A 91,541-nucleotide genomic window follows, 5' to 3' on the forward strand; every position below is an offset into this window, starting at 1 on the left:
AGATGAAGGTTTGCTTGATATTACCAACTTTAAAACGCCCGACCCGCATTCGGCCTTCTATGCCCGTGAGGCTTTGGGTGTAAAAACCTGGGATTTGTTTGATTATGTGATAGGCGCGTTTGGTGGCGGGCTTGAGCGTATTTTAAGTATAGGCGGCGATGGTACCAATGGCACAAACAAAAACGTAAGTATAAACCGCTTTAAGCCGGTAGTGAAATTTTGGGGGCCGTTCCACATAAGCGCCGGCGAAAAACAAACCACTAAATTTAAGCTGCCGCAATATGTAGGCTCGGTTAAAGTGATGGTGATAGCCGGCCATGAAGGTGCTTATGGCTTTGCCGATAAAGCTGTTGCCGTAAAAAAGCCATTGATGATACTGGCAACCCTACCTCGTGTGTTGGGCCCGGCAGAAAAAATACAACTGCCAGTTACTGTATTCGCGATGGAAAAAAATATCAAAACGGTGAGTGTTCAGGTTCAATCCAATGCATTTAGTAACCTTAGGGGTAACAATACTAAATTTGTAAGCTTTAATAAACCTGGTGATCAGCTGGTCAACTTTGATTTAGATGTAAAGGACTTTGTAGGTGTTGGCAAAGTACATATTGTAGCCAAAGCAGGTACCGAAACAGCAGCCTATGATGTTGAATTAAACGTCAGGAACCCCAATCCACCTGTTACCCGCATCCTTGAAAAGGAACTGAGTCCGGGCGAGAGGTATAATGTAGCTTACAATGCCATTGGTATTAACGGCACTAATAAAGCCACATTAGAAGTCGCAAGTATCCCACCGTTAAACCTCGGTAAACGTTTAGATTACCTTATTACATATCCGCATGGTTGTGTTGAGCAAACCACATCATCGGGCTTTCCGCAGCTGTATCTTAATCAGTTGTTAGACTTAACGCCAAGACAAAAAGCCGAAACCGACAGAAACATCAAACTAACCATTAACCGCCTTAACGGCTTCAGGGTTGCTGGCGGAGGCTTAAGCTATTGGCCAGACGGCGGACAAGCGGACGAGTGGGGCACTAATTATGCAGGCCATTTCCTGATCGCAGCCCAGGCCAAAGGTTACAGCCCGCCATCGGGGCTGATGGATGAGTGGAAACGTTACGAAAAGCAAAAGGCCATCAACTGGTCGCCAGACCCGAATGCAAACATTCATGGTTATTACTATTACACTGACTTGGTACAGGCATACCGCTTATACCTGCTTGCATTAGCCGGCACACCAGAGCTTGGCGCCATGAACCGCTTGAGGGAATACAATTATTTGAGTACACAAGGTAAATGGCGCCTGGCAGCTGCCTATAAACTGGCAGGACAGCCGGAGGTAGCCTTACGTATCATCAACGGCCTGCCAACCGCTATAAAGCCTTATAATAGTATGTATGGCACCTATGGTTCCGATCTGCGGGATGAAGCAATGATATTAGAGACATTAACAATGCTGGGTCAGCGGCAAAAAGCCGCGGCAATGGTACGCACCATAGCCGCCCATCTGTCGCAGGATAGTTGGTACAGTACACAAACAACGGCCTATTCATTAATTGCCATTGCTCAATATTGCGGCGTAAACAAAAACGGGGGCAAACTACAGTTTGCATATAACGCAGGTTCGGCTAAAGTAACCATTAACTCACAGTCGTACATCTGGCAGCAACCTTTAGCGGCAAACGGTGGTAAGATAAGCCTGAAAAACACAGGTAATAACCGCCTGTATATCCGTTTGATACAGCAGGGACAACCTTCATCAGGCCAGGATGTAAAAACCTATGTAAACCCGGATGTCTTACAAATGAAAGTAGCCTACTTTACATTAGGTGGCAAGCTTATTGATCCCGCATCACTTAAGCAGGGAACCGATTTTGTGGCTCAGGTGACCATCAAAAACCCCGGCAAACGCGGCAGATATGATAATTTGGCGCTTACACAGATATTCCCTTCCGGCTGGGAAATATTGAACAGCCGGATGCTAAATAACGACGAGGCGTTTAAGTCCTCGGTATCCGATTACCGCGATATTCGCGACGACAGGGTGAACACTTACTTTAGCCTGGAAGAAGGAAAAGAAGCAACTTATTATGTTATGCTTAACGCCGCCTATGCCGGCAGATATTATCTGCCAGCCGCCTATTGCGAAGCCATGTATAACCATGATATCAACGCACTGATACAAGGCACATGGGTTGAGGTGGTTAAGTGAGTTGGTAAATAACCATATAAAATGTTAAAGTAATAATAAATCAAATATTGTGTCATTGCGAGCGATAGCGTGGCAATCTCATAGAAGGCCTATTAAATGTGTTTATTAACCAGTATTGTATTTATATAGTAACTAACGCATCAAACAACGTGTTATACACCGGCGTAACAAGTGATTTAAAAAATCGAATACTTCAACATAAGTTAAAAGTAAACCAAGGTTTTACAATCAAGTATCAATGTAATAAGTTAGTTTATTTTGAAACGTTTCAATGGGTTGACGATGCAATCGCTCGAGAAAAACAGATTAAAGCAGGATCAAGAATGAAAAAAGTTAATTTAATAACTTTCGCAAATCCTGACTGGAAAGATTTGAGTGAAGGTTGGTACGATTGATGTATTATCTTATCCTATGAGATTGCCGCGCTATCGCTCGCAATGACACAGTTTTATATTTACTTAAGCATTTTATTAAAACAAAGGCATCGTTTAATAAACGATGCCTTTGTACTTCTATTAAATAAAATTTACTTCGCGGGTGTAATAACAATATTGCGATAATCTATCGGTCCATGGTCCCCTTGTATCAGCAGCGGGCCGGGTTCGCCTTCTTTGCTGTCAATGGCCCCGCCTGTTATTCCCGGGATGATCTGACGGGATACCACTTCCTGACCGTTAGCAACAATAGTAACTACACGACCAACAAGCGTAATGTCGTACGACTGCCACTCGCCGGCGTTTTTGGCCATCATTTTATTAGGTTGAATAAAACCGTAAACCGAGCTGAATTGATTTGCCAAAGGCTCAGGCTCACCGGTTTTGGTATCAATTACCTGCACTTCATAGCGGCCGCGCAGATAAACGCCGCTGTTACTACCCTGTTTGTAACGGAACTCTATATGAAGCTTGAAATCTTTAAATTTCTGATCAGTAATCAAATTTGCTCCGGATTGCTTGCTGCGTAAAATGCCATTTTCAACCACCCACTGGTTCTTACCATCAGTATGCCATCCTTTCGTATCCTTACCATTGAACAACCTTATCGGTTTACCCCAAACAGGTGTTTTTACAGGCAGTAAAGCAGGCGCGCGCACCCCCGTAAAGCTGTAAGTCTTTCCATCAGTGTAAACCATGGTACCTTTTATGTTATCACCACTCGCCTCAAATTCAAAATCCATGTTACGATCACCTGGCTCCCATTGCGGTGGGATTGAAAAGCTATACTTATTACCCTCAGGCTTAACTTGTGATATTGGCCTTGCACTACCGAAAGCATAAGTAAACCGCCCGATGAGGGTATGAAAACCAGACTTTTGCACCTCCAGCCATGATGGCATTTGCTTTCCATCTTTTTCAACGGTCAGGTCCCAGCGGCCTATCACATCAGGGTCTTTCTTTATTTCCTGTGCTTTGGCACCAAACGTAAAGCTTAGAATAGAAACTGATAAAAGGGTTACTTTTTTGGCAAAGCTTATCACTTTACCGGTGAATGAGTGTATTTTCTTCATAATTGGTATATTGAGTGCTTAAATCTACAAAACATTCACACATAACAGCTTAAATCATTCAATTTCCTAAAATCTTTTGAAGTGTTTGATGCAGCTCCTTACCTTTTATGTTTTTTGCAACAATTTTACCAGATGGATCAATAAGTACATTAGCAGGTATGGTACTTACTCCATACAAATCTTTTATACTTTTAGCAGGCTTATAATTATCTATAGCCTGTGTCCATGGCAACTTATCAGTTTTGATAGCTTTAAGCCAGGCATTCTTTTCTATTTGGCTGTCTATAGAAATACTCAGTATAGTGAATTTATCGCCACCGTATTTATTATATGCCGCTACAACATTAGGGTTTTCATCACGGCAAGGCAAGCACCACGACGCCCAAAAGTCTACAAGCACATATTTACCTTTAAAATCAGAAAGTTTCACTTTGCTTCCTGTTGAAGTATTCAATTCAAAACCCGTTGCCATCACCCCTATTTGCGACCGTTTTGCTGCACTGATAGTTTCACCGATTGATTTACCGAGAGCACTACTTTTATTGGCGGCAGTTAGTGCATTATAGGCATCAGCTACCTGCAGCAGGTCCGCATGATTCATCATTCTTTCCAAGGTAAGGACGCTTACATACGAATCAGGGTGCGATTTGATGAATTTAAACTTGATTGGCTCCATCAGTTTCAGAAGCGAATCTGTACTAACTTTTATCGGATCGGTAAAAGTAACATCCGCCTGCTGCTGATGCGTGAGGGCATCATATTTCTCTGAAACAATAAATAACTTGTTTGAGAGTGGCATCAGGGCAAACTTAAGCTCAGTATTATCATTATTAAGTGCTGTACCTGTAACACTCGCAGTTCTAAGTAAATCGGCACCACTGATCTTTATATTACCGGGCTGTATAAATACAGGTGCGCTATCATGTAAAAGATCGGCAAACAAAGGGTTATCATTACGGCTGAAGTAACCAATATCCAAACCGTTAGTTGTTCCGGTGAATTCAAACAAGCCATTCTTTACAACAGTTGAATCTGAATGCTGCTTACCGTTCTCTTTGTAAGAAAGAAATATCCTGTCGCCGTTTTTTAATGATTTAAATTCTCCGGATATTTTAAATGGTTTCTGAGCGAATGTAATTAACGGCGCCGTTGCGGCTAAAAGTAAAAAAAGCGTTTTTTTCATCTATCTGGCTTAAAGCCTTGAAGATAAATATAAAAGACTATTTCTCATATAACTCCAACGGCAATCCGTCGGGGTCGGCAAAAAATGTAAAACGTTTGCCTGTGTGTTCATCAACGCGGATAGGTTCAGTCAGGATATCGAACTCAGTCAGATGATACACGGCCTTTTCGATATTATCAACCTCAAAAGCCAGATGACGCAAGCCGGCAGCTTCGGGGCCTGATGAACGTGGTGGAGGATCAGGGAAAGAAAAAAGCTCGATCTGGTAAAGTCCGTTGACTTCCGGATCAAGCTTGTATGATTTGCGTTCCGCGCGATATACTTCCCGGACAATGGTAAAACCCAAAGTCTCAGAATAAAAACGTTTAGAACGCTCATAATCTGAACAGATGATAGCTATATGATGTACCCTGTTCAGCTTAAACATCTTATTCGTCTCCTAAAATTACATGCAGTACATTATCGTGCACCATTTTAATGTCTGTCATATTACCGAACAGATCACCATCTACAGTAGTATTACCAATGCCGTTAACTGTACCTAACAGGCTGAATTCTATCTCGCTGGTGGCCATCATTTCCACAAAGCGCTCCTGATCGTCGGGTGCAACACTCACCACTATCCTACCCTGTGCTTCACCAAATAAGAAGGCATCTTTACGAATGCTGCTGTCGCTTTCTATATCAAAGCCAAGACTATTTGGCATGGCAGATTCAACCAGTGCGATATACAAGCCACCATCAGCTACGTCATGTGCTGATTGAATTACTTTGTGTTTGATCAGCTCTTTAATCACCTGGTGCGTTGCGTACTCTTTCTCCAGATCGAAATATGGAGCAGGAGCAGCTAAAACCTTGTGGTACGATGCCAGATATTGTGATGACGCTATATCATTTTGCGATTCGCCTATTAAATAGATCAGATCTCCGGGTTGTTTAAAATCAAGCGTCATCATGTTGTTTGGGTCGTCCATTACACCCAGCATACCAATAGTTGGGGTTGGGAAAACCGGCCCCTCGTCTGACGACTGATTGTAAAAGCTTACGTTACCGCCAGTCACTGGGGTTTCAAACTTAGTACAAGCTTCGCCCATACCTTTTATAGCACCCACAAACTGCCAATAAACTTCAGGTACATAAGGGTTACCAAAGTTTAAGCAGTTAGTAATGGCAACAGGCTCGCCACCGGCGCAGGTAATGTTACGTGCAGCTTCGGCAACAGCTATCGCGGTACCCTTTTGCGGATCGGCATATACATAACGTGAGTTACAATCGCAGGTTAATACAATAGCTTTACCCGTACCTTTAACCGCAACTACAGCCGCGTCGCTTGGGCGGTTGGTGGTCATGGTCGATGTTCCGATCATTGAATCATACTGATCGGTTACCCAGCGTTTAGAAGCAAGGTTAACATGGCCTATCAAATGCTCGGCAACCTCAACCAGGTTTTCAGGCTCGGTTATATCTTCTATTTTAAATTTCTGATTTTCGGCATAATAAGCAGGTTCACGGTACTCACGCTGATAAACCGGTGCGCCGCCGCCCAATACAAGGTCGTCAGCAGGAACATCGGCGACCTTCTCGCCGTGCATATAATATTCAAGGCGTTTGGTATCGGTCACCTCACCAATGATAGCGCAGTTAAGGTCCCATTTATCAAAAACGGTCTCAACAAGCGCTTCTTTGCCTTTTTCAACCACAATCAGCATACGTTCCTGAGATTCGGAAAGCAAAATCTCGTACGGCTTCATGTTTTCCTGGCGCATTGGCACACGGTCGAGATGTATTTTCATACCATGCTCGCCTTTGGCGCTCATCTCAGAGTTAGAGCAGATAATACCTGCCGCTCCCATATCCTGCATACCTATAACGGCACCGGTCTTAATTACTTCAAGCGTAGCTTCCAGCAATAGTTTTTCCTGGAAAGGGTCGCCTACCTGCACTGCAGGCAAATCGTTTACAGAATCTTCAGTTATATCTTTAGACGCAAAGGCTGCACCATGTATACCATCCTTACCGGTGGCAGAACCAACAATGTAAACCGGATTACCTACACCATAAGAGGTAGCAGAAACGGTTTCGCCAGCCTTAACAATACCCGCAGAAAACGCGTTTACCAACGGATTGATATTATAGCACTCATCAAAAAACAACTCGCCGCCAACAGTTGGTATACCAAAGGCATTACCGTAGTGGCTAATGCCTTTTACCACGCCTTTAACCAGCCATTTGGTTTTATCGAGGCTCAGATCACCGAAACGCAGCGAATTCATTTGCGCGATAGGCCTTGCGCCCATCGTAAATATATCGCGGTTAATACCACCTACACCTGTCGCAGCGCCCTGGTAAGGCTCAAGCGCTGATGGGTGATTATGTGATTCTATTTTAAAAGCGCAGCCAACACCGTCCCCAAGATCAACCAAACCGGCATTTTCTTCACCAGCTTTAGCCAGCATACGCGGACCATCTTTTGGCAGTGTTTTAAGCCAGGTGATAGAGTTTTTGTATGAGCAGTGCTCACTCCACATTACCGCGAAAATAGAAAGCTCGGTAAAGTTGGGCACACGGCCTAATATCTCTTGTATGCGGTCAAATTCTTCAGGTAAAAGTCCCAGATCGCGGGCGGTTTCAACGGTTGTTAATTCCTGGTTCTCCAATGTATTATATTTAATGTTGAAAGGATGCGCGAAATTAGGAAAAAAGTCGGTAAGTCAGAAAGTCAGATGTCAGAAAGTCCGGAAGTAGCAAGACAGGAATATCTTTGCGAACTTCCGGACTTTTGACTTTAAACTTTTTATTCACTCAACTGAAAATTCATTGGGATGGAGTAACGCACCCTTACTGCTTTGCCATTTTGGTATCCTGGTTTCCAGGGTTTAGCCAGTTTTAATACACGGATCGCTTCCTCATCCATGCCATAACCCGCTTTACCCGTAACTTCAATATCAGTAAGATGCCCGTCTTTTTCTACTACAAAGCTTACAATCACCCGGCCGCCAACACCGGCGTCTTGTGCCTGTGCAGGAAAGTGTAAGTTTTTGTTCAAAAATTTGGTCCATCCGGCCAATCCACCATCAGGTTCGGGCATTACCTCAACACTTTTGTATTCTGTATTATCAACCGGCTGCTCAACTCCGGTTCCACTCGTACCTGCAGTTCCCGGGTCTTCTGTCGCCTGCACTTGTCCACCATCCCCTTTAGAGGTTACAGAGCTAATCTCCAATCCATCTAACTCAGAGATTTTTGGTGGGTCAATATTTACTTCTTCAGGTACAACACGCGGTGTAGTGTATTTAACTGAAGGTGCGGCCGGTTGAGGTTTTGTTGGCGTTGCCGGTTCGGAAGGTTTTGCTGGCTCTACAGGGGGCTTTAAACGGGTAATATCAACAGTAAACTCACTATCCAGCAATACAGGCGGCTCTATATTTTTTACATGCGCTTTTGCGAAAGTATAAATAACAGAAGCGCCTATCACGGCTATGAAAGCAATAGCCATTGCTTTAAACATGGTACGCCCATAATGCCGGCGCAATTCATAGGCACCATAAGATTTGTTGCGGTTTGAAAATACAAGCTCGAGCCACTCGGGATTGTATAGGTTTAATTTCTCTGTAAACATAAGGCTCAAAATTTTATTTTACTAAATAACATATTTACAAAATAAAATTTTGAGCCAAGCAAATTTTTACAAAATATTTATTTGATTATACCAATAACTTAAATTTTAATATTGAAAAACTCAATGTATTCAAAATAATATTTCAAAAAAGCCAAAACCTTACCAATTGCCTGTGTTTACTTTTTTAATTTTTACAGGTGCAACTGTATCTTTTTTTCGATCAACCGCTTGTTTTAGCCGGGCGGAAAGATTTAAAGCATATTCAGCTACCTGGTCGAGGCATGCATTTAAGTTCTTCTGACCATATTTTACTCCCATATTTTCAAGAGGCACTTCAATACCCGCAACAGGTACCATGTTTCCAAACCTGTCGCGCACATAAGGTGTAAAAATAAAGCTGCTTATTTTGTAACGATACTTTCCATCAGCTGCCTGAAAGTTAAGCGTATATTTTATTTGGCCACTTTCTTTTCTAATCAGAGAAGTACCACTATACACTAAAAATTTACTACTCACATGGAAAGCTTTATCGGCATTGCCAGCTGTAGGTTTACCCGCATCGGCCAAACCTTTAGCAAACTGCCATGCCCGCTGGTAAACTGTGTCTGCAAGTATCTGTGTATCGCTTACCTTATAGTAAACATACTTATCATTCTCATCTAACTGAAGGGAATCCTTTTGCGCTAATAAAACATACGTATTAAGCAAGAAGGCAAAACTGAGCAATACTTTTTTCATATTATAAAGATAAGCCATCCATAAATGATATGGATGGCTTAAATAGTTGCGGATAATTTATTTTTTATCAGAATGCATATACAGCGGCCAGTACAAATTGCGATGCGGTTTTAGTCAAAGCTCCGCTTTTAGTTGTAAAACCATCAGTATCATTCTTGTTATTATCCACCCTGAACTCAGGTATCAGCGTAAGCGGGCCAGCTTTAATATTAGCTGTTAAAGTAGCTGCTACAACAGAGCTGCCTGGGGCTGGGCCATAGGTTTCATATGTTCCGTTTTTTGTTTTAAAATATTCGCCGCGTAACCCTATAGTAACATCTTTAGATACACCAACCTGCGGATACAGTGCCACACCTGTAAAACCACCGGTGCCTATAACGTCCGCAGGTGTAAATGTAGCGGCATTTAAACCTAGTTTGAACATGTTGGTGATCTGGTATGAGGTGGTCAGGTCGAATTCGGTACCTGATAATTTCCCGGTTAACAAGTTCAGGTACGCGGTCCATCCCTCTACCGGTGCAACCATTAGCTGTGCGCCAAATGTATTTACTTTGTTTACGGAAGTATATAAGTTCCACGAATCGTTAAAGATACCTGCCATTAAGCTTACCTTGCTGTTAAATGCGTAGGTAGCTTTAAAACCTGGGTTTTGGAACGGGCCATTGGTAAACAGGTAGGATGTTGAGTAATTAAAATTACCCACAGGCGATATTACCTCGTAACCCATAAATGTTGCCATGTAACCACCTGTTAAATTAAATTTATCAGTTACATCATAAGATACATACAGGTTTTGTATATGAAAGCTGTTAAAATCTTCTTTATACTCACCTACAGCATTAGGAATTGATTGTGACTGCCCTCGAGGACCAAATGAAAGCTCGCCCACAAATGATGCTTTACCAACTTTTTTCTTTAAAGCCAGATCGATCATACCTATCGAGATAGAGTTTTGATCCGATGCAAAACTGGTTGGCAAGTTGTTGTGTTGCGAAAAATCATACTTGAAGTAAGTATCAACCGAACCAGAGATAGTTAAAGGCGGATCGGTTTGAGTGGTGTCTTGCGCATTGGCTGCTGCAAAAGTGAATGTGGCAAGAAACGTCAGTAGTAGTAACTTTTTTTTCATGATAAGAGATTAAATATGTGTTTAGTTAGTTTGTTAGCGATATTTTTCGATATAATTCAATATAAAAAAGAAGACTTGTTGTTAATAAATATTAAAATCATTGAATAAAAGTTATTGAACCAAACCCAATACTATTTGTAAATAATATTTTCAAAAAAATCTACTAAATCTATCTGTTTTTTTACTAAAATCTACATTATAATCTACTTTTACAATAAAATTTGTAATTTTTTTTACAAATTATATAAATAGTGAATAAAATACATCAATTTAAGTGATAAAATCGTAATAAATTGGATTATAGTAATTTTAAAAAAGCTACAATCTATTAATATTTACAATTTTTCAGAAATTCTAATTCACTCAATCAGATAAGTTTGATTTAAGCGCATTTATAACTGACTTATCATCCATTTGGCCTGTAGTAAATCTTTTTTATTTGTAGTTAATAATAATTAGATTTGAATCTTCACAACCAATTATAATTAATGAGTACTATAGCTGAGCGATCAACTATCCCTGCGCTTATTCGCAATATTGTAAGCCATATTCATCCCGACAATCAAACTTTCATGATACACAAAGTGAAGGAAACATGGGTTGAGATATCCTATCACGAAGCTCTTGAAAAAATTGATGCTATATCGGCCTGGTTTTTAAGTGTAGGTATTAAAAAAGGGGATAGACTGGCACTTATTATTGAGAATGGACCTGATTATGTTTATTATGACCAGGCTTTACAGCAGATAGGCGCAATAAATACATCCATATATCCTACGCTCTCTGAAAATGAAATTGAATATATCCTTAATGATTCGGAAGCGCGTACTATTATTACAGGCAATCCCTTTTTATGCCGTAAGGTTTTAAAGATCGCCAACAATTGCCCGTCGCTGATGTATGTTATTCCTGCGTTTGACGACTATCAGAAATTTACCGAGAAACTTCAGCTTAACGCACGGGTAATTGGATTTAAGCATGTGATTGAGGAAGGAAAGGATCTTATACCTCAGTTTAGCTATGCAATCAATGCAGCGCGTGAAGCAGTTGAGCCATCAGATCTATCCTGCCTTATCTATACGTCAGGCACTACCGGCACACCAAAAGGTGTTATGCTGAGCCATTATAACCTTGTTGAAAATTGCCGCACAAGTTTATTACAATTACCAATAATAGAGAAGACAGACCTATTTCTGTCGTTCCTGCCGCTTTCGCATGTATTTGAGCGCACAGCAACCTATTATATATGCCTCACTATGGGTTGCCAGATAGCATTTGCACAAAGCCTTGACCTGCTTGCACGCAACATGGCCGAAGTTAAGCCAACTGTGATGTGCTGCGTACCGCGCCTGCTGGAGCGTATACATGACCGTGCCATGAAAAACGGCCTGTCGGCCGGAGGGGTAAAAACTAAAATATTTAAGTGGGCACTCGCTGTTGGGCGCAAGCGCCGCCTGGCAAGCGAAACAGGAAGAAACCCTGGTGTATTACTTTCCTTACAGCTAAAACTGGCCGAGAAACTGGTTTTCAGTAAAATAAAGGAAAAAACGGGCGGCAGGTTAAAAGTGCTTCTATCAGGTGGTGGGGCGCTGCCTAAAAACATTGGTGAGTTTTTTGGCGATATCGGCATTAAATTACTGGAGGGTTTCGGACTGACGGAAACTTCGCCGGTAATGGCTGTGACCGAAAACGACCGCATTATTTACGGTACCGTAGGCCGCATTATTCCGGGTATTGAGGTAGCCATACAAAATGTTGACACCAGGCAAATATATACTATACAAACGCATGATAATTTCAACCCTGACTTTACCAGCGAAGAAGGCGAAATAATTGTACGGGGCCACTGCGTTATGCAGGGCTACTGGAAAAAGCCCGAAGAAACCGCAGCGGTGATCGATGCAGACAGCTGGTTACATACCGGGGATATTGGCCGCTTTTTAAGAGGGAACCTGCAGATAACCGACCGATTAAAAAATATGCTGGTAAATGCTTACGGCAAAAATGTATACCCTACCCCTGTCGAAAATAATTATTTAAAAAGCCCTAAAATTGAGCAGGTATTTTTAATAGGCGACAAACGTGAATACATCACCGCAATTGTAGTCCCTTCGCGTGAGGCCTTGCAGGAAGAATTTAAGTTTGGTGACGACTTTTTTGAAAAGCCGGATATTTTTATTGACGATAAAGCAGTGACCGACTGGATCGCGCAGGACATCAAGCGGCTGTCAACGGAGCTTGCAAAGTTTGAGCGTATAAAAAACTTTAAAGTTAAACGCAATCCTTTCAGTATGGAAGCCGGTGAAATAACTCCTACCCTTAAGGCTAAACGTAAAGTGATAGAGAAGAAATATGCTGATGCGATAGATGATCTGTACTTACAGGAAACTGAGGAAGATTGATAATAGTCAATCTTTCTTCGCAGGCGTAAATTTCCAGAAATCTTTCAATAACCCCGGGTTGCCGGTACCTATATAACCGATGCCGTTTATAGTAAAGTTGATCATATCGTAGCGGGCTGGCCCGGGCAAATAGGTTGATTTAAGCCATTTGTTGGTTTCGGGGTTATAACGGTACCAGTCGTCAACTGTACCCGCTAATGTAGAACCCATGCCGGCAAAAACTTCGGCACCGGCAACAAAGTATCCGCTAAATGCCCTTGCATCGCCGCTAAAATCAGCCATTTGCGACCATTTATCAGCGGTTGCGTCATATTTCCAAAAATCGTTGGCAGCAACGTCTGGCCAGGCACCACCCAGCCCGGCATAGCCCATGCCATTCAAGGCAAAGCCAATCATACCGAAGCTGCCCTGCCCGGGATAATCGGCAACACGTGTCCATTTATCGGCAGCAACATCGTACTTCCAAAAATCTTTGTAGTTTTTACTGTAATCATCGTTTGTACCTAAGCCCATATAACCCACGTTGTTAACAGCAAAGGAAATTACGCTTTCACGTTCTTCTCCCGCAAAATTGGCTTTCCTTGTCCATTCATTGTTTGCCGGGTCATATTCCCAAAAATCGATATTCTGAGGCTTGTCATCACCGGGAATAATCAGCCTTTGCCCAAAGCCTGTACCTACGTAAGCTTTACCATTAATTACAAACCCTCGGATATATTCACCAGCTTGTCCGGGATAATCCGCCTTTTGTGTCCAATGATCAGCAACAGGGTCATATTCCCAAAGATCGTTCAATAGATGCGAATTGAAACCGCTTTGTGCGTTTCCACCTAAAATATATCCTTTACCTGCAATGCTAAATCCGAACGAGCGCACACGCCCGAGTCCGGGAAAATCGGCCAGTTGCTTCCACAAGCCGGGTAAAGCATTGGTTGAGTTTGGCTTAAAAGGTTCCCGCTTGCATGAAAAAGCAAAAATGGCGACAAGTATTAAAAGCAACTTTTTTGAGGGCATAACTGGCAGCAATGTAACTGTAAATATATCATTTACGTTTAACTTGCTCCCTGCGTTGCCGCTAATAAGTTTTTATAAAGAAGTGTTAAGCAGTTGCTGATACAGATCAATGAATTCGCCCACATGCCTGCCATCCGCAAGACCATGATGAACGGTTACTGATACCGGCATGGTTTTAACGCCATCTACTTCTGTCATCTTTCCATAAGATATCTTGGGGACACTATCCTTAAAAGAAAAACTACGTGCATGCGTCAGTGCTTTAAAGTTGACCCAAGGTATCGCTGATATATGCAACAGGTTTACCATTGGCCTTAATTCCACGCCTTTACCGTCCTGCACCCGTGCTATCTCCTGCTTTGCTGATGCTGTAAACTGATGCAGATCGGGGTAATAGGTAATGTATGAAAACCCAAAGGTATCATCCGGACGGTTAATAGTTGCGGAAGCATGTATCTCATCATACAAGTATACCTTGTCATCCTCTACCCTGTATTTAAAGTGTATTAATTGATTTACCGCTTTTAAGGTACAATGAAGGTAATACAAAAAGAACGGAACACCTTTTTCTTTAGCTTTATTGTAGGCAGTTGTACAATCTACATCTACCACTACACCAAAAAAAGGCTCCTCAAAGCTGTTGAAAAATTTAAAGTGCTCGGTACGGTTCCAGGTAGCAAAATCTATTTCAGTTTTCATTACAGGTAAGTTAATATTTCGCTGATGTGCTGCAAGCTTTTAAAACGCTCATTATCTATGCCGTCTTCAATCTGCTCATGCACCCAGGTGATATGATAAGGCACATGAATAGCATGGCCGCCAATGTTTAGTACGGGCAGTATGTCACTTTTTAAAGAGTTACCTACCATCAGCAGTTCCTGAGGTTGTATGTCCAGGTGTTTAATCAGTTTAAGGTAGTTGGCATCGTCCTTCTCGCTCATGATTTCGATATGATGAAAGTACGGCCCAAGGCCTGATCTGCGCAGCTTTCGCTCCTGATCCAACAAATCGCCTTTGGTTGCCACTACAAGGCGGTATTTATCTTTTAATGATTCCAGTACTTCTTTAACACCTTCAAGCAGCTCTATGGGCTGGTTAAGCATCTGTTTACCCAGATCAATTATTTTTTCAATAACGTCAGCGTTAATGGTTTTGCCGCTTACTTTTATAGCGGTTTCTATCATAGATAGCACAAAGCCCTTGATGCCGTAACCATATAACGCAAGGTTCTCTATTTCAATTTTAAGCAGTTCGCGCTCAAGTTCATGACGGGATGCATATTCGCCAAGCAAAGCACAAAATTGTTCTTCCGATTGCCTGAAATAAGGCTCGTTCACCCACAGTGTGTCGTCGGCATCAAAAGCAATTACTTTTATGTCCATATTGATATTAAAGCTGCAATATTACTCAATTGCCGTAAGCTTTAACCACATTGTAATGCATCGGTAAAATAATATCAATCAAAAACCATATTTTTGCACCCTTATTTAATACGTTATTTACAATGAGCATTGCGCTATCCGAACAGGAAATTTTACGCCGAGAATCTTTACAACAACTAAGGGCATTGGGCATCGACCCATACCCGGCCGAGGCTTTTGTTGTGAACGCCTGGGCGCAGGATATCACAGATAATTTTGACGCTAACCCGGAAAACTATAAAGAAGTGGTTATTGCCGGCCGTATCATGACCCGCCGCATAATGGGTAGCGCATCTTTTGCCGAATTACAGGACAGCACCGGCCGCGTGCAGGTTTACCTTAAACGCGACGATATTTGCCCTGATGAAGACAAAACGCTTTACAATACAGTATTTAAAAAGCTGCTTGATATTGGAGACTACGTTGGTATTAAAGGTTACGTTTTCCGTACGCAAACCGGTGAAATATCAGTTCATGTACAGGAACTAACTATTCTGTCAAAATCATTAAAGCCACTGCCGGTGGTAAAACGAGACGAAGAGGGGAATGTTCATGATGGTTTTACAGACCCGGAGCTGCGTTATCGCCAGCGCTATGTGGACCTGACGGTAAATCCCGGTTTTAAACAGATATTTATCAACCGCTCAAAAGTGATCAGCGCTATGCGCGGCTACTTTGATGCGCAAGGCTGGATGGAAGTAGAAACCCCTATCCTGCAACCTATCCATGGCGGTGCCGCTGCACGCCCATTCGCAACGCACCACAACACGCTGGATATGCCGCTGTATTTGCGTATTGCCAATGAGCTTTACTTAAAACGCCTTATAGTTGCAGGGTTTGATGGTGTTTATGAAATCGGTAAGATGTTCCGTAACGAGGGTATGGACCGCACCCACAACCCTGAATACACGGCCATGGAAATATATGTAGCCTATAAAGATTATATATGGATGATGGCTATGGTTGAGGAATGCCTGGAAACCATTGCCAGGGCTGTACATGGCGTACCGGTTGTGCAGGTAGGCCAAAATGAAATAAACTTTGCCGGTCCATACGAAAAGTTGTCCATGTATGAGTCCATCCAAAAATATACCGGTATGGATGTATCGGCAATGGATGAAGAAGGCTTACGTAAAGTATGCGCCGATTTAGCTATTGAGGTTGATGCCAGCATGGGTAAAGGCAAACTGATCGATGAAATCTTTAGCGCGAAGGTTGAACACAACCTGATACAGCCAACCTATATTACCGACTACCCTATCGAAATGACGCCGCTTGCCAAAAAACACCGCAGCAAAGAAGGCCTGGTAGAGCGTTTTGAGCTTTTTGTAAACGGTAAAGAAATTGCAAATGCTTACTCTGAGTTGAACGACCCTATCGACCAGCGCGAGCGTTTTGAAGAGCAATTGATATTGGCCGGCCGCGGTGATGAAGAAGCTATGGCGATGGACGACGACTTTTTGCGGGCGCTCGAGTACGGAATGCCGCCGACATCCGGTTTGGGTGTAGGTATCGACCGTTTGGTAATGCTAATGACCAACCAAAGCACCATACAGGAAGTATTGTTCTTCCCGCAAATGCGCCCTGAGAAGAAAGTTAAAGCGCCAAGTATTGAAGACTTCACTAATATTGGCGTACCTGCAGAGTGGGTGCCGGTACTCAATAAAATGGGCTTTAACAGTGTTGAAGAACTTAAGGCCGGTAACCCGAACAAGGTTTTTAATGATCTTGGCGGGATGCGTAAAAAACTAAAACTGGATATCACCATGCCTTCAAAAGAAAGCGTGATGGCTTGGTTCGAATAAAGTAAAACTATTAAGAGCGCCTTTTTGAGCGCTCTTTTCGTTTACAAACATTGTATATAACTTTGCGTAGTCAAGGCGTAATATGCATAGTCATTGACAGGTCAAATCAGTTGTGCATACACTGCTATAATAAAAAACGTGCTTACATTTGTTAACCATAAAATTAAAAAGGATGAACATCAACGTATATACCGAAGCTACTCCGAACCCGGCAACCATGAAGTTTATTGTAAACAAGTTGCTTATCAACGGGAGTGTTGACTATCCTACAAAAGAAAGCGCCGAAAAATCACCGTTCGCAAAAGAGCTTTATAAGTTTTCATTTGTCAACGGCGTATTCTTTGCCAGCAACTTTGTAACGGTTACAAAAACTGAAGGTACTGAGTGGGACGACATTCAACCAATATTAAAAGAATTTGTTAAGGGTGCGGTTGAAGCAGAATATAAAGTACAGGAAGCAGAACATGCGGAAGAAGTTGATTTTGAAGGCACTGAAACCGAAATAAAGATACAGCAGATATTGAATGATTACGTTCGCCCGGCTGTTGAGCAGGATGGCGGCGCTATCGCCTATCGCTCCTTTGATGAAGGTGTAGTTACGGTTGAGCTTCGTGGCTCTTGCAGTGGCTGTCCGTCATCAACAATTACCTTAAAAGCTGGTATTGAAAATTTACTTAAACGCATGGTGCCAGAAGTTACGGAAGTTGTTTCTGAAGCAATGTAATATTTATAGTTAAGGTTTTTTTGAAGGCTGCATTACGATGCGGCCTTTCTTATTTACATAGACTGACAAAGCTCTATTAATACACTGTTTGTACTTTTAGGATGTACAAAACAAACCAGCTTATTATCGGCACCAGGCTTGGGAGTATCATTTAGCAAAACAAATCCCTCATCTTTCAATCGCTGCATTTCTGCCTCAATATCATCCACATCAAATGCTATATGATGGATACCCTCACCACGCTTTGCAATAAATTTAGCTATGGGGCTATTATCAATCATCGCTTCAAGCAGCTCTATTTTATTAGGACCATTTTGCAAAAAAGCGGTTTTTACCCCTTCGGATGCTACTTCTTCAATTTTGTAGACCGGTGTATTCAGTAATTTCTGATAGATATCGGCCGCCGATGAGATGCTGTTTACTGCAATGCCTATATGCTCTATCTTGTTCATGTCCAAATATTGTAAATAAATGGCATGTTAACGCAATTTATAGCGGGTAAAAGATGCAAAAGTAAAACTTTACGTATATTTGTATGGTTAAATTTTTAATACATGAACATCCCAATTTATTTAGATAACAACGCAACTACTCCGATGGACCCAAGGGTGCTGGATGCTATGCTGCCTTACTTTACCAATAAATTTGGTAATGCGGCAAGCCGTAACCACGCATTTGGATGGGTTGCCGAAGAAGGCGTTGATTATGCACGTGAGCAGGTGGCAAAATTGATTGGCGCAAGCGAGAAAGAGATCATCTTCACATCGGGCGCTACCGAGTCTGACAACCTTGCTATCAAAGGTGTTTTTGAAATGTATAAAGAAAAGGGTAACCATATTATAACGGCCGTTACCGAACATAAAGCCGTTTTGGATGCCTGCAAGCACGTTGAAAAACTTGGCGGCAAAGTCACCTACCTGCCTGTTAAGGCAGACGGGCTTATTGACCTTACTGTATTAGAAGCCGCTATGACACCTCAAACCATCCTGGTATCTATCATGTATGGTAACAATGAGATAGGTGTTATACAACCTGTAAAAGAAATTTCTGCTATTGCCCACAAGCATGGTGCATTATTCATGACAGATGCTACACAAGCAGTTGGTAAAATACCTGTTGATGTTAATGCAGACGGTATAGACCTGCTGGCAATGTCTGCCCACAAATTATATGGCCCTAAAGGTGTTGGTGCTTTATACGTACGCCGTAAAGGCCCTCGTGTTAAAGTTACTGCCCAAATGGACGGTGGCGGTCACGAGCGTGGTATGCGATCAGGTACTTTAAACGTTCCGGGTATTGTAGGTTTAGGTAAAGCCTGCGAAATTGCCGGTCAGGAAATGGAAAGCGAAGCATTACGCCTTTCAACACTGCGCGATAAGCTTGAAAAATCATTAACTGTACTTGAAGAAAGCTATGTTAATGGTAATGTTGAGCACCGTTTACCGCATGTAGCAAATATTTCATTTAAATATGTAGAAGGTGAAGGTTTGATGATGGCCATGAAAGATCTGGCCGTATCATCTGGCTCAGCCTGTACATCAGCGTCTCTTGAACCTTCTTATGTTTTAAAAAGCTTAGGTTTGAGTGATGATCTGGCACACTCTTCGATACGTTTTGGTTTAGGCCGCTTTACTACCGAAGAAGAAGTTGATTACGCAATTGAGGTTACTACAAAGGCCGTAAACCACCTGCGAGAACTTTCACCGCTATGGGAAATGTTCAAAGAAGGTATCGACCTTAACTCAATTGAGTGGGCTGAACATTAATAAATATATAATATGCAGATGCGCGAATGTGCAGATGCTTTAAAATTTGAAGTTAAATTTAATTATTAAAAGTTTAAGTCGTTTTGACTTTTTACTTTTGACTTAATACTTAAGAAAATGGCTTATTCAGATAAAGTAATTGATCATTATACTAACCCCCGCAACGTGGGTACATTAGATAAAAGCAGTCATAAGGTTGGTACCGGCCTTGTAGGTGCTCCTGAATGCGGTGACGTTATGCGCCTGCAAATTCAGGTTGATGATAACAACATCATCACCGATGCTAAATTTAAAACTTTTGGCTGCGGTTCGGCTATCGCTTCTTCATCTTTGGCCACCGAGTGGCTTAAAGGTAAAAGTGTTGACGACGCGATGAAGATAGACAATATGGATATTGTTGAGGAGCTTGCTCTTCCTCCGGTTAAAATCCACTGCTCTGTATTGGCAGAAGATGCTATTAAAGCAGCCATTAACGATTACCGTGTAAAAAACGGTATGGAGCCAATAGAACTTGAAAAATCGCACCATTAATAAAGAATCAGGAATCAAGAGACAAGACTTAAGACGTAATTTGTTTCTCCGTCTTGTTTCTTGATTCTTAAATCTTGAATCTAATACTATGGTAACAGTAACTGATAAAGCAAAATCTAAAATAGAGAACCTGATGCAGGACAGCGGGCTGGATAACTCTTACTTCCTGCGTGTCAGTGTGCAGGGAGGTGGCTGTTCTGGTTTGTCATACAACCTTGATTTTGATAACGAAGAAAAAAAAGGAGATCAGTTTTTTGAAGATAAAGGTGTCCGCATGGCTTTAGACATGAAGTCGTTTCTTTACCTTGCAGGAACTGAACTTGATTTTAGCGACGGGTTGAACGGAAAAGGGTTTAACTTTCATAACCCAAATGCAACCCGCACCTGCGGCTGCGGCGAAAGTTTCTCGGTTTAGTAATATATTATTAATTGATATACAAAAAAGGTTGGCTATATTTAGTCAACCTTTTTTGTTTTGTATGGAAACAAAACCGCTTATTATACTGGGCAGCAATCGTAAAAACAGCCTTACCGAAACGATCATCCGTAAGGCATTGAACAATACCGAATTTGACATCATAGATTTGCTGGACTATACTATTGTGCATTATAATTACGATGGGCACTACCCAGCCGCTGATGAATTTGATGATATAGTTGATAAAATCTTATCTTATCAAAATATAATTTTTGCCACACCAGTGTATTGGTACAGCATGAGTGGTATAATGAAAGTTTTTTTTGATCGCCTTACCGATCTAATCACTATAAAAAAAGAACTTGGCCGGAAGCTAAAAGGTAAAACCGCCTCCATGATAGCAGTAGGAGCCGATCCGGCTATACCTGACGGCTTTGAGACCCCTTTTAAACACACAGCCGCTTATTTGGGCATTCAATATCAAGGCTGTACTTATTACGCCACTAAATAATAACCTATATACAGATATTTAATAGTGCCTACACACATTAATATGTGTAATATATCTAAGTATTTAAATGATTTTATAATTTTGGCACCAACCAATTATCTTAATTATGTTAAATACCCGTTTCCAGGCGTTGCAGGCCGTTCTTACTCGTGAGATACCTGATATAAAACTTCCTTCTTCAAAAATTTCCGACTATTTCGGTATTAATGTATTTGATAAACAAAAAATGAAGGAGTATCTGTCACAAGATGCCTATAACGTGATTATTAATTCTATTGATAATGGGGTACCCATACCACGGGATATGGCCGAACAGGTGGCCTCATCAATGAAATCGTGGGCGATGGGTAAAGGTGCAACACATTATACACATTGGTTTCAGCCTTTAACAGGCACTACTGCCGAAAAGCATGATGCTTTTTTTGAGCCTACACAGGATGGCGGTGCAATTGAACGCTTTAGTGGCGACGCACTTTCGCAACAAGAACCAGATGCATCAAGCTTCCCGAGCGGAGGTATACGCAATACTTTTGAGGCGCGTGGCTATACCGCATGGGACCCCTCTTCTCCGGCTTTCATCATAGGGCGTACACTTTGTATACCAACAGTTTTTGTATCATATACAGGTGAAGCCTTGGATTATAAGGTACCACTTTTAAAAGCGCTTAACGTATTAGATAAAGCGGCGGTTGATGTATGCCATTATTTTGATAAAAGCATTGAAAAGGTAAACGCCACATTAGGGATAGAGCAGGAATATTTTTTGGTTGATACTGCTTTATTCAATGCCCGTCCTGATCTTTCTTTAACAGGGCGTACGTTATTTGGCCATATGTCCGCTAAGAACCAACAATTGGAAGATCACTATTTCGGTTCGATCCCAAGCCGGGTTTACGCCTTTATGCAGGATATGGAAACCGAAGCGCTTCAACTTGGTATACCATTAAAAACACGTCATAACGAGGTAGCCCCATCCCAATTTGAATGTGCACCTATATATGAAGAAATAAACCTTGCCATAGATCATAACCAGCTGTTAATGGATATAATGGACCGTGTTGCAAAAAGGCACCACTTTAAGGTATTATTGCACGAAAAACCGTATGCAGGCATCAATGGTTCTGGTAAGCACAATAATTGGTCGCTGGTAACCAATACGGGCAAAAACCTGCTGTCACCAGGAAAAACACCTAAAAACAATTTGATGTTCCTGGCTTTCTTTGTCAATACCATCAAGGCCGTACATGATAACGCCGAATTACTCAGGGCATCAATAGCATCTGTGAATAATGACCATCGCCTTGGGGCGAATGAAGCACCACCAGCTATAATTTCAATATTCCTGGGCAGCCAGCTGACTGAGGTGCTGGATGAGATAGATACATCCCGTCTTAGCAAAAAAATCAAAGAGGAGAACTCGCTTTGGCAGGGTATTCCTAAAATTCCACAGATATTGAAGGATAATACCGATCGTAACCGTACATCGCCATTTGCATTTACTGGTAATAAATTTGAGTTAAGGGCGGTCGGTTCTTCGGCCAACTCTGCAAGCCCAATGACTATCCTTAACCTCATTGTAGCCGATCAGCTTAAAAAATTCAAGTATGATGTAGATAAGCTGATCCGTAAAGGCGAAAAGAAAGATGTGGCTTTAATGACTATCATCAAACGCTACATTAAAGAATCGCGCAGCATACGTTTTGAAGGGAACGGCTATAGTGAGGAGTGGGAAAAAGAAGCCGAAACCCGCGGTCTTCCTAACATCAAAACCACACCTAAAGCGCTTGATGCTTTTGTATCAGAAAAAGCTGAAATGTTGTTTTCTGAAACAGGTGTATTCACTAAAAGGGAAGCAGAGGCACGCCACGAGATACTGTTAGATAGCTTTTATAAAAAATTACAAATAGAAGCCCGTGTTATAGGTGAGCTTGTAATGAACATCATTATTCCAGCAGCCATTACTTATCAATCTAAATTAATTGAAAACGTAAAAGGGCTTAAAGAAATTGGCCTTGATAAAAGCACTTATGAGGCACAGGTGGATATCATCACCAAAATAGCCGGACATGTTAACGCCCTTAAAACCAATGTTGAGGCGATGATCAACGAGCGTAAAAAGGCTAATAAGATTGAAGGCCTGCGTGAGCGGGCAATCAGTTATGACGAGAATGTAAAGCGCTACTTTGCGCCAATACGTTACGACGCCGATAAATTGGAAACACTGGTTGACGACAGCCTGTGGCCTTTGCCTAAATTCAGAGAACTTTTGTTTATTAAATAGTAAAGCAGCCCCTATAACAGGGGCTATTTTATTTATCCTATATTATCTTGCAAATAAGTCAGCCTGATTGTGCTGATGTATAAACACCTCCCGATATTTACTTAACAATGCCGATTTGGATATAAAGCCTATAAATTTCCCATCTTTTATCACAGGCAGTTGCCAAACATCCAGGCTATCAAAAAGCTGCATAACGCTGCTTACTGGCTCATCATAATCTATCACTGCTGGTGGTGCAACCATAATTTCGGCCACTGTATGTCCTTCCTGTTCTGTATTGAACATGTGCCGTCTTATCTCATCCATCCAGATCACCCCCTTTAGTAAGCCATCTGAATTTAACACAGCAAAAATATTGGCTTTAGTTGCTGCCAATACCTCATAAAACTGGGCGATTGGCATGTCTTTAGTTATGGCCTTATAATCCTTATTAATTATGCTATCCAAAGTTATAGCGTTAAGCATACCATAATCCTGATCAGGATGAACGTTACTGTCATGTATTAAATGATCCCAATACATGTTGTGCGTACTAAAAATACGGGAAATAATGTATGACATGGCCGAGACAATCATCAGCGGGATAAACAGCACATAACCGCCAGTTATCTCAGCTATCAGGAAGATAGCTGTTAAAGGCGCGTGAAGCACACCGCTTAACGCACCCGCCATACCTACCGCAATAAAATTACTTGTATTAAGATGGATAAGACCAGTTTGGTTAACTGCAAAGGCAACAAATAAGCCCAAAAATGCTCCTGTAAACATTGTGGGCGCAAATGACCCGCCGTTACCGCCAGAGCCTATGGTAATGCCTGCCGCAATAATTTTTGTTAAGATAAGCGCAGCTATAAATAACAGCATTAACCATGGATTTGCCAACCACGGACCAAAAGGGGAATCCTCTCGCAAAACATCTATATTACCATTAAATATCTGCTGCAGGTAATGATACCCTTCACCAAAAAGCGTTGGAAAGATAATTAGTATCAACCCTAATAATAAACCACCTGCTACGGCCCTTGTATACCGGTTTTGCTTCATGAAAATCCCTTTCTCAAGCATCCCGCCTACTTTAGAGATGTAAACGGCAGTCCAGCCGCTAAGTATGCCTAAAATAATATAAAATGGTAATGCATTCATCTTCCAGCCCTCAGTAACCAAATGGAACAACTGCTGAGAATACAATACTTTAGCAACTACAACTCCTGTAGCCGATGCTATAAGCAGCGGTATAAACGTAGGGATTGTGATCTCTCCTATCAATATCTCTAACGAAAAAAGTACACCTGCTATAGGGCTGTTAAATACAGCAGCAATACCTGCCGATGTGCCCGCTGCTAATAAAACTGTTTTTTCGTAGGGGCTTAAGTTAAACAGGCGCCCCACATTTGAGCCGATTGCCGCCCCTGTACAAACAATAGGCGCCTCGAGGCCGGATGAACCACCAAACCCAACGGTGAGCGAACTGGTTACCAGGTGCGAGTATATATTGTTGTAACGAATATTTGACCGGTTTTTTTTTATGTTATACAATATACTCCCTATACCTTTTTGCATGCGGTCGCGATTGATAATATGCTGCCATGCTACAGTTAGAAATATACCCAGCGCGGGCAGAAAAACGTAGATGATATGGAATGGCAGGTGCGATGATATGTTACGGCTTACATCTTCCATAAAATGCACCAGAAATTTTAACAGTACAGCTGCTAAACCGCCGATAAAACCAACGAAAACGCTACAGTAGATCAAGAAATTACGCTGAGCATTGCGTTTTAAACGCCAGCGGGCTATTTTATAACTAAGAGACTTTAACATATATGAACGCAGAATTGGCAATGTAACAATTTTACCGCTTACAAATAGTATTAAGCAGTATATTTGCCCATGACTTCTCCGCAAAGATATGATCAGAGGGGCGTATCTGCATCAAAAGATGATGTACATAATGCCATTAAAAACATTGATAAAGGGATTTTTCCAAAGGCTTTCTGCAAAATAGTGCCCGATATATTAACCAACGATGACGAGTACTGTAATATTATGCACGCCGACGGGGCCGGTACAAAATCTTCGCTGGCATATACTTATTGGAAGGAAACCGGCGACATTTCTGTATGGCGGGGTATTGCGCAGGATGCTATTATCATGAACCTTGATGATCTGCTTTGTGTTGGCGCTACTGATAATATACTGCTTTCTTCAACCATAGGACGAAATAAAAACCTGATTCCGGGTGAAGTTATTTCGGCCATTATAAATGGCACTGAAGAAATATTATCAGAACTGCGCGATGCCGGCATAGGTATTTACTCTACCGGCGGTGAAACAGCCGATGTGGGCGACCTGGTGCGTACCATCATTGTCGACTCGACAGTTACCTGCCGCATGAAACGCGCTGATGTTATTTCAAACGACCGCATTCGCCCAGGCGATGTGATAGTTGGCCTTGCATCTTATGGGCAGGCATCCTATGAAACTGAATACAACGGCGGTATGGGTTCTAACGGACTTACATCGGCAAGGCACGATGTTTTTAATAAATCAATTGCCGAGAAATATGCCGAGAGCTACGACCCTGCCGTTCCTTTTGATCTTGTTTTTAGCGGCACTAAAAACCTTACCGACCAGATTGATATAGGCAACGGAGAAACCATTACAGCCGGCAAGCTTGTGCTTTCGCCTACACGTACTTATGCCCCTGTTATCAAGGCTGTTTTAGATAAATACCGTTCACTGATCAACGGCATGGTACATTGCAGCGGTGGCGCGCAGACAAAAGTACTGCATTTTATAGAAAACCTGCATGTTGTAAAAGATAACCTGTTCGCTATCCCACCGCTGTTTAAGCTGATACAAGAAGAATCAAACACCTCATGGGAAGAAATGTATAAAGTATTTAACATGGGCCACCGCATGGAACTGTATGTGCCGAAAGCGATTGCTGAAGACATCATTACTATCTCCAAAAGCTTTAATGTGGATGCACAGATAATAGGCTTTGTAGAGGCTGCCGATAAAAAGCAGGTAACGATATCGTCGCCTTACGGGCAGTTTATATATAGTTGATTAAATTACTTTTTTGTAAAAATGCGGAAAGCCCCCGGAAATTCCGGGGGCTTTCTTGTTATCTAGATTGGATTAGTTAAAGATATAACGGAGGCCAAACTGCATATAATAAGTAGAGTTTATGCTAACATCGTCTCTAAATGTTGTAGAAACAGGCAAACCTCTGTCAACAGCCAACCTGAAGGTAGGTACTGTTGTACCATCTGGAGTAATAGCAGATGTGTTAGTTGGAGTTAATATACCTCTTGTATTCACAAGTTTATGTAAGCCCCAATTTTTATTTAACAGGTTACCTAAATTAAAGATATCAAAGCTGAACTGGATAGTATTACGTTTGCCACCAACGTTAACAAATAAATCTTGTAAAAATTTGAAGTCAACTTGATTTCTCCAAGGCAAGCTTGCACCGTTACGTGTAGCATATTGGCCTTTATGGTTACGCAAGTAATCATCTTGGTCAACATAACGGAAGAACATGTCGCTTTGCTGCTGGGCTGTATAAGTAACAGCATTAACACCTGTTCCTACTGTTAAAGGTACAAAGGTAATTTCTGATGGATTTTTAGGTATATAAATCAAATCTGCGTTAGCGCCATCACGGTTAAAATCTGATGAATAAACATAAGAGAACCTGCCGTCAATAGAACCTTGGTAGAAGAATGTAAAAGTTGATTTAGCGTGGTTTAAGAATTCTTTAGCATATGACACTGAAGCAACAACGCGGTGGGGCGCAATATAGTTGGCATAGCTAAGCTCTTGAAAATTAGATCCATTAACAGTTTGTGTACCTTGCCAAGCAGAACCAGCTTGATCACCACTACCATCATATAATACTTTAGCCTCAGACTTTACGTATGCTAATGATGCTGAGAAGCCTCTGCTAAATTGTTTGTCTAATTTAGCAGTTACCGAATAATAGTGACCGCTCTTTCCATTATCCAATACATAAGTATTAAATTGGTTAGTGGCTGTTGGAGTAGATTGTCCAGTACTAGTAATCTTGTTAATAAATTTATCAGCAGCAGCACTCGGATAAATAGCCCTGTGATCAGGATAATTACTAACATTAAGATTTGTGGGATCAACCAGGTTAGCATTTCTCCAGAAAGCTGTTTGAAGATCTTTATTGTAAATACCTTCTAAAGTACCCACAAAGCCAAATGGTAATTTAGCATCAATCGCTAAACTGCTTTTCCAGGTTTGAGGCATTTTCAAATTTGGAGAAATAAATGTCATAGTACTTGGCAATGATGCACCAGCAGCCGGTTGAGTGGCTGGGCGGTAAGCATTCGGGTCAGGATTAAAGGGTCCGGGAACAGGATTAGAAGCAGTACCATCATTAATTTGAGTAAACTGTAATAAACCTGCGTCACTAGCTTGGTTAACAATCCATACAAATGGGAAACGGCCTGTAAAGATACCTGTACCACCGCGTAGCTGTACGCTACGATCTCCGTTAACATCCCAGTTAAAGCCAATACGAGGCGAGAACATGATTCGCTTTTTTGGCAAAGTAGCTGTGCTTAATTTTTCGTTGCCAGCAAAGGTAAGAGGAGTAATTAATGGGTGTTCAGCAAGAGTTGATGGATAAGTAGGTAATTCTAAACGTAAACCTGCAGTTACACGGAAATTATCGCTTACACGGTAATCATCCTGGCCATACAAAGAGTATTGTGCAAACTTAAAGCTTGGAAAGGCTTGCGCAAAGCCTGGTTGTAATGAATAAGTAAGCGCGTATGCAACTGGATTAGCTTTATTTAAGAAATCATCAACTGAGTTAAACCTGTAGTAGCTGGTTCCATAACGTTGAAAACCGTTTTTAGTGGTGCTGAAATCAGCCTGGAAACCCAAGGTAAAATTATTTTTACCGGCAGTCCATTTCAAATTATCTAAAAACGAATAAGTAGTTACATCGCGCAAGTTACCATAGCTAAAAAGCTCGGTACCGAATGAAGTATAAGGTTGCCCGCCTTCCATAATATCAACAAATGGGAATAACGGACCATCGGTTGTACGTGGGTCATTTTGATGAGTACGTGATGCTCTTAAAGTATTAGCAAACTTACCAAAATTTGAGTTTAACTCGGCTGATAAAGAATAAAAGTTAGCTTCCTGGTAATAGTTAGCACTGCTAAAGTTAAGTGAATTAACATCAGTACGACCAGCACCGGAAGTAAAGTTTTGAACTGCAGCTGAAGTACCGTTAACAAAGCTAGGATCGCGGCTTTCTACCTGGCTGTAACGTACATTAAATTTGTGGTTATCGTTAATGTTCCAGTCTATACGAGCCAAAAGGTTAGTTCTTTTAAATTCAAAACCATAATTTTGGTATATACCCGGATTGTAGCCATATTCAGATTGCAAAAAATCGCTGATCTGATTTAATCTTGTATCAGTTGGGCGCGCAACGTTACCACCTGTTGGATTAGCAGCAGTTGCAGCTACACGTGATTGACCTGGCCTTGTGGTTGTTTGTCTTTCAGCGTTGACAAATAAGAATAATTTGTTTTTGATGATCGGACCACCAATACGTGCTCCCCAGGTTCTATCATTTAAAGGTTGTCTTTGTAACATTGCTGGGCCAACGTTAATACCTTGTTGCTCTTGGTTCCTCCAGTAAGTGTAAACCGAACCGCTTACATTATTAGTACCAGAGCGGGTTACAGCGTTAAGTGCACTACCTACAAAGCCAGATTGAGTTACGTCATAAGGTGTAACGTTAACAGAAATCTCTTCAATCGCATCTAATGATATAGGGGAACCGCCCGCAGGTAAGTTACCGCCAATACCAAAACTGTTATTAAAATCAGAACCATCAACTGTGAAGTAGTTTTGTCTGTAATTACCACCACCAATTGATGTACCATTAGCTTGAGGTGTTAACCGGGTAAGGTCGTTAATGCTACGGGTAACACTTGGCAATGTCAGGATTTCACGTGTACCAATATTTGTGATTGCGCCGTTACGCTCACCATTTAATATAGAACGCGGGTTATTAGCCCTTACTGTAACTTCACTTAGTACCGCTGCACCTTGTGATAACGTTCCATTCAGAATAAACGCTTCACCTAATTTAAGATAAACATCCGATACTGTTTGTGGATCGTAGCCTATATAAGAAACTACAATTGTGTAAGGCCCGCCTACACGCATGTTATTAATGGTGAAACGACCATCAGCGTTCGTAGTTGTTGCGTAATTGGTACCACTTGGCTGGTGCGTAGCCTTTATGGTAGCACCTGCAAGAGTTTCCCCTTTCGCATCCTTAATTAAACCTGTCATACTACTGGTAGTTACCTGTGCAAAGGCAACAGTAGCGGTAATGACGGTTAAGAGAAATAAAAGTAAATACTTCCTCATACGTTGTTTTTTAGTTTAACCGTTTAAATGAATTAATCGTTAATGATTTAACGCCGCAAAGATAAGGGTTATAGAGATTTAGTATATTAAGTTATTGTTAATAATAATTATATATTTTTCAACATTTTATCTCTTATTTAAGCAATAATGAAAATTAGATGAACTTATAATATAAATTTTACATTTTTTGTGTCATTTTTTAAATTAAACTTGGCCACTATCAGTCATTAATCTTAAATTACCTGGGTCAATTTAAACCTTACTTACTTCTGTATTCCTTAATCCTCCGCAATTTTTCAATTCCACTGCTTTTAATTAGCTTTGGCATTCCAAATCATAAAAGGAACATAACTATATGAATTACGATTTAATTGTTATTGGTTCGGGCCCGGGCGGCTATGTTGCTGCCATCCGTGCATCGCAATTGGGTTTAAAAACCGCCATAGTTGAACGAGAGTCACTTGGGGGCATTTGCCTTAACTGGGGTTGTATCCCTACCAAAGCTTTATTAAAAAGCGCCCAGGTGTTTGAATATTTAAACCACTCTGCCGATTATGGTATAAAAACCAGTGGAGGGGAAGTTGATTTTGAAGCCGTTATTAAACGCAGCCGTGGGGTTGCCGATGGCATGAGCAAAGGTGTTCAGTTCCTGATGAAAAAGAACAAGATCGACGTTATAATGGGTACCGGCTCATTAAAAAGTAAAGGCATCGTAACAGTAAAAAATAACGACGGTACAGCTAAAGACATTACTGCTAAACACATTATAATAGCTACAGGCGGTCGCTCGCGCGAGTTACCTAACCTAAAGCAGGATGGTAAAAAGATTATTGGGTATCGCCAGGCCATGGTTCTGCCTCAACAGCCCAAATCAATGGTTGTTGTAGGTTCAGGTGCTATCGGTATTGAGTTTGCTTATTTTTATAATGCCATCGGAACAAAAGTTACCGTTGTTGAGTATCTGGATAATATTGTACCGCTTGAAGATGAAGAAGTATCAAAAGCCCTGCTGCGCTCACTGAAAAAGCAAGGCATCAACATCATGACCGGTTCAACTGTCGAGTCGGTTGATACCAATGGCGAAGGTTGCCGTGTAAATGTTAAAACTGCTACAGGTAACGAAGTACTTGAGGCCGAGATCGTACTTTCTGCAATTGGTATATCAACCAATATCGAGGGCATTGGTCTTGAACAAGTAGGCGTTAAAACCGACAAAGGAAAAGTTCTTGTAGACGATTACTATAAAACCAATGTTGAAGGCGTTTATGCCATTGGCGATATTGTTAAAGGCCAGGCGCTGGCACACGTGGCATCGGCAGAAGGCATTATCTGTGTTGAAAAGATAGCAGGCCATAACCCCGAGCCATTAAACTATAACAATATTCCTGGCTGTACTTACTGCTCGCCTGAAGTTGCTTCTGTTGGATATACCGAAAAAGCGGCCAAAGAAGCTGGTTACGAAATTAAAGTAGGTAAGTTTCCTTTCTCGGCATCGGGCAAGGCCAGTGCTGCAGGTGCAAAAGACGGTTTTGTAAAACTCATCTTCGACGCAAAATATGGCGAATTATTAGGCGCTCATATGATAGGCTATAATGTTACCGAAATGATTGCAGAAGTTGTTACTGCACGTAAACTGGAAACTACCGGGCACGAGATCATTAAATCCGTACACCCTCACCCTACCATGAGCGAGGCTGTAATGGAAGCAGCTGCTGATGCTTATGGCGAAGTAATTCACTTATAATTTAAAATTGTAACCCATAGTATAAAGGTGGCATCACATTTGTTTTAATGTTGATGCCTTTACAATAGGCCGTTCTGAAATACAGAACGGCTTTTTATTTACCTGTATCTATGGAAAACAATACACTTAACCGCGATCAACCGCTCAGAGACGGACAAAACATAAGTCCGTGGCAAAAGGGAGAATTTTTTCTTGATAACGCTGCTGACATATTTGCCCCGGGTACATTATATGATACCCTTATTGTTGGTGGTGGTATAACCGGTTTAACTACGGCCCTTTTATTACAAACCCAGGGAAGGCAAACCATTTTAGCCGAAGCTCGAAACATTGGTTTTGGTACCACAGGCGGCACAACCGCTCACTTAAACACTTTTTTTGATGCTACTTATGCCGATGCAGAAAGCGATTTCAGTCAAGAGGCGGCGCGGTTGCTTGCAAGCTGTGGCAAAGAGGCTTTTGCATTGATCGATTCGTTAGCCAAGCAATTTAGTATCAATTGCGATCTTGAATATAAAGATGGTTATCTGTATGCCGAAACCCAAGAAGAGGCGAAGGTGCTTCAAGAAATTTTCGATGCATCAAAACGCGCCGGTGTAGAAGTTGAAGAAGCCGATACCAACGGCGTTAAAGTGCCATTCGTAAAAAGCATTGTATTTAAAAAACAAGGGCAGTTCCATCCGCTTAAGTATATTTTTGGCTTAGCACAGGCCTTTGTTGAAGCAGGTGGAGTAATATTGGAAAACACTTTTATAAAAGAAGCCGACTTTCAGGATGAGGTACACACCGTAAAGGCAGATAAAGTAATCATCAAAGCAAAAAACCTTGTTTATGCTACACATATCTCGCCCGGTCTGGACATACTTGATATAAGGAATGCACCTTACCGGAGTTATGTATTAGGCTTGCGTTTAAAAAATGAAGCTGACTATCCTCAGCACCTATCGTACGATTCAAAAGACCCCTATCATTATTACCGAACGCACGAAATTGAAGGAAAAAAATATTTGATATTAGGCGGAGAAGATCATAAAACCGGCCATGAAGATCCTGAAGCTGCGTTCAAGGCCCTTGAGGAATACGCACGTAAATATTATGATATAGATGCAGTGGCTTTTAAATGGTCATCTCAATATTATTCGCCAAGCGATCAGCTACCTTACATAGGGGAATTACCTGGTGGAGCTGACAATACCTATGTTGCCATCGGATATAACGGTAACGGAATGATGTTCGGTACTATATCGGGAAAAATCATTAGTGATATGATAATTGGTAAGCAGAGCCCATATCAAAAGCTGTTTAGCCCATCGCGTATCAAACCTGTCGCTGGCTTTACAGAGTTTGTAAAAGAAAACGCCGATGTAGCTTACCGCTTTATTGCAGACAGGTTCAGCGCTGATAAAATTGAATCTTTAAAAGAGCTTGCACCCGGCACAGGTACTATAGTAAAATATGAAGGGGACAAACTCGCGGTTTACAAAGACGATGCAGGCAATATAACAGCGCTTAGCCCAACATGTACCCATGCCGGCTGTATAGTAAATTTCAATGCTGCCGAGAAAAGCTGGGATTGCCCATGCCATGGCGGCCGTTATGATATTAATGGCAAGGTGATAACCGGCCCACCTCGCCGCGACCTTCAAAATATAGCAATACAATAATTCATACTTAAAATTATGACGAATCGCTTTAAAACGGACCATCAGGAAGATGAAAGCTACATCGAGGTGGCGGAAGGTGTTTGGGGATTGAAGACACTGTTTGTAAACCTGTATGTAATAGCGATCAATAAAAACGATTGGGTATTGTTAGATACCGGGTTAAAAGGTTATGCTGCACATATCAAAAGCATGGCAAATGATCTATTCGGAAACATTCCACCAAAAGCTATTATATTAACCCATGGGCACTTTGATCATACAGGTAATATTGTTGAACTGCTGGAAACATGGGATGTACCTGTATTTGCGCATCAGTTGGAAAAGCCTTACTTAAACGGAACATCATCTTACCCACCACCAGACCCTACCGTTGGTGGAGGTTTGATGAGCCTGATGTCTGTTGTGTATCCACGCAAACCTATTAACCTGGGTGATAATTTGCGAATTTTGCAAAATGATAGCCATCTGCCTTTTTTACCGGATTGGGAATTTATACATACGCCAGGGCACTCTCCCGGCCATATCTCACTCTTCAGGCAAAAAGACAGATTGCTGATAGCCGGGGATGCATTTGTAACCACAAAACAAGAGTCGGCATTCTCTGTAGCTACACAAGCCCGTATATTATCAGGGCCACCTAAGTATTTTACTTATAACTGGCCGGTTGCTAAAATATCTGTTAAAAAGTTGGTTAACCTTCATCCTAAAATTGCTGCTACCGGCCATGGCAAACCCATGCAGGGAGAGGAACTCATCAACGGTCTGAATTACCTGTCAGAAAATTTTGAGAAAGTGGCTATACCCACCAGTGGCAGGTATGTTAACCGCCCTGCCAAAACAGGTAAACGCGGGCTTCTTTACGTCCCGCCAAAACCGGTGAACAGAGCAGCTATTGCATCGCTCATAGCAGTTACCGGGCTGATCATATTTGCGTTGGTAAGATTGTATAAACAATAATTAAAATAAGAAGGGCCGCTAATACGGCCCTTCTTATTTTAATTATTGTAATCTTCATCTAAAAACAGGTATCTCGACCTTAATTGACCGCTTTCTTTTTGGGGAGTTGTCTTAACATCAATATTGATAAAAGACACCTGACCTCCCTTAACATTAGGGCTCCATTTAGGTAAACCGGCGCCATTAGGATTACCGGTTTTAATAAAATTGGCAAAATAACTTTCCATCGTTTCAGATACCTTATAATCATCGGCTGTCCAGGCGTAAGTGGTATTGCCTGCCAGGTTACCCATTGCATATTCAATTTCTGAAGCATGCGCTGCGCCTGCATAGGCTTCGGGTTGTTTATTGGCTGCAGGCTTAGTGTTATTTTCATCTTTTATCACTCCTCCGGCTAATCCCGCTTTAGCATTACCCATCGCAGCTGTCATTGGTGGGCGGGGCCTGGAAAACAGATACCGATATACGGGCTTACCAGCGGTCTGGGCATGTGCGTCGGCCCATTTCCAGGTGCTATAAGAGATAAATCTATCGCTGGCCAACTCAGTGGCAGATCTGATAACTTCTTCCTGAGTATTACCCGGGTATAGCTTTAAAACCCTTTCGGCTTTATCTCCATAAAGTGACTTTACTTTTTTAACATAATTTTCAGGGGTAGGCGCGTCGCCCCACATCACTGCCTGATAAGGTATCTCGGCAGAGTTCCACCCTACCAGCAAAGGCACTTTCGCCTGTTCGCCGGCTGTAAAGGACTCTATAGGTGATTTGGTCAGGAAATAACCATCTATAGTTGCTGATGACATGGAAGGCATTCCTTGTTTAGAAGCTATATCCAGCAATTCGTTTGCCGGTATAGCTCTTAATTCTGCTAACGACTTCGCTCCTGCTTTTTCTGCAAACTTCAAACCATTGCTTTCGCCTTCGCTTAAAGGCAACGCTGGTAAAGTTGGTTTTATCATAGCGCCGCTTTCTCCTATCGCCCCTGCTATCAGATCTTTTGATAAGGGAGAAACCATTTGCGCTGAAACTGCTATCGAGCCTGCCGATTCGCCGGCAATTGTAACTCGTTTTGGATCGCCACCAAAGGCAGCTATATTTTGCTGTACCCAGCGCAGCGCGGCATTCTGATCAAGCAAACCATAATTTCCTGATGAATGATGAACAGACTCTTTGGTGAGCTCAGGATGCGACAGGAACCCAAATACACCTAAACGATAGTTAACGGTTAAAGCAATGATGCCACGTTTTGCCATACTTTCACCATCATAACGGCTTTCAGAACCATCGCCGGCCACAAAGCCTCCACCATAAAAGTACACTAATACCGGTAATTTTTCTTTAGATGGCTTTTCAGGCACCCATACGTTTAAATACAAGCAATCTTCGCTCATACCAGCCGAGCGAAACCCCATATCACCAAAAACCTTTTTTTGCATGCCATTATAGCCAAATGCATCACATTTACGTACACCTGTCCAGTTGTTAACCGGCTGTGGCTCTTTCCACCGTAATTCGCCAATTGGGGGCTGTGCAAAAGGTATCCCTTTAAAACTCGTAACTCCAGACTTTTCAGTTACTCCCTCAACCATCCCATTTACTGTTTTTATCTGCATTTGTGCAAACGCGGCCACGCCGATGATTTGAAGCACTAAAAAAAAGGCTAATTTTTTCATCTTTTAATTCTATAATTGATTGCTAATCGCGATGAAAATTAATAAAAAATAGTTTACCATTCAATTATTATGTCTAAAAGACACAATGATTATTTAAAGATATATCTTTATGAAACCCACTATTGCCATTGAATATTGCCCAAAATGTAACTGGATGCTTCGTGCCGCTTATATGGCACAGGAAGTGCTGACAACATTTACTAATGAACTGCATGGCGTTTTACTGATACCCAGCGAAATTGCAGGGCGGTACAACATCAGTATAAATGAGAGAGTGATTTTCGACAGGAAGGAACAAGGCCGTTTCCCGGAAATTAAAGAGCTGAAACAATTGGTAAGAGATGCTGTCGCGCCTGGAAAAAGCCTTGGCCATTCAGACGGCCACTAATTAATACTATGTTTGCATATTGATGTGAAGCTTTGTTTGTGTACATTTGTAGCGTATATTTATAAATGCTATCCAAAAAAACTAAATACGCTATAAAGGCACTGGTTGTCATGGGTAAGAACATGGACAAACCACCTATGCAAATCTCTAAGATTGCTGAACTTGAACGGATACCTAAAAAGTTTTTGGAGCAAATACTGCTCGATTTACGTAATGCGGGTTATTTGTATAGTAAAAAAGGTGCGGGCGGCGGCTACAGCCTTAACAAAGATCCTAAAGATATTTACCTGGTAAGCATCATGCGTATTACTGATGGACCTATTGCCATGGTTCCATGCGCCAGCTTAAATTTTTATCATCGTTGCGATGAATGCCATCAGGAGCATACCTGTGGTATACGCGATGTGTTTATTGATGTGCGGGATGCTACTTTAAAAATCCTTTCAGAAACCAGCATTGCCAATATCATTGAACGCGAGAATTCGTTAGTAGTAAAATTATAGCAGGGTATAGATTCCTGAATAATTATTATTCGTTAAGCTTTTCTGATATATTTTTGATGGATTCATCAAGCAGCGAAGCCGATTGTTGCAAGTATTCCTCTATCTGCCTGTATTCCTCAACCTTGTTATCACTGTGTTTAAGAATATCTATTATGCCTAATATATTTGTAAGGTGTTTGCGTACCTCATGAGAGTTTATAAAGGCAAGCTCCTCTTTCTTGGCTTCAAATAAAAGCTTTTCATAGTGCCTTTTCTGCTTTACGTTTCTGTAAAACAAACCTATTGCCACTAAGCTGAGCGTCGAAACAGATACGATAAATAATAACCATAACCGTTCTTTCTTATATATAGCTGTTTTTTCAAGAAAAGAGCTTTCCGTTTCATCCAGTTTTATTTGCGACGAGATATTCCCAACCTGTGATAAACGTATATTATTAGCCTGCGATTGCTTAAGCGCCAGCATAAAATTATAGGCCGATGCTTTATAATCACCTTCTTTTTCGGCTATCCGGGCCAGTGTTTCATATAAATGATACTTTATTTCAGGGTGATTGCTTTCCCCTTCGGCCAAAAGCAATTTATTGATCACAGCCCTTGCCGAATCAAGTTGTTTATTTTGATAAAAGGCATCGGCAAGATGTTGATCCTCAAGTTCGCTTGGAGCATAGTCCTTACTTTTTTGTAAAGCTTTAATCTGCTGAATAGCGGTAGCATAATTATGCTGAAGAAGGCTTATGTAATATTCTGTACGTTTGCGGTAAGTATATAATTTGTAATTGGTAGCTCCTGGTTCGTTAAGCCTGTTATGATAAGCCTTTACCGAATCAAGATTATTCATTCTGAAATAGTTTTCAGACTTGTTATAAAATATTACACTGGATAAGAGCCGTTTGCTGGTAGTATCATTATCCAACAGTGCCCATGCTTTATCCAGATAGGCTAATGATTGCGAATAAAACCCGGTTTTATAGAAAAGATCAGAAATATTTATGTTTAAAGATGACTCGCGACGGTTATCTGTAAATTTATCTCTTAGTTTACGCACTTCAATTGTTGCAAGGCGGTAGTTATAAATAGCACCAATATAATCGCCCTTATCTGTTTGTACGAATCCCAAATGACTAAGCATCTGAAACATCAGATAATCCTGATTGTTCTTGCCCGCAATTTGTACAGCCTTTGCCATATAAGCTTCGGCCTGTTTCAGATCGTGCAGCTTATTAAAAGCAACGCCTTTTATAAAAATTAAAAAAATATCTTTATTAGGCAGGTTATATTTTGAAAAAAAACCACTTAAAGTGTCCTCTACAGCTTGCAGCTTGTCATTCTCTGAGGCTTGTATGCAACTTTTGCTAAAAGATATCAATCGTTTCTCGCGCTGAAAATCATCAGTCTGGGTAAGTATACTGATCAAAGTATCCTTATTAATACCTACTTGTTCATGCTGAATAGCAGGCACTTGCCGCATTTCCGCACGCACAGTCTGAAGCATTAAAAAGGGGAAAACAAACGCGATAGTTAGGCTTTTAAGCATTCACTATATTTTTTACTAAATCTACGCTTGCCTTTGATAAAAACAAAAAAATATTTTAGAGCAAACATTTATAATCTTTTATCCGTATTATTGCATATAACTAATATTTTGTATCTTTGTATCAAACTCTACAATAAGAACCTGTATATATGAAAAAAGTTTTTTACCTTTTATTATCTGTAGTGGCTATAAGCATTTATTCTTGCCAAAAAGAGAACACTGCTCCAAGCCTTAAAGGCATTAGTGCTATAAAAAAAGATACTACGCCTCCTGACTTTTTAAAATCGGCTCCTTCAACTTCTAAAAAGGATACTACTCCGCCGGACTTTAGAAAGGCAACTGCTACGAAATCTAAAAAAGATACTACTCCTCCGGACTTTTTGAAATCAGCTCCATCTACTTCAAAAAAGGATACCACCCCGCCGGACTTTAGAAAATAATATTAAGAAGCCTTGCTAAAATTAGCAAGGCTTTTTTTTTAACTGTCAAACTTTTCAAGCAGTTTCAGCAAAGTTTCGAAATCCTTTGGGTAAGGGGCATTTATCGTAATTTCCGTACCCGATGGCAATGTGAAACTTAACTGGTAAGCATGCAAGGCGAACCGCTTTATAACAGGTAACTCTTCCTGGTCTTTTCCAAGCGTATATTTACGCTTTAACTTAGATAAGTATACCGGCTGGCCTTTATACATCTCATCGCCCGCTATAGAAGCACGTTGCGTAGCTAAATGTATGCGTATCTGATGCATACGGCCAGTAACAGGCCTGCATTCAACCAGTGTATAGTGTTTAAAATACTTTAAGGACTGGAACCATGTTTCTGCACGCTTACCGTCCTGGCGACTTATGGTTACACTGCTTTTGCCAACGTTTAAGATTGGAAGATCGACCTGTAAATTTTCAAATACGTGCGTGCCATCGATAACGGCATGATAAACCTTTTTTACCCTGCGTTTTTCAAACTGAATGGATATATTACGGTAAGCTTCGGGGTTTTTAGCTATGATCAGGGCACCGGATGTTTCTTTATCTAACCGGTGGCATATTTGTGCATCTTCACTGTACTGTTTAGCAAGGCGAAGCATATTAATTTCTCCCCCTTCACGCTCATCAAGTGATGCTACAAAAGGCGGCTTATTTACCACAATTACGTCTTCATCCTCAAACAGTATAAGATCTGCAAATTTTGGAAACTTCATAAGCTACAAACTTACGGTTAATTCATCAAACCGCCCAAAAGCACGGATACTCATCCAAAACAAAAAAAGTTACCGCATGTTGGTTATAAACCCTATCTGTTAATTTACCCTAAAAAATACATCATGAGCACAAATAAAACCCAGCCTGATAAAAAGGGCTTTCTGGAAAGCATAAAAGAAACCATAGAAGAATTTTGGGATGGACCTAAACAAGATACAGCTTCAAATGTAAGGCCCCAGAATGAAGCGCAAACATCGGCATCAAAAAATTCAGTAGATGATACAAAAAATAAGGTCACAGAAAAGATAAAGACCGAATCTGCCGCCATTAAGAAAAATACATTGGATAGCGCGGCCCAGGTAGCTAAACAAACCGAAGCAATTAAGGCAAAAGCCCGGCAAACACCGGATTCTGGAAAATCAGCCGCTTCCGCTGCAACGAAAAAGGCAGCGAATAAAAGCAATAAACCTGCTAAAGGTAAATCTTAAAAGAAAAAGCCCCGTTTGGGGCTTTTTCTTTATGCTTCAAATTTATATCCTACACCTTTTACGGTAGCGACACAATCGTCACCAAGTTTTTCGCGTAGTTTACGCACATGCACATCAATGGTACGGTTAGTAACCACTACCGAGTCTTCCCAAATATTTTTCAGGATTACCTCGCGTGTATAAACTTTACCCGGTTTAGATGCTAATAGGTAAAGCAATTCAAATTCCTTTTTAGCTAAAACCACTTTCTCACCCTTTTTATAAACAAGGTAAGCTTCACGGTCTATCACAAGGTCGCCTATTTCCAGTTTGTTATCGGTCACCTCTTCGGGTGGCGCATTCCGTCGAAGTATTGCATTAATGCGGCTAACCAGCGCACGTGGCTTTATTGGTTTGGCTATGTAGTCATCAGCGCCAACGTTAAAACCTGCTATTTCAGAGTATTCTTCGCTACGGGCAGTTAAAAACACCATGAAAGTGTTTTTAAACTCGGGCATAGTACGCATTATACGGCAGGCCTCAATGCCATCCATTTTAGGCATCATGATATCCAACACGATAAGATCAGGTTGAGTACGTTTAGCCTCTGCTACAGCCTCTTGCCCGTTACGTGCTGAGTATACCTGATAACCTTCTTTTTTAAGATTATATTCTATCAGCTCTAAAATATCCGGTTCGTCGTCAACAATTAATATTTTCTGTTTGCCTGAACTCATGTTTAATTTTTTGCTATAAAAGTATAACCTTAATTAAAGATAATAGTTAAATATGTGTTAACAAATTGTTAAGCACAACCATGAGTTAATATTATGTTCAGGCTATTTGAATGTTTTCTTTAAAAAATCTTCAAGATCGGCCCCTGTTATGTTTTTAGCCACTATAACACCCTGAGGATCAATTATAAAATTAGAAGGAATAGCATTGATCTGATATAAACGCTCTGTAGGGCCATCAAAGCGTTGCAGATCTGACCCATGCGACCAGGTGAGCCCATCTGCATTAATTGCTTTTTGCCAATCGGCTTTTTCGGTATCAAGAGATATACCAAGAATATTGAAGCCTTTATCCTTATACAGGCTGTACTGTTTAACTACGTTAGGATTTTCCTGACGGCAGGGCACACACCACGATGCCCAAAAATCAAGCATTACATACTTTCCTTTATAATCAGACAACGCGATTTGTTTACCATCTATTCCGGCAATTTTAAATTCGGGAGCTTTATGCCCTACAGAAATGGGTTTTACAGCTTCCATCTGTTTAAGGAAAGCCTGTACAGCCGGATTATCCTTAAAGTCATCTTTTATCTCATCTGCATAAGCAACCAATTGCTGCTCATATTTATACTGGTCTAACGAAGTTGCTGCATAGAAACCAGCCAACGATTTTTTGTTGTCATTCACAAATTTCAGTACTTCATTGCTGTAATCGGCAATGTTTTTCTGAAATTGCGGCATATAAACCTTTACCAACGAATCAGACTCTTTACCAAGCGCCTGCGATTTGGCGGCATACTCGTCAGACAGCTTGCTGTTCTTATCCCCATAAAGATTGCTGATCTTATTGAACTCCCTTATCTTTTCAGAGGTTTCAGAACCGCTGATATCGTATCCATGACTAACATCAGCTATATCAGTTTTAAACTTAATATCATCTCCATTTTGAGCTATAATGTCAAATATACTGCTGCCGATGCGCAGTTTATAAAGGTTTGCGTAAGGGGTACTGTGTTTAAACTGAAAAGCATTTCCGTTAAGCGCTACAGAATCAATAATATTGACCTGTGTACTATCGGCCATGAGCAGATAAACCTTTTTGACGCTGCCCGCATTTTCAACCGTACCGCTGATGGTAAAGTCCTTACTGTCTTTGCACGATACTATGAACAATGCAGTTGCAAGGGTTATGCCCTTAAATATATTTTTCATACTGTTATTTAGATTCTAATTCTTTTATTAAAAGCTGGTTGGTTTTTTTAGGATCGATCTTGCCTTTGGATATTTTCATGATCTCGCCCATAAATAATCCCAAAACGCCCTTTTTACCTTTTTGGTATTCCTTTACCTTATCCGGATATTTTGATACCGCAGCTTTAATGAAAGCTTCTACATCATCACTATCCGTATTAATTAGTAAGTTAAGCTCTGTCGCCAGTTGGATGGCTGTTTTGCCATTTCCATTCAGCATACCCGGAAACAGTTTTTGAGCAGCTACTGAATTATTTACTTTACCCTGATCCACCAATTCTATCAGCCCTGCCAAATCCTGAGGCGATAGCGGCATATCACTTAGCTGGATATGATTATCATTCACATAAGAACGTACCGGCCCCATAAGCCAGTTAGCGGCTGATTTATAATTATTTGTATATGTAATCAGCTTTTCAAAATATATTGAAAATTCCTTGTCGGCTGTAATTACACCTGCATCGTATTCGGACAAGCCAAGTATTTTGGTGTACCTTTCAAATAACTGGTTTGGCAGCGCTGGCATAGCTCTGCGGATTTCTTCAATTTGCTCATCAGTAAGTTGTATGGGCAACAGATCAGGCTCCGGGAAATAGCGGTAATCGTTAGCCATTTCTTTTGAGCGCAGCACTGATGTTTCGCCGGTATTGGCATCAAAATTTAGCGTATTCTGATCGATGTGGCCGCCTGCTTCAATTACCACTACCTGCCGCTCAAATTCATGCTCTATGGCGCGCTGTACGTTACGTATCGAGTTCAGGTTCTTCACTTCGCAACGGTTGCCGTATTGAGTGGCACCTCTTAACCTTACCGAGATATTGGCATCGCAGCGCATACTGCCTTCCTCCATGTTACCGTCGCAAATTTCAAGGTAACGCAACAGGCGGCGTATTTCTGTTAAAAACTGCCCCGCCTCTTCGGCGCTTCGTATATCGGGCTGGGATACGATCTCAAGCAGCGGCACTCCTGCCCTGTTCAGGTCGATCAGCGAAAAATCGTCATGCTGATCGTGGGAGCTTTTACCTGCATCATCTTCCATATGGATATGATGGATGGCAATGTTCTTTGCCGATCCGTCGGCAAGTTTTACGGGCACATAACCACCCAGACATATAGGCTGCTGATCCTGCGTTGTCTGGAAACCCTTGGGCAGATCAGCATAAAAGTAATTTTTACGGGCAAACGTGTTATTCAGGTTGATGGTGCAGTTACAGGCAAGCCCCATTTTTACCGCATACTCAACCATTCGCTTATTGATGCGTGGCAAGGTGCCGGGATGCCCTAAAGAAATAGCGCTCACATGCTGGTTAGGCCCGGCACCATAAGCTGCCGAATCTGACGAAAATGCCTTGCTTGATGTAGATAACTGCGCGTGTACTTCTAAACCAACAACTAATTCGTACTTCTCCTTCACGCCCTCTTTCAGAACTGTCATATTTACCTGTTTTCAGCTGTGCCCAGCTTTGTCTATCCTGCCAAATATAATTGAATTTATATTTTTTGGATGCTTTTTTTCAAATGTATACAACCGTTACAAACATTTTTTTAAACCTTTTATTTATAGGGATGTCCATTATTTAAAATTACCGTACAGATAACCTACTACTGATACTATGAAAAAAACAGTTTTTAAAACACTTGCCGTGATACTGATTCTTGGATCTTCGGCATTACAAACTAAAGCCCAGGTAAGTGTAAATCTTAATATAGGCACCTGGAACCCACCTGCAGAATATGCTGATGCCAGTTACTATTACCTGCCTGATGTAAATAGCTACTATTACGTACCTACACATCAGTATATCTATTTAAACGGAAATAATTGGGTTTGGCGTAATACCCTGCCCGCAAGATACAGCTATTATAACATCAATGATGGTTATAAAGTGGCCGTATACAGGCCCCATCCCTACCGGTATTATTATAGCGACCGTACACGCTACGCCCGTTACCGCGGTGTTAAACATGTAATTGTACGAGATAGATATTACCGGCCACGCGCAAGAGTGGTAAACCGGGTTCATTATGTTGGCCGGCCAAGAAATGTATACCACACAAAGTATGTGAACAGGAGACCACGAGTGATAAACCGTACCAGGGTGGTTAATCGTCCTCATAAAACTATTGTACATCGTACCAGGGTGGTCAACAGACCAGCACATCACGCCCGAGTAATTAAACACACTAAAATTGTAAGGCCAACCCATCATAACGGAGGCAATCACGGGCATGGCAGAGGCCATCATTAAAATAACAAGGCCGCTTTTTATAAAAGCGGCCTTGTTATTTTAGATTATCTTATTAGCTACTGTAAAAAGTTTTTGGCCTTTGCCAGGGCATTATCTAAGCCGCTAATATCGCTGCCACCTGCGGTAGCATAAAACGGCTGACCGCCGCCGCCGCCTTTTACTTCCTTAGCAAGCTCTTTAACAATATTGCCTGCATGTAAGCCCTTTTCTTTTACCAGGTTATCAGCTATCATTACGGTGATATTTGGTTTACCGTTAAGTTCTGCAGCAAGTACCAGGAACAAATTAGGCACCACATCTTTGAGGTTATAAGCCAGGTTTTTGATCGCATCGGCGTTTGGAAGGGCTACCTTTTCGGCAATAAAGTTAACACCATTGATCTCCTGGGCTTTTTTCGCCAGTTCATCTTTTAAACCGGATGATTTTTCGAGTACAGATTTCTCTATCTCTTTTTTCAAACGGTTGTTTTCTTCCAGCAAGCTTTCCAGGCTTTTAGCAACATCTTTCGGGTTTTTAAGCAGCTCTTTTACCTGCTGCACCAGTTTGGTTTGCTCGATGATATAATTTTCTGCAGCTATTCCGGTAATTGCTTCTATACGCCGCACACCAGCTGCAACAGCACTTTCGGCTGTTATTTTAAAATAACCGATCTGGCCGGTAGCTTTAACGTGGGTACCACCGCAAAGCTCCTTGCTAAAATCATCGTCAAAAGTTATTACCCTTACATATTCGCCATATTTTTCGCCAAATAAAGCGGTAACGCCACTTTGGATAGCCTCGGCATAAACTACGCTGCGTTCTTCTTTCAGGGCTATGTTCTCACGGATCTTTTCGTTGACTATAGCCTCTATCTTTGCCAGTTCCTCATCAGTCACCTTGGCAAAGTGAGAGAAGTCGAAACGCAGATAATCGGCATTTACCAATGATCCTTTTTGATTTACATGCGTACCCAATACTTGTTTCATGGCAGCATGCAGTAAGTGTGTGGCACTATGGTTACCCTCGGTGCTGTGGCGTCGCTGCGCATCAACAATAGCTGTTAAAGCATCCTGCGGAGCAGTAGGCAGCTTATCTGTAAAGTGTACAATAAGCCCGTTCTCCTTTTTGGTATCAGTTACCTCGATGATTTCGCCATCCGGAAAGACCAGCTCTCCCTTATCGCCTACCTGGCCACCACTTTCGGCATAGAAAGGTGTTTTATCCAGCACAATCTGGTACTGTTCCTTACCCTTTGCTGTTACTTTGCGGTATTTAATAATATGGGCAACGGTTTCGGTTTCATCATAACCCGTAAACTCAACGTTATCGTCTTCTTTCAGCACGATCCAGTCGCCGGTATCAATAGCTGTGGCAGCGCGTGAACGGTTCTTTTGTATTTGCAGGTAATCATTAAATGAAACTTCATTTGCATCCAAACCATTTTCCTTTAATATTAGTTTGGTTAAATCAAATGGAAATCCATAAGTATCATAAAGCTCAAAAGCAATTTTTCCAGGTAAGGTTGTAGTTATATCATACAATGTATTAAAAGCCTTAGAATAATCAGTAATATCTTCTAAAGATCGCATTAAAATATCGAAATGAAAACTTATTAAAGGAGATTCTATTCTATTAGTTATATGATGTGCAAGGTTCATGACAACAGTATTCACATTACTTTGCCCATATTTGGATGTATTTGTAATACCAAATTCAAACCATGATTTACCTTTGTGCTCTAAAAGATAATTTTTAATTCGATTATGATATCTTATATGCTTATCTAATAAGCTAATACCTATTTCTAAGGTCCTTAAGAAAGATACCTCCTCCTCCAAAATCACCTTCTGCACAAAATCCTTTTGGTTCCAAAGTTCATCAAAAACGCCTTTAAACTGCTCTGCCAATAATGGCACCAGTTGATTAAAGAATGGTTCTTTAAAGCCAAGTGTCTGGTAGCTGTAACGTACCGCGCGGCGCAATATCCTCCGGATCACATAGCCCGCCTTATTGCTTGCAGGCAACTGCCCATCGGCAATGGCAAAGCTAATGGCACGGATATGATCGGCCAATACACGCATGGCAACGGCGTTGGCCCAGTCGGCTGCCCCACCCAAACCCTCCCCGGAAGGGAGGGCTTTGGAATTATATGTCTTTCCACTCTTTTCAGCAATGAATTGTATCATTGGCTGAAAGATATCAGTATCGTAATTAGATGTTTTGCCCTGTAATACCCGTACCAAACGCTCAAAGCCCATCCCGGTATCTACGTGTTTGGCCGGTAACGACTGCAGCGAACCGTCCTTCAGACGGTTAAACTGCATAAATACGTTATTCCAGATCTCAATAACATTCGGATCGTCGGCATTTACCAGTTCGGCTCCGGATTTCGCGGCTCTTTCCTCCTCGCTCCTTCCGTCAAAATGAATTTCCGAACATGGTCCGCAGGGACCGGTCTCGCCCATCTCCCAGAAATTATCCTTTTTGTTGCCGGGCAGAATATGACTTTCGTCTACATATTGCTTCCACAACTCGTAAGTTTCGGTGTCTTTTTCCAAGCCTTCCTTCTCGTCGCCTTCAAAGTAGGTTACATAAAGGCGGTCCTTCGGCAGCTTGTAAACTTCTGTGAGCAGTTCCCAGCTCCAGGCAATGGCTTCTTTTTTAAAGTAATCGCCAAAGCTCCAGTTGCCCAGCATTTCAAACATGGTATGGTGGTAGGTATCAATACCTACTTCTTCCAGGTCGTTATGCTTACCGCTTACGCGAAGGCAACGCTGAGTATCCGCTACGCGCGGCGCTTTGGCAGGCGCCTCACCCAGAAAAATATCTTTAAACTGGTTCATCCCGGCATTGGTGAACATCAGTGTGGGGTCGTTTTTTACAACAATAGGTGCGCTTGGCACAATCAAATGGCCTTTAGAAGCAAAAAAATCAAGAAAAGCCTTACGTATTTCGGTAGCGGTCATAGTGGTGCAAAGGTAAGTATTTGTCTGAACCTGAATTAACAGAATTTTTGAATTAACAGAATAGGCAAAATGGCATTTGAAATTCTAAATATCCGAATCAAATGATAAATTTGCATATTATGCCTTACAAAGAACGCGAGATCAGTAAAATGTACTATACGATGGGCGAGGTATCGGCCATGTTTGATGTTAACCAGTCGCTGATACGTTTTTACGAAAAGGAGTTTGATGTTTTATCGCCTAAAAAGAACAAAAAAGGTAACCGATACTTCACACCTGAGGATATTGAAAACCTGAAGATCATTTTCCATTTGATACGCGATAAAGGGTACACCCTGCAGGGCGCTAAAGACCACCTGAAAAATAACATGGGCAGCAGCAAGGATCATCAGCGGGTTATTGATTCACTTGAAAACCTTAAAAATTTTTTGCTGGAAGTACGCGACGAGTTGTAATCTGCCATTTGAAATCCTACTTTTATTTCGCTTAACCTTACCGTAATTAATGATAGCCGGGCACAAGGGCGAAATTCCTTTTTTAATACTTACCCTACCGTTTTTAACCGGCATTGCCTGTGCATTATGCCTTTTAAACAGTAACCCCAACTTTATTGCAACCCTTCTGATTGCTTTAACCACTCTCTTTATTGGTTTAAATTTAACCTATAACCATTTTAAGCTTCATAAGGTAAGATGGCTGGGCGGATTGCTGATTGTACCACTGCTGTTCCTTTTGGGCTGGTTGGTAACCCTTTTACACTACGAAAAACGAAATGATAATTACTTTACCAAACAGCGGTCAAACTATCTTGTGGTGAATATTTCTTCGGAGCCTGTTGTTAAAAATAACATGGTGCGATTTAATGCCGAGGTGGTTGGCAGCGTCAATCAGAAAAATGTTACTAAAACATCCGGCAATTTGCTCATCACTATAAAAGATGAGCGGGCATTGAATTTGTTTTATGGCCAACAGCTGCTGATCCCCTCAAAATACACCGAAGTTGAGCCGCCTTATAACCCCGGTGAATTTAATTACAAGGCTTACCTGGCTAACAAAAACATTTTCTACCAGTCCTTTTTGTATCCGGGCCAATACAAAGCAATTGATTACAATAAAGGTAACAGGCTAATTGCTTACGCTGTAAACCTGCGTCAGCAACTTGTTGCAAAACTTAAACGCAATATGCACGACAGCACGGCAATTGCCGTAGCTTCAACACTGATACTGGGATACAAAGCCGATTTAAGCAATGATGTATTGCAGGCCTACTCTAAAACCGGCACTATCCATATTTTGTCGGTTTCGGGCGGGCATGTCGCTATCATATACGGCTTGCTTATTTACATGCTAGCCTTTATGAATAATAAACGAAGTAAGCTTTTAAGATCTGTTATCATTATAACGCTTATATGGAGTTATGCCCTTTTAACCGGTTTTTCACCCGCAGTATGCCGTGCCGCCGCCATGATAAGTTTAGTTATTGCAGGCAAAACGTACAACCGGTATATTAATAATTTGAACCTGCTTGCAGCTTCGGCCTTTATACTTTTATTGCTCAATCCGTTTTTACTAAAGGATGTAGGCTTTCAGCTTTCTTACCTTGCTGTATTTGGCCTTGTAATTTTTCAGCCGGTAATTTATAAGCAATTGCTATTTAAAAATTACATGGCTAATAAGCTCTGGCTTTTCTGCTCGGTATCAATTGCCGCGCAATTGATAACTTTTCCTCTTAGCGCTTACTATTTTCACCAATTTCCGGTTTATTTTTTAGTGAGTAACCTGCTGATCATCTTACCAGTAACTATTGTTATGTATGCAGGCATTACCTTACTGCTATTGCCGCAAATTTCCTGGCTTTCTGCTGCACTTGGTTATGTAACTGAAAAAAGCATACTATCAATGAATAAGATGCTCGTGGTAATTGAAAGAAGCCCTTACGCCGGCATCAATAAAATATGGCTTACTCGTTTCGAACATCTGCTTTTATATGCCATTATCCTGTTTGGTATGTATTTTCTGTATCATAGAAAAATCAGGTGGATGTATGCCGCGTTGTTATGCATATTGCTGTTTGTAATAAGTATCGATGTAAAAAAGATTAAAACCGATAAAACAAATTCGGTAACCTTTCTGAGTTTACGGAAACATAAGGGCATAATTTTTAAAGCTGGTAACCGGGGACTTATACTAAGCGACCTGCCCTCAACAGACAAAAACTTTGCTTATTCCGTACAGCCATGCCTGGATAGCTTGCGCATCATCAGCTATAAGGTACTGCCCTTTTACGGTGATACATCTACCACTTACTTTGTAAAAAAGCATGGCATTGTATGGTTCAGAAATAAAAAGCTGCTTCTGTTAAACGATAGTAGCCATATAAAGTCTATACCCAAAACATTAGCTTTTAATGCTTTATATGTAAGTGACAACATGCATGTAAACGACAGTTTAGCCCGACATCAACAAATAATACTTGACGGCACCAACTCAGATACTTACATAAAAAATGTTATGAAACTCAACGTTAATAATATCATTCTAAAACGTAACAAATCATTAACCATATTATCTAACTAACAATAAATATTGAATTGCAAATAAAAATATTTGCACAACACTTAAATACACACTAAATTGTATCCATCAAATTAAAACTATGAACAGTAAATTATTTACAGCTGCATTGGGCATAATGCTTTCTGCAACCGCAATCAGTGCAAGCGCACAAAAAGCTTATAAAGAAGGCCTTATTACCGTTTCCACCAGCATGCAGGGACAAAACGTTGACATCAAGTCTTATTTTCGTGCAGATTCAAGCGCTACCGAGTTTTCTGCGGGTCCCGCAAACATAAAGATACTGACAGATAAAGATGCCAAATCAATGGCGATACTGGTAGATGTACCGGTTGCCTCTATCAAAAAAGCAGCTATAGCTACCCCTGCTGAGGTTGAAGAGCAGCAAGCTAAATTGCCGGTATTTGCTTTTACCCCTGGTACCGAAAGTAAAGTTATCAGCGGTTTTAACTGTAAAAAAGTTACTGCAAAGGATACTAAAACCGGTAAAACATACGATATATGGGTAACCAATGATATTACCCTGCCTAAAACAGGCGCCTCTAAGGTTTATGAAAATGCTGGCGGTGTACCAATTCAGTATGCCACTTTCCAGAACGGCCAGGCTGCTGATGTTACTGTAAAAAGCATTGTTGAGCAAAAAGTGCCTGCAGGTACTTTTGGTATCCCTGCTGATTTTGATAAAATCACTATGGACGACTTGAAAGCAATGGGCGGCGGTAACTAATCCGTCTGCTTAACCATATAACAAGAAGGCCCGGTAAATTACCGGGCCTTCTTGTTAATTCATTTCTGAGGATAGGCCTGTAAGCCATTGGTTGAACAACACGGTCTCCATTTCAACGGCTTTTTGTGCATACAGTTCCCATTGCGGCGAAAAGCTTTTTAACTGATTGATCATCTCCTCAAGATGCCCTTCTTCTTCCAGTATGATTGATTTTACGTTTACCTTGCTCCCGGCGTCATCCAGCGCCTGCTGGTAAACCGGATACAATTCGTCGGCACGCACTTCAATGGCATAGGTAACCAATAAATATGCCGCGAAACGCAGTTCGGCACCGGTTAGCTGCAGCTCTTTTTTCAAATACCGGCAAACATCAATATCCAGCTGATGAAGATAGTATTTGCTTGAAGATGGCGAGATAAGATACTCTGACGCATAAGTTGGACACTGGCCAGCTGCAGTCTTCTCAATTTGCTTTTTCAGATAAAAGGCATGCCTATGCTCTTCGGCAGCATGCTTCAGAATAATGTAGGTCACACTTACCGGATCTTCGCTTGCCGATATTTTACGCGCACCGGTATTCTCCATTAACGATAAGGTATTTAACCAACGGGCGTGCAAATTATTATCCGCTATTATCTGGTGTAAAATAGTATTAAGTTCCATAATCAGATTGTGTCAAGCGCTTGTTCAATGGCGCTGTAAATGTAGTCGAGTTGCACATCAGTAATGCAATACGGGGGTAAAATGTAGATAATATTACCTAAGGGCCTAAGAATAATTCCCCTTTCAAGAAAATGGTGATAAAGCTTATCCCGCAGGTTGCTAAAGTAAGAGGTGTTGCTGCCGGTATTCCATTCCATTGCAAGGATAGTTCCGGTTTGGCGGATATTCTTTAACTTGTTATGCTTAGCTATCCGCTCTGCAAAAACCGAATGTTTGTATGCTATCCTGTGGATGCTTTGCTGTGTTGCCGGATCAAGAAACAGATCCAGACTGGCGAGTGAGGCTGCGCAAGCCACCGGGTTAGCTGTATATGAATGTCCGTGGAAAAGCGTTTTCAGCTTATCGTCAGATAAAAAAGCACCATAGATATCCTGCGTACAGGTAGTCAGGCCAAAGGCCATTGTGCCTCCTGTAAGCCCTTTAGAAAAGCACATGATATCCGGCTGCGTTTGTACATGGTTGCAGGCGAAAGGCTTGCCGGTACGGCCAAAGCCAGTAAATACCTCGTCATCTATCAGCAGTATGCCTTTTTCACGGCAATATTTCATCAACTCATCGAGCCAGGCAGCCTCGTACATGATCATACCTGCTGAACCCTGTACCAGCGGCTCAAAAATAAAGCAAGCCAGCTGGGATTTGAGATTTGAAATTTGAGATTTGAGGCTATCAATATTTTCCTCACTGGGCAGGTCGATAAATTCAACCTCAAACAATAAGCTGTCGAAAGCTGCGGTGAAGGCACTTCGCCCGCTAACAGACATGGCACCAAAGGTATCCCCATGGTAAGCATTTTTAAAGGCAAGTATCTTTGTACGTTGCTCACCTTTGTTGTGCCAGTATTGCAGGCACATCTTAATAGCCACTTCTACAGCGGTAGATCCGTTGTCTGAGTAAAATACCTTTTGCTGATTGCCGGGTAATATGTCAAGTAAACGTTCGGCCAGTTCAACAGCACCCGGATGTGTAAAGCCGGCAAAGATCACATGCTCAAGCGTGGTGAGTTGTTCCGCCACTTTTTGGGCGATATAAGGATGCGAGTGCCCATGAATGTTTACCCACCATGATGATACCGCATCTATATAACTTTTACCATCTTCATCAAAAACCAATACCCCCTCACCCCTTATGATAGGTATGGGTGGCAATGCCGTTTTCATTTGGGTATATGGGTGCCATATCACCTGCAAATCGCGTTCAGCTAAATTCATAAGCTTTTAATTAATAAATTGGCTACATATTGATCTGTAGGAAATGTAAATGCATCCACTGTCAATTCACTCAATTTCACCCATCTAAAGGATTGCAGTATGTCGCCCTCACCGTCAAAGTCAAATATCTCTGTCTTACAGTTAAAGCTCATTTCAGATACAGCCTTAACTGTATAATAAACGCTGATGATCTGCGAATCGTTAAAGGCGGATTTTACAAAAAAGTCAGTGGTATAAAAATGGTCAAGAATTTCAACTTCGGTATTACATTCCTCAACAAATTCCCGTTTAAGGCCTTCTATCAAACCTTCACCGTACTCTAACCCGCCGCCCGGAAATTTAGTAAACCTTACTCCGTACTCCTGCTCATCACTAATTAATATTTCGTTATCATCGTTAATAAGCAGGCCGTAAACCCGTACGTTAAAAAACTTTTTACTGTTCATAGTGCTTTTTATTGCGCATTACATTTTCTAATGTCCAGGGAATCTCATCCCTTTTCGCTTCGCTGCGTATAGGGCAGTTGGGCATACTGCAATAGTGGCAGCAATAAGGCAGGCATGGGTCGGTATGGATAAAAAATTCCGTACGGATACCTGCTTCATCATTGATGAGCTTATCCACCAGTTTTACCTCTTCATGCACCCGGTTCAGGTCAAAATAATTAGGCAGCGTTAGATGACAGTCGATATGCAGCTCATGCCCATATTTTTGAGCACGAAGGTTATGTATATCTATCCATTCCTCGTGCCTCCGTTCGCTTAATACCTTAACCACTTCGCTTACAATAGCAAAGTCGGTTTCATCCATCAAACCGGCCACCGAGCGGCGGATAAGTTTATAAGCTGTAAACACAATATATAACCCTACTATTATTGATAAGGCGCTATCCAGCCATAATATTTTAGTAAAATATATAAGCAGCAGGCCCACTACTAACCCTGCACTGGTAACGGTGTCTGTAAGTAAATGCCTTCCATCGGCCTCAATAGTGATAGAAGGAATAGCTTTGCCCTTCTTTATCATGTAATATCCCAGTACCCCGTTTATAATTCCTGTGGTGCCGATTATCACTGAGCCCAGAACCAGGTCATGTATAGGTTCCGGATTAAAAAAGCTGTATGAAGATTTAAGGATAATGATCAGGCCGGCTATGCCAATAAGTGCCCCCTCAATAAATACCGAAAAAAACTCCACCTTTCCGTGTCCGTAAGGGTGGTTTTCATCGCGCGGCACAGATGCCAGGTATATGCTGTAAAAGGCGAAGGCGCTGGCCACAACATTCACTATACTTTCGGCAGCATCAGTCAGTACAAAGTTGGAGTTGGTTAAAAAGTAGGCAGCAAACTTCATCACCATTAACACAGTGCCTGTTATGAGCGAAATAAGGATTATTCGTTTTTGCTGATTCAAGAGTTTGATAAATGAAATGGCAAACTTAAGGATTTAGCTTAAGTGTTCATTAAAATTTCTATTTCGCTTACTAATAGCACTGATAAAGATTATATTTAATTTACATTAATGTGCACTTAAACTCCAATTTGTAATTTTGGATATTATTATGAAAAAAACTATCCTCACCTTATCAGCAATTTGCTTTTTCATACTCGGAAAAGCACAGAACATTTTTCCGGTTAAACTTGACAACTGCAATACCGAAACTTTTTGTCTGGATTGCGGAGATGTAAAAGCTAATGTAAATACAGAGGCCTTTGCTTCTGCTATTGAAGACATTAATAAAACTACCAATTTTGGCAATGCTTCTGGCAAGATACTTTTACAAGTTCTTGTTGATTCAATCGGTAATGGCTGTGTATTAAGCCATACTGATGTTTCAAAAAGCAATATCACCAAAAATATTATAAGCCATTTCAACGCTTTTAAAGCATGGATCCCAGCCATGGAAGCTGGAAAACCAATAGGCCGCGTATCAATTAACGTAATGGTTGAGGTTAACAATGGTTCTTTAAAGAGCTACATACAGCGCGTGGATATGGACGCCTTTGATAAAGCATTCGATCATCCGCTTAATCCTCAAATTTTTAATAAAACCTATACATATAAAAACGAGCATTTAAAAACTTACAACTTTACTGTTTGGAACACAAAAAATTCATCTTACCCAGATAATTCTAATGATTATCTGGCTGTTGATAACAATAACTTAATTTGGTTCCCGACGGAAAGAGGGCTGATGAAATTTGATGGCAAAAATTTCACAAAAGCAGAGCATATTGTCGATTCTAAAAAGCGTATATCTTATTATCTATTAGGGATAGATGATAATAACACAAAGTGGACTGTAAGAGATACTAATATATATAGTTACGATAACAGCAATTGGTATGCTCAAAGTAAGCAATCACTTGGACTTGAAGAGCTTTATTACCTGCATAGCAGCAAAAATGGTGAGCTTTTCTTTTGCACAAAAAATGGCCTACACATTTATAAAGATAGAAAGTGGAGCATTATTAATAATCAAAATACAAAAGAAATCGCTAATGGCAGTGTTCATTACGCTAACCGCGATTCAAAAGGACGATTGTGGATAGGTACATTCAGGGGTTCTTTCATGATTGATACCGATGGTAGAGTTATTAGCTACAATAATGGTACTACAACTTTAAAGGGCAAGTGTATCACATCAATGGATGAAGGTGAAGATGGTAACCTCTATTTTGGCTTATATGAATACAATGCAAAAGATAAAAAGCAGGTCAATAGGAACGAGGGCATAGCAATTTACACTAAGAACGGCGAATTTAAACAGCTAACTACGGATAACTCCGGTATGCCTTTTAACCATGTCACAAAATTACTTTACGATAAAGCGGAGAAAGTGCTTTGGATAGCCACTGACAGAGCCGGCTTAGTAAGATATGATCTGAAGGATGGCTGGGAAAACTATCACAATCAAAATTCGGATATACCAACATCTTTTATAACAAATATGGTGTTTGATAAAAGTGGGGTATTATACTTGGCTACCCGACAAGGATTGGTAAGAATACAAAGAAAGCAGTAAGTGACATGATTTTAAAAAATCATCAGCAAACTAATTTTCTATATTTGCCGCATTAACAAAAATAATATGAGCGCATTAAGTAACAGGATAAAAAACCTGTCTGAATCCCAAACCATTAAAATGGCAAAAATGGGCCGCGAACTGGCCGCTAAAGGCATTGATGTAATAAGCCTTAGCTTTGGTGAACCTGACTTTCATACACCCGAGTATGTAAAGGATGCTGCCAAGACTGCCATGGACAAGAACTTTACCTACTACACCCCTGTTGCAGGTTACCCCGATCTGCGTAAGGCCGTTGTAAAGAAACTGAAGGAAGAGAACAACCTGGATTATACTGATACGCAAATTGTAGTTTCAACCGGTGCCAAGCAGGCTATTGCCAATGCTGTGCTTTGTTTGGTTGACCCGGGAGATGAAGTCATCATTCCTACACCTTACTGGGTATCTTACTCTGAAGTTGTAAAACTGGCCGAAGGTGTAAGCGTTTTTATTGATACCACTGTTGAAACCAACTTCAAGATCACTCCTGAGCAATTAGAGGCAGCCATTACGCCTAAGACCAAGCTTTTTATGTTCTCATCGCCATGTAACCCTACAGGCAGTGTTTACAGCAAAGACGAATTGGAGGCTTTAGCTAATGTGTTTGTGAAATATCCGCAGATCTATATCATGAGCGATGAGATTTATGAGCACATCAATTTTATTGGCGGGCATGAGTCTATCGCCCAGTTTGAGAATATCAAGGACCGTGTGGTGATCATTAACGGATGGTCTAAGGCTTTTGCCATGACCGGATGGAGAATTGGTTACACCGCATCTAACAGCGAAATTGCTGCTGCCTGCGATAAAATGCAGGGCCAGATCACATCAGGCACCTGCTCCATCACTCAAAAGGCTGGCGTTGCTGCTTATGAGGGCGGACTTAAAACTGTACACGAGATGCGCGATGAATTTCAGAAACGCCGGGACTTGGTTTATGGCTTATTAAAAGAGATCCCGGGAATTGAAGTTAACCTGCCTGACGGGGCTTTTTACTTCTTCCCTAACGTTGCCTCTTTCTTCGGTAAAAGCTACAACGGTAAAACTATCAATGATGCTGATGAGCTGTCAATCTATCTGTTGGAAGAAGCACATGTGGCAACAGTAGGTGGTGATTCATTCGGTGACAAAAAGTCGATCCGTATATCTTATGCAGCCGCTGAAGATAAACTGGTAGAAGCTATGAGAAGAATTAAGGAAGCTTTGGCAAAATTAGTTTAAACCTGAATTAAAGGATTTAAAATCCAATTGGTTTTATAATTAATTCTGTAAAATTCAATCAATTCTTTTAATTCGAGTTCAGACAAAAAAAATCCCTTTGCAAATTGCAAAGGGATTTTTTTGTGTTGTGTTTTAATGCTTACCGTTATTACAGACCAAAGCCGTAAGCTATACGCAACCCAATTGTTCCGTAAGAGTTGTTCTGACCTGAAAAGTTTTCATAACGTGCACCAATATCCCATGATTGGTTTGCCCAACCAATACCAGGTGATGCCAGTAATTTAGTGTTACCACCTTCATTAGTCTCAAAACCGGCACCAACTTCACCACTCAGGTAAACATTCTGAGAAACAAAAGCTTTAATACCTGCTTTTAATGGTACTATACCTAAATCATCGTAGTTGATGCCTGTATTACCTGCTTCTTTACCAAAAAAGTTATAGTAACCAGAAGTTAAGGTTAAAGCCAGATTATCTGCTACACCGTACTGTAAACGGGCGGTACCACCTAAACCAATGTTAGAAACGTTGTGAAGGTCTCCAACCGGAGCCAATCCTTCTAAGCCGATACCAAAACGCCATGCGCTTTTAGGTGTAGTTTGTGCATTAACATTAGTACCGATAAATAAAGCTGCTGCTGTAAAAGCTGCGGCTATTAGTTTTGTCATTTTTTTCATTGTCGTGTTTTTTAGATAAATACAATTTAATTGTGATACACGGCTATAATCAAATACTTTGCCAATTAACATTCATTTAATGTTAATTAACATTCTCATTACTTAATTAAAAAGGCAAGTATTAATTGTATACAGGCTGTTTATGTACTGATTATCAATTCGGTTTACAAAGTTCTTAATTCCCCAATACCTTCTTTGCGGCTGCAAAAGAAACAGACATTTTTTTTATGTTCCGTGTCACTTTAACTACAAAAATGTATGGTGAACTGTAAAACGCGCTCCTATCAGCTTAGTAATTTCATGTGTTTTTCATGCCATAATTGCAGGTAAATGAAATAATTAAACAAAAGAGGCTGCCCTTTTTTGAGACAGCCTCTGTTATTATCCAAATTAGGTATTAAGCTTCCGTATCATGATCGGGGTCTGGCTTATAATTTTTCTCTAACTCTGCCAGTTTTTCTTTACCATATGCCATTTTGGTTATCAGGTAAAATAATACCGGTACTATAAATATTGCCAGTGATGTTGCTGCAAGCATACCACCAAACACTGTCCAGCCGATTGTTTGGCGTGCCTGTGCACCAGCGCCTGATGCAATTACCAATGGTAGTACACCTAATATAAATGCCAGTGATGTCATGATGATTGGGCGTAAACGAAGGCGTACAGCCTCAAGCGTTGCCTTTTCAAGCTCCATACCCCTATCCACACGTTCTTTGGCAAACTCTACTATCAGGATGGCGTTCTTGGCAGCCAAACCTATCAGGGTGATTAAACCGATCTGCGCATAAACGTTATTGGTTAATCCGGGTTTAAATGTCAGGAACAAAATTGCGCCGAAGGCACCCAGTGGTACGGCCAACAATACAGAGAATGGCACCGACCAGCTTTCGTAAAGTGCAGCAAGGAATAGGAACACAAACCCGATTGACAGCAGGAAGATGTATACCGTTTTTGAACCGGATAACATCTCCTCGCGGCTTAAGCCGGAAAACTCGTAACCATAACCCTGCGGTAATGATTGTGCGGCCACTTCTTTAAGTGCCTGTATGGCATCACCACTACTGTAGCCCGGCGCAGCCCCTCCATTGATCTCGGCCGAACGGAACAGGTTATAGTGGGAAATCAACGGAGCGTTTTCAATCATCTTATAGCTGGTCAACGTACTTAGTGGCACCATGGCGCCGGCCTGATTTTTCACAAAGTACTGCCCTATGTTCTGGATATTAGTACGATAATTGGTATCGGCCTGGGCAAGCACCCTAAAGTTACGCCCGTAAACAGTAAAGTCGTTCACATAGGCGCTACCCATATAAGTTTGCAGGGTACTATTGATGGCAGATATGCTTACACCAAGCTTTTTAGCCTTTTCACGGTCAATCGTCAGCTGGTAAGCCGGCGTATGCGCGGTAAAAAATGTAAATGGTCTTGCTATCTCCTTGCGCTTCCCTAATTCAGCAATAAAGTTTTGTAATACTTTTTCAAAGTTTTTTACATCACCGCCTGCTTCACGCTCCTGTAATACAAATGAGAAACCACCAGTATTACCTAAGCCTGGTATAGCCGGAGGTGAAATAACAACCACACTTGCTTCCTTAAATCTCGAAAGCTTTTTTTGAAGCGTTGCTATAACCGAATCTTTTTGATCGATTTCTTCTTTACGCTCGTCCCACGGTTTCAGCTGAATAAATATAGTAGCACTGTTAGATTTGGTAGCAAAGTTAACGGCATTTAAACCGCCCAATGCTGCAAAATGGTTAACAGCGGGCACACTCTTTATGATCTTCATCATCGAGTCTAACACTGTAACAGTACGTTCTGTAGAAGAGCCTTCGGGCAGGTCATAAGTTACATAGATACGACCTTCGTCCTCCAGCGGCAGGAAGCCCGATGGCTTACCTTTAAATAATAGTATAGTACCGATAATGATACCTACTAATATAGTGACCATGAACCTGGAGTGTTTGATACCCCTGTCAACAGCATTACGATAGCGGCCTGTTACCCTGTCAAACCATTGGTTAAACTTATAGAAGAACCTGTTCAGACCACCAGATTTTTCGTCGATTTTGTGTGGGCGCAGCAACAGCGTACACAAAGCTGGGGTTAACGATAAAGCCACAAATGCCGATATCAATACCGATATAGCGATGGTTATAGCAAACTGCTGGTACAACCTGCCAACAATACCCGGCACAAAACCTACCGGCACAAACACTGCGGCCAAAATTAGCGCGATGGCAATAACCGGGGCGGATATATCGCGCATAGCGTGTTCGGTCGCTTCTCTTGGTGTCATGCCTCTTTCGTCCATGTAATGCTGTACGGCCTCAACCACCACAATAGCATCATCCACCACAATACCGATAGCCAGTACGAAACCAAATAGTGTAAGTGTATTAATGGTAAACCCTAACGGCACAAAAAAGATGAATGTACCTACAATGGATACAGGGATAGCCAGTACAGGTATAAGCGTTGTACGCCAGTTTTGCAAAAACAGGAATACAACTACCACAACCAGCAATAAAGCTTCTATTAAAGTTTCAATTACCTCGTGCAATGATACTTTAACTACGGTTACAGATTCAAACGGAACCACAAAATCAATATCCGCCGGGAAAGATTTTTTAAGTTCGTTCATGGTAGCGGTAACATTGTCCGCAGTTTCTATGGCGTTACTACCCGGTGCCTGGTATATAAGCAAATAAGAGGCACGCTTACCATCAACAAACGAGTTACCCGAGTAATTGAATTTACCTAATTCTACACGTGCAACATCTTTAAGGTGTACCACTTCGCCGGTTCCGGGCAGGGTTTTAACAACAATGTTCTCAAACTCCGATTTATCTACCAAACGGCCTTTTACTACTACGGTATACTCAAAAGTTTGCCCTTTCATTTGCGGGGTAGCGCCAACTGTACCGGCAGCAACCTGTGCGTTCTGCTCCTGCAGCGCAGCGGTAATATCTGTAGATGTTAGCCCTAATGCAGCAAGCTTATCCGGTTTGAGCCATATCCGCATACTAAAATCGTCGGCACGTGTAAATACGTCGCCCACACCTTTGGTACGCAGCAAGGCGTCCTTAATAAATACGTTAGTATAATTGTCAACAAAAGTTACGTTATGGCTGCCTTTAGGCGAGTACATCGCAACCAGCATCAATATACTGGGGTTACGTTTACGTACCACCAAACCCAGGCGTTGTACTTCCTGTGGTAAAGTTGGCTGGGCAATGCCTACGCGGTTTTGCACATCCAGCGCGGCGATATTAATATCTGTACCTACCTCAAAGTTAACGGTCATGCTCATCTGGCCGTTACTCATGCTATTACTTTGCAGGTAAGTCATGCCAGGTGTACCGTTAACCTGCACCTCAACAGGTGTAGCTACAGTCTGTTCAACAGTTAAAGCATCTGCACCGGTATAGTTACCTGTTACCTGTACAGTAGGAGGTGTAATATCAGGATATTGCCCTATCGGGAGATTTGACATGGCCAAAATCCCAACGATTAGTATAACCAGGGATATAACGATGGCGGTCACCGGGCGTCGTATAAAAGTATCTGCGATCATCAGTTGTGTCTGTTTACTTAAAGTTTGCAGGGAATAATCATCCCTGCATCTAATTTAATTAACCTTAAATGTTATTTTGGCTGTGTGCCGCTTTTTGCACCGGCACCACCTTGCGCGGCAGCGCCTGAAGGGGCACCAAGTGTAATTTTACCGCCATCACGCAGGCGCTGGAATCCTTCGGTGATCACTTTTTCGCCAGGCTTAATGCCATCAGTTATAACTATATTACTTTGTATACGTGGCCCAAGTATAACCTTACGCTGCTCGGCAATGGTATCTTTTGCAATGAATACAAAAAACTCGCCCATTTGCTCGGTAACTGCTTTGTAAGGTATTTGTACCCTATTGCCCGACTCATCATTAAGTACCTGCAATACGCAGCTCATACCGTCTTTTAACTGGTCTTTGGCATTTGGGAATTGTACCCTTACCTTTATGGTACCGGTTTGGTCGCTCACGCCACGGTCTATAGCGAATATTTTTCCGGTATGGTTGTAAGCGCTTCCATCAGGCAGTTGCAGCCTGAAAGTGCTATCGGTACTGTTTTTTTGCAGGCGGTAAAACCGGTTGATATCCTGCTCATTGATCACTACATCTACACCGATGGGGTTGCCGGTAGAAATAGTGTTTAGTAACGTGCTGCCTGGGCTAACCTGCGCACCAAGCTTAACCTGCGATATACCAATACGGCCAGTAAAAGGGGCGCGTATGGTTGCATAAGAAAGATCGGTCGCGGCAGATTCTACGCCTGCCTGTGCTACGGCTACCTGGCTTTGCGCGGTTTCAAAGGAGGCGGTTGCCTGGTCAACCGTCTGGCGGGCAACGGCATCGCTTTTCAACAGCATATTATAACGGTCAATATCTTTTTGGGCCTTGCTTAAATTTGCTTTAGCGCTGATAAGGTTTGCCCTTGCCTGCTGATATGCAGCTTCATACTTACGTTTATCTATTTCATACAAAGGCGTGCCTTTGGTTACCACTGTACCTTCTTTAAAAAAAATGCCGGTAATAAAGCCGCTTACCTGGCTGCGTAGTTCAACAGAGTTAAGTGCCACTACAGTACCCTGATACTTGTCGTAGTACAAGGCGTCAGACTTATTAGCTTCAACAACATTTACAGATGTTGGCGGCGGCGCTGCATTTTGCTTATCAGATTTGCTTTTGCAGGCCGATACTGATAATATCGCCAGGGCGGCGATGCAGTAGGTATATGTACTTTTCATTATAATATATTGTCTGTTGAGTGATTTGATGATGTTGATGTGATTATTCTGTTGGTAATGTACCCATTGCCCTTTGCAGATCTATCTTGCTTGACAGCAGTTGAAACAGTGCATTATAAAAATTCAGTTCAGCTGTACGCAGGTCTGCCTGGGCAACGATAACATCCAGGTAAGTTTTAATACCTTCGCGATACTGCAGGTCGACTACCTTATATACATCTGTTGCCAGCTGCACGTTCTCGTTAAGTACTTTCCAGTTATAATAAGCACTCTTGTAATTGGCCAATGCGGTGGTATACTCGGTATTTATGGCATTCCGGCTGTTGATAAGGTCAAGATCGGTACGCTCTACCTGCAGGCGCGCCTTAGAAAGGTTCTGCAGGCGTTTCCCCCCCTGGAAAATAGGTATAGTTAACGATAACCCTGCAAATGAAGTAGGGAAAGCATCATTGTACAGCTTAGAAAAATTATCATTGAAATAAGCTAAGCTATACCCCCCCACTGCCGATAGCGAAGGCAGGAAACCCCATTTATAATAGGACACATTTATTTGATCGAGGTTTTTCTGCGTTTGCAGCATGCGGTACTCAATACGGTTGGCGTAGTTAAGTGTTTGCGCAGTATCAATAAATGCTTCTGTTTGCAAACTGGCAGAATCGTACGATAACACAAGGCGCCTGTTAGGGTCAAAACCCATGGCCTGCTTTAAATAAGCCGATTTACTTTTTATGGCTTCCTGAGTTTGTTTTTGCGATGCCAGTGCATTGTTAAGCGCTATGGTGGCTTGTTTATAATCTGTTTTATCAACAACACCTGCCTGGTAGCGCGAGTATGCATCTTTTAAGCTGCGGCGTAAGCGTACAATATCTTCTTTTATAATATCCAGTTGTCGTTGCGAAAGCAGTACATCATAAAAGGCTTTACTAACATCACTCACCAGATCGATCTTGTAGCTTTCGGTATTTTGTTTATAAAACTGCCTTGAGTATTTTGATGCCTTTGAAGCCTGCAATACATCATTATTATAAATAACCTGGCTTGCAGAGAGCCCGACATTTGATGTATTATGTGCTATGGCAAGGTTTTGCTGAGAAACGCCGGAGCCTGTACCGCTACCGGTCCCTGTACCAGTACCGCCGGTGCCCGTGCCAGTGCCTGTCCCGGTTGATGTACCACCTGCAATTATGGCCGGCCGCTGAAAATAATGCTGATACTGCCCGTTAGTGGTAACCTGTGGAAGCCATGCCGAAAGCGCTATACGGATGTCGCGCTCATTGATCTGCTCATCTATATTGGCTTGTTTAAGCAGTGGCTGGTTGCGAAATGCAAACTCAACGCTCTGCCTTAGTGTTACTACTACTGCGCTGGTATCGGCATTTGTTTGGCCAAAAAGTGCCACCGGCGAAAAAAGTAGTATATTAGAAATAAAAAAGTAACCAATTTTTTTCATAAGTGCTTAACTGCGAACATAAAAACAAAAATAATCAGAAAGAGTTCTGTAACTTTTGTAAGGTAAATATACAGGGAGCGCGAATATCCAATTAATCTAAAGCAATAAAAAATCGACAACAAAAAAATTACTCAATTAGGAGATTGGAATGATAATTGGCACAATTTTTCAACTTTTTAAAACAAATTGCAAAATTGTGGCGGAGAATAATTAAAAATTTTAATTAATTTGCCTGATAGAAGTGTGTTAACTCCACATTAAGTACATGTATAAAAAAATTACATTCATAATGCCCGAGGTTAATATATTCATGGTATTTTTACAAAAAATTTAAGCAGTGTTTATAAATGGTTAAAAAGTTACACGAGAAGATCGCTCAGTTCCAGGATGCAAATATGATCAGGGCACAGGGCCTGTATCCTTTTTTCAGGCCGATTGAATCGGGACAGGATACTGAAGTGATGATTAATAATCACCGTGTTTTAATGTTTGGTTCAAACTCATACCTGGGGTTGACCAATCATCCTAAAATAAAAGAAGCTACAAAAAAAGCAATTGATAAATATGGATCGGGTTGCGCCGGCTCCAGGTTTCTGAACGGTACACTCGATATTCATATCGAATTGGAACAAAGGCTTGCCCAATATGTAGGTAAGGAAGCTGCGGTTTTATTTAGTACAGGCTTCCAGGTAAACCTGGGTGTTCTGTCATGCATCACAGGCCGTAACGATTACCTGATAATTGACGAGTACGATCATGCATCGATAATTGACGGTACCAGGCTTTCATTTTCAAAGACCATAAAATATGGCCACAATGATATGGCTGATCTGGAACGCAAGCTAAGCATGCTGCCAGAAGAAGCTGTAAAAGTTGTTGTTGTAGACGGTATCTTTAGCATGGAGGGCGATATTGTTAAACTACCTGAGATTGTTGAACTGGCCGATAAATACGGAGCAAACATCATGGTTGATGACGCCCATAGCCTTGGCGTTATTGGCCACAATGGTGCCGGCACTGCATCACACTTCGGCTTAACTGATAAGGTTGACCTTATCATGAGCACTTTTAGTAAATCACTGGCATCATTAGGCGGCTTTATAGCCAGCGATGCTGATACCATTGACTATATAAAACACCGGGCACGTTCATTAATGTTCAGCGCCAGTATGACACCGGGCTCAGTAGCCAGCGTTATCGCGGCCCTGGATATCATAGAATCTGAACCGGAGCGTATACAGAAATTGTGGGATAACACTAACTACGCCATGAAACTGTTAACCGATGAAGGTTTTGACATTGGCGCCACTGAAAGCCCTATACTTCCTATTTATATACGTGATAATGCCAAAACCTTCCAGGTTACCAATTACCTGCAAAAAGCAGGAGTTTTTGTAAATCCGGTAGTTTCGCCAGCAGTACCTTCAGACTCTTCGCTGTTAAGATTCTCGCTGATGGCTACTCATACATTTGAACAGATAGACGAAGCAGTAGAAAAACTGATACAGGCCTTTAAAGTTGTTGGGGTGACCACCATCAAAGAAAAAATATAAACCTTTAAATACTACACCGGCATTGCTTAAAACAATGCCGGTTTAATTTTTGCCTCTCCCAAATGAAAAAAATTGTACCGGTACAGTCGAAAAAAGAGCTCGGCACTTTTATCGATTTCCCACATGAGCTGCATAAAAACGACCCCAATTACGTACCGGAATTATTTATTGCTCAAAGGGATTTGCTTACCACCCACCCTTTTCATAAACATTCGTCGCTGCAAACCTTCCTGGCTTATAACGACAATAAAATTGTTGGCAGGATAGCAGCCATTTATAATACCAATCATAACCAGTTCAATAATGTTAACGAAGGTTTCTTTGGTTTTTTTGATTGCATAAATGACCAGGAAACCGCCAACCTGCTTTTTGATACTGCAGTAAAGTGGTTAAAAGAAAAGGGCGCGCAAAACATTATTGGCCCTGTAAACCCATCAACTAACGAAACATCGGGCTTACTGGTAAAAGGTTTTGACAGGCCGCCAATCGTAATGATGACCTATAACCCCGAGTATTACATTACTTTACTTGAAAACTACGGGTTTAAGAAACAAACAGACCTGTTTGCCTGGTTTTGGGAAGGCGGTAACTATAATGATAAATCTATGCAGATGCTTGATAAGTTACAGGAGCGCTTAAAACGCAACAGTAATATCCAGATACGCAAGATAAATATGAAGAAGTTTAAGCAGGAAGCTGACGCACTTCGTGATGTATATAACCATGCATGGGATAAAAACCTTGGCTTTTTCCCGATGACCAACGATGAGTTTGATTATACCGCCAAAGACCTTAAGATGATTTTAGATCCTGATTTTGCACTACTTGCAGAGCAGGACGGCAAAATAGTTGGCTTTGGTGTGGCTATACCAGATATTAACCCTATCCTGAAAACTATTAAAAAAGGTCGCCTTTTGCCAACAGGTATTTTTAAATTACTTTTCAGCAAAAGCAAAATAAAAGGGATACGTATAATGCTGCTGGGAGTAATAGAAGGCTATCGTAAGTTAGGTGTTGAAGCCTGCCTGTATGGTTCTATCATTAAAGAATATAAGCGTAAAGGCCTGCAATATGCCGAGGCTGGTTGGACGCTTGAAAACAATGAGATGGTTAACCGGGCTATCGAAGCCATCGGTGGTGACCAGTATAAAACCTACAGGTTATACAAAAAAGCTATTTAATAGTATTAATCTTCATTTACATGTAAACTTTGCATTATCATAAAGTTTACATGTAAAAAATATATTCCTTTGCGCCGTGATAATTGCTGACTTAACAGCTTAATTAGTCAAACAGATAGTAATGCGAATATCGCTCACTATATATTAGTAATATGTAATCAGGTTAACCGTCAATCAAAATTATTACAATCAGTAATTTTATTTATGGTTAACATTGCCATTAAAACAAACAGTAAATGAAAATTAACATTAAACCTGCCGAAGGTAAACTGGGTATATTAATACCTGGTTTAGGTGCAGTAGCTACTACCTTAATTGCCGGTGTTGAGGCTGTAAAAAAAGGTATTTCACAACCTATTGGTTCGTTAACACAAATGGGGAGCATCCGTTTAGGTAAACGCACCGAGAACCGTAATCCAAAAATTAAAGATTTTGTACCATTGGCCAACTTAAATGATATTGTATTTGGTGGCTGGGATGTGTATGAGGATAATGTTTATGAAGCAGCGGTAAATGCGGCTGTACTTGAGCGTGGTTTATTAGATCAGGTACGCGAAGGGCTTGAATCTATAAAGCCAATGAAAGCCGCCTTTGATAAAAATTATGCAAAAAACCTTGATGGAAGCCATGTAAAAACCGGCACACGCCAGGAACTTGCAGAGCAGGTAATGGAAGATATCAGGAACTTTAAAGAGCAAAACGGGCTTGATAGAGTTGTGCTGGTTTGGTGCGGTTCTACCGAAGTATACTTTGAAGCATCAGAAATACATCAATCTCTTGCTGCTTTTGAGCAGGCTTTAAAAGATGATGATAAGCGTATTGCACCAAGTATGATCTATGCTTATGCAGCCCTTAAATTAGGCGTACCATTTGCTAACGGCGCACCTAACTTAACAGTTGACATCCCTGCGATGATTGAGCTTGCAAAACAAACCAATACCCCAATTGCAGGTAAAGATTTCAAAACCGGCCAAACTTTAATGAAAACTGTACTTGCCCCTGGCCTGGCAGCACGTTCATTAGGTGTACACGGCTGGTTCTCTACAAACATCCTGGGTAACCGTGATGGTTTGGTATTAGATGATCCGGATAACTTCAAAACCAAAGAAATTTCTAAACTGGGCGTTTTAGAGGATATATTTAAGCCGGAAGATAACCAGGAACTTTATGGTAACATTTTCCACAAAATCCGTATCAACTACTACCCTCCGCATGGCGATAACAAAGAAAGCTGGGATAACATTGACATTTTTGGCTGGTTAGGCTACAAAATGCAGATCAAGATCAACTTCCTTTGCCGCGACAGTATCCTTGCCGCACCAATTGCGTTAGACCTTGCTTTATTCAGCGATATGGCTAAACGTGCAGGTATGAGCGGTGTACAGGAGTGGTTATCGTTCTACCTGAAATCGCCGCAAACCGCGCCAGGTTTACACGCTGAGAATGATATCTTCAAACAGCTTATCAAGTTAGAAAACACATTGCGTTACCTGATGGGCGAAGATCTTATTACTCACCTTGGCCTCGACTATTACGACGATATGTTTGCGGGACAAGAATAAAACCCGCTTTTTAGGGTGTTTAAACGGGTTGTTTCTTTACAGAAACAACCCGTTTTTTGTTTTGGCATATTTGGCGTAAAATAACGATATTCGCACAGCAGAATATAAACCTACTCTCCGGGTTATTTCTCATGTGCCTATACTAACACAGTATTTTTTACGTAGATAGTAACAACTGTATTACAAACGCGTCTACGTACCGGGGATTAGAGATTGGCACAAGTACGTTGATCATGCGGCAGGTCACACAGGTTGAGTAGATAAACAAACAATGCCGAGTTTATTTTTAGATGGCAACATTTGTAAAAGCACAGGCATCGTCATTCATAGCTTCCGTGCTGGATTTTCTTACTACTATAGCCTGTAAAGAGCTGTTTGGCGTTTGGTACGTTGCAGCAAGTTTTATCGGTACTGTAACCGGCGGTATAACCAACTTTGCCCTGGGCAGGGTTTGGGTATTTAAAAAGAAAAAAGAAAAAACAATACCTGTACAGGCCATTAAGTATATTGTAGTGTGGTGTGGCAACCTGGCGCTTAATACTGCCGGGGTGTTTTTAGTAACACATTATATTAAATTAGATTATAAAATATCAAAAGTGCTGGTTTCGCTCTTTGTTGGTTTTAGTTATAACTACTTCCTGCAGAAAAAATTTGTATTTGCTTAATTTTTTAAATTATAGATGACATTTAAGCCTGCGTATAAGCAACTGTTACTTATATTATCTTTATTTACCGGCCTTTGTGCGGCAGCACAGCCAACTATAGTAAGCGGTACGGTTACCGATGCAAGCAATAAACGCCCCCTTCCTTATGTTTCCATCGCCTTTTTAGGCAGTACCATTGGTGTTAACAGCGATAATAATGGTCATTATGCTATAAAGGCTTCGGGCGCCTATCAAAAGCTAAAAGTAAGTTATGTAGGTTATAAAGAAAGCGTTATCAGCATTCAGCCGGGCAAACAACAGGTTTTAAATGTGCAATTGGTTCCGGTAGCTCAAAACCTGAATGAGGTAACTGTTAAAACCAGAAAGCGCCCCAAGTATGATAATGAAAATCCTGCAGTACAACTTATTCGCAGGGTAATTGAAAACAAGCCCAAAAACCGCCCCGAAGCATATAACTATGTTGAGTATAAAGAGTACGATAAAATGCAGTTTTCGCTCAGCAATATATCTGAAAAGGTAAAAGAAAAAAAACTGTTCAGAAAGTATAAATTTATATTTGAGAACAAGGACAGTCTTACCTACCCTGGTAAAACATTACTACCTATCTACCTTAAAGAACGGGTTACACAGGTATTTTACCGCAAAAATCCCGAAGCTACCCGTAACAAGGTATTAGGCGAAAAATCGGTAGATTTTGGTCCTGGCTTTGACAGCGAAGGTATCGGGCAGTACTTTCAGCACCTTTATACTAAGGTTGACATTTACGACAACGATATGATGCTGCTGGGACGACAGTTTTTAAGCCCTATTGCAGACAATGCCCCCACTTTTTATAAGTATTTCATTACAGATACGATCACCCTTGAAACCGGTAAAAAGCTTATACAACTAAGTTTTACACCGCGCAATACTAATAACATACTGTTTGAAGGGGATATCTTTATAACACTCGATGGAAATTACGCCGTACAAAAGGCAGAGCTGATCATCAACAAAAACATCAACGTAAACTTTGTTCGTACCATGAACATTGATCAGGACTTTGAATTGAGTGAGGATGGCCGTTACCACATGAGCCGCAGCAACACCTTTGCCGATTTTGGCATCAGCCAGAAAAAGAAAAGTGGTGTATTTGGCTCCCGAACGGTTGTGCGGCGCGATTTTACTATTAACAAACCGCGCCCTGATACAACCTATATCACTCCTCCCGAAGTTGATGACGAAGACCTGCGCAACCGCCCCGATAGCTTTTGGGTAAAAAACCGCTTCGACACCCTGAGCACTGCCGAATCTAAAGTATACAAGAATATTGACAGCCTGGTACATATGCCATCTTTCAGGCGTACGGCTGATATCATTAACCTGCTTTTTGCAGGCTTTAAAAACTTCGGAAAATTTGAGGTTGGCCCGGCCAGTACATTTTATAGCTTTAACCCCGTAGAGGGTTTCAGGCTGCGTGTGGGCGGGCGTACCACGGCCGATTTTAGCCGGAAGATATTTTTTGAGGGTTATGGTGCCTACGGTTTCAAGGACGAAAAATGGAAGTATTTTTTTGCCACCAGCTACTCGCTGAACGGTAAAAGCATTTATCGCTTTCCGCAGCATTACATACGGGCCAGCATACAGCGCGATACAAAAATACCCGGTCAGGAGCTACAATTTATACAAGAGGATAACGTATTGCTATCATTTAAGCGAGGCCGTAATGATAAATATTATTATAACGATCAGTACCGCTTTGAATACGTCAGCGAGTTTCGGAACCATTTTTCATACTATATAGGCTTACGTAAACTTATACAAACCCCGGCGGGCAGCTTGTTTCCGTTTATTAACACCGCCGCCACACAAACCTTTAGCAACCTAAGCACATCTGAGGCTACATTAGGAGTACGTTATGCACCTAATGAGCAATTTTATCAGGGTAAGCTTTTCCGCGCCCCCATACGTAACCAGTACCCTAAACTTTCTTTGGAATATACCGCCGGCTTAAGAGTATTGAACGGCCAATACCGGTATGACAAAATTGATTTCAGGGGCGAAAAGCGTAACTATGTTGCACCATTCGGTTTTTCTGACGTGGTTATCGAGGCTTCAAAAACATTTGGGCAGGTACCTTACCCCCTGCTTAACATCCCCCGGGGTAACCAAACCTTCGCTTACGTTATCGATCAGTATAACCTCATGAACTTTTTAGAGTTTGTGAGCGATAAATCGGCAAGTGTTATTATCGATCACCACTTTGGCGGCTATTTCTTTAACAAGATCCCACTGTTTAAAAAATTAAAACTACGCGAAACAGCATCATTTAAATCACTTTGGGGCAGCTTAAGCCAAAAGAACACACCTTCATCCAACTCTAATCTGTACCAGTTCCCGACTGATGATAAAGGCGTACCGATTACTTACGCCATTGGTAGTACGCCATATATTGAAGCCAGCGTGGGTATAGAAAACATTTTTAAGTTCATCAGGGTTGACTATGTAAAAAGATTTACATACCTGGATAACCCCGACGTTGCCAAATGGGGTATCCGTGTGAAAATCAAATTTGACTTTTAATCAATAATAGTTAATTTAGGTTTATCTACATTTACCCTCTGAAATGGCACAACAAACATCTATACGTACAAGTGTACAGTTAGGGATATATAAAGTTATTGATCCCTTTGTTAAATTATTGATCAAAATAGGTTTAACACCAAACGCGGTTACTTCTATCGGGTTTGTACTGAATGTAGGCGTAGCAGCAATTTTTATAGTTGGCTCTGAACATGGCAACCGCGGCGATTTTACTTATGTAGGATGGGCCGGCGGACTTATACTTTTTGCAGGTTTGTTTGACATGCTCGATGGCCAGGTGGCACGTTTGGGTAACATGAAATCGGTATTTGGTGCACTTTATGATTCTGTGCTTGACCGCTACAGTGAATTGATCATGTTTTTGGGCATCTGTTATTACCTGGTTGCCCATCACTACTTCCTGAGCTCGATATTTGCATTTATAGCGCTTATCGGCTCTATGATGGTAAGTTATGTGCGTGCCCGTGCAGAAGGATTAGGGGTTGAATGCAAAGGCGGCCTTATGCAGCGCCCCGAACGCGTAATAACCATTGGTGTGTTTGCAATTGCATGTGGTATTGCTTCATCTTACCTGGGCGGCGATTATAAATTATATATTCCTGGCATAAAATGGCATGTTTTTGAAACCATGTCTATCTTTACCTTCCCAATAGCCATACTTGCGGTATTAACCAATGTTACCGCTTTTGGAAGGCTGATGGATGCAAAAAAAGCTTTGTCCGAAAACGAAGAATGAAGCGTACCCTGTTAAGGCTCCTGCTTGCTTTTATTTGCTTTAATGCTGCACCAGGCCTTAACGCCGCCAAAGCTGCCTGTTACCAGGACACAACGGTAAGCGATACTACACCTGTCCGTACAGCTAAAGATGGGCGCGCTTATCCTGTCCTTCCAGCTAATCCCGATCGTTTATTTTACCTGCAACGCTCTACCAATATTAACGCGCTGTCGTACGATATCAATATTGATAAAAGTACAGGTAAACTCAATGAAGATTTACCCATACATGTGTACTGGTTGAGATATGCCGAAGGACATGGTGAACCTTCTGAACTAACTTATGTGCAACGGAAATTTGCATATGGCATAACCTCTAAACCCTTAGGTAACAATCAGTACGAAATCAGAATACTGTCATACAAAAAATTTCCGCTGACATTGATGAAGGCTGCCGACGGAAAATATCATATCTTCGCAGTATTATCAAAGAAGCAAATACAGCTTCAAAATATTTTTATTCAGATTGAAGGCGGTGCAATTTGGTCGCCAAATGTTATTTTTGTAGAAATGAAGGGTACGGACCCCGTTACAGGAAAAGAAGTTACCGAACGTTTTAAACCCTGATTATTATGGCTAAGAAAAATTTTATTTCCAACTCTACAGAATCCGTCCGGATGTTTAAGAGTGATTTTCTGGAAAGCTTATCAAAAGTGCACTATTTTGTGCCGATTATCATATTTGTGCCTGTTATATTGGTTTGCAGCTATTTTGCTTATGATAGAAATATTGGTATTGGCAACTACCTGTGGCTATTCATTGCGGGCCTGTTCATCTGGACGCTTACCGAGTATGTAATGCATCGCTTTGTATTTCACTTTGTACCAAAAGCAAACTGGGCGCTACGCCTGCATTTTATTTTTCATGGCGTTCATCATGATTATCCCAGTGATGCCAAGCGTTTGGTAATGCCGCCATCGGCCAGTATACCGCTTGCCACCGGCTTTTACTTTTTATTTAATGCGTTGCTTCCCGCAAACTATATTTTCGGTTTTTTTCCCGGCTTTATCCTGGGTTACCTGGTATATGATATTTCTCATTACGCCATTCACCATTTTAACTTTAAGGGTAGTTTCTGGAAAAAAATTAAACAACATCACATGCTGCACCATTACCAGGACCCTACCAAAGGTTATGGCGTAAGCTCCCCGCTATGGGATAAAGTTTTTAATTCAGATTTCATTAAAAAGCAGAATGGATAATGCTCCTGGCAATGATGTAAAGATCAATGCAAAGAGTGTAAGTGTTGTTTCTGCTATATCCATTGCGTACTTAATAATTTCCTGGCTGCTGGTAGGCTTTAAAAGCGATCAGCTGGTTTTGATCGGTATATTCAATGTTTTGTTTTATGCATCAGTTGTAACGCGCAAATTCATATTAGGCTTTACTATCTTTATTATTTACTGGGTAATATTTGATTATATGAAGGCCTTCCCAAATTACAACTATAATGATGTAGCCATAGGCGGCCTTTATGGTGCCGAAAAACATATTTTCGGCATTGATCTAAACGGAAAAACAGTTACCCCTAATGAGTATCTGCGCCTGCAAAGCACTAACTTTTTAGATGCGCTTACCGGATTTTTTTACCTCTGCTGGATACCTGTACCACTCGGATTCGCCGCCTTTTTATTCTTTAAAAATAAACGCCAGTTTCTTTACTTTTCATTAACCTTTGTGCTGGTAAACTTACTTGGCTTTGTGGTCTATTATACTTACCCGGCGGCACCACCATGGTATATACAATTTCACGGCTTTAACTTTCATCCGCTTACTCAGGGCAACACAGCTGGCCTGGCGCGGTTTGATAAGCTTTTTCATATTACGCTATTCAAGTCTATCTACGCTAAAGGCTCCAATGTTTTTGCAGCTATGCCTTCGCTACATTCGTCATACCCGGTTATCGTTTTGTATTATGGCATTAAAAACCGCTTAGGATGGGTTAACGTTTTTTTTGCGGTTGTAATGATAGGCATATGGTTTACGGCTGTGTATGCAAGCCATCATTATGTGCTTGATGTTTTGGCAGGCATAGTTTGCGCAATAACAGGCATCTTTCTTTTTAACAGGCTTCTTAGTGCCTCAAATAGTTTCAGCCGCTTTATTAGCCGGTATGAGCATATCATTCAGTAGAATTTTAAGGTGTATAGTTTTTTATACTATCCGATCGGAGAATACATTTTTGCAATCGGTTAATGTTTAATTTTACACAATCTACGCATCAAGTTATTAACAATCAACGCGTTTTAAAATCTGATTATTAACTTAGTGTCATCTGTTAGGTGAGATACTTGTTTAAGGCATAACTTTTGAACAGCGGATAATGTGTTAATCTTTAACGTTTCCGGAATGAAAATTAAAATTATACTTACTTCCCTTATTTTAGCTGTTGCTATCTCCGCTAATGCTAACGACCTGGATAGCCTCAAACAGCAGTTGCAGGCTACAACTAACGATACGCTCAAAGGGGCTATATATACAAAAATTGCTGCCGAATACATGAAATTCGACACAATTCTAAATCGTAACGTCAAAAACTATTACCAAACAGAAGCCATACACTGGTCGTTACAAGCGCTGCATAATTACTCATACTATGAAGACACTACCGGTATGCGTAACAGCTTTGATGCCCTGGCAAAAGTGTACATTGCCCAACGTAAGTTCAGTGAGGCAAAATGGTTCTTACTACAATCAACCAATATCTCTAAACGCAGAAAAGACATCCCGGCTACAATCAATTCTTTGATTCAGCTTTCGTTGGTTAAGGTAGAGATCAAAGAAAATAAACTTGCGCTGCGCGATTTGAATGAAGCATTGAATTTATCTGTGAAGAATAAAATGCCTGCAATGGAAGCGCTTGTACAAAAAAACTTTGTTTACCTGTATAATCGCCTTGACGAGCCCGAAAAAGGTGATATTGCGGCAAAACGTTTAAGTGAACTTAACGAGCAGATAAAGGCCCAGCAAGCAATAGCTATGTCTGGCAATACGCCTGCAACAAAAAAGGCGCTGCCTGCAAAAAAGAAAGTTTACGCTTCTAAAAAATCTTTAAAAAGCCTTCAGTCAACTAAGCGGTTGGCATCCCTGTAAAGTTTTTATTGCGCAGTATACGTCTTTAAACTAAACCGCGTTTATAGTGTCTTACAGGATATGAAAAGATACGTTTTGGGCGGGATATTTTGCTTTCTGGCATTCACTATAAGTTCTTTCATCCGGGTTGATCACAACGATGATTATGCCGCTTTCAAAGATCAGTTTTTAACTCTTATTAACAGAACACGGGCTAAGGGCTGCAAATGTGGCAGTACATGGTATGCGCCTGCACCACCATTAGTTTGGAACGACCAGTTGGAAGATGCTGCCCGGGGCCATGCAAAGGATATGGCCAAACAGAACTACTTTAGTCATGAAAGCAAGGATGGCCGCACCATGAGCAGCCGTATAATAGCTGCCGGATATACCTACAAAGGCTGGAAAAGCTTTATGATAGGCGAGAACATTGCTTACGGGCAAACCAGCATTGAAGAAGTTACCGCGGGCTGGTTCAAAAGCGAGGGGCATTGCCGTAACCTGATGAACCCCGGTTTTAAAGAGATTGGAGTAGCCGAAAAGGACAAATACTGGGTGCAGGATTTTGGTGGCCGGGTGCCGTTTACCGAGGAGCAACAAAAGCTCATTAAAAGCGGCAAGCTCCGTTTGATACAAAAAGATTAAGTTTTAAATCCGGAGTTTGTAGTCTGAAGTCGGTAGTACTTAATCTCAAGTCCTTAGTCAAAGCAAAACTATTCCTCGAGCCCAACAACTCCAAACTAACGACTTAAGACTTTCGACTTCAAACTAAAGACTTTCAGCTTTTTCTTTAGGTGGCATTGGCCCGCGTAGGTGTATCACCAGGCCATTCAGAAAATTACGAAGCAATTGATCTTTACACTTAACAAAGTTGGGATGATCTTCTGCCCTGAAGATGGCGCTTAACTCGGTTTTGGTGGTACGAAAGTTAACCAGCTTCAATATCTCGATTATATCATCGTCGCGTAGTTTTAAAGCTACCCGTAGCTTTTTCATGATCTCGTTATTGCTCATAATGCAAATATAGCTTATTGTAAAGCATCATGCCAGCCCATTAATTTCATTACATCCTTAAACCGCGGCTGTAAACCTGCGCTTATAGTAATAGCGCCCCCGGTAACCGGATGCCGAAAGCTTAACTGACTTGCATGCAGCAGCATAGTTTCCATCTCCCATCTCTCCTTAAACAGTTTGTTTTGTTTGTTGCAGCCATGCGTGCGGTCGCCTATTATGGGATGAAAGATATGAGCGAAGTGTTTACGCAGCTGATGCATCCGGCCGGTCTGCGGCTCTGCCTGTACCAGTGAATAACGCGAGGTTTGATGTTTGCCTAAAGGCACATCCAGTTCTGCCCTGCTGAGTGTTTGATAACTTGTAAATGCATCCTGCAGGGTGCCGTTTTCCTTGCGCAGGGGATAATCAATTGCACCCTCATCCTCTGTATGCCCTCTTACTATAGCTAAATATTTCTTTTTTACGAGATTCTCCATAAACGCCTTTTGCATGGCTACCTCTGTTTCCTTATCAAGCGCAAACAAAAGCACCCCTGCGGTTTTACGGTCGATGCGGTGGGCAGGATAAACTTTCTGCCCTATCTGGTCGCGAAGTAGTTGTATGGCAAACTCAGCTACATCGGCAGCTATGAAAGAACGGTGTACCAGTAAACCGTGAGGCTTATTGATAGCAACAAGATGTTCATCGCGATAAATAATCTCCAGCATCAGCTTAACGAAAATTGAAACTGGCCGGTTACCTGGTTAAGCACATGGCTTTGGCCCGGGGCAAGCGGTGTAGGGTCAATAATAAAAACCTCGCTTTCAAAAAATCGCGAAGCTACACTTATACGGGTATCGCCGGCATGTTCCGCAAACATTTGCAGGGCCAGTTCCGGGTCGTTATTATCTTTAGATAAGTGGGCCAGCAAAACGTGGCTCATATACGATGGCTTATGCTGTATGAACATTTCCAGCGCCTGCCGGTTAGATAAATGCCCCTTGCCCCCACAAATACGTCTTTTCAGAAAATATGGGTACCGGCCCTGTTCCAGCATCTGCTCGTCATAGTTAGCTTCCAGGAAAACGGCATGGCATTGGGAAAAATGGCGGATCAGATGTTCGCATGGAGCGCCAATATCGGTAAACACACCTATGCGCGTATCGCCATTGGTGATCATAAAGCTGTGCGGTTCAACAGCATCATGATGTTTTGGAAACGGCATCACTTCCAGCTCTCCTATCCGTACAGCTTCGTACGAGCGAAGACTAAAGCATAGCTCGCGCGGCACTTCGCCGCAATGGTGTACCGTACCATCGGTAACGTAAACAGGCAGGCGATACTTTTTGGCTAAAACAGCCAGGCCCTTGATATGGTCGGTATGTTCATGGGAAATAAAAACGGCTTTTACTTTTTGGATAGATAAGCCCAAACGCAGCATGCGCTTTTCAGTTTCGCGGCAGGATATGCCGGCATCTACCAGCACAGCTTCATGCTCATTACCAACATAATAGCAATTACCGTTACTCCCCGAATTCAATGACGCAATATACACCGGCATAAGCTGCAAGATAAGGCTTTAGGTTGAAATACTAAAAGCATTAGCTTAAAATTTTCAACAAATCAAATCACCCGGCCCACCTGCCAAACCACTATCAATGACAGATATTTATATACTGACATACTTACACCACCTTAATTATCAAATAAATGATAATCAATGACTTAAAATGTTCACGAACACACAAATGAACACTGTGAACACTCATAATAACCTGACAATCAACCCTGTGACAATTACGCTGACAACACCGTGTCAGTCCCCTTTTGACCGTTTAATTTACCATTGCGGCGACAAAATTTGAATGACCTTGTGCGTGTGAAGCAGTAAGCCAGTGAAATGTAGTTGTTAAAAACAAGCTGTAAAAGCCCCACCGGACCATTGTAAAAGACGCCTAAGTACACGCCCCCTCACCCACAAAAAACGACGTAAAGCTGCAGCATTACTTACAAAATATTAACTTTATTGCCCGAGTATATTCCCTATACTTGTATAGAAATTATACCTATGCTGTCAGAACCTACATACCTGCCCGCCCGTATGGTTGCTTCAGAGATCGAGGCGCATTTTAAACAACATCAGCAGGAAGCAAAACGCAACGCCGGCGGCAATGTAGCTTCGGCGCCCGACAATCACATTATAGAGGCGGTTATCGATATCACGTTTTGGGCAAGTATGAGGCGCGAGGAAGGCCATTCGCCCAACATATCGCTGGCTTTGCTGCAGCCTTCACAGTCGGACAAACCACTGATGTTTGGCGAGCAGCTCCGGCTGACACCGCAAAACCTGATAAAACTTGCCCCTGCGGTTGAGCAGCCCGGCATACACCTGGGCGTTTGGCCCGATGGGGACGACCTGTTTATCTGGGGCACCACCCATAGCGTACCTGCCCTGTGTTTTGTACTGGAGGTTATAGAGCCGGGCTTACTGGTCATCAAACACCGCCGGGTTGACGGCTTTGGAAAATACGTAAATGTAGCCGTTTTACAAGGCGACCAGATTAAGGTACTGGATGAAAATACCATGGGTATTGCCGATTGCCCGGCGCTGATAAAATCCCTGCAAAGTATGCCGTTGCCCACTTACATGGGCGAATCATTCAGCGTGTTAGTGCAGCTGGCAGCCTCCATGCGCCTGCATAAAAGAGGTGGATTGGTTTTCATCGTTCCCTCGGGCAGCGAAAAGTGGCGCGACTCTATTGTGCAACCTGTAAAATACCCGGTTGAACCGCCCTACACGGCTATTAACGACCTAATGCTGCGTAAGGCCAGCGCGGCAGACAAACTGGAGTGGCGCGAGTCGTTATTGGAAGCTATTGACCTGATAGGTGGCTTTACTGCCGTTGACGGGGCAACCATTATTACCGATAAATATGACCTGCTGGCTTTTGGCGCCAAAGCTGCCCGGGCAGAACACAGCCACCCGGTAGGCGAGATCATCATGACCGAACCCGTTGCCGACGGCCGCGCAAGGCGTGTGCACCCGGCGCAAAACGGTGGCAGCCGCCACCTGGCAGCGGCGCAGTTTGTTAGCGATCAGCATGACGCCATTGCACTGGTAGCCTCTCAGGACGGGCAATTTACCGTTTTCGCCTGGTCGCCACAGGTAGGTATTGTACATGCGCACCGTATTGATGTGCTTTTGCTTTGATACACAAAGGCCGCAAAGTGTTATTCTTTGCGGCCTTGTGTTAATCATTGTAACTATAGTAACTAAAACGCTTAAGCTACTAACCTGTCCCACTCGGGATGCCGCTTTAGAAATACTTGTACATAAGCGCACAAGGGAACAACTTTCTGGCCTTTAGCTTCAATAAGCCGGAAAGCTTTTTCTACCAATGCTTCTGCTACTCCCTGGCCTTGTAATTCTTCGGGCACTTCGGTGTGTATCAGGTAGATCTTTTCGCCCCGTACCTGGTAATCAATAAAGGATCGATAACCATCAACGGTTAATTCAAAATTATGAATGGCTTCATTGTCTACCAGCTCTATATCCTCAAATTTCATATTTTTAGCATTAAGCCTCTTCGGCTGTTTTAAAAATCAACTGATCGGCCAGCTTAATTTCATCAAAGCTGATGGTATGCGGCCTGCCTTCATACACCGTTAAGGTAACATCAGCCCCTAAACCTTTTAATACTTCCACACTGTCTTCTACCCTGCTCAGAGGTACATGTGGGTCTGGGTTGCCGGTACCAATAAATATGGGTGTTTGTTTAAAGTCGCCTTTGTAATTACCTTTAATTAATTCTGCTCCAACCAATCCACCTGTAAAAGCAGCTACACCACCATATTGTTTGGCATTGCGGGCAACATATTCTAAACTTAAACATGCGCCCTGAGAAAACCCTGTGAAGTAAATATTTTCCGTACTAAAGCCGTCGGCAACTGCCTGGTTAACCACTTCATCAATCAGGTTCAACGCTGATGATAAGGCCGGCTCATTATCTTCAACAGGCGCCATAAAACTGTACGGATACCAGCTGTTGTTGGTGGCTTGCGGGGCGTAAAGTGCAAAATCCGCGGTATTTAACTGGCCTGCCAGCCGCATAATATCCACTGCAGAGGCCCCACGGCCATGCAGCAATATCAGTGCCCCTTTGGCACCGGCGGCGGGTTTACCGCCGGTGAATAGCTGTTTAATGTGTGTGTACATCATCAATCTAATTTTGGTAAGGTGGTTTCTAATTTGCTGCGGTACTGCTCATACTGTGCAGGTAATTTTAAATGGCTGCCCAATTCTTCCACCGGCTCATCAACCGCGAAGCCCGGGTTATCGGTAGCGATCTCGAACAAAACGCCCCCCGGTTCGCGGAAATAAAGTGAATAGAAGTAGTTACGGTCGATCTTATCGGTAATATGCAAACCTAAAGCGGCTATCTTTTCGCGATACTGCATCAACACCTCATCGTTTTTAACCCTGAATGCTACGTGGTGCACAGAGCCGCCTGCAACATGCCCTGCTGCTTCTCCCGGCACTTCTACCAAATCAACAATGTTCGCGTTTTCAACAGCATCGGTAACAAAGCGGTAACGGTTAACATGCTGCTCTAACAACTTATAACCAAATACATTTGTTAAGATATCTGCTGTTGGCTGCATTTTATTGGTGGTGATGGTAATGTTGTGAAAGCCCTTTGTAGCATTTTCAGCTTTTACCTCATCAGTTTCCCATGGCAGGCGGTTATCCGGTGTTTTAGATGCGATCAACTCGAATTTCAGTCCATCCGGATCTAAAAATGTAAGGTACTGCTCGCCAAACTTTTCGGCCGGTTTGTTATATATCACGTTGTGTTTTTCAAAGCGGTTGATCCAGAAATCAAAGCTGCCTTCGGGTACCGAATAGCCTATCTCGGTAGCTTGCCTTGCCCCTCTCCTGCCAGCTGTTATGCCTTCCCAGGGGAAGAATGTAAGAATGGTACCCGGTGTGCCTTGTTTATCACCGTAATAAAAGTGATAAGTTTCGGGGTCATCAAAGTTGACGGTCTTTTTAACCAGTTTAAGGCCCAATACTTTGGTATAAAAGTCGTAATTTCGTTTTGCGTTACCGGCTATCGCGGTGATGTGGTGGATGCCGTTTATAGTGGTGTTTTCCATGATCTTTTCCTGTTTATTGTATTTAGTTTATGTTTTAAAATTCAAGTGTGCCAAACATGCCTTGTTTATAATCTTCAATGGCCTGGTTAACCTCGTCTGCAGTGTTCATTACAAAGTTGTCTTTAGCCGCCACAGGCTCCTCTATCGGCTCGGCCGACAGGTAAAGTAGCTGCGTATCCTCTTCAGCTGTAATCAATACTTCTTCATTGTCTTTTTCAAAAACAACCAGGTTGTATTGCTCAACAGTTTCCTGGTTAACCGTGATGCTGCCTTTAGCAATGTAAAGCAACGTCCAGTAACCGGCAGTTGCCATTAGCTGTACCTGTTTGCCTTTTTGTATATCGCCCACAATTGAGGTAAGCGGCGTAAAGCTTTTCATCGGACCGGCTTGCCCATCGTAGCTCCCGCTTGCCAGGCGAAGGTTAACACCCTCCTGTTGTAATACTAAAGGTTGTTGTTCTTTTGTGGCCGATTGATAAAAGGGCTCGTCCCATTTATGCGCTTTGGGCGCGTTTATCCAAAGCTGTATCAGCTCTTGCGTGCCGCCGTTTTTAAGCAGATCTTCTGTAGGCCCTTCGCTGTGTAGAATACCTTTGCCTGCAAACATCCATTGTACGTCGCCCGCTTTAATGATGCCGTTATGGCCGGCGCTGTCTTTATGATAACCTTCGCCCTGCAGCTGAAAGGTTACCGGCGCGAAACCCCGATGCGGGTGTGGATGTATCCTTAGCTTTTGGCCGGGAGCAATTTCCTTCGGCTTTAAGTGATGCAGAACAATCACCGGGTTGGCAAACCTGAAATCGGCATGGGGGAGCGGTTGTAAAACGCTTTCCTCAGGGGTTATCTGTTTTTCCCTGCCTTTAAGAATATGTGTGATCTTCTTTTTCATGATTTCCTTTGCTGTTTGTACAATACAAAGATACCTGCATGGCAAAAGCCGCCCAATAATGTAGGTTAAGGCAAAAACTTAATGTAGATTAAGAGTTAGGTTGCTTGTTTAAGCCCGGGATGGTAGATGTGAGAGGAAAGGGTTGGGTTTTAGGTTCTGAGGAGCCGAACAATCCATTGTTATACATTTATAAGAGATTAATTTGTCAATACCTTTCTGTAAATTGCTTTTTAATATTTGACTAAAGCAAACTAAACCCTTAATTTATTTAATTGTAATGCCCACTAAAACTGTTTTTATATTGGATGCTGGTGCTTCTGTTGAAGCTGGCGCACCAGTGATGACTAACTTTTTCGATACCACTGAGGACTTGTATCTAAGTACTAAAATCACAGATCAAACAGATCGTCAAAGTATTCAAAATATTTTTGAATTGATAAAAAAATCATTATCAAGTTATGCAAACTCGAATATTGACTTAAATAACATTGAAACAATTTTTGGTTTATTGGAAATGGCCTCTATTGTAAAAGAGCTACATGATTACGATGAATCCAAGATATCACAACTAAGAAATGACTTGATTATGTTAATCGTAAGAACGTTAGAATTTTCTACCAATATTACTCCATTATATGATGGATTTACGGCGACTAAATCTTATGAGCAACTTTTGGGTTATATTAAACGAACTGGACTTAACAATAACACGGTAATAACCTTTAATTATGACATGGCATTTGAAGCTGCGTTTAGTCAACTGCAGTCCTCGGATTACATAGATTATGGTTTTAGTTACACAAAAACAAAGGCCCATCCTCGTGAACCATTTGGCTTTTATAAACTGCATGGTTCGATAAACTGGTACGAAAAAAATGACGGTACAACTTTAGAGGTGCTTGACATCACTGAGATCGAGCGGTTTAATGTTTATAAAAAATATTTTCAAGAGAAGTTGAGTGGTCGCAAAAAAACTTTTTTGTCAATCAATGAATTAAGGAGATATATTAGTTCATATGAACATTTTCAATATCTAAATTATTGTTCAGAAACACCCTTTATTATTCCTCCATCATGGAATAAAAGTGCTTATCATAAATCTGTAAACTTTATATGGCAAAAAGCGGTAAAAGCTATTACTGAGGCATCGAATATTGTAATTATTGGTTATTCGCTACCAGAAAGTGATTTATTTTTCAAGTATTTATTCACACTTGGCACTTTAAATAATAGTCGCATAAGAAGTTTAAGTGTTTATGATCCTAATCCAGCAATAGAGGAAAACTATAGAAAAATGCTTGGAAATGGTATACTTAATAGATTTAAATTTTACCAGTCAACATTCGCGGAAGCAATGTCCAGTTTACATAGTGTAGCAAACCGAAACATATCAATTGGGTGGTAAAAACTAAAATCTTTTAAGAACTACAAAAAGTTTAAAACACTTTTTTTTCTTATAAAAGTGCTTTCTATAGCCAACTATAATATACAAGTATATACAATGCCCCTCTCTTCACCTCCTCAAATAATGTAATCCCACACAGCCGCATTGCATTACTTTGGTTTCTGATAGCTCCCATTTAATAGGGTCGCTAAGGTCAATGTCGTTAAATAGCCGGGGGCCGGTGCCTATGATAACCGGTTGTATCACTACATAAAATTCGTCTATCAGACCGGCGGCCATGAGTTGCGAGCGCAGGGTCATGCCCCCTATCGAAATCTTTTTTCCGGGCATTGCCTTCAGCTTCAGTATCTCAGCCTCAATATTATCACGCAGGATGCGCGGGCCGCCTTCCACCTGTCCCATGGTGCGCGAAACAACAATGCTTTCAATGGCGGTAAAAGTGTCGGCAAAGTCGGTATCCGTCTTACCGCCGGATCGTTTCTTTGCAACCTCATCCCAGTAAGGTTTCATTAACTCGTACATCTTACGCCCGGTGATATCCAGGTCAACCCCTTTCAGCAATTCGGTAAAATACTCATGTACTTCCGGGTAGCCGCTTAATTTTTCATGGTCGTAGCAGCCGTCTATGCTGATGTTAAGGGCGCAGATTACGTTTCTCATTTTTATAGGGCTTGGTTGTTTCTATCCATTTAATACGATAAAGTTAGCAAACACACGTCAAACGCAGCAAGGTCAATACCGGCAAAAGCAAGGGGCGTTTACGCCAGGCAAACAACAGTTGAACTATAAATCAGCTTAAGGCAGCTGCGGATCAACCTTACGTACCGAAATCACGCTGTCTACAACAAACTTACTTACACCCCGCCATGGCAGGGTATGAAAGTACTCTTTATAATGCAACTCCAGGTAAGCGCCCGCATTGGCGTTCAGTTTCTCGGCCACTTTAGGATCGGTTACCGAGAACATAAACTCGTTCGACTGGACGGCCCCTTGCCCCGGGCTTCTGAAACCGGCCTGTATCAGGCGGCCTTCGTAGGTTTTGAATACATAGCCTTTGTGTACAAAGTAGTTCATGGTGCCGGCCTTGGTGCCATCGCCAAAAACAAAGTAATACCGGTAGTAAAAAATCCCGATGATCACCAATAATAAAACAATTATGGATATGGTAATAACGCGTCTTTTCATAATCAGCTGGTTAAGTGACTATATAACCTTTAAAGCCGTTAATAGTTCAAAAAAAATTAGTGATTGAGATGTGTCGTTGTTTAAGCAACCAAACAACTGCTTAAACGTTGAAGTTGTTATTACTTCACCAGCGTCGTATTCAGCATTTTGCTTAAAAACTCCGGTGTAACGCCAATGTAGGATGCTACCTGCTTTTGAGGAAGTGACCTGATGAGGGATGGGTAAAGTTCGCAGAAGTTGCCGTAACGCTCCATTGCCGATAGTATGGAGTTATCTATCTGCCGGTGCTGATAGGTAGCGATGGCATTCTGGGCAATCACACGGTTAAAATGTTCAAATTTGGGGATAAGCGCGTTCAGCTCCTCAAAGTCGTTCCTGCTGATAAAAAGTATCTCGCTTTCTTCAATAGCGTCGATGCTCAGGCGTGCCGGCTCACCGCTCAACAGACTGCGCATATCGGTTATCCACCAGCCTGAGGGTGCAAACTGCAGCACATGTTCGGTGCCGTTCTTATCAACCGCGTAACTGCGAAGGCAACCTGATATCACAAAAATAGAACGTGTACTTACATCGCCGGCTTCCAGCAAAAACTGTTTACGCTTTACTTTTTTATAATGAAAGCGCGATTTCAGCTGCTGCTGCTCCTCTTCGGTCAGGGCAACATGTTTGGCAATGTTATCAAGTAATAGCTGGTGCTCCATAGGCTAATCAACAGCTAATATACGCTTTTACACCTTTCTGAAAACAGCGATACCATTATGCCCGCCAAAACCAAAAGTATTGCTCAAGGCAACATTCACCTGTTTATTAATAGCCTCTTTCGTAACAATGTGCAGCCCGGCAGGTACTTCGGGGTCGATAGTGGTTGTATTTATAGTAGGCGGTATAATATTATCCTGAATAGCTTTTACTGAAATGATGGCTTCTATTGCACCCGCTGCACCCAACAAGTGGCCGGTCATGGATTTGGTAGCGCTTACCGCAAAGTTGGCATTTCCCCCAAAAACCGCGTTGATCGCCCTGGCCTCGCTTAAATCGCCCACGGGTGTTGAGGTAGCATGCGCATTTACATAGTTTACCTCATCTATATTAATGCCGCCATCCTCTAACGCCAGTTTCATGCCTCTGATAGCGCCTTTACCTTCGGGGTGTGTTGCGGTGATGTGGTAAGCATCGGATGTCATGGCTGCACCAGCTACCTCGGCATAAATTTTAGCGCCTCGTGCTTTTGCATGTTCATATTCTTCCAAAACAAGCACACCTGCCCCCTCGCCCATCACAAAGCCGTCCCTCTCCACATCAAACGGACGGGAGGCGGCTTCAGGCGAATCGTTACGTGTTGACAACGCTTTAAGCGCGTTGTAACCGCCAATAGACCCTTCGCTGATAGGCGCATCGGCACCGCCTGTAACAATAATTTTTGCTTTACCCCAGCGGATATAATTTAAAGCATCCATTATAGAGGTGTTTGCCGTTGCACATGCCGAAGCAGTAGAGAAGTTGATCCCCATAAAACCATATTTGATGGAGATAAGTCCTGATGCCATATTGACCAGGGCTTTAGGAATGAAGAACGGATTAAAATGCGGTGTTCCGTCGCCGGCATAATACTCTTTTAACTGATGTTCAAAGGTTTCAAAACCGCCCTGTGCCGAGCCAAGTATCACACCAACATCAAAAGGGTCAACCTGATGCATATCAAAACCCGAGTCTTCTACCGCTTGTTTTGCAGCAGCAAGGGCGTATTGCGTATACAGGTCGCTGCGTTTAATTTCATTACGGTCAAGCAGTGCGGCGGGATTAAAATCTTTTACTTCGGCGGCAAAATGGGTTTTGAAGTTAGCAGCATTAAAACGGGTAATGCTGGCAGCGTTGCTGCGGCCGTTAACTATGTTAGTCCAAAAACTGTTGATATCATTTCCAGCCGGCGAAATAACGCCCATGCCTGTAATAACTACTCTCTTCATGCTAAGTTATATTGCTAAAAGCCGGCCAAAAACATTTTACCGGCTTTTAAACACGGGCGCAAAGGTAAATAAGTGTAAGCTTAAAAATGCAACTGTTTGGTAAACTTTATTTAGTTTTAAATACCTGTAAGCAAATTGATAAATTGCGCCCAAAAACGTGCCGTATGCAGGAACCATTTGACGTATTGGTAAACGGGATTGTTTACTCCGTTTTCCCAGAGGAAGATAATGTTTACACTATTTTTAAAGCCGGTAACGAGTTTGGCAAGATTGAAAAAGATACCGACAACGTTTGGATTATGCTGAACCCCGAAACCGAAACACCCATGTTTGGGGACATACCAGAAGTAAATGCCATTGGCAATGCCATCAGCAATTATGTGCCCGAAGATGATGAAGAAGACGGGGACGAGGAATAAAAACCTTATATTGTAGCATTATGAAAAGACGCTCTTTTGTAAAAAAATCCTTTTTAGGCGGTGCTGTTGCTGCCATATTACCCACTGTGACAAAAGCCCGGCCACAGGTAATAGAGTCTGCCGGGCAGGAGTTTTACGAACTGCGGGCTTACAGGCTTAAAGACGCAGCACAACAACACCTTGTAGAAAGCTACTGGAAAGATGCTGCAATACCGGCTTATAACAAGGCAGGCATCAAAAACATCGGTGTTTTTACCGAGCTTGATCCGCAGGGGCAAACAAAGGTTTTTGTTTTGATACCTTACGCAACTATCAATCAGTTTAACCAGATAGAAAGCAGGCTGGGCAAGAATGCAGAATATAACAACAAGGCTGTTAACTATCTCAATGCAGCAGCCACCTCTCCTGCTTATGAACGCCTTGAAACCTCTTTATTAAAGGCTTTTTATAAATCGCCTACACTGATAGTACCGCAGCGCAAGGAGCGGATATTTGAATTACGCCAATACCAGAGCCCAACCGAGGCTGCAGGCGAGAAAAAAATCGAGATGTTTAATGACAAGGGGGAGATAGACATTTTTAAACGACTGGGCTTTAACCCTGTATTTTGGGGCAAAACAATCATTGGTGCCGACAGGCCGAACCTTACCTATATGCTAACCTTTGATAATATGGATGCAAAGGGCGCACACTGGAAAGCTTTTGGCAGCGACCCGCAATGGAAAAAGATAAGCTCGGTACCGGAGTATGCCGATGCGTTGCTGGTATCTAAAATAATCTCTACCCTATTAAAGCCAACTGATTACTCGCAGATATAAGTACCGCTGAAACACTTATCGCATTATCAGGTTATTATACAAATTATCTGATGATGAAAGAGATTAGATTAACAGGGAAAACCATCGTTATTACCGGCGCATCAAGCGGTGCAGGCCGTGCGGCAGCAGTTGAATTTTCGCAATACCAACCCAACCTGGTACTGGCATCACGCAATGCGGAGGTGCTTGAGGAAGTAGCGGCCGAATGCCGCGGGTTTGGTGCCCAGGTACTGGTAGTTCCTACAGATGTTACCGATGCCAAGGCCGTTATACAACTGGCCAACACTGCCAACGACTGGCATAACCGTTTAGATATCTGGATAAATAATGCCGGCGTTTTAGCCGCCGGAGATTTTGATGCCACTCCTATTGAGGTGCATGAGCAGATCATAAAAACCAACCTGCTGGGGTACATGAACGGCGCGCATGCCGTTTTACCATTCTTCAAATCTCAAAATCATGGTGTACTGATCAACAATATATCTGTAGGCGGTTTTACCCCCCTGCCTTACGGAGCCGGGTATTCGGCAAGTAAGTTTGGGCTGACGGGATTCACCGAATCGCTGCGAGGGGAGCTCACATCGTGGCCGGAAATTTATGTATGCGATTTGTTTCCTGCCTTTTTAGATACGCCGGGCATACAGCATGCTGGCAATTATACAGGCAAGCAGTTAAAACCCGCACCGCCGGTATATGACCCTAAGCGCCTGGCCGAAGCTATGGTTAATGTAGCTAACAACCCGCAATCTGTCACTTACGTGGGCAGCACCTCTTTGGTGCTTAAACTATCTCATGCTTTATTCCCCAGACTAACAGCCAGTATTACGGATATGATAATGCGGAAATATTTTAAGGTAGCCGCGCCTATCTCATCAACAAGCGGCAACTTATTTAATACGGTTAATTACGCCATGTCACCTTATGGCGGGTTTGGGCGCCCTGGTAAACCAAGGGCTCATCGTAAATACATTGCAGCCGGCTTAGCCGCAGGTGTATTAGCAGGCTTCTGTTTAACCCTGTTTAAAAAATAACCCATCATAAAGGCAGAGCGAAAAGTCTCTGCCTTTATGATATACTGCAAACGTAACCCAACATTTCGGTACGGTTTTCAAAGCCTAATCGTTTATAAACGCTTATTGCGCCTGTGTTTTCCTGCAGCACATGCAAAAAAGGCACTTTTCCGGCAGCTGTAATTAATTTTATCTGATGATTTAACAGAGCAGCAGCATGGCCTTTACCAACATGTTCGGGATGGGTACAAACGGCGCTTATTTCCACATAACCTGCCGGTTGCATGCGATGCCCGGCCATGGCCACCAAAGCATTGTTATCAAAAATTCCTGTATAATTGGTAAACTCAATGGTACGCTGCAGAAACGGCCCGGGGTTCGTCAGTTTTGTAAGTTCAAGCATCTGTTCCACATAGCCGGGACCCAAATCAATTATGTTTGTGCTTAATGCGTCAGTACCCTGGCGGTTATACATCATCTGGAACATCTTAAATTCGCGAAGAATTTTAAACGGTAGAGGAACATCTACTTTTGTAGTACTGAAAATCACAAAGGTACTTCCCGGTGGCAGGATGCTTGCAAGTTGTTTGAAATCGTTTATAGAATTTGTTTCCATCCCTGCGAACGGCGCTACATCCTGTTGAAAGAATAAAGCGTTACCAGCGCCAACAGCAAATGCTTTATTACCGGTTAAAAGCGCATTAAAAATGGGGTTATCAAGTACATGGGCCATAACTGCTGCAAACTTAGCAGATACCAACTAATTAGCTGACATGTGTTGGTAAAAACAAAAAAGTCCTGCAGGCTACACTTGCAGAACAATTATTATTACCGGCCTTTGTTTAATCGATAAGCATAGCCATATTCATATATGTTAAATAGATAGAAAATGCACCGCATCTATCCACACTAAATTTTAATCCACATTATTAAACTTTACTGAAATAAATATATTTTAATCATTAGATAAGTTTAAAAGTTATTTTTTTTTAAACCCATTTATAATTATTTATTAAATTTAATTAATTTATACTTCTTGAATTAACAATTTGATAAAATATTTCTCTAAACTTTACACTATTTCACACTTTAATACAAGCCATTATACAGAATCAAAAAATCCTGAACGATAACTACATTTAGTATTAAATTAGTAATAATTAAAATAATACTGTAAAATATTAAATAACTCTCATAATCAACATGATTGCAAATGCCCCTCAAGCAGTAATTAAATCCGGCTTTACGCCTGTAAAAAGCTGGATGGTAGTTTATACCCGATCGAACTGGGAAAAAAAAACATCGGATATTTTAAAAGCGCAGGGAATCTCATCCTATTGCCCCTTAATAAAAGTACGTAAAAAATGGGCAGACCGTTATAAAACCCTTGAGCAGCCTTTATTTAAATCTTACTTATTCGTTCAGATAACGATGGCCGAACAGATAAAGGTGCTACAAATATCAGGAGTTATAGGTTTTGTTAAACATTGTAATGTTCCGGTTTCAGTTTCGGGGACGGAAATAGAGCGTATTAAAAGTATCATAATGGCCAACAATACTAACCTTGAGATTGTTAACTACAAGAATTTTAGTATCGGAGAAAAAATTATAGTTAATAATGGACCTTTCATTAACCAGGAAGGACAAATCAAGGATATCAACGGCTCAACGGTGCTTATGGTATTAGAGCAATTAGGATGCGCATTAATATTAAAGATAAGTCAAAGTAATGTTACCCGTATTATGCAGAACCATTCCATACTTAATTGATACTGTTACGTTTCTTATTATTCGAAAAAAATTCAACCAGTACATTTTTTAAAATCTAAATCAATGGAGCATTTTGGTCAAATCGTAGAGAAAGTAATAAGAAGGGACGGATATAGCATTAGTGAACTTGCCAGGTTAACCAATGTTAACAGGCGATCGGTTTATAATTGGTTTAAACAAAAACGCCTCAGGCCTGAAATAATTTATAGGATTGGGCTTGCCTTAAATTATGATTTTTCAAAAGATTTTCCTACTTTATTTAATGTTAACGAATTTAAAAACATTAAAAACAGTCAGCAATTACTAAATAACAGCTGGGTTATCCCTCATGAAGAAAAAAGTGAAAGTTACTGGAAGGACAGGTATATCAGTTTACTTGAAAAGTATAACGATTTATTAAGAAGCAACGTTCAAAATTTAACGCAAAATTCTAAAGTAACAGATACAACGCCTTAAAACTTAATAAGTACAAGTGTTAGTTTAGTTCCGTGCTTATTCAATATTCGATACCAGTCCGCTTAATAAGTACCCCACCTCTCTTAAAAACTTAAGCTGTGGCCCTAATACTCCCATTGTCATTTCCGGATTTGAGTTATCTATAATAGTATCAGAGATTGTTTGTATCATAATCTCAAAATCATTTCCGTGAATAGACATAAAGGTTTCACAAGCTTGCAAAAAATCTACTATGTCACTTGAATTTATATTATAGGTAGCCCCCTTAAATTCAACAACCATATTTTTTGCTACGGCCGGTTCGAAATCCATAATTGTACTCATGATGTGTTTAGTAAAAGATTAACAACAGTTAAACATTTTCTGATATTTTTTAAATGTATAGCTGTGAAACTAAGCTATGAAAACACTTAAAATTCAAGACTTTATTTAACGTTTTATCTTTTATACGTAGACCAATATAATAAGTTTAATATTTATTAAAAAAAATAGTTATAAACAATGTATTATTTTTGGTACACTAAATTTCGATGAGTAAAGTCCTTATGTTTTATTTCCTGTTCGGGCAGGGATTTAAAGTAATCATACGTGATCTTTAAACCTTCGCTGCGCGATACCTTAGGTTCCCATCCCAAAAT

Annotated in this window: 83 protein-coding genes and 1 pseudogene (1 of these 84 cut by a window edge); 42 read left to right on the plus strand and 42 right to left on the minus strand. The window is 41.5% G+C overall.

Annotation, left to right across the window (positions count from 1 at the left end; all coding sequences use genetic code 11):
• Positions 1-2,209, plus strand: partial view of an alpha-2-macroglobulin family protein gene (locus ACFQZX_RS11140; RefSeq protein WP_377115092.1) — the end only. Its footprint begins 3,401 nt before the window's first position; 2,209 of the gene's 5,610 nt are visible here — the last part of the coding sequence; its start codon lies off the left edge, out of view; its stop codon occupies positions 2,207-2,209.
• 98 nt (positions 2,210-2,307) lie between these two features.
• Positions 2,308-2,604 (plus strand): GIY-YIG nuclease family protein, encoded by a 297-nt coding sequence (locus ACFQZX_RS11145; protein WP_377115095.1) that lies wholly within the window; start codon positions 2,308-2,310, stop codon positions 2,602-2,604.
• A 131-nt stretch (positions 2,605-2,735) separates the two neighbouring features.
• On the opposite strand, the gene ACFQZX_RS11150 is transcribed toward ACFQZX_RS11145, so the two are convergent.
• The 7 genes from ACFQZX_RS11150 to ACFQZX_RS11180 form a co-directional block, all read right to left on the minus strand.
• Entirely contained in the window at positions 2,736-3,716 is a 981-nt protein-coding gene (locus tag ACFQZX_RS11150) for a 3-keto-disaccharide hydrolase (protein WP_377115098.1), read from the minus strand.
• Positions 3,717-3,774: 58 nt separating this feature from the next.
• Positions 3,775-4,899 carry a redoxin domain-containing protein gene (locus ACFQZX_RS11155; protein WP_377115101.1) on the minus strand — a complete coding sequence of 375 codons (1,125 nt, stop codon included), beginning with the start codon at positions 4,897-4,899 and terminating at the stop codon, positions 3,775-3,777.
• Between the two features lie 37 nt (positions 4,900-4,936).
• Positions 4,937-5,326, minus strand: coding sequence for an SMU1112c/YaeR family gloxylase I-like metalloprotein (gene gloA2, locus ACFQZX_RS11160; RefSeq protein WP_377115104.1), 390 nt, complete (start codon positions 5,324-5,326; stop codon positions 4,937-4,939).
• A 1-nt stretch (position 5,327) separates the two neighbouring features.
• Complete coding sequence (gene purL, locus ACFQZX_RS11165; RefSeq protein ID WP_377115107.1) at positions 5,328-7,556, minus strand: phosphoribosylformylglycinamidine synthase subunit PurL; 2,229 nt, start codon at positions 7,554-7,556, stop codon at positions 5,328-5,330.
• Between the two features lie 137 nt (positions 7,557-7,693).
• Entirely contained in the window at positions 7,694-7,987 is a 294-nt protein-coding gene (locus ACFQZX_RS11170) for an energy transducer TonB (RefSeq protein WP_377115334.1), read from the minus strand.
• 690 nt (positions 7,988-8,677) lie between these two features.
• The gene (locus ACFQZX_RS11175; RefSeq protein WP_377115110.1) at positions 8,678-9,256 is read right to left on the minus strand and encodes a hypothetical protein; all 579 of its coding nucleotides are present in this window, start codon (positions 9,254-9,256) and stop codon (positions 8,678-8,680) included.
• Positions 9,257-9,323: 67 nt separating this feature from the next.
• On the minus strand, positions 9,324-10,385 hold the full coding sequence (locus tag ACFQZX_RS11180) for a porin (protein WP_377115113.1): 1,062 nt from the start codon (positions 10,383-10,385) through the stop codon (positions 9,324-9,326).
• 488 nt (positions 10,386-10,873) lie between these two features.
• On the opposite strand from ACFQZX_RS11180, the gene ACFQZX_RS11185 reads away from it, so the two are divergent.
• Positions 10,874-12,787 carry an AMP-dependent synthetase/ligase gene (locus tag ACFQZX_RS11185; RefSeq protein ID WP_377115116.1) on the plus strand — a complete coding sequence of 638 codons (1,914 nt, stop codon included), beginning with the start codon at positions 10,874-10,876 and terminating at the stop codon, positions 12,785-12,787.
• 6 nt (positions 12,788-12,793) lie between these two features.
• Here ACFQZX_RS11185 and ACFQZX_RS11190 read toward each other — a convergent pair whose 3' ends face one another.
• The 3 genes from ACFQZX_RS11190 to ACFQZX_RS11200 form a co-directional block, all read right to left on the minus strand.
• Positions 12,794-13,801, minus strand: a complete 1,008-nt coding sequence (locus ACFQZX_RS11190; RefSeq protein WP_377115119.1) for a Kelch repeat-containing protein — start codon at positions 13,799-13,801, stop codon at positions 12,794-12,796.
• A gap of 72 nt (positions 13,802-13,873) precedes the next feature.
• Positions 13,874-14,500, minus strand: a complete 627-nt coding sequence (locus ACFQZX_RS11195; protein WP_377115122.1) for a CatA-like O-acetyltransferase — start codon at positions 14,498-14,500, stop codon at positions 13,874-13,876.
• Positions 14,500-15,183: an HAD family hydrolase gene (locus tag ACFQZX_RS11200; RefSeq protein ID WP_377115125.1), complete on the minus strand. Its 684-nt coding sequence runs from the start codon at positions 15,181-15,183 to the stop codon at positions 14,500-14,502. Before ACFQZX_RS11200 ends, ACFQZX_RS11195 begins: the two co-directional genes overlap by 1 nt.
• A 122-nt stretch (positions 15,184-15,305) precedes the next feature.
• On the opposite strand from ACFQZX_RS11200, the gene lysS reads away from it, so the two are divergent.
• Positions 15,306-17,027, plus strand: a complete 1,722-nt coding sequence (lysS, locus tag ACFQZX_RS11205; protein ID WP_377115128.1) for a lysine--tRNA ligase — start codon at positions 15,306-15,308, stop codon at positions 17,025-17,027.
• A 172-nt stretch (positions 17,028-17,199) separates the two neighbouring features.
• Positions 17,200-17,751: a NifU family protein gene (locus ACFQZX_RS11210; RefSeq protein WP_377115130.1), complete on the plus strand. Its 552-nt coding sequence runs from the start codon at positions 17,200-17,202 to the stop codon at positions 17,749-17,751.
• Between the two features lie 53 nt (positions 17,752-17,804).
• On the opposite strand, the gene mce is transcribed toward ACFQZX_RS11210, so the two are convergent.
• Positions 17,805-18,203, minus strand: coding sequence for a methylmalonyl-CoA epimerase (gene mce, locus ACFQZX_RS11215; RefSeq protein WP_377115133.1), 399 nt, complete (start codon positions 18,201-18,203; stop codon positions 17,805-17,807).
• Between the two features lie 102 nt (positions 18,204-18,305).
• On the opposite strand from mce, the gene ACFQZX_RS11220 reads away from it, so the two are divergent.
• The 5 genes from ACFQZX_RS11220 to ACFQZX_RS11240 all read left to right on the plus strand — a co-directional run bounded on the left by ACFQZX_RS11220 (position 18,306) and on the right by ACFQZX_RS11240 (position 23,258).
• Complete coding sequence (locus ACFQZX_RS11220; RefSeq protein WP_377115136.1) at positions 18,306-19,517, plus strand: IscS subfamily cysteine desulfurase; 1,212 nt, start codon at positions 18,306-18,308, stop codon at positions 19,515-19,517.
• 117 nt (positions 19,518-19,634) lie between these two features.
• Entirely contained in the window at positions 19,635-20,048 is a 414-nt protein-coding gene (gene iscU, locus ACFQZX_RS11225) for a Fe-S cluster assembly scaffold IscU (RefSeq protein WP_095704488.1), read from the plus strand.
• A gap of 88 nt (positions 20,049-20,136) precedes the next feature.
• Complete coding sequence (locus ACFQZX_RS11230) at positions 20,137-20,463, plus strand: HesB/IscA family protein (RefSeq protein ID WP_377115139.1); 327 nt, start codon at positions 20,137-20,139, stop codon at positions 20,461-20,463.
• Positions 20,464-20,527: 64 nt separating this feature from the next.
• Positions 20,528-20,977: a flavodoxin family protein gene (locus tag ACFQZX_RS11235; RefSeq protein WP_377115141.1), complete on the plus strand. Its 450-nt coding sequence runs from the start codon at positions 20,528-20,530 to the stop codon at positions 20,975-20,977.
• A gap of 106 nt (positions 20,978-21,083) precedes the next feature.
• Positions 21,084-23,258, plus strand: coding sequence for a glutamine synthetase III family protein (locus tag ACFQZX_RS11240; RefSeq protein ID WP_377115143.1), 2,175 nt, complete (start codon positions 21,084-21,086; stop codon positions 23,256-23,258).
• A gap of 42 nt (positions 23,259-23,300) precedes the next feature.
• Here ACFQZX_RS11240 and ACFQZX_RS11245 read toward each other — a convergent pair whose 3' ends face one another.
• Positions 23,301-25,079, minus strand: coding sequence for a chloride channel protein (locus ACFQZX_RS11245; RefSeq protein WP_377115145.1), 1,779 nt, complete (start codon positions 25,077-25,079; stop codon positions 23,301-23,303).
• A 69-nt stretch (positions 25,080-25,148) separates the two neighbouring features.
• Between ACFQZX_RS11245 and ACFQZX_RS11250 the strand changes: the two genes are divergently transcribed.
• Positions 25,149-26,330, plus strand: a complete 1,182-nt coding sequence (locus ACFQZX_RS11250) for an AIR synthase related protein (RefSeq protein WP_377115148.1) — start codon at positions 25,149-25,151, stop codon at positions 26,328-26,330.
• 72 nt (positions 26,331-26,402) lie between these two features.
• Here ACFQZX_RS11250 and ACFQZX_RS11255 read toward each other — a convergent pair whose 3' ends face one another.
• Entirely contained in the window at positions 26,403-29,690 is a 3,288-nt protein-coding gene (locus ACFQZX_RS11255) for a TonB-dependent receptor (RefSeq protein ID WP_377115151.1), read from the minus strand.
• A gap of 355 nt (positions 29,691-30,045) precedes the next feature.
• On the opposite strand from ACFQZX_RS11255, the gene lpdA reads away from it, so the two are divergent.
• The 3 genes from lpdA to ACFQZX_RS11270 all read left to right on the plus strand — a co-directional run bounded on the left by lpdA (position 30,046) and on the right by ACFQZX_RS11270 (position 34,055).
• Positions 30,046-31,434, plus strand: coding sequence for a dihydrolipoyl dehydrogenase (gene lpdA, locus ACFQZX_RS11260; protein ID WP_377115153.1), 1,389 nt, complete (start codon positions 30,046-30,048; stop codon positions 31,432-31,434).
• A gap of 110 nt (positions 31,435-31,544) precedes the next feature.
• The gene (locus ACFQZX_RS11265; protein ID WP_377115156.1) at positions 31,545-33,098 is read left to right on the plus strand and encodes an FAD-dependent oxidoreductase; all 1,554 of its coding nucleotides are present in this window, start codon (positions 31,545-31,547) and stop codon (positions 33,096-33,098) included.
• A 15-nt stretch (positions 33,099-33,113) separates the two neighbouring features.
• Positions 33,114-34,055, plus strand: a complete 942-nt coding sequence (locus ACFQZX_RS11270) for an MBL fold metallo-hydrolase (protein ID WP_377115158.1) — start codon at positions 33,114-33,116, stop codon at positions 34,053-34,055.
• Between the two features lie 38 nt (positions 34,056-34,093).
• Here the strand turns inward: ACFQZX_RS11270 and ACFQZX_RS11275 are convergent, their stop codons facing one another.
• Entirely contained in the window at positions 34,094-35,728 is a 1,635-nt protein-coding gene (locus ACFQZX_RS11275; protein ID WP_377115160.1) for a carboxylesterase/lipase family protein, read from the minus strand.
• A 109-nt stretch (positions 35,729-35,837) separates the two neighbouring features.
• On the opposite strand from ACFQZX_RS11275, the gene ACFQZX_RS11280 reads away from it, so the two are divergent.
• The gene (locus tag ACFQZX_RS11280; RefSeq protein WP_377115162.1) at positions 35,838-36,116 is read left to right on the plus strand and encodes a SelT/SelW/SelH family protein; all 279 of its coding nucleotides are present in this window, start codon (positions 35,838-35,840) and stop codon (positions 36,114-36,116) included.
• Positions 36,117-36,181: 65 nt separating this feature from the next.
• On the plus strand, positions 36,182-36,619 hold the full coding sequence (locus ACFQZX_RS11285; RefSeq protein ID WP_377115164.1) for an RrF2 family transcriptional regulator: 438 nt from the start codon (positions 36,182-36,184) through the stop codon (positions 36,617-36,619).
• 25 nt (positions 36,620-36,644) lie between these two features.
• Here the strand turns inward: ACFQZX_RS11285 and ACFQZX_RS11290 are convergent, their stop codons facing one another.
• Positions 36,645-38,153 carry a tetratricopeptide repeat protein gene (locus tag ACFQZX_RS11290; protein ID WP_377115166.1) on the minus strand — a complete coding sequence of 503 codons (1,509 nt, stop codon included), beginning with the start codon at positions 38,151-38,153 and terminating at the stop codon, positions 36,645-36,647.
• A gap of 149 nt (positions 38,154-38,302) precedes the next feature.
• Here ACFQZX_RS11290 and ACFQZX_RS11295 point away from each other — a divergent pair, with 149 nt between their 5' ends.
• Complete coding sequence (locus tag ACFQZX_RS11295; RefSeq protein WP_377115168.1) at positions 38,303-38,593, plus strand: hypothetical protein; 291 nt, start codon at positions 38,303-38,305, stop codon at positions 38,591-38,593.
• Positions 38,594-38,631: 38 nt separating this feature from the next.
• On the opposite strand, the gene ACFQZX_RS11300 is transcribed toward ACFQZX_RS11295, so the two are convergent.
• Positions 38,632-39,351 (minus strand): RluA family pseudouridine synthase, encoded by a 720-nt coding sequence (locus tag ACFQZX_RS11300; protein ID WP_377115170.1) that lies wholly within the window; start codon positions 39,349-39,351, stop codon positions 38,632-38,634.
• 123 nt (positions 39,352-39,474) lie between these two features.
• On the opposite strand from ACFQZX_RS11300, the gene ACFQZX_RS11305 reads away from it, so the two are divergent.
• Entirely contained in the window at positions 39,475-39,840 is a 366-nt protein-coding gene (locus ACFQZX_RS11305) for a hypothetical protein (RefSeq protein ID WP_377115172.1), read from the plus strand.
• A gap of 29 nt (positions 39,841-39,869) precedes the next feature.
• On the opposite strand, the gene ACFQZX_RS11310 is transcribed toward ACFQZX_RS11305, so the two are convergent.
• From ACFQZX_RS11310 to gatB, 3 genes are all read right to left on the minus strand, one after another.
• Positions 39,870-40,556: a response regulator transcription factor gene (locus ACFQZX_RS11310; RefSeq protein ID WP_377115175.1), complete on the minus strand. Its 687-nt coding sequence runs from the start codon at positions 40,554-40,556 to the stop codon at positions 39,870-39,872.
• A 102-nt stretch (positions 40,557-40,658) separates the two neighbouring features.
• Complete coding sequence (locus ACFQZX_RS11315; RefSeq protein ID WP_377115178.1) at positions 40,659-41,768, minus strand: redoxin domain-containing protein; 1,110 nt, start codon at positions 41,766-41,768, stop codon at positions 40,659-40,661.
• Positions 41,769-41,772: 4 nt separating this feature from the next.
• Complete coding sequence (gatB, locus tag ACFQZX_RS11320; protein WP_377115180.1) at positions 41,773-43,242, minus strand: Asp-tRNA(Asn)/Glu-tRNA(Gln) amidotransferase subunit GatB; 1,470 nt, start codon at positions 43,240-43,242, stop codon at positions 41,773-41,775.
• Between the two features lie 178 nt (positions 43,243-43,420).
• Here gatB and ACFQZX_RS11325 point away from each other — a divergent pair, with 178 nt between their 5' ends.
• Positions 43,421-44,056: a hypothetical protein gene (locus ACFQZX_RS11325; protein ID WP_377115183.1), complete on the plus strand. Its 636-nt coding sequence runs from the start codon at positions 43,421-43,423 to the stop codon at positions 44,054-44,056.
• 56 nt (positions 44,057-44,112) lie between these two features.
• On the opposite strand, the gene alaS is transcribed toward ACFQZX_RS11325, so the two are convergent.
• Complete coding sequence (gene alaS / locus ACFQZX_RS11330; RefSeq protein WP_377115186.1) at positions 44,113-47,001, minus strand: alanine--tRNA ligase; 2,889 nt, start codon at positions 46,999-47,001, stop codon at positions 44,113-44,115.
• Between the two features lie 119 nt (positions 47,002-47,120).
• On the opposite strand from alaS, the gene ACFQZX_RS11335 reads away from it, so the two are divergent.
• The 3 genes from ACFQZX_RS11335 to ACFQZX_RS11345 all read left to right on the plus strand — a co-directional run bounded on the left by ACFQZX_RS11335 (position 47,121) and on the right by ACFQZX_RS11345 (position 50,302).
• Positions 47,121-47,456 (plus strand): MerR family transcriptional regulator, encoded by a 336-nt coding sequence (locus ACFQZX_RS11335; protein WP_377115189.1) that lies wholly within the window; start codon positions 47,121-47,123, stop codon positions 47,454-47,456.
• A gap of 49 nt (positions 47,457-47,505) precedes the next feature.
• Complete coding sequence (locus tag ACFQZX_RS11340) at positions 47,506-49,578, plus strand: ComEC/Rec2 family competence protein (RefSeq protein ID WP_377115192.1); 2,073 nt, start codon at positions 47,506-47,508, stop codon at positions 49,576-49,578.
• 79 nt (positions 49,579-49,657) lie between these two features.
• A complete protein-coding gene (locus ACFQZX_RS11345; protein WP_377115195.1) occupies positions 49,658-50,302 on the plus strand; it encodes a DUF4412 domain-containing protein in 645 nt (214 codons plus the stop codon).
• A 54-nt stretch (positions 50,303-50,356) separates the two neighbouring features.
• Here the strand turns inward: ACFQZX_RS11345 and ACFQZX_RS11350 are convergent, their stop codons facing one another.
• The 4 genes from ACFQZX_RS11350 to ACFQZX_RS11365 are packed head-to-tail and all read right to left on the minus strand — an operon-like array spanning position 50,357 to position 53,646.
• A complete protein-coding gene (locus ACFQZX_RS11350) occupies positions 50,357-50,965 on the minus strand; it encodes a hypothetical protein (protein ID WP_377115198.1) in 609 nt (202 codons plus the stop codon).
• A 2-nt stretch (positions 50,966-50,967) separates the two neighbouring features.
• A complete protein-coding gene (gene bioA / locus ACFQZX_RS11355) occupies positions 50,968-52,233 on the minus strand; it encodes an adenosylmethionine--8-amino-7-oxononanoate transaminase (protein ID WP_377115201.1) in 1,266 nt (421 codons plus the stop codon).
• On the minus strand, positions 52,230-52,679 hold the full coding sequence (locus tag ACFQZX_RS11360; protein WP_377115204.1) for an NUDIX domain-containing protein: 450 nt from the start codon (positions 52,677-52,679) through the stop codon (positions 52,230-52,232). Before ACFQZX_RS11360 ends, bioA begins: the two co-directional genes overlap by 4 nt.
• Positions 52,669-53,646: a cation diffusion facilitator family transporter gene (locus ACFQZX_RS11365; protein ID WP_377115206.1), complete on the minus strand. Its 978-nt coding sequence runs from the start codon at positions 53,644-53,646 to the stop codon at positions 52,669-52,671. Before ACFQZX_RS11365 ends, ACFQZX_RS11360 begins: the two co-directional genes overlap by 11 nt.
• A 148-nt stretch (positions 53,647-53,794) precedes the next feature.
• Here ACFQZX_RS11365 and ACFQZX_RS11370 point away from each other — a divergent pair, with 148 nt between their 5' ends.
• The gene (locus tag ACFQZX_RS11370; protein WP_377115209.1) at positions 53,795-55,258 is read left to right on the plus strand and encodes a ligand-binding sensor domain-containing protein; all 1,464 of its coding nucleotides are present in this window, start codon (positions 53,795-53,797) and stop codon (positions 55,256-55,258) included.
• A 66-nt stretch (positions 55,259-55,324) separates the two neighbouring features.
• A complete protein-coding gene (locus tag ACFQZX_RS11375; protein ID WP_377115212.1) occupies positions 55,325-56,518 on the plus strand; it encodes a pyridoxal phosphate-dependent aminotransferase in 1,194 nt (397 codons plus the stop codon).
• Positions 56,519-56,666: 148 nt separating this feature from the next.
• Here the strand turns inward: ACFQZX_RS11375 and ACFQZX_RS11380 are convergent, their stop codons facing one another.
• From ACFQZX_RS11380 to ACFQZX_RS11395, 4 genes are all read right to left on the minus strand, one after another.
• Positions 56,667-57,185, minus strand: a complete 519-nt coding sequence (locus tag ACFQZX_RS11380) for a hypothetical protein (RefSeq protein ID WP_377115215.1) — start codon at positions 57,183-57,185, stop codon at positions 56,667-56,669.
• A gap of 406 nt (positions 57,186-57,591) precedes the next feature.
• Entirely contained in the window at positions 57,592-60,771 is a 3,180-nt protein-coding gene (locus ACFQZX_RS11385; protein ID WP_377115218.1) for an efflux RND transporter permease subunit, read from the minus strand.
• Between the two features lie 71 nt (positions 60,772-60,842).
• Complete coding sequence (locus tag ACFQZX_RS11390) at positions 60,843-61,994, minus strand: efflux RND transporter periplasmic adaptor subunit (protein WP_377115221.1); 1,152 nt, start codon at positions 61,992-61,994, stop codon at positions 60,843-60,845.
• Positions 61,995-62,037: 43 nt separating this feature from the next.
• The gene (locus ACFQZX_RS11395; RefSeq protein WP_377115224.1) at positions 62,038-63,444 is read right to left on the minus strand and encodes a TolC family protein; all 1,407 of its coding nucleotides are present in this window, start codon (positions 63,442-63,444) and stop codon (positions 62,038-62,040) included.
• Positions 63,445-63,791: 347 nt separating this feature from the next.
• On the opposite strand from ACFQZX_RS11395, the gene spt reads away from it, so the two are divergent.
• The 11 genes from spt (at position 63,792) to ACFQZX_RS11450 (ending at position 75,479) form a co-directional block, all read left to right on the plus strand.
• On the plus strand, positions 63,792-64,997 hold the full coding sequence (gene spt / locus ACFQZX_RS11400) for a serine palmitoyltransferase (protein WP_377115227.1): 1,206 nt from the start codon (positions 63,792-63,794) through the stop codon (positions 64,995-64,997).
• Between the two features lie 62 nt (positions 64,998-65,059).
• Complete coding sequence (locus ACFQZX_RS11405) at positions 65,060-66,178, plus strand: hypothetical protein (protein WP_377115230.1); 1,119 nt, start codon at positions 65,060-65,062, stop codon at positions 66,176-66,178.
• A 236-nt stretch (positions 66,179-66,414) separates the two neighbouring features.
• Entirely contained in the window at positions 66,415-67,740 is a 1,326-nt protein-coding gene (locus ACFQZX_RS11410; RefSeq protein ID WP_377115233.1) for an inositol-3-phosphate synthase, read from the plus strand.
• A gap of 290 nt (positions 67,741-68,030) precedes the next feature.
• Positions 68,031-68,405: a GtrA family protein gene (locus ACFQZX_RS11415; RefSeq protein WP_377115235.1), complete on the plus strand. Its 375-nt coding sequence runs from the start codon at positions 68,031-68,033 to the stop codon at positions 68,403-68,405.
• A gap of 15 nt (positions 68,406-68,420) precedes the next feature.
• Positions 68,421-70,967 (plus strand): DUF5686 and carboxypeptidase-like regulatory domain-containing protein, encoded by a 2,547-nt coding sequence (locus tag ACFQZX_RS11420; RefSeq protein ID WP_377115238.1) that lies wholly within the window; start codon positions 68,421-68,423, stop codon positions 70,965-70,967.
• A 43-nt stretch (positions 70,968-71,010) separates the two neighbouring features.
• Entirely contained in the window at positions 71,011-71,724 is a 714-nt protein-coding gene (locus ACFQZX_RS11425) for a CDP-alcohol phosphatidyltransferase family protein (protein WP_377115240.1), read from the plus strand.
• Positions 71,721-72,329 (plus strand): DUF4833 domain-containing protein, encoded by a 609-nt coding sequence (locus ACFQZX_RS11430; RefSeq protein ID WP_377115242.1) that lies wholly within the window; start codon positions 71,721-71,723, stop codon positions 72,327-72,329. The genes ACFQZX_RS11425 and ACFQZX_RS11430 overlap by 4 nt, the downstream gene beginning before the upstream one ends.
• A gap of 5 nt (positions 72,330-72,334) precedes the next feature.
• Positions 72,335-72,964 carry a sterol desaturase family protein gene (locus ACFQZX_RS11435; protein WP_377115245.1) on the plus strand — a complete coding sequence of 210 codons (630 nt, stop codon included), beginning with the start codon at positions 72,335-72,337 and terminating at the stop codon, positions 72,962-72,964.
• Entirely contained in the window at positions 72,957-73,895 is a 939-nt protein-coding gene (locus ACFQZX_RS11440; RefSeq protein WP_377115247.1) for a phosphatase PAP2 family protein, read from the plus strand. The genes ACFQZX_RS11435 and ACFQZX_RS11440 overlap by 8 nt, the downstream gene beginning before the upstream one ends.
• 216 nt (positions 73,896-74,111) lie before the next feature.
• Positions 74,112-74,855: a hypothetical protein gene (locus ACFQZX_RS11445; protein ID WP_377115249.1), complete on the plus strand. Its 744-nt coding sequence runs from the start codon at positions 74,112-74,114 to the stop codon at positions 74,853-74,855.
• 60 nt (positions 74,856-74,915) lie between these two features.
• On the plus strand, positions 74,916-75,479 hold the full coding sequence (locus ACFQZX_RS11450; RefSeq protein ID WP_377115252.1) for a CAP domain-containing protein: 564 nt from the start codon (positions 74,916-74,918) through the stop codon (positions 75,477-75,479).
• A gap of 123 nt (positions 75,480-75,602) precedes the next feature.
• Here the strand turns inward: ACFQZX_RS11450 and ACFQZX_RS11455 are convergent, their stop codons facing one another.
• Genes ACFQZX_RS11455 through ACFQZX_RS11465 form a run of 3 tightly spaced genes read right to left on the minus strand, consistent with a single transcriptional unit; the run spans position 75,603 to position 77,388 of the window.
• On the minus strand, positions 75,603-75,848 hold the full coding sequence (locus ACFQZX_RS11455; RefSeq protein ID WP_377115255.1) for a DUF1456 family protein: 246 nt from the start codon (positions 75,846-75,848) through the stop codon (positions 75,603-75,605).
• 14 nt (positions 75,849-75,862) lie between these two features.
• Positions 75,863-76,555, minus strand: a complete 693-nt coding sequence (locus tag ACFQZX_RS11460) for a pseudouridine synthase (RefSeq protein ID WP_377115258.1) — start codon at positions 76,553-76,555, stop codon at positions 75,863-75,865.
• Complete coding sequence (locus tag ACFQZX_RS11465) at positions 76,555-77,388, minus strand: MBL fold metallo-hydrolase (RefSeq protein ID WP_377115260.1); 834 nt, start codon at positions 77,386-77,388, stop codon at positions 76,555-76,557. Before ACFQZX_RS11465 ends, ACFQZX_RS11460 begins: the two co-directional genes overlap by 1 nt.
• Positions 77,389-77,895: 507 nt before the next feature.
• Here ACFQZX_RS11465 and ACFQZX_RS11470 point away from each other — a divergent pair.
• The gene (locus ACFQZX_RS11470; RefSeq protein ID WP_377115263.1) at positions 77,896-79,038 is read left to right on the plus strand and encodes a putative sensor domain DACNV-containing protein; all 1,143 of its coding nucleotides are present in this window, start codon (positions 77,896-77,898) and stop codon (positions 79,036-79,038) included.
• A 71-nt stretch (positions 79,039-79,109) separates the two neighbouring features.
• On the opposite strand, the gene ACFQZX_RS11475 is transcribed toward ACFQZX_RS11470, so the two are convergent.
• From ACFQZX_RS11475 to ACFQZX_RS11490, 4 genes are read right to left on the minus strand one after another with little or no spacing between them, the layout of a single operon-like run.
• The gene (locus ACFQZX_RS11475; protein WP_377115266.1) at positions 79,110-79,394 is read right to left on the minus strand and encodes a GNAT family N-acetyltransferase; all 285 of its coding nucleotides are present in this window, start codon (positions 79,392-79,394) and stop codon (positions 79,110-79,112) included.
• A 10-nt stretch (positions 79,395-79,404) separates the two neighbouring features.
• Entirely contained in the window at positions 79,405-80,046 is a 642-nt protein-coding gene (locus tag ACFQZX_RS11480) for an alpha/beta hydrolase (RefSeq protein WP_377115268.1), read from the minus strand.
• Positions 80,046-80,984: a ring-cleaving dioxygenase gene (locus tag ACFQZX_RS11485; RefSeq protein WP_377115271.1), complete on the minus strand. Its 939-nt coding sequence runs from the start codon at positions 80,982-80,984 to the stop codon at positions 80,046-80,048. The genes ACFQZX_RS11480 and ACFQZX_RS11485 overlap by 1 nt, the downstream gene beginning before the upstream one ends.
• 34 nt (positions 80,985-81,018) lie before the next feature.
• Positions 81,019-81,873: a pirin family protein gene (locus tag ACFQZX_RS11490; RefSeq protein ID WP_377115274.1), complete on the minus strand. Its 855-nt coding sequence runs from the start codon at positions 81,871-81,873 to the stop codon at positions 81,019-81,021.
• A 277-nt stretch (positions 81,874-82,150) separates the two neighbouring features.
• Here ACFQZX_RS11490 and ACFQZX_RS11495 point away from each other — a divergent pair, with 277 nt between their 5' ends.
• Positions 82,151-83,278, plus strand: coding sequence for a hypothetical protein (locus ACFQZX_RS11495; protein WP_377115277.1), 1,128 nt, complete (start codon positions 82,151-82,153; stop codon positions 83,276-83,278).
• 108 nt (positions 83,279-83,386) lie between these two features.
• Here ACFQZX_RS11495 and ACFQZX_RS11500 read toward each other — a convergent pair whose 3' ends face one another.
• From ACFQZX_RS11500 to fabF, 4 genes are all read right to left on the minus strand, one after another.
• On the minus strand, positions 83,387-83,938 hold the full coding sequence (locus ACFQZX_RS11500; protein ID WP_377115279.1) for a dihydrofolate reductase family protein: 552 nt from the start codon (positions 83,936-83,938) through the stop codon (positions 83,387-83,389).
• A 135-nt stretch (positions 83,939-84,073) separates the two neighbouring features.
• Positions 84,074-84,463: a hypothetical protein gene (locus ACFQZX_RS11505; RefSeq protein WP_377115281.1), complete on the minus strand. Its 390-nt coding sequence runs from the start codon at positions 84,461-84,463 to the stop codon at positions 84,074-84,076.
• 119 nt (positions 84,464-84,582) lie between these two features.
• Positions 84,583-85,164 carry a Crp/Fnr family transcriptional regulator gene (locus tag ACFQZX_RS11510; protein ID WP_377115283.1) on the minus strand — a complete coding sequence of 194 codons (582 nt, stop codon included), beginning with the start codon at positions 85,162-85,164 and terminating at the stop codon, positions 84,583-84,585.
• A gap of 27 nt (positions 85,165-85,191) precedes the next feature.
• Positions 85,192-86,430 (minus strand): beta-ketoacyl-ACP synthase II, encoded by a 1,239-nt coding sequence (gene fabF / locus ACFQZX_RS11515; RefSeq protein ID WP_377115286.1) that lies wholly within the window; start codon positions 86,428-86,430, stop codon positions 85,192-85,194.
• A 164-nt stretch (positions 86,431-86,594) separates the two neighbouring features.
• Between fabF and ACFQZX_RS11520 the strand changes: the two genes are divergently transcribed.
• Genes ACFQZX_RS11520 through ACFQZX_RS11530 form a run of 3 tightly spaced genes read left to right on the plus strand, consistent with a single transcriptional unit; the run spans position 86,595 to position 88,698 of the window.
• On the plus strand, positions 86,595-86,849 hold the full coding sequence (locus ACFQZX_RS11520) for a hypothetical protein (RefSeq protein ID WP_377115289.1): 255 nt from the start codon (positions 86,595-86,597) through the stop codon (positions 86,847-86,849).
• Positions 86,850-86,869: 20 nt separating this feature from the next.
• The gene (locus ACFQZX_RS11525) at positions 86,870-87,667 is read left to right on the plus strand and encodes an NIPSNAP family protein (RefSeq protein ID WP_377115292.1); all 798 of its coding nucleotides are present in this window, start codon (positions 86,870-86,872) and stop codon (positions 87,665-87,667) included.
• Between the two features lie 50 nt (positions 87,668-87,717).
• Complete coding sequence (locus ACFQZX_RS11530; protein WP_377115294.1) at positions 87,718-88,698, plus strand: SDR family oxidoreductase; 981 nt, start codon at positions 87,718-87,720, stop codon at positions 88,696-88,698.
• 34 nt (positions 88,699-88,732) lie between these two features.
• On the opposite strand, the gene ACFQZX_RS11535 is transcribed toward ACFQZX_RS11530, so the two are convergent.
• Positions 88,733-89,410 (minus strand): GNAT family N-acetyltransferase, encoded by a 678-nt coding sequence (locus tag ACFQZX_RS11535; RefSeq protein WP_377115296.1) that lies wholly within the window; start codon positions 89,408-89,410, stop codon positions 88,733-88,735.
• Positions 89,411-89,880: 470 nt separating this feature from the next.
• Here ACFQZX_RS11535 and ACFQZX_RS11540 point away from each other — a divergent pair, with 470 nt between their 5' ends.
• Both ACFQZX_RS11540 and ACFQZX_RS11545 read left to right on the plus strand, forming a co-directional pair.
• Positions 89,881-90,447, plus strand: a complete 567-nt coding sequence (locus tag ACFQZX_RS11540) for a UpxY family transcription antiterminator (RefSeq protein WP_377115298.1) — start codon at positions 89,881-89,883, stop codon at positions 90,445-90,447.
• A gap of 63 nt (positions 90,448-90,510) precedes the next feature.
• On the plus strand, positions 90,511-90,903 hold the full coding sequence (locus ACFQZX_RS11545; protein WP_377115301.1) for a helix-turn-helix domain-containing protein: 393 nt from the start codon (positions 90,511-90,513) through the stop codon (positions 90,901-90,903).
• A gap of 36 nt (positions 90,904-90,939) precedes the next feature.
• Here ACFQZX_RS11545 and ACFQZX_RS11550 read toward each other — a convergent pair whose 3' ends face one another.
• Positions 90,940-91,227: a hypothetical protein gene (locus ACFQZX_RS11550; protein WP_377115303.1), complete on the minus strand. Its 288-nt coding sequence runs from the start codon at positions 91,225-91,227 to the stop codon at positions 90,940-90,942.
• A gap of 182 nt (positions 91,228-91,409) precedes the next feature.
• A pseudogene (locus ACFQZX_RS11555) lies at positions 91,410-91,541 on the minus strand (SDR family NAD-dependent epimerase/dehydratase); the annotation flags it as partial.

The organism is Mucilaginibacter litoreus (assembly GCF_042676805.1).
In the GTDB taxonomy this organism is placed as follows: Bacteria; Bacteroidota; Bacteroidia; order Sphingobacteriales; family Sphingobacteriaceae; genus Mucilaginibacter; species Mucilaginibacter litoreus.

Excerpts from the sequence above, each read along its gene's own strand:
- ACFQZX_RS11150 (WP_377115098.1), bottom strand. The coding sequence starts at position 3,716 with ATGAAGAAAATACACTCATTCACCGGTAAAGTGATAAGCTTTGCCAAA.
- ACFQZX_RS11155 (WP_377115101.1), bottom strand. The coding sequence starts at position 4,899 with ATGAAAAAAACGCTTTTTTTACTTTTAGCCGCAACGGCGCCGTTAATT.
- gloA2 (WP_377115104.1), bottom strand. The coding sequence starts at position 5,326 with ATGTTTAAGCTGAACAGGGTACATCATATAGCTATCATCTGTTCAGAT.
- ACFQZX_RS11170 (WP_377115334.1), bottom strand. The coding sequence starts at position 7,987 with ATGCCCGAACCTGATGGTGGATTGGCCGGATGGACCAAATTTTTGAAC.
- ACFQZX_RS11175 (WP_377115110.1), bottom strand. The coding sequence starts at position 9,256 with ATGAAAAAAGTATTGCTCAGTTTTGCCTTCTTGCTTAATACGTATGTT.
- ACFQZX_RS11180 (WP_377115113.1), bottom strand. The coding sequence starts at position 10,385 with ATGAAAAAAAAGTTACTACTACTGACGTTTCTTGCCACATTCACTTTT.
- ACFQZX_RS11185 (WP_377115116.1), top strand. The coding sequence starts at position 10,874 with ATGAGTACTATAGCTGAGCGATCAACTATCCCTGCGCTTATTCGCAAT.
- ACFQZX_RS11190 (WP_377115119.1), bottom strand. The coding sequence starts at position 13,801 with ATGCCCTCAAAAAAGTTGCTTTTAATACTTGTCGCCATTTTTGCTTTT.
- ACFQZX_RS11195 (WP_377115122.1), bottom strand. The coding sequence starts at position 14,500 with ATGAAAACTGAAATAGATTTTGCTACCTGGAACCGTACCGAGCACTTT.
- ACFQZX_RS11200 (WP_377115125.1), bottom strand. The coding sequence starts at position 15,183 with ATGGACATAAAAGTAATTGCTTTTGATGCCGACGACACACTGTGGGTG.
- lysS (WP_377115128.1), top strand. The coding sequence starts at position 15,306 with ATGAGCATTGCGCTATCCGAACAGGAAATTTTACGCCGAGAATCTTTA.
- ACFQZX_RS11210 (WP_377115130.1), top strand. The coding sequence starts at position 17,200 with ATGAACATCAACGTATATACCGAAGCTACTCCGAACCCGGCAACCATG.
- mce (WP_377115133.1), bottom strand. The coding sequence starts at position 18,203 with ATGAACAAGATAGAGCATATAGGCATTGCAGTAAACAGCATCTCATCG.
- ACFQZX_RS11220 (WP_377115136.1), top strand. The coding sequence starts at position 18,306 with ATGAACATCCCAATTTATTTAGATAACAACGCAACTACTCCGATGGAC.
- iscU (WP_095704488.1), top strand. The coding sequence starts at position 19,635 with ATGGCTTATTCAGATAAAGTAATTGATCATTATACTAACCCCCGCAAC.
- ACFQZX_RS11230 (WP_377115139.1), top strand. The coding sequence starts at position 20,137 with ATGGTAACAGTAACTGATAAAGCAAAATCTAAAATAGAGAACCTGATG.
- ACFQZX_RS11235 (WP_377115141.1), top strand. The coding sequence starts at position 20,528 with ATGGAAACAAAACCGCTTATTATACTGGGCAGCAATCGTAAAAACAGC.
- ACFQZX_RS11240 (WP_377115143.1), top strand. The coding sequence starts at position 21,084 with ATGTTAAATACCCGTTTCCAGGCGTTGCAGGCCGTTCTTACTCGTGAG.
- ACFQZX_RS11245 (WP_377115145.1), bottom strand. The coding sequence starts at position 25,079 with ATGTTAAAGTCTCTTAGTTATAAAATAGCCCGCTGGCGTTTAAAACGC.
- ACFQZX_RS11250 (WP_377115148.1), top strand. The coding sequence starts at position 25,149 with ATGACTTCTCCGCAAAGATATGATCAGAGGGGCGTATCTGCATCAAAA.
- ACFQZX_RS11255 (WP_377115151.1), bottom strand. The coding sequence starts at position 29,690 with ATGAGGAAGTATTTACTTTTATTTCTCTTAACCGTCATTACCGCTACT.
- lpdA (WP_377115153.1), top strand. The coding sequence starts at position 30,046 with ATGAATTACGATTTAATTGTTATTGGTTCGGGCCCGGGCGGCTATGTT.
- ACFQZX_RS11265 (WP_377115156.1), top strand. The coding sequence starts at position 31,545 with ATGGAAAACAATACACTTAACCGCGATCAACCGCTCAGAGACGGACAA.
- ACFQZX_RS11270 (WP_377115158.1), top strand. The coding sequence starts at position 33,114 with ATGACGAATCGCTTTAAAACGGACCATCAGGAAGATGAAAGCTACATC.
- ACFQZX_RS11275 (WP_377115160.1), bottom strand. The coding sequence starts at position 35,728 with ATGAAAAAATTAGCCTTTTTTTTAGTGCTTCAAATCATCGGCGTGGCC.
- ACFQZX_RS11280 (WP_377115162.1), top strand. The coding sequence starts at position 35,838 with ATGAAACCCACTATTGCCATTGAATATTGCCCAAAATGTAACTGGATG.
- ACFQZX_RS11285 (WP_377115164.1), top strand. The coding sequence starts at position 36,182 with ATGCTATCCAAAAAAACTAAATACGCTATAAAGGCACTGGTTGTCATG.
- ACFQZX_RS11290 (WP_377115166.1), bottom strand. The coding sequence starts at position 38,153 with ATGCTTAAAAGCCTAACTATCGCGTTTGTTTTCCCCTTTTTAATGCTT.
- ACFQZX_RS11295 (WP_377115168.1), top strand. The coding sequence starts at position 38,303 with ATGAAAAAAGTTTTTTACCTTTTATTATCTGTAGTGGCTATAAGCATT.
- ACFQZX_RS11300 (WP_377115170.1), bottom strand. The coding sequence starts at position 39,351 with ATGAAGTTTCCAAAATTTGCAGATCTTATACTGTTTGAGGATGAAGAC.
- ACFQZX_RS11305 (WP_377115172.1), top strand. The coding sequence starts at position 39,475 with ATGAGCACAAATAAAACCCAGCCTGATAAAAAGGGCTTTCTGGAAAGC.
- ACFQZX_RS11310 (WP_377115175.1), bottom strand. The coding sequence starts at position 40,556 with ATGAGTTCAGGCAAACAGAAAATATTAATTGTTGACGACGAACCGGAT.
- ACFQZX_RS11315 (WP_377115178.1), bottom strand. The coding sequence starts at position 41,768 with ATGAAAAATATATTTAAGGGCATAACCCTTGCAACTGCATTGTTCATA.
- gatB (WP_377115180.1), bottom strand. The coding sequence starts at position 43,242 with ATGACAGTTCTGAAAGAGGGCGTGAAGGAGAAGTACGAATTAGTTGTT.
- ACFQZX_RS11325 (WP_377115183.1), top strand. The coding sequence starts at position 43,421 with ATGAAAAAAACAGTTTTTAAAACACTTGCCGTGATACTGATTCTTGGA.
- alaS (WP_377115186.1), bottom strand. The coding sequence starts at position 47,001 with ATGACCGCTACCGAAATACGTAAGGCTTTTCTTGATTTTTTTGCTTCT.
- ACFQZX_RS11335 (WP_377115189.1), top strand. The coding sequence starts at position 47,121 with ATGCCTTACAAAGAACGCGAGATCAGTAAAATGTACTATACGATGGGC.
- ACFQZX_RS11340 (WP_377115192.1), top strand. The coding sequence starts at position 47,506 with ATGATAGCCGGGCACAAGGGCGAAATTCCTTTTTTAATACTTACCCTA.
- ACFQZX_RS11345 (WP_377115195.1), top strand. The coding sequence starts at position 49,658 with ATGAACAGTAAATTATTTACAGCTGCATTGGGCATAATGCTTTCTGCA.
- ACFQZX_RS11350 (WP_377115198.1), bottom strand. The coding sequence starts at position 50,965 with ATGGAACTTAATACTATTTTACACCAGATAATAGCGGATAATAATTTG.
- bioA (WP_377115201.1), bottom strand. The coding sequence starts at position 52,233 with ATGAATTTAGCTGAACGCGATTTGCAGGTGATATGGCACCCATATACC.
- ACFQZX_RS11360 (WP_377115204.1), bottom strand. The coding sequence starts at position 52,679 with ATGAACAGTAAAAAGTTTTTTAACGTACGGGTTTACGGCCTGCTTATT.
- ACFQZX_RS11370 (WP_377115209.1), top strand. The coding sequence starts at position 53,795 with ATGAAAAAAACTATCCTCACCTTATCAGCAATTTGCTTTTTCATACTC.
- ACFQZX_RS11375 (WP_377115212.1), top strand. The coding sequence starts at position 55,325 with ATGAGCGCATTAAGTAACAGGATAAAAAACCTGTCTGAATCCCAAACC.
- ACFQZX_RS11380 (WP_377115215.1), bottom strand. The coding sequence starts at position 57,185 with ATGACAAAACTAATAGCCGCAGCTTTTACAGCAGCAGCTTTATTTATC.
- ACFQZX_RS11385 (WP_377115218.1), bottom strand. The coding sequence starts at position 60,771 with ATGATCGCAGATACTTTTATACGACGCCCGGTGACCGCCATCGTTATA.
- ACFQZX_RS11390 (WP_377115221.1), bottom strand. The coding sequence starts at position 61,994 with ATGAAAAGTACATATACCTACTGCATCGCCGCCCTGGCGATATTATCA.
- ACFQZX_RS11395 (WP_377115224.1), bottom strand. The coding sequence starts at position 63,444 with ATGAAAAAAATTGGTTACTTTTTTATTTCTAATATACTACTTTTTTCG.
- spt (WP_377115227.1), top strand. The coding sequence starts at position 63,792 with ATGGTTAAAAAGTTACACGAGAAGATCGCTCAGTTCCAGGATGCAAAT.
- ACFQZX_RS11405 (WP_377115230.1), top strand. The coding sequence starts at position 65,060 with ATGAAAAAAATTGTACCGGTACAGTCGAAAAAAGAGCTCGGCACTTTT.
- ACFQZX_RS11410 (WP_377115233.1), top strand. The coding sequence starts at position 66,415 with ATGAAAATTAACATTAAACCTGCCGAAGGTAAACTGGGTATATTAATA.
- ACFQZX_RS11415 (WP_377115235.1), top strand. The coding sequence starts at position 68,031 with ATGGCAACATTTGTAAAAGCACAGGCATCGTCATTCATAGCTTCCGTG.
- ACFQZX_RS11420 (WP_377115238.1), top strand. The coding sequence starts at position 68,421 with ATGACATTTAAGCCTGCGTATAAGCAACTGTTACTTATATTATCTTTA.
- ACFQZX_RS11425 (WP_377115240.1), top strand. The coding sequence starts at position 71,011 with ATGGCACAACAAACATCTATACGTACAAGTGTACAGTTAGGGATATAT.
- ACFQZX_RS11430 (WP_377115242.1), top strand. The coding sequence starts at position 71,721 with ATGAAGCGTACCCTGTTAAGGCTCCTGCTTGCTTTTATTTGCTTTAAT.
- ACFQZX_RS11435 (WP_377115245.1), top strand. The coding sequence starts at position 72,335 with ATGGCTAAGAAAAATTTTATTTCCAACTCTACAGAATCCGTCCGGATG.
- ACFQZX_RS11440 (WP_377115247.1), top strand. The coding sequence starts at position 72,957 with ATGGATAATGCTCCTGGCAATGATGTAAAGATCAATGCAAAGAGTGTA.
- ACFQZX_RS11445 (WP_377115249.1), top strand. The coding sequence starts at position 74,112 with ATGAAAATTAAAATTATACTTACTTCCCTTATTTTAGCTGTTGCTATC.
- ACFQZX_RS11450 (WP_377115252.1), top strand. The coding sequence starts at position 74,916 with ATGAAAAGATACGTTTTGGGCGGGATATTTTGCTTTCTGGCATTCACT.
- ACFQZX_RS11455 (WP_377115255.1), bottom strand. The coding sequence starts at position 75,848 with ATGAGCAATAACGAGATCATGAAAAAGCTACGGGTAGCTTTAAAACTA.
- ACFQZX_RS11460 (WP_377115258.1), bottom strand. The coding sequence starts at position 76,555 with ATGCTGGAGATTATTTATCGCGATGAACATCTTGTTGCTATCAATAAG.
- ACFQZX_RS11465 (WP_377115260.1), bottom strand. The coding sequence starts at position 77,388 with ATGCCGGTGTATATTGCGTCATTGAATTCGGGGAGTAACGGTAATTGC.
- ACFQZX_RS11470 (WP_377115263.1), top strand. The coding sequence starts at position 77,896 with ATGCTGTCAGAACCTACATACCTGCCCGCCCGTATGGTTGCTTCAGAG.
- ACFQZX_RS11475 (WP_377115266.1), bottom strand. The coding sequence starts at position 79,394 with ATGAAATTTGAGGATATAGAGCTGGTAGACAATGAAGCCATTCATAAT.
- ACFQZX_RS11480 (WP_377115268.1), bottom strand. The coding sequence starts at position 80,046 with ATGATGTACACACACATTAAACAGCTATTCACCGGCGGTAAACCCGCC.
- ACFQZX_RS11485 (WP_377115271.1), bottom strand. The coding sequence starts at position 80,984 with ATGGAAAACACCACTATAAACGGCATCCACCACATCACCGCGATAGCC.
- ACFQZX_RS11490 (WP_377115274.1), bottom strand. The coding sequence starts at position 81,873 with ATGAAAAAGAAGATCACACATATTCTTAAAGGCAGGGAAAAACAGATA.
- ACFQZX_RS11495 (WP_377115277.1), top strand. The coding sequence starts at position 82,151 with ATGCCCACTAAAACTGTTTTTATATTGGATGCTGGTGCTTCTGTTGAA.
- ACFQZX_RS11500 (WP_377115279.1), bottom strand. The coding sequence starts at position 83,938 with ATGAGAAACGTAATCTGCGCCCTTAACATCAGCATAGACGGCTGCTAC.
- ACFQZX_RS11505 (WP_377115281.1), bottom strand. The coding sequence starts at position 84,463 with ATGAAAAGACGCGTTATTACCATATCCATAATTGTTTTATTATTGGTG.
- ACFQZX_RS11510 (WP_377115283.1), bottom strand. The coding sequence starts at position 85,164 with ATGGAGCACCAGCTATTACTTGATAACATTGCCAAACATGTTGCCCTG.
- fabF (WP_377115286.1), bottom strand. The coding sequence starts at position 86,430 with ATGAAGAGAGTAGTTATTACAGGCATGGGCGTTATTTCGCCGGCTGGA.
- ACFQZX_RS11520 (WP_377115289.1), top strand. The coding sequence starts at position 86,595 with ATGCAGGAACCATTTGACGTATTGGTAAACGGGATTGTTTACTCCGTT.
- ACFQZX_RS11525 (WP_377115292.1), top strand. The coding sequence starts at position 86,870 with ATGAAAAGACGCTCTTTTGTAAAAAAATCCTTTTTAGGCGGTGCTGTT.
- ACFQZX_RS11530 (WP_377115294.1), top strand. The coding sequence starts at position 87,718 with ATGATGAAAGAGATTAGATTAACAGGGAAAACCATCGTTATTACCGGC.
- ACFQZX_RS11535 (WP_377115296.1), bottom strand. The coding sequence starts at position 89,410 with ATGGCCCATGTACTTGATAACCCCATTTTTAATGCGCTTTTAACCGGT.
- ACFQZX_RS11540 (WP_377115298.1), top strand. The coding sequence starts at position 89,881 with ATGATTGCAAATGCCCCTCAAGCAGTAATTAAATCCGGCTTTACGCCT.
- ACFQZX_RS11545 (WP_377115301.1), top strand. The coding sequence starts at position 90,511 with ATGGAGCATTTTGGTCAAATCGTAGAGAAAGTAATAAGAAGGGACGGA.
- ACFQZX_RS11550 (WP_377115303.1), bottom strand. The coding sequence starts at position 91,227 with ATGAGTACAATTATGGATTTCGAACCGGCCGTAGCAAAAAATATGGTT.